This window comes from Kitasatospora sp. NPDC004669, from assembly GCF_040609455.1.
Classification (GTDB): domain Bacteria; phylum Actinomycetota; class Actinomycetes; order Streptomycetales; family Streptomycetaceae; genus Kitasatospora.
Genome location: NZ_JBEXKB010000002.1, coordinates 226,725 through 341,364, shown reverse-complemented (window position 1 = coordinate 341,364; position 114,640 = coordinate 226,725). Strand labels below are relative to the sequence as shown.

99 protein-coding genes and 3 pseudogenes (2 of these 102 only partly in view) are annotated in these 114,640 nt (G+C 71.9%); 62 read left to right on the top strand and 40 right to left on the bottom strand.

Annotated elements, in window-relative coordinates:
* Positions 1–1,726 carry the 5' portion of a collagenase gene (locus tag ABZW30_RS03375; RefSeq protein WP_355669338.1) on the bottom strand. Its footprint begins 674 nt before the window's first position, so 1,726 of the gene's 2,400 nt are visible here — the first part of the coding sequence; its start codon is at positions 1,724–1,726; the stop codon falls past the left edge of the window.
* Positions 1,727–1,977: 251 nt separating this feature from the next.
* Between ABZW30_RS03375 and ABZW30_RS03370 the strand changes: the two genes are divergently transcribed.
* From ABZW30_RS03370 to ABZW30_RS03360, 3 genes are all read left to right on the top strand, one after another.
* Positions 1,978–2,445, top strand: a complete 468-nt coding sequence (locus tag ABZW30_RS03370; protein ID WP_355669337.1) for a hypothetical protein — start codon at positions 1,978–1,980, stop codon at positions 2,443–2,445.
* A 105-nt stretch (positions 2,446–2,550) separates the two neighbouring features.
* Complete coding sequence (locus ABZW30_RS03365) at positions 2,551–4,188, top strand: multicopper oxidase family protein (RefSeq protein WP_355669336.1); 1,638 nt, start codon at positions 2,551–2,553, stop codon at positions 4,186–4,188.
* Positions 4,189–4,482: 294 nt separating this feature from the next.
* Positions 4,483–6,417: an amino acid transporter gene (locus ABZW30_RS03360; protein ID WP_355669335.1), complete on the top strand. Its 1,935-nt coding sequence runs from the start codon at positions 4,483–4,485 to the stop codon at positions 6,415–6,417.
* Between the two features lie 301 nt (positions 6,418–6,718).
* Here ABZW30_RS03360 and ABZW30_RS03355 read toward each other — a convergent pair whose 3' ends face one another.
* Complete coding sequence (locus ABZW30_RS03355; protein ID WP_355669334.1) at positions 6,719–7,408, bottom strand: transglycosylase family protein; 690 nt, start codon at positions 7,406–7,408, stop codon at positions 6,719–6,721.
* Between the two features lie 207 nt (positions 7,409–7,615).
* Entirely contained in the window at positions 7,616–7,933 is a 318-nt protein-coding gene (locus ABZW30_RS03350; protein WP_355669333.1) for a rhodanese-like domain-containing protein, read from the bottom strand.
* 113 nt (positions 7,934–8,046) lie between these two features.
* Here ABZW30_RS03350 and ABZW30_RS03345 point away from each other — a divergent pair, with 113 nt between their 5' ends.
* From ABZW30_RS03345 to ABZW30_RS03325, 5 genes are all read left to right on the top strand, one after another.
* Complete coding sequence (locus ABZW30_RS03345) at positions 8,047–9,408, top strand: MBL fold metallo-hydrolase (RefSeq protein ID WP_355669332.1); 1,362 nt, start codon at positions 8,047–8,049, stop codon at positions 9,406–9,408.
* Positions 9,405–10,661, top strand: a complete 1,257-nt coding sequence (locus tag ABZW30_RS03340) for an MFS transporter (RefSeq protein ID WP_355669331.1) — start codon at positions 9,405–9,407, stop codon at positions 10,659–10,661. Before ABZW30_RS03345 ends, ABZW30_RS03340 begins: the two co-directional genes overlap by 4 nt.
* A 168-nt stretch (positions 10,662–10,829) precedes the next feature.
* On the top strand, positions 10,830–12,383 hold the full coding sequence (locus tag ABZW30_RS03335; protein WP_355669330.1) for a metallophosphoesterase family protein: 1,554 nt from the start codon (positions 10,830–10,832) through the stop codon (positions 12,381–12,383).
* A gap of 149 nt (positions 12,384–12,532) precedes the next feature.
* Positions 12,533–13,341 (top strand): IS5 family transposase gene (locus ABZW30_RS03330; protein WP_355669321.1). Its coding sequence is split into 2 segments (ribosomal slippage): positions 12,533–12,872 and positions 12,872–13,341, totalling 810 coding nucleotides; the frame shifts between segments, so codons are not numbered across the junction.
* An 83-nt stretch (positions 13,342–13,424) separates the two neighbouring features.
* Positions 13,425–13,640 carry a hypothetical protein gene (locus ABZW30_RS03325; RefSeq protein ID WP_355669329.1) on the top strand — a complete coding sequence of 72 codons (216 nt, stop codon included), beginning with the start codon at positions 13,425–13,427 and terminating at the stop codon, positions 13,638–13,640.
* A 316-nt stretch (positions 13,641–13,956) separates the two neighbouring features.
* Here the strand turns inward: ABZW30_RS03325 and ABZW30_RS03320 are convergent, their stop codons facing one another.
* The 4 genes from ABZW30_RS03320 to ABZW30_RS03305 form a co-directional block, all read right to left on the bottom strand.
* Positions 13,957–15,681, bottom strand: coding sequence for an ABC transporter ATP-binding protein (locus tag ABZW30_RS03320; RefSeq protein ID WP_355669328.1), 1,725 nt, complete (start codon positions 15,679–15,681; stop codon positions 13,957–13,959).
* Between the two features lie 84 nt (positions 15,682–15,765).
* Positions 15,766–16,026, bottom strand: a complete 261-nt coding sequence (locus ABZW30_RS03315; protein ID WP_355669327.1) for a lasso peptide biosynthesis PqqD family chaperone — start codon at positions 16,024–16,026, stop codon at positions 15,766–15,768.
* Positions 16,027–16,063: 37 nt separating this feature from the next.
* Complete coding sequence (locus ABZW30_RS03310) at positions 16,064–16,498, bottom strand: lasso peptide biosynthesis B2 protein (RefSeq protein ID WP_355669326.1); 435 nt, start codon at positions 16,496–16,498, stop codon at positions 16,064–16,066.
* Complete coding sequence (locus tag ABZW30_RS03305; protein ID WP_355669325.1) at positions 16,495–18,228, bottom strand: asparagine synthase-related protein; 1,734 nt, start codon at positions 18,226–18,228, stop codon at positions 16,495–16,497. Before ABZW30_RS03305 ends, ABZW30_RS03310 begins: the two co-directional genes overlap by 4 nt.
* Before the next feature lie 626 nt (positions 18,229–18,854).
* Between ABZW30_RS03305 and ABZW30_RS03300 the strand changes: the two genes are divergently transcribed.
* Positions 18,855–18,992 carry a hypothetical protein gene (locus ABZW30_RS03300; protein WP_355669324.1) on the top strand — a complete coding sequence of 46 codons (138 nt, stop codon included), beginning with the start codon at positions 18,855–18,857 and terminating at the stop codon, positions 18,990–18,992.
* 353 nt (positions 18,993–19,345) lie between these two features.
* Here ABZW30_RS03300 and ABZW30_RS03295 read toward each other — a convergent pair whose 3' ends face one another.
* Positions 19,346–19,939 (bottom strand): helix-turn-helix domain-containing protein, encoded by a 594-nt coding sequence (locus ABZW30_RS03295; protein ID WP_355669323.1) that lies wholly within the window; start codon positions 19,937–19,939, stop codon positions 19,346–19,348.
* 124 nt (positions 19,940–20,063) lie between these two features.
* Between ABZW30_RS03295 and ABZW30_RS03290 the strand changes: the two genes are divergently transcribed.
* The 4 genes from ABZW30_RS03290 to ABZW30_RS03275 all read left to right on the top strand — a co-directional run bounded on the left by ABZW30_RS03290 (position 20,064) and on the right by ABZW30_RS03275 (position 23,562).
* Positions 20,064–21,173, top strand: coding sequence for an NAD(P)/FAD-dependent oxidoreductase (locus ABZW30_RS03290; protein ID WP_355669322.1), 1,110 nt, complete (start codon positions 20,064–20,066; stop codon positions 21,171–21,173).
* 192 nt (positions 21,174–21,365) lie between these two features.
* A protein-coding gene (locus ABZW30_RS03285) for an IS5 family transposase (protein ID WP_355669321.1) occupies positions 21,366–22,174 on the top strand; the annotation gives its coding sequence in 2 pieces (ribosomal slippage) (positions 21,366–21,705 and positions 21,705–22,174; 810 coding nt in all).
* Between the two features lie 145 nt (positions 22,175–22,319).
* Entirely contained in the window at positions 22,320–22,958 is a 639-nt protein-coding gene (locus ABZW30_RS03280) for an ATP-dependent Clp protease proteolytic subunit (protein WP_355669320.1), read from the top strand.
* A gap of 1 nt (position 22,959) precedes the next feature.
* Positions 22,960–23,562, top strand: a complete 603-nt coding sequence (locus ABZW30_RS03275) for an ATP-dependent Clp protease proteolytic subunit (protein ID WP_355669319.1) — start codon at positions 22,960–22,962, stop codon at positions 23,560–23,562.
* 100 nt (positions 23,563–23,662) lie between these two features.
* Here the strand turns inward: ABZW30_RS03275 and ABZW30_RS03270 are convergent, their stop codons facing one another.
* Together ABZW30_RS03270 and ABZW30_RS03265 are read right to left on the bottom strand one after the other, a co-directional pair.
* Positions 23,663–24,124: a helix-turn-helix domain-containing protein gene (locus ABZW30_RS03270; RefSeq protein ID WP_355669318.1), complete on the bottom strand. Its 462-nt coding sequence runs from the start codon at positions 24,122–24,124 to the stop codon at positions 23,663–23,665.
* A gap of 77 nt (positions 24,125–24,201) precedes the next feature.
* A complete protein-coding gene (locus tag ABZW30_RS03265; RefSeq protein WP_355669317.1) occupies positions 24,202–24,609 on the bottom strand; it encodes a helix-turn-helix domain-containing protein in 408 nt (135 codons plus the stop codon).
* Positions 24,610–24,699: 90 nt separating this feature from the next.
* Here ABZW30_RS03265 and ABZW30_RS03260 point away from each other — a divergent pair, with 90 nt between their 5' ends.
* On the top strand, positions 24,700–25,449 hold the full coding sequence (locus ABZW30_RS03260; protein ID WP_355669316.1) for an SDR family oxidoreductase: 750 nt from the start codon (positions 24,700–24,702) through the stop codon (positions 25,447–25,449).
* A gap of 126 nt (positions 25,450–25,575) precedes the next feature.
* On the opposite strand, the gene ABZW30_RS03255 is transcribed toward ABZW30_RS03260, so the two are convergent.
* Complete coding sequence (locus ABZW30_RS03255; RefSeq protein WP_355669315.1) at positions 25,576–26,178, bottom strand: TetR/AcrR family transcriptional regulator; 603 nt, start codon at positions 26,176–26,178, stop codon at positions 25,576–25,578.
* 56 nt (positions 26,179–26,234) lie between these two features.
* Between ABZW30_RS03255 and ABZW30_RS03250 the strand changes: the two genes are divergently transcribed.
* On the top strand, positions 26,235–27,137 hold the full coding sequence (locus ABZW30_RS03250) for an alpha/beta fold hydrolase (protein ID WP_355669314.1): 903 nt from the start codon (positions 26,235–26,237) through the stop codon (positions 27,135–27,137).
* A 173-nt stretch (positions 27,138–27,310) separates the two neighbouring features.
* Complete coding sequence (locus tag ABZW30_RS03245; protein WP_355669313.1) at positions 27,311–29,377, top strand: phosphocholine-specific phospholipase C; 2,067 nt, start codon at positions 27,311–27,313, stop codon at positions 29,375–29,377.
* Positions 29,378–29,516: 139 nt separating this feature from the next.
* Here ABZW30_RS03245 and ABZW30_RS03240 read toward each other — a convergent pair whose 3' ends face one another.
* Together ABZW30_RS03240 and ABZW30_RS03235 are read right to left on the bottom strand one after the other, a co-directional pair.
* Complete coding sequence (locus ABZW30_RS03240) at positions 29,517–30,224, bottom strand: sirohydrochlorin chelatase (protein WP_355669312.1); 708 nt, start codon at positions 30,222–30,224, stop codon at positions 29,517–29,519.
* Complete coding sequence (locus ABZW30_RS03235; RefSeq protein WP_355669311.1) at positions 30,221–31,345, bottom strand: uroporphyrinogen-III synthase; 1,125 nt, start codon at positions 31,343–31,345, stop codon at positions 30,221–30,223. Before ABZW30_RS03235 ends, ABZW30_RS03240 begins: the two co-directional genes overlap by 4 nt.
* Before the next feature lie 192 nt (positions 31,346–31,537).
* Between ABZW30_RS03235 and ABZW30_RS03230 the strand changes: the two genes are divergently transcribed.
* From ABZW30_RS03230 to ABZW30_RS03195, 8 genes are all read left to right on the top strand, one after another.
* Positions 31,538–33,676 carry a molybdopterin oxidoreductase family protein gene (locus tag ABZW30_RS03230; RefSeq protein WP_355669310.1) on the top strand — a complete coding sequence of 713 codons (2,139 nt, stop codon included), beginning with the start codon at positions 31,538–31,540 and terminating at the stop codon, positions 33,674–33,676.
* Positions 33,673–34,896, top strand: a complete 1,224-nt coding sequence (locus tag ABZW30_RS03225) for an FAD-dependent oxidoreductase (RefSeq protein ID WP_355669309.1) — start codon at positions 33,673–33,675, stop codon at positions 34,894–34,896. Before ABZW30_RS03230 ends, ABZW30_RS03225 begins: the two co-directional genes overlap by 4 nt.
* Positions 34,893–37,481: a nitrite reductase large subunit NirB gene (gene nirB, locus ABZW30_RS03220; RefSeq protein ID WP_355669308.1), complete on the top strand. Its 2,589-nt coding sequence runs from the start codon at positions 34,893–34,895 to the stop codon at positions 37,479–37,481. Before ABZW30_RS03225 ends, nirB begins: the two co-directional genes overlap by 4 nt.
* A complete protein-coding gene (gene nirD, locus ABZW30_RS03215) occupies positions 37,478–37,837 on the top strand; it encodes a nitrite reductase small subunit NirD (RefSeq protein ID WP_355669307.1) in 360 nt (119 codons plus the stop codon). The genes nirB and nirD overlap by 4 nt, the downstream gene beginning before the upstream one ends.
* Entirely contained in the window at positions 37,834–39,171 is a 1,338-nt protein-coding gene (locus ABZW30_RS03210) for a nitrate/nitrite transporter (protein WP_355669306.1), read from the top strand. Before nirD ends, ABZW30_RS03210 begins: the two co-directional genes overlap by 4 nt.
* 125 nt (positions 39,172–39,296) lie before the next feature.
* Entirely contained in the window at positions 39,297–39,743 is a 447-nt protein-coding gene (locus ABZW30_RS03205) for a hypothetical protein (protein ID WP_355669305.1), read from the top strand.
* Between the two features lie 268 nt (positions 39,744–40,011).
* A complete protein-coding gene (locus ABZW30_RS03200) occupies positions 40,012–40,632 on the top strand; it encodes a hypothetical protein (protein WP_355669304.1) in 621 nt (206 codons plus the stop codon).
* Between the two features lie 426 nt (positions 40,633–41,058).
* The gene (locus tag ABZW30_RS03195) at positions 41,059–43,032 is read left to right on the top strand and encodes an Ig domain-containing protein (RefSeq protein WP_355669303.1); all 1,974 of its coding nucleotides are present in this window, start codon (positions 41,059–41,061) and stop codon (positions 43,030–43,032) included.
* 122 nt (positions 43,033–43,154) lie between these two features.
* Here the strand turns inward: ABZW30_RS03195 and ABZW30_RS03190 are convergent, their stop codons facing one another.
* Complete coding sequence (locus tag ABZW30_RS03190; protein ID WP_355669302.1) at positions 43,155–43,628, bottom strand: hypothetical protein; 474 nt, start codon at positions 43,626–43,628, stop codon at positions 43,155–43,157.
* A 582-nt stretch (positions 43,629–44,210) separates the two neighbouring features.
* Between ABZW30_RS03190 and ABZW30_RS03185 the strand changes: the two genes are divergently transcribed.
* Positions 44,211–45,398 (top strand): alpha/beta hydrolase-fold protein, encoded by a 1,188-nt coding sequence (locus tag ABZW30_RS03185; RefSeq protein ID WP_355669301.1) that lies wholly within the window; start codon positions 44,211–44,213, stop codon positions 45,396–45,398.
* A gap of 2 nt (positions 45,399–45,400) precedes the next feature.
* Here ABZW30_RS03185 and ABZW30_RS03180 read toward each other — a convergent pair whose 3' ends face one another.
* Both ABZW30_RS03180 and kdpB read right to left on the bottom strand, forming a co-directional pair.
* Positions 45,401–45,886 (bottom strand): universal stress protein, encoded by a 486-nt coding sequence (locus ABZW30_RS03180; protein WP_355669300.1) that lies wholly within the window; start codon positions 45,884–45,886, stop codon positions 45,401–45,403.
* Positions 45,887–46,061: 175 nt separating this feature from the next.
* Positions 46,062–48,245: a potassium-transporting ATPase subunit KdpB gene (gene kdpB / locus ABZW30_RS03175; RefSeq protein ID WP_355669299.1), complete on the bottom strand. Its 2,184-nt coding sequence runs from the start codon at positions 48,243–48,245 to the stop codon at positions 46,062–46,064.
* A gap of 352 nt (positions 48,246–48,597) precedes the next feature.
* Here kdpB and ABZW30_RS03170 point away from each other — a divergent pair, with 352 nt between their 5' ends.
* From ABZW30_RS03170 to ABZW30_RS03160, 3 genes are all read left to right on the top strand, one after another.
* Positions 48,598–48,783, top strand: coding sequence for a hypothetical protein (locus ABZW30_RS03170; RefSeq protein WP_355669298.1), 186 nt, complete (start codon positions 48,598–48,600; stop codon positions 48,781–48,783).
* A 38-nt stretch (positions 48,784–48,821) separates the two neighbouring features.
* Entirely contained in the window at positions 48,822–50,165 is a 1,344-nt protein-coding gene (lysA, locus tag ABZW30_RS03165) for a diaminopimelate decarboxylase (protein WP_355669297.1), read from the top strand.
* A 113-nt stretch (positions 50,166–50,278) separates the two neighbouring features.
* Complete coding sequence (locus ABZW30_RS03160) at positions 50,279–51,388, top strand: hypothetical protein (protein WP_355669296.1); 1,110 nt, start codon at positions 50,279–50,281, stop codon at positions 51,386–51,388.
* Between the two features lie 71 nt (positions 51,389–51,459).
* On the opposite strand, the gene ABZW30_RS03155 is transcribed toward ABZW30_RS03160, so the two are convergent.
* Both ABZW30_RS03155 and ABZW30_RS03150 read right to left on the bottom strand, forming a co-directional pair.
* Positions 51,460–51,684, bottom strand: coding sequence for a DUF397 domain-containing protein (locus ABZW30_RS03155; protein WP_355669295.1), 225 nt, complete (start codon positions 51,682–51,684; stop codon positions 51,460–51,462).
* A complete protein-coding gene (locus tag ABZW30_RS03150; protein WP_355669294.1) occupies positions 51,681–52,538 on the bottom strand; it encodes a helix-turn-helix transcriptional regulator in 858 nt (285 codons plus the stop codon). Before ABZW30_RS03150 ends, ABZW30_RS03155 begins: the two co-directional genes overlap by 4 nt.
* A gap of 261 nt (positions 52,539–52,799) precedes the next feature.
* Here ABZW30_RS03150 and ABZW30_RS03145 point away from each other — a divergent pair, with 261 nt between their 5' ends.
* The 8 genes from ABZW30_RS03145 to ABZW30_RS03110 all read left to right on the top strand — a co-directional run bounded on the left by ABZW30_RS03145 (position 52,800) and on the right by ABZW30_RS03110 (position 57,989).
* Positions 52,800–53,207, top strand: a complete 408-nt coding sequence (locus ABZW30_RS03145; protein ID WP_355669293.1) for an ATP-binding protein — start codon at positions 52,800–52,802, stop codon at positions 53,205–53,207.
* A complete protein-coding gene (locus ABZW30_RS03140) occupies positions 53,204–53,482 on the top strand; it encodes a hypothetical protein (RefSeq protein ID WP_355669292.1) in 279 nt (92 codons plus the stop codon). Before ABZW30_RS03145 ends, ABZW30_RS03140 begins: the two co-directional genes overlap by 4 nt.
* On the top strand, positions 53,479–53,676 hold the full coding sequence (locus tag ABZW30_RS03135; protein ID WP_355669291.1) for a hypothetical protein: 198 nt from the start codon (positions 53,479–53,481) through the stop codon (positions 53,674–53,676). Before ABZW30_RS03140 ends, ABZW30_RS03135 begins: the two co-directional genes overlap by 4 nt.
* Positions 53,677–54,099, top strand: a complete 423-nt coding sequence (locus ABZW30_RS03130) for a hypothetical protein (protein WP_355669290.1) — start codon at positions 53,677–53,679, stop codon at positions 54,097–54,099.
* A 63-nt stretch (positions 54,100–54,162) separates the two neighbouring features.
* The gene (galE, locus tag ABZW30_RS03125; protein ID WP_355669289.1) at positions 54,163–55,158 is read left to right on the top strand and encodes a UDP-glucose 4-epimerase GalE; all 996 of its coding nucleotides are present in this window, start codon (positions 54,163–54,165) and stop codon (positions 55,156–55,158) included.
* Positions 55,158–55,958 carry an NAD(P)-binding domain-containing protein gene (locus ABZW30_RS03120; RefSeq protein ID WP_355669288.1) on the top strand — a complete coding sequence of 267 codons (801 nt, stop codon included), beginning with the start codon at positions 55,158–55,160 and terminating at the stop codon, positions 55,956–55,958. Before galE ends, ABZW30_RS03120 begins: the two co-directional genes overlap by 1 nt.
* Before the next feature lie 76 nt (positions 55,959–56,034).
* Entirely contained in the window at positions 56,035–56,763 is a 729-nt protein-coding gene (locus ABZW30_RS03115) for a hypothetical protein (protein WP_355669287.1), read from the top strand.
* 20 nt (positions 56,764–56,783) lie between these two features.
* Complete coding sequence (locus ABZW30_RS03110; protein ID WP_355669286.1) at positions 56,784–57,989, top strand: radical SAM protein; 1,206 nt, start codon at positions 56,784–56,786, stop codon at positions 57,987–57,989.
* Positions 57,990–58,051: 62 nt separating this feature from the next.
* On the opposite strand, the gene ABZW30_RS03105 is transcribed toward ABZW30_RS03110, so the two are convergent.
* From ABZW30_RS03105 to ABZW30_RS03090, 4 genes are all read right to left on the bottom strand, one after another.
* Positions 58,052–58,405, bottom strand: coding sequence for a VOC family protein (locus ABZW30_RS03105; RefSeq protein ID WP_355669285.1), 354 nt, complete (start codon positions 58,403–58,405; stop codon positions 58,052–58,054).
* A 68-nt stretch (positions 58,406–58,473) separates the two neighbouring features.
* Complete coding sequence (locus ABZW30_RS03100) at positions 58,474–59,058, bottom strand: AAA family ATPase (protein WP_355669284.1); 585 nt, start codon at positions 59,056–59,058, stop codon at positions 58,474–58,476.
* 28 nt (positions 59,059–59,086) lie between these two features.
* Complete coding sequence (locus ABZW30_RS03095; RefSeq protein WP_355669283.1) at positions 59,087–59,692, bottom strand: hypothetical protein; 606 nt, start codon at positions 59,690–59,692, stop codon at positions 59,087–59,089.
* 415 nt (positions 59,693–60,107) lie between these two features.
* On the bottom strand, positions 60,108–61,595 hold the full coding sequence (locus ABZW30_RS03090) for a S53 family peptidase (RefSeq protein WP_355669282.1): 1,488 nt from the start codon (positions 61,593–61,595) through the stop codon (positions 60,108–60,110).
* A gap of 424 nt (positions 61,596–62,019) precedes the next feature.
* On the opposite strand from ABZW30_RS03090, the gene ABZW30_RS03085 reads away from it, so the two are divergent.
* From ABZW30_RS03085 to ABZW30_RS03060, 6 genes are all read left to right on the top strand, one after another.
* Positions 62,020–62,613, top strand: a complete 594-nt coding sequence (locus ABZW30_RS03085; protein WP_355669281.1) for an isochorismatase family protein — start codon at positions 62,020–62,022, stop codon at positions 62,611–62,613.
* A gap of 251 nt (positions 62,614–62,864) precedes the next feature.
* Positions 62,865–64,208 (top strand): extracellular solute-binding protein, encoded by a 1,344-nt coding sequence (locus ABZW30_RS03080; RefSeq protein ID WP_355669280.1) that lies wholly within the window; start codon positions 62,865–62,867, stop codon positions 64,206–64,208.
* Entirely contained in the window at positions 64,205–65,152 is a 948-nt protein-coding gene (locus tag ABZW30_RS03075; protein WP_355669279.1) for a sugar ABC transporter permease, read from the top strand. The genes ABZW30_RS03080 and ABZW30_RS03075 overlap by 4 nt, the downstream gene beginning before the upstream one ends.
* A complete protein-coding gene (locus ABZW30_RS03070; protein WP_355669278.1) occupies positions 65,149–65,976 on the top strand; it encodes a carbohydrate ABC transporter permease in 828 nt (275 codons plus the stop codon). The genes ABZW30_RS03075 and ABZW30_RS03070 overlap by 4 nt, the downstream gene beginning before the upstream one ends.
* Positions 65,977–65,978: 2 nt before the next feature.
* Entirely contained in the window at positions 65,979–67,700 is a 1,722-nt protein-coding gene (locus tag ABZW30_RS03065) for a glycoside hydrolase family 36 protein (RefSeq protein WP_355669277.1), read from the top strand.
* An 18-nt stretch (positions 67,701–67,718) separates the two neighbouring features.
* Positions 67,719–68,738, top strand: a complete 1,020-nt coding sequence (locus ABZW30_RS03060) for a LacI family DNA-binding transcriptional regulator (protein ID WP_355669276.1) — start codon at positions 67,719–67,721, stop codon at positions 68,736–68,738.
* A gap of 114 nt (positions 68,739–68,852) precedes the next feature.
* On the opposite strand, the pseudogene ABZW30_RS03055 reads toward ABZW30_RS03060, so the two are convergent.
* Positions 68,853–69,524, bottom strand: a pseudogene (locus ABZW30_RS03055) (NAD(P)-binding domain-containing protein); the annotation flags it as partial.
* Positions 69,525–69,941: 417 nt separating this feature from the next.
* Positions 69,942–70,562 carry an L-threonylcarbamoyladenylate synthase gene (locus ABZW30_RS03050; RefSeq protein ID WP_355669275.1) on the bottom strand — a complete coding sequence of 207 codons (621 nt, stop codon included), beginning with the start codon at positions 70,560–70,562 and terminating at the stop codon, positions 69,942–69,944.
* 195 nt (positions 70,563–70,757) lie between these two features.
* Here ABZW30_RS03050 and ABZW30_RS03045 point away from each other — a divergent pair, with 195 nt between their 5' ends.
* A complete protein-coding gene (locus ABZW30_RS03045; RefSeq protein ID WP_355669274.1) occupies positions 70,758–71,789 on the top strand; it encodes an alcohol dehydrogenase in 1,032 nt (343 codons plus the stop codon).
* A gap of 134 nt (positions 71,790–71,923) precedes the next feature.
* Here ABZW30_RS03045 and ABZW30_RS03040 read toward each other — a convergent pair whose 3' ends face one another.
* A complete protein-coding gene (locus tag ABZW30_RS03040) occupies positions 71,924–73,099 on the bottom strand; it encodes a PP2C family protein-serine/threonine phosphatase (RefSeq protein ID WP_355669273.1) in 1,176 nt (391 codons plus the stop codon).
* 415 nt (positions 73,100–73,514) lie between these two features.
* Here ABZW30_RS03040 and ABZW30_RS03035 point away from each other — a divergent pair, with 415 nt between their 5' ends.
* Positions 73,515–74,111, top strand: a complete 597-nt coding sequence (locus ABZW30_RS03035) for a hypothetical protein (protein WP_355669272.1) — start codon at positions 73,515–73,517, stop codon at positions 74,109–74,111.
* Positions 74,112–74,166: 55 nt separating this feature from the next.
* Here the strand turns inward: ABZW30_RS03035 and ABZW30_RS03030 are convergent, their stop codons facing one another.
* Positions 74,167–75,075 (bottom strand): cyclase family protein, encoded by a 909-nt coding sequence (locus tag ABZW30_RS03030; protein WP_355669271.1) that lies wholly within the window; start codon positions 75,073–75,075, stop codon positions 74,167–74,169.
* Between the two features lie 172 nt (positions 75,076–75,247).
* On the opposite strand from ABZW30_RS03030, the gene ABZW30_RS03025 reads away from it, so the two are divergent.
* The 4 genes from ABZW30_RS03025 to ABZW30_RS03010 all read left to right on the top strand — a co-directional run bounded on the left by ABZW30_RS03025 (position 75,248) and on the right by ABZW30_RS03010 (position 81,972).
* Complete coding sequence (locus ABZW30_RS03025) at positions 75,248–78,103, top strand: SpoIIE family protein phosphatase (RefSeq protein ID WP_355669270.1); 2,856 nt, start codon at positions 75,248–75,250, stop codon at positions 78,101–78,103.
* 97 nt (positions 78,104–78,200) lie between these two features.
* Entirely contained in the window at positions 78,201–79,763 is a 1,563-nt protein-coding gene (locus tag ABZW30_RS03020; protein ID WP_355669269.1) for a sugar ABC transporter ATP-binding protein, read from the top strand.
* On the top strand, positions 79,760–80,824 hold the full coding sequence (locus ABZW30_RS03015; RefSeq protein ID WP_355669268.1) for an ABC transporter permease: 1,065 nt from the start codon (positions 79,760–79,762) through the stop codon (positions 80,822–80,824). Before ABZW30_RS03020 ends, ABZW30_RS03015 begins: the two co-directional genes overlap by 4 nt.
* Before the next feature lie 20 nt (positions 80,825–80,844).
* The gene (locus ABZW30_RS03010) at positions 80,845–81,972 is read left to right on the top strand and encodes a substrate-binding domain-containing protein (protein WP_355669379.1); all 1,128 of its coding nucleotides are present in this window, start codon (positions 80,845–80,847) and stop codon (positions 81,970–81,972) included.
* A 30-nt stretch (positions 81,973–82,002) separates the two neighbouring features.
* On the opposite strand, the gene ABZW30_RS03005 is transcribed toward ABZW30_RS03010, so the two are convergent.
* Both ABZW30_RS03005 and ABZW30_RS03000 read right to left on the bottom strand, forming a co-directional pair.
* On the bottom strand, positions 82,003–83,088 hold the full coding sequence (locus ABZW30_RS03005) for a PP2C family protein-serine/threonine phosphatase (RefSeq protein WP_355669267.1): 1,086 nt from the start codon (positions 83,086–83,088) through the stop codon (positions 82,003–82,005).
* Positions 83,089–83,714: 626 nt separating this feature from the next.
* Entirely contained in the window at positions 83,715–84,128 is a 414-nt protein-coding gene (locus ABZW30_RS03000; protein WP_355669266.1) for a Fur family transcriptional regulator, read from the bottom strand.
* A gap of 250 nt (positions 84,129–84,378) precedes the next feature.
* Between ABZW30_RS03000 and katG the strand changes: the two genes are divergently transcribed.
* Positions 84,379–86,595 (top strand): catalase/peroxidase HPI, encoded by a 2,217-nt coding sequence (gene katG, locus ABZW30_RS02995; protein WP_355669265.1) that lies wholly within the window; start codon positions 84,379–84,381, stop codon positions 86,593–86,595.
* A 54-nt stretch (positions 86,596–86,649) separates the two neighbouring features.
* On the opposite strand, the gene ABZW30_RS02990 is transcribed toward katG, so the two are convergent.
* Together ABZW30_RS02990 and ABZW30_RS02985 are read right to left on the bottom strand one after the other, a co-directional pair.
* Positions 86,650–87,333: a response regulator transcription factor gene (locus ABZW30_RS02990; protein WP_355669264.1), complete on the bottom strand. Its 684-nt coding sequence runs from the start codon at positions 87,331–87,333 to the stop codon at positions 86,650–86,652.
* The gene (locus tag ABZW30_RS02985; RefSeq protein ID WP_355669263.1) at positions 87,330–88,583 is read right to left on the bottom strand and encodes a sensor histidine kinase; all 1,254 of its coding nucleotides are present in this window, start codon (positions 88,581–88,583) and stop codon (positions 87,330–87,332) included. Before ABZW30_RS02985 ends, ABZW30_RS02990 begins: the two co-directional genes overlap by 4 nt.
* A 207-nt stretch (positions 88,584–88,790) precedes the next feature.
* Between ABZW30_RS02985 and ABZW30_RS02980 the strand changes: the two genes are divergently transcribed.
* The 3 genes from ABZW30_RS02980 to ABZW30_RS02970 all read left to right on the top strand — a co-directional run bounded on the left by ABZW30_RS02980 (position 88,791) and on the right by ABZW30_RS02970 (position 92,688).
* Entirely contained in the window at positions 88,791–89,492 is a 702-nt protein-coding gene (locus tag ABZW30_RS02980; RefSeq protein ID WP_355669262.1) for an ABC transporter ATP-binding protein, read from the top strand.
* Positions 89,489–91,873 carry an FtsX-like permease family protein gene (locus ABZW30_RS02975; RefSeq protein ID WP_355669261.1) on the top strand — a complete coding sequence of 795 codons (2,385 nt, stop codon included), beginning with the start codon at positions 89,489–89,491 and terminating at the stop codon, positions 91,871–91,873. Before ABZW30_RS02980 ends, ABZW30_RS02975 begins: the two co-directional genes overlap by 4 nt.
* A gap of 74 nt (positions 91,874–91,947) precedes the next feature.
* Positions 91,948–92,688: a hypothetical protein gene (locus tag ABZW30_RS02970; RefSeq protein WP_355669260.1), complete on the top strand. Its 741-nt coding sequence runs from the start codon at positions 91,948–91,950 to the stop codon at positions 92,686–92,688.
* A 2-nt stretch (positions 92,689–92,690) separates the two neighbouring features.
* Here ABZW30_RS02970 and ABZW30_RS02965 read toward each other — a convergent pair whose 3' ends face one another.
* Positions 92,691–93,221 (bottom strand): hypothetical protein, encoded by a 531-nt coding sequence (locus ABZW30_RS02965; protein WP_355669259.1) that lies wholly within the window; start codon positions 93,219–93,221, stop codon positions 92,691–92,693.
* A 419-nt stretch (positions 93,222–93,640) separates the two neighbouring features.
* Here ABZW30_RS02965 and ABZW30_RS02960 point away from each other — a divergent pair, with 419 nt between their 5' ends.
* The 6 genes from ABZW30_RS02960 (at position 93,641) to ABZW30_RS02935 (ending at position 101,254) form a co-directional block, all read left to right on the top strand.
* Entirely contained in the window at positions 93,641–93,820 is a 180-nt protein-coding gene (locus ABZW30_RS02960) for a hypothetical protein (protein ID WP_355669258.1), read from the top strand.
* Between the two features lie 128 nt (positions 93,821–93,948).
* Positions 93,949–97,161, top strand: a complete 3,213-nt coding sequence (locus tag ABZW30_RS02955; protein WP_355669257.1) for a type 2 lanthipeptide synthetase LanM family protein — start codon at positions 93,949–93,951, stop codon at positions 97,159–97,161.
* 181 nt (positions 97,162–97,342) lie between these two features.
* Positions 97,343–97,945 (top strand): superoxide dismutase, encoded by a 603-nt coding sequence (locus tag ABZW30_RS02950; RefSeq protein WP_355669256.1) that lies wholly within the window; start codon positions 97,343–97,345, stop codon positions 97,943–97,945.
* A 251-nt stretch (positions 97,946–98,196) separates the two neighbouring features.
* Positions 98,197–99,228, top strand: a complete 1,032-nt coding sequence (locus ABZW30_RS02945; RefSeq protein ID WP_355669255.1) for a glycosyltransferase family 2 protein — start codon at positions 98,197–98,199, stop codon at positions 99,226–99,228.
* 244 nt (positions 99,229–99,472) lie between these two features.
* Entirely contained in the window at positions 99,473–100,612 is a 1,140-nt protein-coding gene (locus ABZW30_RS02940; RefSeq protein ID WP_355669254.1) for a DUF4157 domain-containing protein, read from the top strand.
* Between the two features lie 30 nt (positions 100,613–100,642).
* Positions 100,643–101,254 (top strand): hypothetical protein, encoded by a 612-nt coding sequence (locus tag ABZW30_RS02935; RefSeq protein WP_355669253.1) that lies wholly within the window; start codon positions 100,643–100,645, stop codon positions 101,252–101,254.
* Positions 101,255–101,428: 174 nt separating this feature from the next.
* Here ABZW30_RS02935 and ABZW30_RS02930 read toward each other — a convergent pair whose 3' ends face one another.
* The 3 genes from ABZW30_RS02930 to ABZW30_RS02920 form a co-directional block, all read right to left on the bottom strand.
* Positions 101,429–102,622, bottom strand: a complete 1,194-nt coding sequence (locus ABZW30_RS02930; protein WP_355669252.1) for a hypothetical protein — start codon at positions 102,620–102,622, stop codon at positions 101,429–101,431.
* A 90-nt stretch (positions 102,623–102,712) separates the two neighbouring features.
* On the bottom strand, positions 102,713–103,900 hold the full coding sequence (locus ABZW30_RS02925) for a methyltransferase domain-containing protein (RefSeq protein WP_355669251.1): 1,188 nt from the start codon (positions 103,898–103,900) through the stop codon (positions 102,713–102,715).
* Complete coding sequence (locus ABZW30_RS02920) at positions 103,897–104,070, bottom strand: hypothetical protein (protein WP_355669250.1); 174 nt, start codon at positions 104,068–104,070, stop codon at positions 103,897–103,899. The genes ABZW30_RS02925 and ABZW30_RS02920 overlap by 4 nt, the downstream gene beginning before the upstream one ends.
* Before the next feature lie 315 nt (positions 104,071–104,385).
* Between ABZW30_RS02920 and ABZW30_RS02915 the strand changes: the two are divergent.
* The 3 genes and pseudogenes from ABZW30_RS02915 to cyaB all read left to right on the top strand — a co-directional run bounded on the left by ABZW30_RS02915 (position 104,386) and on the right by cyaB (position 107,005).
* Positions 104,386–105,510 (top strand): annotated as a pseudogene (locus ABZW30_RS02915) (transcriptional regulator).
* Positions 105,511–105,523: 13 nt separating this feature from the next.
* Positions 105,524–106,105, top strand: coding sequence for an HD domain-containing protein (locus ABZW30_RS02910; protein WP_355669249.1), 582 nt, complete (start codon positions 105,524–105,526; stop codon positions 106,103–106,105).
* 330 nt (positions 106,106–106,435) lie between these two features.
* Positions 106,436–107,005: a class IV adenylate cyclase gene (gene cyaB, locus ABZW30_RS02905; protein WP_355669248.1), complete on the top strand. Its 570-nt coding sequence runs from the start codon at positions 106,436–106,438 to the stop codon at positions 107,003–107,005.
* Positions 107,006–107,082: 77 nt separating this feature from the next.
* Here the strand turns inward: cyaB and ABZW30_RS02900 are convergent.
* The 3 genes and pseudogenes from ABZW30_RS02900 to ABZW30_RS02890 form a co-directional block, all read right to left on the bottom strand.
* Positions 107,083–107,549: pseudogene (locus tag ABZW30_RS02900) on the bottom strand (hypothetical protein).
* A gap of 15 nt (positions 107,550–107,564) precedes the next feature.
* A complete protein-coding gene (locus ABZW30_RS02895; protein ID WP_355669247.1) occupies positions 107,565–107,870 on the bottom strand; it encodes an antibiotic biosynthesis monooxygenase in 306 nt (101 codons plus the stop codon).
* 3 nt (positions 107,871–107,873) lie between these two features.
* Positions 107,874–109,214 (bottom strand): hypothetical protein, encoded by a 1,341-nt coding sequence (locus tag ABZW30_RS02890; protein WP_355669246.1) that lies wholly within the window; start codon positions 109,212–109,214, stop codon positions 107,874–107,876.
* Between the two features lie 167 nt (positions 109,215–109,381).
* Between ABZW30_RS02890 and ABZW30_RS02885 the strand changes: the two genes are divergently transcribed.
* A complete protein-coding gene (locus tag ABZW30_RS02885; protein ID WP_355669245.1) occupies positions 109,382–109,861 on the top strand; it encodes an ATP-binding protein in 480 nt (159 codons plus the stop codon).
* A gap of 79 nt (positions 109,862–109,940) precedes the next feature.
* On the opposite strand, the gene meaB is transcribed toward ABZW30_RS02885, so the two are convergent.
* The 3 genes in view from meaB to ABZW30_RS02870 are tightly spaced (at most 12 nt apart) and all read right to left on the bottom strand, a layout consistent with a single transcriptional unit that may run on beyond the window.
* Complete coding sequence (gene meaB, locus ABZW30_RS02880) at positions 109,941–110,927, bottom strand: methylmalonyl Co-A mutase-associated GTPase MeaB (protein ID WP_355669244.1); 987 nt, start codon at positions 110,925–110,927, stop codon at positions 109,941–109,943.
* Positions 110,928–110,939: 12 nt separating this feature from the next.
* Positions 110,940–113,144 (bottom strand): methylmalonyl-CoA mutase, encoded by a 2,205-nt coding sequence (scpA, locus tag ABZW30_RS02875; RefSeq protein WP_355669243.1) that lies wholly within the window; start codon positions 113,142–113,144, stop codon positions 110,940–110,942.
* A protein-coding gene (locus ABZW30_RS02870; protein WP_355669242.1) for a methylmalonyl-CoA mutase subunit beta crosses the window boundary here: on the bottom strand, positions 113,141–114,640 show its 3' portion. The gene runs 396 nt beyond the window's last position; the window shows 1,500 of its 1,896 coding nt (coding positions 397–1,896); its start codon lies beyond the right edge, outside the window; its stop codon occupies positions 113,141–113,143. The genes scpA and ABZW30_RS02870 overlap by 4 nt, the downstream gene beginning before the upstream one ends.

Sequence of the window (114,640 nt, the reverse complement as noted above, 5' to 3'; positions counted from 1 at the left end):
TGCGCACCAGGATGCCCTGGTCGCGGGTGGAGCCGTCGAAGAACTCGGCGGTGCCCTCGTCCATCGCGGTGGTCTTGTCGTTGGCGTACCAGCGGGTGTCCCCGAAGTAACCCGGCACCGCCCAGCGGCCGTTGAGGTAGTGCACGTACTCGTGGCGGAACAGTTCCTCGAGGGTGAGCGTGGAGTCCTGCGGGACGCGCCGCTGGTAGGTGTAGAAGGTGGCGCCGCGCTCGATGTAGATGCCGCCGTTGTTGGTGCTGTAGCCGGTGAGGATCGGGTGGTACACCTCGTAGTCGGCGCGCGAGGCGTACAGGTGGATGTGCAGGGTGGTGTTGACGTCGTCGGCCAGCGGCTGGTCGGTGCCGAGGACGCGGAAGTACTGGCTCTTCACCTGCTTGCTGGCGTAGTACATCTGGTCGACGGTGGCCTTGTCGAGGGCGGTGCGGACCTCGATGGCGCCGTTGTCGTAGGTGTACGTGTTCGGGAAGAGCCTGGCCTCCAGGTCGGATATGCAGACGCCGTACTGCCGGCAGACGCCGTAGGTGTTGGCCCAGCCGATCGCCTTGGCCCACGGGTCGGACCACTCGCCGAAGGCGGCCTTGGCGGTGTCGATCAGCGAGCCGAGGTCGGCGACGGTCGCGTCGTGCAGGGCCGGGACCTGGCCGAAGCGGCCGTACTCGGCGACGGCGTCGCGGGCTGCCCACGCGTTCTTGGTGCCCTTGAGGTGGCTCCACGAGGCGTACGCGCGGAACGCGGTCCGGTAGTCGGCGTCGGCGGCCACGGCGGAGAGGAAGGCCGTGTCCTGGTTGTAGATGCCCAGGTAGTTGAGGTTGAGCGCCTGCAGGACGGCGTTGCCCCAGTGGGCGTTGTCGGCGAGGGCGGTGCCGGGGGCGAGCGAGGCGAGGATGCGCTTGGCCAGGCCGAGGTTGTTCTGGCGCAGGCCGTCGGCGCCGGCGGTGATGGCCGTCTCACGCAGGACGTCGGCGGCCAGGTCGGTGCCGGCGAAGGCGTGCGCGCTGCCCGCGTACGTCGTGACGGCCTGCTGGATCGCGGCGAGCGTGGCCGGGGTGCCGACGTTCAGCTCGTGGTGGCTGAAGGCGTGGTAGACGGTGGCGTGCAGGTACGTCCACAGCTCGTAGAGGTGCGAGGTGCCGGTGCCGTCGTCGGTGGCGGACAGCTGGGTGATCCGGTTGGCGACGGCCTGGACGTGGGCGTTGTCCATGGTGGTGGTGAACCGGGTGTCCCAGGTCCAGACGACGGAGCGCAGGCAGCCGTCGGCGGTGACGGCCGGGTCGGTGAGGAAGGCGACCAACTGGTCCGGGTTCAGGCCGGTGAAACCGTCGACGGTGCAGGGCACCCCGGCGGTGGTGCTGGGTGCGGTGCTGTTGGGGGTGGCGGCGAGCTGGGCGGCGGTCGGGGCCGGCGCGCCGACGTGGTCGGGCAGCAGACCGGGGATCAGGGTGCTGCCGAGGGAGCCGCCGCCGGGGGCCGGGGCGGGGGCGCCGGGCTTGGCGGCGGCGGTGCCGAGGTGGTCGGCGTCGTCGTAGGCGGTGCGCTGATCGGGGTCGGCCTGGGCGGGTCCGGCCTGGGCGGGCTTGGCCTTGGTGGCTGTCACCGCGGGCGCGGCGGGCGCGGAGGCCTGCGCGCTCTGCAGGGTGGGCAGGGTGAGGGTGGCGGCCATCGCGGCGGCGAGCAGGACTCGCTTGGCAACGGGGGAAGTTGACACCGGTTCTCCTGGAGGGGGAAGTGGCAGGGGCGGTGCGAGGTGGCAGTGGGGTGGGTTTCCGCCCGGGACTGCCGGGGGAGGCCGGGGCGGACGCTGTGGGGTCGTGGCCGCCTCGGGTGAGCCGTAACATAGCAATGTGAAATTGCACCTGCCAAGAGGGTGAACGGGGTTGACCCCGGCTCGGCCCCCAGTCGCAGTTCGGGATACCCTGCGGGGGTACGCGGCAGCCGGAGACGGTCGGGAGGCGAACCATGGCGCGGCAGCGACCGCTCGGTCCGTCGGTCCGGTGGGCGCTGCGCCTGCTGCTCCTCGCCGCCCTGCTGCTGGGCATCGTGACGATGCACACGCTCGGCCACCCGACCGGCGGCCACGGAGGTCACGGTGACCACGGCGGTCACGGTGGCCATGAGGGCCGGAGCGCACACGCGGTGGCGGCGCAACAGATGCCGGAGCACCACACCGGGGCAGTCCAGCGGGCGCAGCCGCAGCCGCAGGCGACCGCCGCCCCCGCCACCGCCGACGGCATGGACCCGATGACGGTCTGTCTCGCCGTCCTGGCCGGCTGGACCCTGGTGCTGCTGGCCGCCGGCCCTCTGCTGCGCCGCAGCGGGGACGCCGCCGCCGAGGTGCGGGCCCGTCTGCTGCGGGCCGTCCGCGCGCTGCCGCCGCCCGAAGGCGGGCGGATGCTCCTCAACCGGCTGTCGGTGCTGCGTCAGTAGGCGTGCGCCCGCCGCTCCGTGCCCGCGCGCTCCTTCGCGCCCGCGTACGGAACGGCCGACGCGACGTCCCGTACGCCCACACCACCGCACGAGGTGCACTCCGCCATGCGCACTCCCACCCGTCGTACCGTCCTCGGCGCCGCGCTCGCCGCCGCCGGGAGCGGCCTGCTCGCCGCCTGCTCCTCCGACTCGATGAAGGGCATGGACCACTCGTCCATGAACCACTCCTCGATGAACGGCACCGGCACCGGCGCTCCGGCCGCCGCGCCCGCCGGCTTCGTCGCCCCGAACGGCCCCGAGGCCGCCGCCGCCGAGGCCAAGCGCAAGCCCGGGCCCGAGCGCAAGGTCGCGCTCACCGCCACCGAGACCACCCTCGACCTGGGCGGACGCACCGTCCGCAGCTGGGCGTACGGCGACCGCCTGCCCGGCCAGGAGGTGCGCGCCACCCTCGGCGAGACGCTCGCCGTCACCCTCGCCAACCACCTGCCGCAGTCCACCTCACTGCACTGGCACGGCCTCGCGCTGCGCAACGACGTGGACGGCGTGCCGGGCGTGACCCAGGCCGAGGTCAGGCCCGGCGCCTCCTTCGACCACCGCTTCGCGCTCTCCCGCCCGGGCACCTACTGGTTCCACCCGCACTCCGGCGTCCAGCAGGACCGCGGCCTGTACGCACCGCTGATCATCGAGGACCCGAAGGAGCCGCTGCGCTACGACAAGGAGTGGGTCGTCGTCCTGGACGACTGGGTGGACGGCGTCGACGGCAGCACCCCGGACGCCGTCCTCGCCGAACTCGCCAAGGGCGTGGGTGGGATGGACCACTCCGGCCCTGATATGCCGGGGATGTCTGGAATACCCGGTATGGGCATGGGCGGCGCCCCCATCGGCACCCCTGCCGGCTCCACCGGCTCCACTGGCCCCTCCCGGATGCTGATGGGCGCCCGGAGCCCGCTGCTCGGCGGCGACGCCGGCGACGTCGCCCACCCCTTCCACCTGGTCAACGGCCGCCTCGCGACCGCCCCCGAGACCTTCACCGCCAAGCCCGGCGACCGGATCCGGATCCGCCTGATCAACGCGGGCGGCGACACCGCCTACCGGGTCGCCCTCGGCGGCCACGAGCTGACCGTCACCCACACCGACGGCTTCCCGGTCGAACAGGCCACCACCCAGGCGCTGCTGCTCGGCATGGGCGAGCGCTACGACGTCCTGGTCACCGCCAAGGACGGCGCCTTCCCGCTCGCCGCGCTCGCCGAGGGCAAGAACGCCACCGCCCTGGCCGTGCTGCGCACCGGCGGCGGCGCCGCGCCCGACGCGGCGGTGCGCCCGGCCGAACTGGACGGCAGGCTGCTCACCGCCGCACAGCTCAAGGCCGACGCCGGCGTCCGGCTGTCCGGCAAGTCGCCGGACCGGACGGTGAAGCTGGAGCTCACCGGCGGCATGGCGAAGGCCGACTGGGCGTTCAACGGGCGCACGTACGACCCGGCGCAGCGCTACCCGGTGGCGGCGGGGGAGCGGGTGCGGCTGGAGTTCCGCAACACCACGAGCATGTGGCACCCCGTCCACCTGCACGGACACACCTTCGCGCTGGCCGGTGACGGCCCGCGCAAGGACACCGCGATCGTGCTGCCGGGCACGACCCTGGCGGTGGACTTCGACGCCGACAACCCGGGTCTGTGGATGGTGCACTGCCACAACGTCTACCACGCGGAGGCCGGCATGATGACCGTCCTCGGTTACCAGGCGTAACCCCGGTCCAAGCTCTGAGACGCCGGGGTGGGGAAAGCAACTCCCGCCCCGGCACCCGGCCAGCTGTACCTTGGCAGCCGCCCCCACCTGCGAAGCCATGACGATTTCTTAACGCGGGGCGATGACACGTCCTTAACGCCCGTCGAATAGCCTGGCGCACTGCCGTCGCCCGACGGCGCTTTTACGGGGTCTTTAAACAAGAGGTGCAAGGTGGTTTCGTCGGGTTCGACGGCGCCCACGACGGAGGATCCGTCGTCGGCGCGAATACGGCTCCGCAGCTGGCTGCTGGAGGACATGTCCCCGGACAAGTCCGCCAAGAAGGCCGACGCGGAGGTGCAGCAGGGCGGCGCGGAGCCGGGGGACTCCGCCGCCGACGCCGAGCACGGTGCGCACGCCGGCCAGCGCTGGTGGCGCGTGATGTGCCTGACCGGCCTGGACTACTTCTCTACGCTCGGTTACCAGCCGGGCATCGCCGCTCTCGCGGCCGGGCTGTTGTCGCCGATCGCCACGATCGTGCTCGTGCTCGTCACCCTGCTGGGCGCGCTGCCGGTCTACCGGCGGGTCGCCCAGGAGAGTTCGCGCGGCGAGGGCTCGATCGCGATGCTGGAGCGGCTGCTGTCGTTCTGGAAGGGCAAGCTGTTCGTCCTCGCCCTGCTCGGCTTCGCGGCGACGGACTTCATCATCACGATCACGCTCTCGGCCGCCGACGCCAGCGCGCACCTGGTGGAGAACCCACATCTGACCAGCGCCCTCGGCGGCAAGCAGATGCTGATCACGCTGATCCTGGTCGCGCTGCTCGGCGCGGTCTTCCTCAAGGGCTTCAGCGAGGCCATCGGCCTGGCCGTGGCGCTCGTCGCGATCTACCTGGTGCTCAACGTGGTCGTCGTCGCGGTCGGCATCTGGAAGATCATCCAGGCGCCGCACGTCGTCGCCGACTGGTCCAACGCGCTGACGGCCGAGCACGGCAACGTGTTCGTCATGATCGGCGTCTCGCTCGTCGTCTTCCCGAAGCTCGCGCTCGGCATGTCCGGTTTCGAGACCGGCGTCGCCGTGATGCCGCACATCAAGGGTGACGCCGGTGACACCGAGGCGAACCCGGCCGGCCGGATCCGGGGCACCCGCAAGCTGCTCACCACCGCCGCCGTGATCATGAGCACCTTCCTGATCGCCACCAGCTTCATCTGCACGCTGCTCATCCCGGCCAAGGAGTTCGAGGACGGCGGCCAGGCCAACGGCCGCGCCCTCGCCTACCTGGCGCACGAGTACCTGGGCGGCGCCTTCGGCAGCGTCTACGACCTGTCCACCATCGCGATCCTGTGGTTCGCCGGCGCCTCCGCCATGGCGGGCATGCTCAACCTGCTGCCCCGCTACCTGCCGCGCTACGGCATGGCCCCGCACTGGGCCCGCGCCGTCCGCCCGATGGTGATCGTCCTGACGATCGTCGGCTTCCTGATCACCTGGCTGTTCGACGCGAACGTCGACGCCCAGGGCGGCGCCTACGCGACCGGTGTGCTGGTCCTGATCAGCTCGGCGGCCATCGCCGTCACCATCGCCGCGTACAAGAAGCGCCAGCGCGGCTGGACCATCGCCTTCGGGGTCATCTCGGCGGTCTTCCTCTACACCACCGTGGTGAACACCATGGAGCGTCCGGACGGTGTCAAGATCGGTGCCTGCTTCATCGCCGGCATCATCCTGGTCTCGCTGCTCTCCCGCCTGAAGCGCGCCTTCGAGCTGCGCGTCACGGACGTGGTGCTGGACGACGTGGCCGAGCGTTTCATCCGCGACTACGCCCACCGCCCGCTGCGCCTGATCGCCAACGAGCCGAGCAACCGCGACAACGCCGAGTACCGCGACAAGATCCGGCAGATCCGGGCCGACAACGACATCCCGGGCGAGGACGACCTGGTGTTCGTCGAGGTGACGGTCCGGGACGCGTCGGACTTCGAGTCCGAGCTGACCGTCCGCGGCGAGGTGCTGCACGGCCGGTACCGGGTGCTCACCCTGGAGAGCTCCAGCATCCCGAACGCGATCGCCGCGCTGGCGCTCACCGTCCGGGACCGCACCGGGCAGCGGCCGCACCTGTACTTCGAGTGGACCGAGGGCAACCCCTTCGCCCAGTTCCTGCGGTTCTTCCTGTTCGGTCAGGGTGAGGTCGCGCCGGTCACCCGCGAGGTGCTGCGCGAGGCGGAGCCGGACCGCACCAAGCGTCCGCGCGTCCACGTGGGCTGACCCCCGCCCGCACCGCCACGGCCCGTCCGGTCTCCCACGACCGAGCGGGCCGTCGGCGTTCCCGTAGGCGCCTCTGGAGTGCGGTCGGACACCGTTCGGTCGGACAGGCACGGCGCCGGACGATGCGAGGAAGGGCCGAGCCCGCATGAGTACCGCACCCGAGCACTACGACCGTGTCCTCGCCGCCCACGACACCTGGATGCTCGGCTTCGCGCCGGTGCTCGACGCGGCGTGACCGCACGGCGCCGCCCACGCCGGGAGGGGGGCGTGGGCGGCGGGCCGGTGGTCGGGCCGGGCCGGGTCAGGACGGCAGGCGCAGCACCAGACCGGGCTGGATGAGGTCCGGGTCCTCGCCGACGACGGAGCGGTTGAGCGCGTAGAGGGCGGGCCAGCCGCCGGGGACGCCCAGGGCGGCGGCGAGCTGGTCCAGGGTGTCGCCCTCGCGGACGGTCCACTGGCCGTTCTCCGCGGGTGCCGGAGCGGGTGCCGGAGCGGGTGCCGGAGCGGGTGCCGGAGCGGGCGGCGGCAGGACGGTGCCGCGCTCGTGGTCGCGGGTGGCCTCGTGGTCGCGGGTGGCCTCGTGGCTGTGGGTGGCCTCGTGGCCGCGGCCGCCGGCAGCGCGGGCGCCGCAGACCGGCCAGGGGGAGAGACCGCGGCGCGCGGCCAGGCGCCGGGCGACCGTGATCTGGTCCTCGCGGCTGGCGAGGTCGGGGCGCGGGGCGAATGCGAGGCCGCCGTTCGCGCGCCAGGTGGGCTGGTCGAACTGGAGGCCGCCGAAGTAGCCGTTGCCGGTGTTGACGTGCCAGTTGCCGTTGCTCTCGCAGTTCGCCATACGCTCCCAGTCGTACCTTCCGCCGTCCGACCTCCCGCCGGGGTCGGTCCCGGTGCCCCGGCCCGGGGGCGCGGCGTGGGCCGGGGATACGGCGAGGGCCACGGTGAGGGCGCAGAGCGCGGTGGGGACGAGGCTGCGAAGACGGGCGGTGGGAGGCATCGGCGGCTCTCAGATCCGGGGACAGGAGTGCGCCGCCCGAAGGCGGTGCTCTCCCACCGACGCACACCGGACGGGGCGCACCGGTGGCGACACGTCCGAGAGGTCACCCGCTCGGCCGCCCGGGACCACCCCGCCGGCCCCGCGGCCATCCCGCCGTCCCCCCTCTCCTCCTCTCGGCCGGCAGCGCGTCGGCGGCCGGCCGGACCGTTACGTGAAAGCCCCCTCGGCGACGGGCAGTTCGGCCAGGCGCCACTCCAACATGCCGTCGTTGAGCCGGATCGCCCGCCGTCCGCGCGCGGCCAGCAGCCGGACGGCGTCGTACGCGAGCACGCAGTACTCGCCGCGGCAGTAGACGACCACCTCGGTGTCGGCGGGCAGCTCCTCCAGTCGGTCGGCGAGCGCGTCCACGGTGCGCTCGCCCTGGGCGAGCAGGTCGAGCAGTTCCAGGCGCCTTCCGTTGGCCGGGGCCTTCCCGCTGGTCGCGAACGCGTCGTGCAGCCGCGCCTTCGCGCCGTTCTGGGTCATCGTTTCCTCCGCACGGTGCTCGGGACCTTGATCCAAGGTTCCATGGAATATTGATATCGGGGCGTGTTGCGGCATCCGGGCGCAGACCGCACCGTCATCACAGGAGGACCGTGATGGACTTCGCCGACGAACACCTGGTACCGCTGGTCGACGAGGGGCTGGGCAACAGTGCCTATCTGGTCGACCTGGGGGACGGCCGCGCCCTGGCCGTGGACGCCAGCCGCGACCTGCGCGCCCTGCGGGCCGCCGCCGAGCGACGCGGCCTGACCGTCGCCTTCGCCGCCGACACCCACCTGCACGCCGACTTCCTCTCCGGCGCAGTCCAGCTCGGCCATGACGACGGCGCCACCGTGCTGGCCTCCGCCGCCGGACACCGTGCCTTCCCGCACACCCCGCTCGCCGACGGTGACGAGGTCGACTTCGGCGGACTGGCCCTGCGCGCCCTCGCCACCCCCGGGCACACCGACGAGCACCTCTGCTTCCTGCTCCTCGACGGCGCCGCCGAACTCGGCGTCTTCACCGGCGGCTCGCTGATCGTGAACTCCGCCGCCCGCCCCGACCTGCTCGGCCCCGAGCGCACCGACGAACTCGCCCGCGCCCAGTACCGCTCGCTGCGCCGCCTCGCCACCCTGCCCGACCACCTCCCGGTCTGGCCCACCCACGGCGCCGGCTCCTACTGCTCCGCCCCGTCCGGCTCCGCCCGCACCACCACCATCGGCGCCCAGAAACAGTCCAACCCACTGCTCGCGGCCCCCACCGAGGACGCCTTCGTCACCGAACTGCTCGCCGGCCTCGGCAGCTACCCCGCCTACTTCGCCCGCCTCGGCGAGCTCAACCGCACCGGGCCCCGGGTGCTCGACGGCACCCCGCCGCTCCCGCTGCTCGACGCCGTCCAGGTCGGCCGACTGCTGGCGGACGGCGGCCAGGTCGTGGACGTCCGCCCCGCCGTCGACTACGCCGCCGGGCACATCCCCGGCGCCCTCTCGATCCCGCTGCGCGGCCAGTTCGCCAGCTGGCTCGGCTGGCTACTGCCCGACACCACCCCGCTGGCCTTCGTCACCGGTGACGGCCAGGACCTCGACGAGCTGGTCTGGCAGGCTCACAAGATCGGGTACGAGCGCCTCGCCGGACGTCTGGCCGGCGGCATGCGGGCCTGGCGCGAGGCCGAAGGGCCGGTCGCCGCAACCGAGTTCGTCACCGCCGAGCAGGCCGGGCAACGCCCTTATCTGGACGTGCGGCAGGAGTCCGAGTTCACCGCCGGGCACGTCCCGGGTGCCACCCACATCGAGCTGGGCTCGCTGACCGGGCTTGCCGCCGATGTCCCGCAGGGCGCGCTGGTCGCCTGCGCCCACGGCGAGCGCGCGATGACCGCCGCCAGTGTCCTGGAACGCGCCGGCCGCACCGGTGTGGCCGTCCTGGTCGGCGGGCCGGCCGACTACGCCGCCGCCCGGGGCGAGCGCCTGGAGACCGAGTGACCGCCGTCGTGCCGGAACAGCACGCCCGCCCGGTCCGGCTCGGCCTGCGGGAGAACCGGTTGCAGTTCGCCCTGCTCGTCGTGGTCAACATGGCCGTCGGCGGCCTGGTCGGGCTGGAGCGGACGACCATGCCGCTGATCGGCTCCGAGACCTTCCACCTGACCAGCGACCTCGCCGTCTTCTCCTTCATCATCGCCTTCGGCGTCACCAAGGCCCTGACCAACCTGGCCGCCGGCGCCCTGACCGCCCGCTTCCGCCGCAAGCAGGTGCTCGTCGCGGGCTGGCTACTCGGCATCCCCGTCCCGTTCGTCCTGGCCTGGGCGCCCGCCTGGGGCTGGATCGTGGCCGCCAACGTGCTGCTCGGCATCAACCAGGGCCTCACCTGGTCGATGACCGTCAACATGAAGATCGACCTGGTCGGACCGAGTCGGCGCGGCCTCGCCACCGGCCTCAACGAGGCCGCCGGCTACGCCTCGCTCGGCGCCACCGCGCTGGTCACCGGCTACCTCGCCACCGCGTACGGGCTGCGCCCGACCCCCGAGCTGATCGGCGTCGTCTTCGTCGTCGCCGGCCTCGGGCTCTCACTGGTCGTCCGCGACACGGCGGCGCACGTCGCGCTGGAACTCGCCCAGCACCCCAAGCCCGTCGGTGATGCCCCGGGCCTGTGGCGGACCTTCGCACACACCTCCTGGCGGGACCGCTCGCTGCGCGGCGCCAGCCAGGCCGGGCTGGTCAACAACCTCAACGACGGCCTCACTTGGGGCGTCTTCCCGCTGCTGTTCACCGATCACGGGCTCGGCCTCGCCGCCGTCGGCCTGATCAAGGGCCTCTACCCGCTGCTGTGGGGCTTCGGCCAGATCCCCACCGGCCACCTGGCCGACCGGGTGGGACGCAAGCCGCTGATCGTCACCGGCATGCTGGTCCAGGCGACGGGGTTCGTCACCACGCTGGCCCTGCTCGACCGGCCGCTGCTGGCCGGCATCGTCTCGGCCGTACTGCTCGGCCTCGGCACCGCGATGGTCTACCCGGCGCTGATCGCCTCGGTCTCCGACCACGCCCACCCAGGCTGGCGCGCCAACGCCCTGGGCACCTACCGGTTCTGGCGCGACATCGGCTACGCGGCGGGCGCCCTGGTCGCCGGTGTCCTCGCGGACGCGCTCGGCCTGAACGCGACCGTCGTCGCGGCGGCGGTTCTCACCGCGGCCTCCGGGCTGCTCGCGGCGCGGCTCATCAAGGAGAAGGCCGGGCACTGATCTTGGGCAAGGCAGCGTTCAACTGCCGTTCGCCGTACGCACGGTCGAGATTGGTCTGACCGTGCGTTTCGGCTGGGAACCTCCTGGGCGTTTCTCGGAGCCCAGGAGGCGGCAGTGGCGACAAATCCTTCGCGTAGAACGGTCCTTCGGACGGGTACAGCGGTCGGCGTGCTGGCCGCGCTCCCCGCGTCCACCCTGCTGTGGACCCAGCCGGCGGTGGCCGGCACCCCCGGTGCGGAGCAGATCCACCTCCAGTGGGGCAACGAGCCGTCCCGCGAGATGACCGTCTCCTGGGCGACGGCGGCCTCGGTGAGCCGTCCCCGGGTGCGGATCGGCACCCCGCGCGGCGGCGCGGGGCGGACGGTCGACGCGGACAGCCGCAGTTACGTCGACGGGCTCAACAAGGTCGAGACCTTCACCCACCACGCCCGCCTGGGCGGCCTGCGGCCCGACACCACGTACGTCTACGAGGTGCTCCACGACGGCGCCGAGCCGGTGCGCGGCACCTTCCGCACCGCGCCCGCGCGCGGCCGGGCCGCCTTCCGGTTCACCAGCTTCGGCGACCTCGGCACCGGCGACAACGTGTTCAAGAAGTCGAGCATCCACGGCGCCGCCGCCGTCCGTCAGGTCGAACAGTTCGCTCCGCTGTTCCACCTGCTCAACGGCGACCTCGCGTATGCCAACAACAACCCGCAGCTCCAGCCGCAGGCCTGGAACGCGTTCATGAACAACATGGCCAAGTCGGCCGCGAACCGCCCGTGGATGCCCGCGCCCGGCAACCACGAGGTCGAGGCCGGGGGAGGGGACCTCGGGTACGCCTCCTACCTGACCCGCTTCGAACTGCCCGACAACGGCACCCGGGACCACTGCGGCAACTGGTACAGCTTCCAGGTCGGTTCGGTGCTGTTCGTGAGCCTGGACGGCAACGAGATCGCGGTCGAGGACGACGCCAGCCTCGACCCGGCCACCGGCCAGTCCATCTACATCAGCGACTACAGCGAGGGCGCCCAACTCCGCTGGCTGGAACGGGTGTTGTCGCGCGCCCGGAGCGGGCGATCGGTGGACTGGATCGTGGCCAACCTGCACCAGTTCGCGATGTCCTCCTCCGCCGCCAGTCACGGCGGCGACATGGGCCTGCGCGAGAAGCTGCTGCCCCTGCTCGACCGCTACTCCGTCGACCTCGTGCTGGCCGGCCACGACCACGACTACGAGCGCACTCACCCGGTGCGCGGCACCGAACCGGGCGGCCTGCTCACCCCGGCCGTCGTCGACGACGACCTGCGCCAGATCGACACCTCCCAGGGCGCCGTCCACCTCATCCTCGGTGGCGGCGGCACCGCCGGGCGCGACGACGTCTACCTGCCGGCCGACGAGGACGGCGTCCGCGAGGCCACCGTCCGCACCCAGCGCCTCACCTTCAAGGCAGACCCGGACGCCAAGGAGAAGGCCCACTGGTCGGCCGTCACCGACCCGGACACCGAGTTCCCCTACGGCGTCGCGGTCTTCGACGTCGACCCCGGGCTGGTACCGGGCGGCCGCACCACCATCACCGTCAGCTACTACCACTCGGTGCCGGCCACCGCCGCCAACCCCTTCCCGACGCCGGTGCTCTTCGACCGCTTCACCCTGTACCGCGACCGCAGCGACGGCTGGGGCGACGACGACCAGGGCGAGGACGAGAACGCCGACGGGCGGGAGCGGGTGGCCGCCGGTCGGCGGTAGCACTCCGTTCGTGCGGGGCCCGCCGCGCTCACGCGGTGGGCCCATTCATGTCCGGCCCGGAGACAGCGGGACCGGTGGTTTACTGATCGTTTCAGAATGAGTTGAGCTGTGCTCTTGTGCTCGACGATCTCGGGCGGCAGGCTGTCCGAGTGCGTGTTGATCTTGTTCCGGATGGCCTGTGGGAGCGGGTGGCTCCGCTGCTGCCGCCCGCTCCCGAGCGACGCCACCGCCACCCCGGGCGACTCCGAATCCCGGACCGGGCGGCCCTGGCCGGCATCATCTACGTGCTGCGGACCGGTGTCGCGTGGCGCGATGTCCCCGCGCAGACCGTGGGCTGCTCCGGAGTCACGGCCTGGCGTCGGCTGCGGGACTGGACCGAGGCCGGCGTCTGGCCTCGTCTGCATGCCGCGCTGCTGACCGAACTGCGCCGCGCGGACCTGCTGGACCTGGACGACTGCGCCGTGGACGGCTCGCACGTCCGGGCTCTCAAAGGGGGGATCATGTCGGCCCATCGCCCGTCGACCGTGCCCGCCCCGGCTCCAAGCGCCATGTGATCGTGGGCCGTTGTGGCACCCCGCTCGCCGTGACGCTCACCGGAGGCAATCGCCACGACGTCACCCAGCTGCTGCCCCTGCTGGATGCGATACCGCCGATTCGAGGACTGCGAGGACGCCCGCGGCGCAGGCCCCGGCGGCTGTTCGCCGACCGGGGCTACGACTTCGACAAGTACCGCCGCCTGCTGTGGAGGCGCGGCATCGAGCCGGTGATCGCCCGACGCGGCGTCGCCCACGGTTCCGGACTCGGCAAGGTGCGCTGGGTCGTAGAGCGCGCCTTCGCCTGGCTTCACCAGTTCAAGCGCCTCCGCACCCGCTACGAGCGACGCGCCGATCTCCACCAGGGACTACTCGACCTCGCCTGCAGCATCATCTGCCTCCGGCGCCTTCGAAAGTCATTCTGAAACGATCAGTAAATGTCTGCGATCAAGGCGCAGAGCGCCGTATGGTCATGAACCTCCCAAGGGGGAGAGGAGGTTCACCAGAGATGGGTTTGTTCAAGGACACGCCGCCCCGCGAGCATCCTGAGTACACGCAACTGCGTTTCATGACAGCCGGATCACCGTCATGGTGGAAGCAGAACAGGCACAAGGTCCTGGCGATCGCAGGACTCCTCGCCGGGATCTGGCTCGCCGGACACCACGACAACGACGCCACCCCCAAGACGTGCGCCCCTGCGAGCACACCCAGCACTTCTCGCTGACAGCGGCGCGAAGCCTGGCCCCGCGACCCGCATAGGGCCGGGCTTCGCGGATCGGCGCTCGGCAGCCTGACAACGACGGCTCGCGGTCGTCCACGACACCAGCACGTGAGGTCCAGCAGGAGACCGGTCTGGCCATCGCCAGCGGGCGGTACATCGGCCACCTGGACTACCGAGCCCGCGAGCACCCCTGCTGCCCGCCAGCAGGGGGTGCTTCTTCGCCGGAACGCTGTCGAGGCGGTTTGCCGGCGGAACGCCGGCGGGGCGGTCCGTCGGTGGACGGGTCGGCCTCGAAGGCGTCCTCCGGCTGCGGCCCTGGCTACCGCTGCCCGGAGAGCTGTCGGAAGTCCGGGTGGGTGCGGAGGAGTTCGGCGTAGGTTCCGGTGGCGGACGCTGTGCCGTCGGAGAGCATGACGACGCTGTCGGCCGCTTCGATGGTGGACATCCGGTGGGCGATGACGAGGAGGGCGCATTCCTTCCGGAGGTTGTGCATGTTGACCGTCAGGGCGGCTTCGTTGGCGGGGTCCAGGTGGGCGGTGGGTTCGTCCATCAGCAGCAGCCGGGGGCGGGCGAGCACGGCGCGGGCGATGGCGATCCGCTGCCGTTCGCCGCTGGACAGGCGCACGCCGCGTTCACCGACGTCGGTGTCGAGTCCGGCCGGCAGGCGGTCCACCTTCTCGGTGAGGTTGACGAGGTCCAGGACCTGCCACAGCCGCTCGTCGGTGGTGTCCGGCGCGGCGTAGCAGAGGTTGTCCCGCAGGGTCCCGTGCAGGATCGGGCAGTCCTGTTCGACCCAGCCGATGTGTGAGCGCCACTGCGCGAGGCCGAGGTCCGTGGCGGGCTGCCCGTCGATGCGCAGGCTCCCGCTCCACGGCTCGTAGAACCGGTTGATCAGGGCGAAGGTGGTCGACTTGCCGGCCCCGGACGGGCCGACCAGGGCCACGAGCGCGTGCGGGGGCACGGTGAGGGAGAGCCCCTGGAGAACCGGTGCGTCCGGGCTGTAACCGAACCGCAGGTCGCGGATCTCCAGGGAAGGGACCGGGACCGGCCCACGGCCCGGGTGCCGCCACGGGGTGCCGCGACCGATCGGGGCGGGGGTGCTGTCCTCGGTGGGCAGCGCGTAGACCTCCTGGATGCGTTCGGCGGACCCCTTGGCCCTGTTCACCGAGGCGATTCCCTCCATCAGTTCGGTGACGGGGCCGGTGAGTTGGGAGGCGTACAGCAGCATCGCCACGAGGGCGCCGAGCGAGAGGGCCCCCTGGTCCACCCGGGCCGTGCCGAACAGCAGAACGAGGATGAAGGCGGCGTTGATGGCCAGTTGGGCCGTGGGGGCGACCACGGCGGTGAGCCGGGCGCTGCGCACCGCCGCGTCGTAGGCGCGGTGCGCCAGGGTGTCGAGGTGGTCGATCTCCCGTTGTTCGGCGCGGTTGGCCCGGACGGTGCGCAGGGCCGACAGGGCGCGTTCCAGTCCGGCCGAGATCGCTCCCACGGCGGTCTGCAGCGCCGTCGACGAGCGGCCGATCTCCGCCGACAGCCTGTTGATCACGACGCCGCACGCGAGCAGCACGCCCAGGATGAGCAGCATCAGGAGCGGGTCCAGCACGAACATGGCGACGACGCTGCCCAGGGCGACGCACAGGTTGGTGGCGATCTGGACCGAGACGTGGGTCAGTGCCTCCCGCAGGACGACCACGTCCGTCGAGGCGCGTGCCATGAGGTCACCGACCCGCAATCGGTCGAAGGCGTGCATCCGGACCCGCAGCAGGTGCGAGATCAGGCCGGTCCGCATGCCCAGGACGAACCGCTCGCCGGTGCGTTCCAGCAGGAAGGTGGCGCAGGCACCGATGAGCGCCTGGGTCAGCAGCAGTAGGACGAGGACGGTGCACGGGAACAGGGGCGGGCGGTGCGAGGTGACGGCGTCGACCACGCCCTTGGCGGCGAGGGGCTGCGCGACGCCCACGGCGGCAGCGGTCAGGGTGAGGAGCAGGGCGGCGCTCAAGGGGCGCCGCTGTCCCCGGGTCAGGGTCCACAGCTGTCGAAGCATCAGGTGCACGCCTCCATTCCGTGATCGTCGCCTTCATGACCACCGCCGTCCTGGTCGTTGCGCAGCCCCTGGCCGGGCCCGGGGTCAGCCGGTCTCGACCAGCCCGGAGGAGCGGAGCCGTTCGGTCATCGCCGTCAGGTCCTGCTGCGCCTGGGTCGGCGTGATGTCGAAGTGGGCCGCGAACTCCTCGGCCACGTGGTCCACGGTGCAGCCGTCCAACAGGCGCCGCAGTGCGTAGGCACCGGTCTGGTTGAGCTGCCAGTACTGCCCGGTGCGCTGGCTCAGCAGCACGGCGCCGTCGTCCGTGTCGGTGGACACCGTGTGGGCGGTCAGGCGGAGCGTCATGGGGCCCTCCCGGGGGCGGTCGGGGCGCGGCCGACCGTCAGGCCGTACGCGCCGGTTGCTTGGGGGCGACGGTGACCAGTGGTCGGAAGTAGCCGTCGGGGTACGGCTCGTCGATGACCCGGCCCTCCGCCTCGACCCAGGCGTGGGCGGCGAACGGCGTCGTGCGCACGCCGGCCTGCCAGGTGGGCCAGACGCCCTTGAACCGGCACAGCACGGCCGTGGCGATCGACCGCTGCAGGCAGTTGTGGACGGCGCAGCGCAGGCTGACCGCGACGACGGCGGCGCGGGCCTCGGACGCCTGGGCGGCGGTGCCCGGGCGGGCACCGGTGCTCAGCGTCCCGAGTACGGCACGCAGGTGGTCGGGTCGCAGTTTGGACAGCGGCCGGGCGACGGCGACGGCGGTCAGCGGCAGCAGACGTCGGTGCAGGGGCAGTCGGGTACGGGCCTGGAGTGCATAGGGCGGGCTGGTCACGGCGTCTCCTCGAGGTCGGGTGTGCGGCGCTGGTGACCGGTGCCGCTGCGGGCCGGACCGGCCGATGCCGACAGTGGGGTGGTGCGGGAGACGATCTCCCGCAGCCACAGTTCGGCGCCGATCGTCGCCTCCAGTTGGGCGGACCAGACGTCCTCGGTCCGCGGTGGCGTGATCAGGGTGGTCCTGAGCCGGTCCGGGTCGATCAGGCCGCGGCGTGCCAGCAGCGAATCGTCGAACAGGTCCAGCAGATCGGGGACGTGCTCCTGGAGGGCGCGGTCGACCGGCTCCTCGCAGTCGCCCTTGGTGGTCCGGTTGAGGATCACCTCGGGCACGAGCCCGCGCATCGCCGTGGCCAGCACCGGCTTGTACCGCCAGGGGCTGTACCGCTCGTGGGGAAGGACGGACAGCACGGCCTCGACCACCCGGTCGTCCATGTAGGGCAGTTCCAGCGGAAGTCCCGCGGCGGCGTACTCGCGGCAGACCAGCCGGAGCACCGGGCCCGCGCTGCGCAGGGCGGTGAGGGCCTCGTGCTGTCCCCGGTCCCGTGCCAGCGGGACGACCTGGTCCGCCACCTCGCGGAAGACCGTCTGCGTGGTCCTGACCGCGTCCCCGGTGGCCCACGGCGTCGCCGGGAGGCGCTCCCCCCAGCCGAGGGCCGGGGCCCGGGACGGCGAAGTGGTCCGGGCGAGGTCGTCGGCGCACCGCCGCCACCAGGCGCCGAGGTCTCCCCCGCGCAGCAGCCCGGTCAGGCTGGGCAGCAACGGCCAGCTGTTCAGCGCCCGGTGGGCGCTCAGCTGCCGCCAGGCGGTCACCGGCCGGCGGAGGAAGAGCGTGCGCAGGTAGGCGGCGCCCCCGGTGAACAGCTCGTCGGCGCCGTGTCCGGCCAGGTGTCGGGTGGCGCCGTGCTCGACCAGGTGCTGGATCCCGAAACGGATCGCGTTCATCCCTCGGGTCGCGGCCCGCGGGGCCTCCGTGTCGACCGCCCAGTACGGCGGGGAGAACACCGGTGGAGCGTCGGTGTCCGGCACGGTCAGGTGCTCGGCGTCCGGCAGCAGGCGCGCGGCCTGGCCGGCGTACAGCGGATCGTCGTTGATCGCGCTGCCGCCGGTCCAGCAGAAGGTCAGCAGGTCGGGACGGTTCTCGGCGGCGAGGAAGCACAGCGAGGTGGAGTCCATGCCGCCCGAGAGGTCGGCCGACAGCCGGCCGCGGTCGGGCTGCCGCTGGGCCACCGCCTCCCGCAGCCGCTCGCGCACCCCGGCGGCCCCCTGCGACATGGGGAGGTCCGGCTCCGGCGGCTGCCACCAGCGCACGGCTCGGGCGGGGCCGTCACCGGGGATCACCAGGCAGGAGTCCGGGGCCACCTGTCGCACGCCGCGCCACCAGCCGCGCTCGCTCAGCGGCGCGAAGAGCATCCCGTACGTCACGCTCGCCGCGACCAGGTCCTCGTCCGGCTCCGCACCGGTCAACTCGGCCAGCACGTCGGCCCGGTCGCCGGCGATCGGCACGTCGTCCAGACGGGCGGTGAACACGGTTCGGGTCCCGGTGACGGTGCCCTGGAACCGCACCCGCCCGTGGACCGACGCGACCACGTGCGTGTTGCCGGGGAGGCCGCGAGCGAGCTTGTCCACGTCCGACAGCTCGCGCACCGTCCTGGTCAAGGAGTCGAGACGTTCCCGCGTGACCGGGCTCAGGCCGAAGACCGCCACGCGGACCGGGCCGGCTTCGGACACCACCAGGTCCTCCGGCGACCACGAACCGGCCAGCCACGGCCGTCCGGACGCATGGGTGACCAACCGCGGTGCCGTGTCGCCGATCCGACGGTGGGCCCGAGCGCCGTCCGAGGAATCCGGAAAGACCACAAGGTGGTCGTTGAGCGATTGCACCTGCCCACCCCCAGGTTTCACGGCGGTATCCGTACCGCCGGCGTGTCGGCGGCTCTGCATGCGCGCCGGTGCCAGTGCCGCGCGGCCGTCCCCGCCAGGGCGTCGGCCTGTCGGCGCTCTTCCCCGGAACCGTGCACCACCCGGGGAAGGCCACACAACCGGGCAAGGTCGACTTCCCCTATGGATCACGCCATTTGTTCAACGAGAGGATCAGTCGAATCGTATTTCAATGGCATCTAAATTCCGTTAAGACGGCGCTCGGCATGATCACTCGCGCTACGGCAGTTCACTGCTGTGCTCAATAACCCCAGCAGAACCGAGCGGGTGACGTTCCGCTTACGATCCACCTGCAGGAACGTAAATCCAGTCGTCAATGACCAAATCTGGCGATCCGACTGGACACCCTCGATGGAAGCCGGTCCCAATGGAGTCACGCCATCCCAGGCTTCGGCCTCGATGCATTGGAGATAACCATGGCCAAGAACCAGCAGCTGCCCAAGCGCTACACCCCGCCCACGGCCGCCAAGGTCGGCGACTTCAGCAAGGACACGGACGGCACCATCTACACCAAGAAGGACGCGACGACCCTGGGCTTCAAGAAGCCGCGCTGACCTCGGCTTCGCTGACCTAGACTCGATCGCGACAGCCCGCCGGCCCCGCCGGCGGGCTGTTCCGCGTCTACGGGGTTCGCATGCCAACCCCGAGGCGCGACTCCGCCGCAGGCCGGAGCCGGTTCCGCCTCTCCTGGGGGCTCCGCGGGGAAGGGGAATCGGACCGATGGGAACCACTCGCGAGTTCGAATTCCACCTTCCCGCCTTTGCCCGGGAAGGCCACCGAAGCTCCCGACCGGCTTCAGGTCGGAAACTTCGACGTGTACCGACATGCGGTCCGGCGGCTCGGGCGCCCGAGGATGTCCGGACGCATGGCCGGGTGACCGGGGACCGGGTGGCCCGCGCAGGCCGGGTCAGTTGCCCGGATGGGAGGCCGCCCAGCCGTGTTCGAGCAGCGCGAAGGCCTCGTCGGCGGCTCGGCGCGGTTCGGCGTGCCGCTGGATGAGGCCGCGGGCCTCAAGGGCGAATCGGGCCAGGGCGGCGCAGCTGACGTCGTCCTCGGGTGCACCTACGGCCTCGGCGATGGCCCTTGCCAGGGCGGCTTCGTGGCGCGTCCACATGCGGTGGGCGTAGTCGCGCAGTGCGGGGGTCTCCTGCACCAGCCGCGTGAAGGCGGCGAACCGAGGGTCCGCGGCATGGACGGCGAACTGGGTCTGCTTCAGCAGGAGGTGCTCGCGCAACGCCTGCGGGATCGACTGGCCCGGGGGGCGCTCGCGGACGGCGGCCACGAGTGCCGCTTCCAGGTCGTCGTCCTGATCGAAGACCAGGGCTTCCTTGCCGGAGAAGTGCTTGAACAGGGTGGTCACCGAGACGTCGGCGAAGTCGGCGACGTCCTTGACGCCGACCTGGTCGTAGCCGCGCTCCAGGAAGAGCTCGAGTGCGGCGTCGGCCAGGGACTGGCGGGTCTGGGCCTTCTTGCGCTCGCGGCGCCCGGTCGGTTCGGTCACACCCGCACCGTACCTCGAAGTGCACCCGATATGAAAGTGTAGTCGTTGCACTTATTTAGCGAGTGTGCTTTCTTGGTGATGCCGTGCCTCCCGGCGACTCACCCACCTCCCGAAGGACACTCCCGTGAACTCTGCTCGTGATCCCCGCGTCGCGATCGTCGGCGCCGGCCTCGGCGGCCTCACCTGCGCCCGAGTCCTCCAGCAACACGGCCGCTCCGTCACCGTCTTCGAACGCGAGGCCTCCGCCGACGCCCGCCCGCAGGGCGGCACCCTCGACATGCACGCCGACACCGGCCAGGCCGCCCTGGGCGCGGCGGGGCTCCTCGACCGATTCCACGCCCTCGCCCGCCCCGAAGGAGACGAGTGGCGCGTGCTCGACTTCGCCACCGCCGCCCTCCTGGCGCGGCAGGGGCCCTCCGCCGACGGTGGCCGGCCGGAGATCGACCGGGGCCAACTGCGCGGCCTGCTCCTGGACTCGCTCACCGAGGACACGGTGCGGTGGGACCGCGCCGTCAGCGGTGCCACCCCACTGGCCGGCGGCACCTGCAGGCTGCGCTTCGATGACGGCACCGCCGAGGACTTCGACCTGGTGGTCGGTGCCGACGGCGCCTGGTCACGCGTCCGCCCGGCCCTGTCGCACGCCGTACCCGGCTACACCGGTGTCACCTTCGTCGAGACCGGATTCGACCACTGCGACACCCGCCATCCCGACCTCGCGCGGCTGGTCGGCAACGGATCGATGCTGGCGAAGGGCGCCGGCAGGTCCTTGGTCGCCCAGCGCAACAGCAACGGCCACATCCGCGCCTACATCGCGCTCCGCGCGCCGCAGGACTGGCACGTGGCCGCCGGTATCGACCTCGGCGACCGGCGGGCCGTGCGGACGCACCTGCTGAGGATGTTCGACGGCTGGGACGAAAGTCTGCGCTACATCCTGCACAACAGCGACAACGGGTTCATCAACCGGTCCCTGTTCGTCCTGCCCGCCCCGCACACCTGGGAGCACGTTCCCGGCGTCACGCTGCTCGGCGACGCCGCGCACCTGATGCCGCCGGTCGGGCTGGGCGCCAATCTCGCCATGCTCGACGGCGCCGACCTCGCCCACGCCCTCGTGACCGAACCCAGCGTCGGCGACGCCGTCCGCGCCTACGAGAGCATCATGCTGCCGCGCTCGATCGAGGCCGCGACGGGGAGTGCGCGGGGACTCGACCACCTCGTTCCCGCGACGGTCTCCTGAGTCGACTCCACTGCCCCCGGCCCCGCGGGTCGCGCCCGCGCCGATCACGTGCACTCTCCGCAGCGGTCGCATCCGCCCCAGAGTGGCGTCGCCAGAGGGTCCGTCAGGTTTGCTGACTTCCTCCCCGCCCTAACTGATCGTTTCAGAATGAGTTGAGCTGTGCTCGACGATCTTGGGCGGCAGGCTGCCCGAGTGCGTGTTGATCTTGTTCCGGATGGCCTGTGGGAGCGGGTGGCTCCGCTGCTGCCGCCCGCTCCCGAGCGACGCCACCGCCATCCCGGGCGACTCCGAATCCCGGACCGGGCGGCCCTGGCCGGCATCATCTACGTGCTGCGGACCGGTGTCGCGTGGCGCGATGTCCCCGCGCAGACCGTGGGCTGCTCCGGAGTCACGGCCTGGCGTCGGCTGCGGGACTGGACCGAGGCCGGCGTCTGGCCTCGTCTGCATGCCGCGCTGCTGACCGAACTGCGCCGCGCGGACCTGCTGGACCTGGACGACTGCGCCGTGGACGGCTCGCACGTCCGGGCTCTCAAAGGGGGGATCATGTCGGCCCATCGCCCGTCGACCGTGCCCGCCCCGGCTCCAAGCGCCATGTGATCGTGGGCCGTTGTGGCACCCCGCTCGCCGTGACGCTCACCGGAGGCAATCGCCACGACGTCACCCAGCTGCTGCCCCTGCTGGATGCGATACCGCCGATTCGAGGACTGCGAGGACGCCCGCGGCGCAGGCCCCGGCGGCTGTTCGCCGACCGGGGCTACGACTTCGACAAGTACCGCCGCCTGCTGTGGAGGCGCGGCATCGAGCCGGTGATCGCCCGACGCGGCGTCGCCCACGGTTCCGGACTCGGCAAGGTGCGCTGGGTCGTAGAGCGCGCCTTCGCCTGGCTTCACCAGTTCAAGCGCCTCCGCACCCGCTACGAGCGACGCGCCGATCTCCACCAGGGACTACTCGACCTCGCCTGCAGCATCATCTGCCTCCGGCGCCTTCGAAAGTCATTCTGAAACGATCAGTTAGTGCTCTGACCGGGCCGTCGGCTCTGCCCGTGGCGAATCTGCGGCGGGCAGAGAAACCGCATCCGGGGGTCCTCCGGGGGTGAGAGTGGAGTCGACGGCATCTCCGCCTCGACGACCCGACATGGAGAACCAGATGACTCCACTCACCGCGCTCCCGCCCCACGCGGAGCAGGGCGACACCCCGCCCAGCCGCTTCGACGACCATCTCGCGGCGCAGCTGCTCGCCCAGCGGATCGTCCTCCTCGGCACGCAGGTCGACGACGTGTCGGCCAACCGGGTGTGCGCACAGCTGCTGCTGCTCTCCGCGGAGGACCCGCGTACCGACATCGGCCTGTACATCAACAGCCCCGGCGGGTCGGTCACCGCGGGTCTCGCCATCTACGACACCATGCGACTCATCCCGAACGACGTCTCGACGCTGGCGATGGGGTTCGCGGCCAGCATGGGTCAGTTCCTGCTCACGGTGGGGGCGCCCGGCAAGCGGTTCGCGCTGCCGAACGCGCGGATCATGATGCACCAGCCCTCGGCGGGTATCGGTGGCACCGCCGCGGACATCGAGATCCAGGCGGAGAACCTCCAGTTCACCAAGCGGGCCATCGAGCGGATCACCGCCGAGCACACCGGGCAGAGCGAGGAGACGATCGCGCGGGACGGCGACCGGGACCGCTGGTTCACGGCGGAGCAGGCCAGGGAGTACGGGATCGTGGATAGGGTGGTGGAGTCGGTCGCCGACATCCGCCCGGCCTCGTCGCGCCGACGGATGGGGTTGTGACATGGGGTCGTACACGGTTCCCTACGTCATCGAGCGGACCGCGCAGGGCGAGCGGTCCTACGACGTCTTCAGCCGGCTGCTGAACGAGCGGATCATCTTCCTCGGCACCGAGATCGACGACGGGGTCGCGAACGTGGTCATCGCGCAACTCCTGCACCTGGAGTCGGAGAACCCGGAGCGCGAGATCTCGATCTACCTCAACTCGCCCGGTGGATCGTTCACTTCGCTGATGGCGATCTACGACACGATGACGTTCGTGCAGGCGCCGATCTCCACGTTCTGCGTCGGTCAGGCGGCGTCGACGGCGGCGGTGCTGCTGGCCGGCGGAGATCCCGGGCGGCGGTTCGTGCTCCAGCACGCGCGGGTGCTGCTCGGGCAGCCGGCCAGTGGCGGCCGGCAGGGGACGGTCTCCGACCTCAGCCTCGCGGCCAAGGAGGTGGTCCGCATCCGCTCGCAGGTGGAGGAGGTCCTGTCCCGGCACACGCAGCACGACGTGGCGACGCTGCGCGCGGACATGGACCGGGAGAAGGTGCTCACCGCCGAGGAGGCCGTCGCCTACGGACTCGCCGACGAGGTGCTGAGCCGACGGCTCGCGCTCGTCTGATCGCACGCCGGGCCGATGGCCGAACCGGCGGCCGGCACCACGGGGGTGTGCCGGCCGCCGGTTCGGTCAGGCGGCGAGTTCGGTCAGGCGGCGAGTTCGGTCAGGCGGCGAGGCAGAGGCCGTCGTACTGCGTCGTGGGCGACGTGCGGCCGCGGCCCAGCCGGCTCCGGCCCACCTGGCTCTGGCCCACCTGGCTCCGGGCGTACCGGGCCAGCTCGTCCTGGGCGAGCGAGAGCAGGTCGGCGAGGCCGAGTCCGAGCGCCTTGGCGGCGGCCGCGAGCACCTCGGAGGAGGCCTCCTTGCGTCCGCGCTCCAGCTCCGACAGGTACGGCATCGAGATCCGGGCCGTCTCGGCGACGTCCTTCAACGTGCGCTCCTGGGCGAGGCGCTCGCGTCGCAGTGCATCGCCGATGAGGTCGCGCCACAGGGGTTCCCTCGGCGCGGGTGTCTCGGGGGCTCCGGACGGTTGCTGCGGGGCGCGGGTCGCCCCGGCGGAACCGGGCGGCGAGGTCTGCGGGCGCAGGGGGATGATGCGGGCTTCGTTCGGCGCATGAGTGCTCACCCCTTCAGCCTAGGGATCCGGGGGGTCAGGGGAAGGGAGTGGCGTTCCGCCCTGGGTGAAGCCGCGCGGGCGGCCCGTTACGCGCGCGGTGTCTGCTGGCTGTCGTAGTGCTCCTGGGCGGCGAGGAGTTCGTCTCCGTGCCGGCCGAACCACTGGATGAGTTCGGTCAGCGGCTCGGCCAGGCCGGCACCGAGTTCCGTCAGGCTGTAGGTCACCTGGGGCGGATTGGTGGGCGCGACATGGCGGCCGACGAGCCCGGCCCGGGCCAGTGCCTTGAGGTTCTGCGACAGCATCTTCTGACTGATGCCACCGACTCGTTGGTGCAGCTGCGCGAAGCGGTGCGGGCCGGCGATGAGGGCCGAGATGATCAGTGTCGCCCAGCGGCTCGTCGTCTGGTCCATGATCGGCCTGAGCGCGCACTTGTTGCCAGAGGTGTCGTGGGCCAGGAGTCGGGTGGCCGTCGCGACCTGCTGAGTATCCGTCACGGCATGAGCTTACAAAAAAGTAGGTACTTCCCAGTAGTAATGGACTTTCCTACGGTGACTTCCGCAAGCACCAACGTTCGAGGAGTCACTGTGAGCAGCAGTAACGCACGTACGGCGATCGTCACGGGCGCATCGAAGGGCCTGGGTGCGGGGATCGCCAAGGCGCTGGCCGGGACCGGCGCAGCCGTCGTGGTGAACTACCGGGAGGATGCGAAGGGCGCCGAGCGGGTCGTCGCGGGTATCACCGCCGAGGGTGGCCGGGCGATCGCGGTCCGGGCGGACGTGGCCCGCGGCGACGACGTGCGCCATCTGTTCGATCGGGCGCGCGAGGAGTACGGACCGGTCGACGTGCTCGTGAACAACGCGGCCGTCGCCGCCTTCGCGCCGCTGTCGGGCATCACCGAGGAGGAGTTCCAGCGCGAGATGACCACGAACCTGCTGGGCACGATCCTCACGACGCAGGCCCTGGCCGCGCAGGACGACATCGGCGCCGCGTCGGTCATCAACGTCTCGACGGCCGGCACGCTCACCCACCCGCCGTACGCTTCGCTCTACGTCGCCTCCAAGAGCGCCGTCAACGCGTTCACCATCGTCGCGGCCAAGGAGCTGGGCCCGCGCGGCATCCGGGTCAACGCGATCATGCCCGGACCGTCGGACACTGAGGGCACCAGGGCCATGGGATTCCCCGGCTCGGCCCAGGAGGCGCAGGCGATCGCCGACACCCCACTGGGCCGAACGGGCACCCCGGACGACTACGGCCCACTGGTGACCTTCCTGGCTTCCGACGACGCGCGCTGGATCACTGGGGACGTCATCCTCGTTTCCGGAGGCATGCGCTGACGCCACGTCCGTTCGGTTACGGGCTCCGCCGCCTGCCTGCGGCCTGATCGGTGATCGCCCGCAGGAGGTGGGTGGTGCGGTCGCCGTGGCGTGGCTCGCGCGGCTGAGGGGCGGCCCCGCTGTGCCCTAGCCGGGGAAGAGTCGGCGGAGGTGGTATTGCAGGACGGTGGTCGCCTCCTCGGCCGAGCGCTGGCCGAGGAGGACGCTCAGGCCGAGGCCGGCGGAGACGGCGAGCAGGACGACGGCCTCCTGTCGGGCGTCCAGGTGGGGATCGGCGGTTCCGGCCCGTTGGGCGGCGGCCAGGTGGGCGGTCAGGAAGTTCTCCATCTCGTTGGGGGCGGCGAGGAAGGGCTGTCCGGCGAGGGCGGGGTCGGTGACGGAGAGCACCGCGTACTCGGTGTAGATGAGGTGGAAGGCGCGGCTCTCCTCGTCGGTGGGGACGGCTTCCAGCAGTACCGCCTCGATGATGCCGAGCGGGTCGGTGGTGGTGCCGGTCGCGCGGACGCGTTGCCGGACCCGTTCGCCCATGCGGGCTGCCAGGCGGGTCATGGCGGCGAGGAGCAGCTGTTCCTTGGTGTCGAAGTAGTACTGCACGAGCCGCACGGAGACGCCGGCCTCGATGGCGACGGAGCGCATGGTGACGGAGTGGAGGCCGCTGCTCGCCGCCGAGCGGAGCAGGGCGTCGATGATGTGGGCCCGCCGCTCCTCGTGATCCACCAGCTTCGGCATCGGGTTCCTTCCGGATGTTTTTGTGGTACAACCATACCATCAACCGGGGAGGGATCATGACCAGGACCAGCGTCGGACACTTCGTCAGCGAGTCGGCTCGTGCGAAGTTCCTTGAGGCGTACGACCGCGCGATGGAGCTGTGGCCGAGCCCGCGTCGGGAGCTCGACGTCGAGACGAGCTACGGCACTGTCCACGTCCACCACTACGGGCCGAGCGAGGGCGAGCCGGTCGTGCTGCTGCACGGCCATGCCGGGCATCCGTCCAACTGGTACCCGCAGATCGCGGCCCTGGGCGAGCACCACCCGGTGTACGCGATCGACACCCTCGACGACCCCGGCCGCAGCGTCCAGCGCGCCGTCGCGGCCGGGCCGGAGGGGAACGCGGCCTGGCTGGGGGAGGTGCTCGCCGGGCTCGGACTGGAGCGGGTGCACCTGATCGGAGTCTCGTACGGCGGCTGGCTGGCCCTCAACCAGGCCATCCACGCACCCGACCGCCTCGCCTCGGTCGCGCCGCTGGACCCCGGGGGGATCGAGAAGGTCCCCGCGCGGTTCTACTTCAGCATGGTCGCCGGCCTGTTCGGGATGCTCGCCCCACGGTCGCTGCGTCCGGCCGTCGGGCGGCTGCTCGCCAACCCAGCGCTCAGTGCGCCCCGCGAGATGATCGCGCCGCTGATGCTCGGCATGCGCAGCTACAAGCCGAGCGGCCGTCCGGCGGCACGGCCTTTCACGGATGAGGAGCTGGGGTCCATCCGGCTGCCCGTGCTGGTGCTGGTGGGCAAGCGCAGCGCCCTGCTGCGGCCGCGCCGGGTGGTGGAGCGGGCCGCGGGGCTGATCCCGGGTGTGCGGGCCGAGATCGTGGAACGGGCCGGGCACGGGCTGAACCTGGAGCAGCCCGAGCTGGTCAACGAGCGGCTGCTGAGTTTCATCGGCTCGGTCGGACGGGAGGCGCGGGCCGCGTAGGTCGGCTGCTCAAGCACTGCGTCCCGCCCCCGGCGTCTTCGGGGGCGGGGCTCGGCTTTCCGCCAACCGTCGGCGAGGTGTAACTTCTCCGCCACCCGGCTACCCACTGGTAGCCATCTCGCTGCCGGACAGTCGCCGGCGTCGGATTTGTCCATACTTCTCGGAGCTTCCACGTGTCACCTGTCACCCGTCGTACCTTCCTCGGCTCGGCCGCCGCCCTCGGCGCGGCCATCGGGCTGGACACGGCCCTGCCCGGCGCGGTGCCGAACGCGTCCGCCGCGACGACGGGGACGATCCGCGACGTCAAGCACGTCGTGGTGCTCATGCAGGAGAACCGCAGCTTCGACCACTACTTCGGCACGCTCAAGGGCGTGCGCGGATTCGGCGACCGCACCGCCATCCAGATCGCGGGCGGCAACAGCGTGTTCAACCAGCCGAACGGCAGCGGGCGGCAGTACCCGTGGCAGCTCAGCAAGACCAACACCTGGTGGTGGGGCGTCAGCGCCGAGCAGCTGGCGCAGTGCGACGGATCACTCGACCACTCGTGGAACACCCAGCACCACGCGTGGAACAACGGGAACATGGACTCCTGGATCGCCGCCAAGTGGTCGGACAGAACCATGGGGTTCATGGCCCGCGAGGACATACCGTTCCACTACGCGCTGGCCGACGCCTACACCATCTGCGACGCCTACCACTGCTCGATCCTCTCCGCCACCGGCCCCAACCGCACCTACCTGTGGTCCGGCACGATCGACCCGGGTGCCACTGCGGGTGGTCCGGCCTACGACGGCGGCTCCGAGTCGGGCCTGCACTGGCAGACCTACGCCGAGGCCCTGCAGAACGCGGGCGTCAGCTGGAAGGTCTACCAGAACGCCAACGACAACTTCGGCGACAACGCCCTCGCCTACTTCAACCAGTTCACCAGCGCACCGAGTTCGAGCCCGCTCGCCCAGCACGGCATGGGCTCGGTGCCCAGCACCGGCTCGACCCCGGACGACATCGCCGCCGCGATCAAGGCCGACGCGCTCGCGGGCACCCTGCCCCAGGTCTCCTGGGTGGTGGCCAACCAGCTGTTCTCCGAGCACCCGGACGGCCCGCCGGAGAACGGCGCGCACTTCGTCAACCTGGTGCTGCAGGCCCTGGCCGCCGACCCGGAGGTCTTCAACTCCACCGCCCTGTTCCTCAACTACGACGAGAACGACGGCTTCTTCGACCACGTGCCCCCGCCCGTGGCGCCGGCCGGCACCGCCGGCGAGTTCTACAACGGAACCAACATCGGCCTCGGCTTCCGCGTCCCGATGATCATCGCCTCGCCGTGGACCCGCGGCGGCTTCGTCGACTCCCGGGTCTACGACCACACCAGCGTCATCCGCTTCCTGGAGACCTGGACCGCCGCCCTCGGCACCCCCGCCGTCTGCCCCAACATCAGCGACTGGCGCCGCCAGGTCTGCGGCGACCTCACCGGCGCCTTCGACTTCGTCAACCCCGTCTACGGCGTGCCCGCGCTGCCCGACACCAGCGCCACCCTCAGCCAGGCCACCGCCAACGTGCAGATCAACCCCAGCCCGGGCACCAACTCCATGCCCACCCAGGAACCCGGCACCAAGCCCGCCCGCGCGCTGCCCTACCAGCCCAACGCCTGGGTCGACCGGATCGAGTACGGCGCCGACAACCAGATCCTGCTCTGGATCGACATGGCCAACCAGGGCCCGCAGGCCACCGCCTGGGCGCACTACTCGGTCTACGCCAACGCCTACCGCGGCGGCGGCCCCTGGCAGTACACCGTCGCCCCGTACGACGCCACGACCGGCACCGACGGCAGCGCCCGCGACTCCTTCAACATCGGCGCCAACTTCGGCAACGGGCAGTACGACCTCACCGTGTACGGCCCCAACCGCACCCTGCGCCGCTTCGCCGGCAACGCGACCACCGCCGGCAAGACCGCGGAGGCCACCACCTCCTACGCGCCGGCACCGGACACCGGCAAGCCGGCGCTCTGGTTCACCATGACCAACACCGGCACCAGCACCGTCACCTTCACCATCACCGCCACCAACTACCGCACCGGTACGTGGACCTACCAGGTCGCCCCCGGCGCCACCGTCAAGGACTTCTTCAACGCCGTCACCGTCGCGCAGGGCTGGTACGACTTCACCGTCACCGTCAGCAGCGACCCCGCCTGGAGCCGCCGTGCCACCGGCCACATCGAAACCGGCGCCGCCGGCATCACCGGCTGACCGGCACCCACCGGCGGCCGTGACGAGGCCCCCAGCCACCGGGCCGGGGGCCTCGTCGCCGTGTTCTGCGCTCTGGTGTGCGGTCGGCTCGGCCCGGGCCTGGGCTTGCGGGCCCGCCGCGCCGGCCGCTTCCGGCCGGTCAGGCGGCCGCGGGGCACTCGGTGGCCGCGCGCGCCTCGTCGTAGCGCCGCAGCACCAGCCGGGCGACCGCCGGGTGGGCCGCCAGTGGGGCGCTGGTCCAGGTGGCCGTGGTGGTGGCCGCGCGGCGGGCGAAGAAGCCGGGGGAGAGGAGGTAGCCGGCGAGGGCGACCCGGCGGTGGCCGGCGGTCTGGAGGGCGGTGACGGCCTGGTGGGGCGTGGGGGCGGCGGCCGAGAGGTGGGCCGGGGTGACGAGGCGGCCCAGGCGGGCGGCCAGCAGCCGGGCCATCCGGGCGGTGTCGGCGACGGCCGTCGGCTCCGAGGAGCCGGCGCCGGCCAGCACCACGGGCGCGTCGGCCGGGGCGCCGGCCTCGGTGAGGCGGTCGGCGAGGGCCTCGGCGAGCAGCGGATGGGGGCCGAGGACGGAGGCGAGGTGGGAGTGGGGGAGATCGGCGGCGGCGAGGGCCTCGGGCAGGTCGACCCGTACGTGGTAGCCGGTGCCGAGCAGCAGCGGCACCAGGATCGGCCGCGCGCCCCCGAATCGGGTGAGCGCCTCGGCGAGCGATGGCCGGGCGAGGTCCAGGAAGCAGCAGCGGACGGTCAGTTCGGGGCGCAGGGAGCGAACAAGCCGAAGCAGCGCGCGCGTTGCGGTGGATGCGGCCGCGTCGCGGCTGCCGTGGGCGACGGCGAGCAGCACCGGCGCCGTCACCCCGCCGCCAGCCGGTAGCCGCGCTTGGGAACGGTGCGGATCAGTGTGGCGTGCGGCCCCAGGGCCGCCCGCAGCCGTCCGACCGCGGCCTCCACCGCGTGCTCGTCGGCCGCCGCGTCCGGCCAGGCGGCGCGCAGCAGGTCGGCGCGACTGAGCACCCGGCCGGGCCGTTCGGCGAGCGCCCGCAGTACGGCCGCGCCGCGCGGGCTGAGCCAGTGGCTCTCGCCGTCGACCAGGGCGGCGTTCCCCTGCAGCGTCAACACCTGCCCGGAGAGCGCGATTTCACGTCGGGTCCGGCCCGGCAGGGTGTCCGCGAGCAGCCGGACCAGCGAGCCGAGGCGGCCGCGCTCGGGGTGGACGGCGGGCAGGCCGAGCTCGGTGAGCGGGCGGGCGCACAGGGTGCCGACGCAGACCGGCAGGACGTCCTCGCGCAGGGCGTCGATCAGCGCCGCGTACAGGCCTTCGGCCTCCGCCGCGGCGAGCAGGGCGGTGATCGCTGGCGCGCTGGTGAAGGTGAGGGCGTGCACCTGGCGGCGGACGGTCTGGTCGAGCAGCTTGCGCACCGCGCTCGGGTCCTCCGGGGGCGCCCAGCGGTAGACCGGTACGGAGATCACCTCGGCGCCGCGCTCGCGCAGCGCCGCCGCGAAGGCGTCCAGCCGGACCCCGTGCTCCTGGACGGCGATCCGGCGCCCGGCCAGCGGGCGGGCGAGCAGCCAGGTGAGCAGTTCGTCGGTGGCCTCGGTGCCCGGCGAGTAGCCCTCGTCCAGTCCGCTGGCCCGCACCGCGCCGGTGGCCTTGGGGCCGCGGCTGAGCACCACCGCGCCCCGGCAGGCCTCGGCGAGCGCGGCGCCCCGGCCCCAGCCCTCGGCCGCGCTCATCCAGCCGCGCCAGCCGACGCCGGTGGTGGCCACCACGTAGTCGAGTGGGGCGGCCAGGCAGCGGTCGGTGGCCTCGCGCAGTGCGAGGTCGTCGGGGAGCGGCAGGATGCGCAGCACCGGGGCCTCGACCACCTGCGCGCCGCGCCGGGTGAGCAGGGCGGTGAGCTCCTCGCGGCGGCGCGCGGCGGTGACGCCGACGGTGAAGCCGGTGAGCGGTCCTGGCGGAGTGGGGGTTGCTGCCATGCCCGCCAGCGTGCGCTGCGCGTGTTACGGGGGCATTGCCCGGCCGTCACCCGCCGGTAAGCGAAAGTGCCGCTCCGGTTACGGCAGATGTCGGGCCGTGCACCCTGGCGGCCGGATGCCGTGAGCGAGGCGTACCGCGCCCGCAACATTGACGACCCGATCGCGAAACAGCGGGCGGTCACCTTTCTCGGCATGACGTTGACCAGCCCCGCCGTCCTCGCCACGGCCACCGACACGCACTGCCCGTACTGCTCGCTGCAGTGCGGCATGCGGCTGTCGCCGGCCGCGCGTTCGGGCCGACCGGGCGCGGACCAGCCGGTCGAGGTGCTGGAGCGCCCGGACTTCCCGGTGAACCGGGGCGCGCTGTGCGGCAAGGGCCGCTCGGCGCCCGCGTTGCTGGACCGGGACGTCCGGCTGACCGGCCCGCTGCTGCGCGACCGGCCCGGCGCCCCGCTGCGTTCGGCGAGCTGGCCGGAGGCCCTGGACCGGGTGGCCGCCGGGCTGGTCCGGACCCGGGCCGAGCACGGGCCGGACGCGGTGGGCGTGTTCGGCGGCGGCGGGCTCACCAACGAGAAGGCGTACCTGCTGGGCAAGTTCGCCCGGGTGGTGCTGGGTACCGCCAACATCGACTACAACGGCCGGTTCTGCATGTCCTCGGCCGCCGCCGCGCACCGCCGGGCCTTCGGCCTGGACCGCGGACTGCCGTTCCCCCTCGCGGACATCCCGTACACCGGGTGCCTGATCCTGGTCGGCGGCAACCCGGCCGAGACGATGCCGCCCGCCGTCCGCTACTTCCGCGAACTGCGGGAGAACGGCGGCACGTTGATCGTGGTCGACCCGCGCCGCACCCGCACCGCCGAGCTGGCCGACCTGCACCTGCAGCCCCGCCCCGGCGGGGACCTGGCGCTTGCCCTCGGCCTGCTCCACCTGGTGATCGCGGACGGCCTGGTGGACCGCGAGTTCGTCGATCGAAGGACGTCGGGCTTCGAGCGGGCCCGCGAGTCGGCGATGGCCCACTGGCCCGACCGGGTGGAGCGGATCACCGGCGTGCCCGCCCACCAACTCCGTGAGGCCGCCCGGCTGTTCGGCCGGGCCGACACCGGCATGGTGCTCACCGCGCGCGGCCCGGAGCAGCAGAGCAAGGGCACCGACACCGTCGGCGCCTGGATCAACCTGTGCCTGGCCACCGGCAAGGCCGGCCGCCCGTACAGCGGTTACGGCTGCCTGACCGGCCAGGGCAACGGCCAGGGCGGGCGCGAGCACGGCCAGAAGGCCGATCAGCTGCCCGGCTACCGCTCGATCGAGGACCCGGCGGCGCGGCAGCACGTCGCGGCGGTCTGGGGAGTCGACCCGGCCGAGCTGCCCGGCCCCGGCAAGTCCGCGTACGAGCTGCTGGACACCCTCGGCCGACCGGGCGGCGTCCGGACGCTGCTGCTGGCCGGCTCCAACCCGGCGGTCTCCGCGCCGAACGCCGGGCACGTCACCGAACGGCTGCGCGCACTGGACCTGCTGGTGGTCGCCGACGTGGTCCTCTCCGAGACGGCCAGGCTCGCCGACGTCGTGCTGCCGGTCACCCAGTGGGCCGAGGAGGACGGCACCACCACCAACCTGGAGGGCCGGGTGATCCTGCGTCGCCGTGCCTTCGACCCGCCCGAGGGGGTGCGCAGCGAGCTGTGGCTGCTGCGCGAGCTGGCCGCCCGGCTGGGCGTTGCGGACGGCTTCCCGGCCGAGGCCGAGCAGGCCTTCGCCGAGCTGCGCCGCGCCTCGGCCGGCGGCGACGCCGACTACGCGGGCATCAGCTACCAGCGGATCGCCGCCGAGGACGGGGTGTTCTGGCCCTGCCCGACGCCGGACCACCCGGGCACCCCGCGACTGTTCCTGGACCGCTTCGCCACCCCGGACGGCCGGGCCCGCTTCGCCGAGGTCACCCACCGCCCGGCCGGCGAGGAGCCGGACGAGGAGTACCCGCTGTTCCTGACCACCGGCCGGGTGCTCTCCCAGTACCAGAGCGGCGCCCAGACCCGCCGGGTCGCCGAGCTCAACGCCGCCGCCCCCGGCCCGTTCGTCGAGCTGCACCCGCGGCTGGCCGAGCGGCTCGGGATCACGGACGGCGAGCCGGTCGCGGTCACCAGTCGGCGCGGCCGGGCCGTCGCCCCGGCGCGGATCACCGACGCCATCCGGCCGGACACCGTCTTCATGCCCTTCCACTGGGCGGGCGCCGGCCGGGCCAACAGCCTCACCAACCCGGCGCTCGACCCGGTTTCCCGGATGCCGGAGTTCAAGCTCTGCGCCGTCCGGGTGGAGCGCGCCCAGCAGGAGGTGACGTCATGACCCCCAGAATCGCCGTGGTCGGCGGCGGCATGGCGGCCGCCCGCTTCGCCGAGCGCTACGGCGCCCTCGGCGGGGCCGGCGCGGTCACCGTGTACGGAGCCGAGCCGCGCGCCCCGTACAACCGGGTGCTGCTCGCCGAGGTGCTGACCGGGCGCTACGACGCCGAGTCGATCGCCCTGCCGCTCGGCGGGGCGTCGGCCCGGCCCGGCTGCGAGGTCATCGCCCTCGATCTGAACGCCCGCACCCTGGGGCTGGCCGACGGCACCGTGGAGCGCTGGGACGAACTGGTGCTGGCCACCGGCGCCAACCCGGTGCTCCCGCCGGTCCGCGGGCTGCGCCGCACCGACGGATACGGCCTGGTCGAGGGCGTGCACACGCTGCGCACCCTGGAGGACTGCGCCCGGCTGGCCGAGGAGGCCGTCGGCGCCAAACGGGCGGTGGTGATCGGCGGCGGGGTGCTCGGGGTGAGCGCCGCCCGGGCGCTGGCCGCGCTCGGCGTGCGCACCGAAATCGTCCACCAGGCACCATATCTGATAGAGCGTCAACTCGATCCGGAGGCCGCCGCCGTACTGCGCGAGCGGTTGCAGGTGCTCGGCGTCGACTGCTACACCGGCAACCGCGCCCGGGCCGTGCACGGGGGCGAGCGGGTCGGCGCCGTGGAGCTGGCCAGCGGCTACCGACTGGACTGCGACCTGGTGGTCCTTGCCTGCGGCACCCGCCCGCGCACCGCGCTGGCCCACGCCGCCGGACTGCCGGTCAACACCGGGATCCTGGTGGACGACCGACTGGCCGCCGCCCCGCACGTGTCCGCGATCGGCGACTGCGCCGAGCACCGCGGCACCGTCCACGGCCTGGCCGGCCCCGCCTGGGAACAGGCTGACGTGCTCGCCCGCCGGCTCTCCGGCGCCGAGCCCGAGGCCCGCTACCCCGGGACCAGCCCACGCGCCCGGCTCAGCACCGGCGACCTGGAGTACGCGGCCTTCGGCACCGTGGACGAGACCCTCGACCCCGGCCTCGACGTGCTGCGGCTCACCGACGCCACCCGCGGCAGCTACAAGAAGCTCGTCCTGCGCGGCGACCGGCTGGTCGGCGCCATCCTGCTCGGCGACCTGGCCACCGTGGACGCGCTGGCCGGCGCCTTCGCCGACGGCGGCGCGCTCGCCGGCCACCCCCTGCACCTGCTCACCCGAGGAACCGCAATGACTGGAGTAGCGCGATGACCCTTGACGACCGCACTGTCCGGGACCTCGTCCTGGTCGGCCACGGCATGGTCGGCCAGCGCTTCCTGGAGGCCTGGACCGAGCAGCCGGCCGCGCGCGGCTGGCGGGTCACCGTGCTCGCCGAGGAGCCCCGGCCCGCCTACGACCGGGTCCACCTCAGCTCGCTCTTCGACGGTGGCACCGTCGAGGACCTCGCGCTCTGCCCCACCGGCTTCCTCGCCGAGCACGGCATCGACCTGCGCCTGGGCGACCCGGCCACCGCGATCGACCGGGCCGGGCGGACCGTCACCACCCGGTCCGGTGTCGAAGTCCGCTACGACGTCCTGGTGCTGGCCACCGGCTCGGTGCCCTTCGTGCCGCCCGTGCCCGGCACGGACGCCCCCGGCTGCCACGTGTACCGCACCATCGAGGACGTCGACGCCATCCGCGCCGAGGCCGCCACCGCCGGGACCGGCGTGGTGGTCGGCGGCGGACTGCTCGGCCTGGAGGCGGCGGGCGCCTTGCGGGCCGGGGGCCTGGCCACCCACGTGGTGGAGTTCGCGCCCCGGCTGATGGCCGTCCAGGTCGACGACGGCGGCGGCGCCGCGCTGCGCCGCAAGATCGAGGACCTGGGCGTCACCGTGCACACCAGCGCCGGCGCCAGCGGCGTGCTCACCGGCCCGGACGGCCGGGTCCGCGGCCTCGCCCTGTCCGACGGGCGGGAACTGCCCGCCGACCTGGTGGTCTTCTCCGCCGGGGTGCGCGCCCGCGACCAGCTCGCCCGGGACTGCGGACTGCCGGTCGGCCAGCGCGGCGGCGTGGTGGTCGACGACCGGTGCCGCACCGAGGACCCGGCGATCCTCGCCATCGGCGAGTGCGCCCAGGCCGTCGACGGCCGGGTCTACGGCCTGGTCGCCCCCGGCTACCTGATGGCCGAGACGGCCGCCCGGACCATCGCGGAGCAGGAGGGCGAGGGTTTCACCGGCGCCGACCTGTCCACCAAGCTCAAGCTGCTCGGCGTGGACGTCGCCAGCTTCGGCGACCCGCACGGCAGTGCCGAGGGCGCGCTCGACGTGCTCTACAGCGACAGCCGCAGCGGCGTCTACCGCAAGCTGGTGATCGGCTCCGACGGTGCGCTGCTCGGCGGCGTCCTGGTCGGTGACACCGAGGGCTACGGCGTCCTGCGCCCGCTCGCCGTGGCCGGCAAGCCGCTCACCGTCGCTCCCGAACAGCTCGTTCTCCCCGCCGGGTTCGCGGGGGCCGCCGGACCGGTCGCGCTGCCCGACGACGCGGTGCTCTGCTCCTGCCACAATGTCACCCAGGGCGCCGTCCGGGCCGCGGTCCGCGACCAGGGTGCCGACAGCGTCGCCGCCGTCAAGAAGTGCACCCGGGCGGGCACCGGCTGCGGCAGCTGCCTCAAGCAGCTCGGCACCGTCGTCACCGAGGAGCTGGAGGCGGCCGGGGTCTCCACCGGCAAGGGCCTGTGCGAGCACTTCGCCCACACCCGGGCCGAGTTGTACGAGATCGTCCGGGTCACCGGGCCGGCGAGCTTCTCCGAGCTGCTCGCCGAGCACGGCAGCGGCGAGGGCTGCGAGATCTGCAAGCCGACCGTCGCCTCCATCCTGGCCAGCCTCGGCAACGGCCACATCCTGGACGGCGAGCAGGGCGCCCTGCAGGACTCCAACGACCACTTCCTCGCCAACCTCCAGCGCAACGGCTCCTACTCGGTCGTCCCCCGGGTGCCCGGCGGCGAGATCACCCCCGAGGGCCTGATCGTGATCGGCGAGATCGCCCGCGACCACGGCCTCTACACCAAGATCACCGGCGGTCAGCGGATCGACATGTTCGGCGCCACCGTCGACCAACTCCCGTTCATCTGGCGCAAGTTGGTCGACGCCGGGTTCGAGTCCGGACACGCCTACGGCAAGTCGCTGCGCACCGTGAAGTCCTGCGTCGGCGAGACCTGGTGCCGCTACGGCGTCCAGGACTCCACCACCCTCGCCATCGAACTGGAGCTGCGCTACCGGGGGTTGCGCTCCCCGCACAAGCTCAAGGCCGCCGTCTCCGGCTGCGCCCGCGAGTGCGCGGAGGCGCAGAGCAAGGACTTCGGCATCATCGCCACCGCGGCCGGCTGGAACCTCTACGTCGGCGGCAACGGCGGCATGACCCCCCGGCACGCCGACCTGCTCGCCGCCGACCTCGACCGCGAGACCCTCATCCGCACCATCGACCGCTACCTGATGTTCTACATCCGCACCGCCGACCGGCTGGAGCGCACCTCGGTCTGGCTGGAGCGGCTGGAGGGCGGCCTCGACCACCTGCGGGCCGTGGTCCTCGACGACTCGCTCGGCATCGCCGCCGAGCTGGACGAACTGATGGCCCGTCACATCGGCGGCTACCGGGACGAATGGGCCGAGACACTGGCCGACCCCGAGCGGCTGCGGCGCTTCTCCTCCTTCGTCAACGCCCCCGGAACCCCCGACCCGGCCGTGACCTTCGTCCCCGAACGCGGCCAGATCCGCCCCGCCCGCCCCGGCGAGGCCAGCCACACCCTCAACGCCCCGGTGCTGGTCGCCGGGGCCCGACTGGAGGTGCTCACCCCGTGACCGTACAGATCCACGACGGCACCCGCTGGCAGACCGTCTGCTCCCTCGCCGACCTCCAACCCGGCCGCGGCGTCGCGGTGTTGCTCCCCGACGCCGGACAGGTCGCCCTCTTCCGCGACCGCGCCGGGGAGCTGTACGCCGTCGACAACCTCGACCCGTTCAGCGGGGCCCCCGTCCTCTCCCGCGGCCTGATCGGCAGCCGCGGCGAGCGGCCGACCCTGATCTCGCCGATGTACAAGCAGGTCTACGACCTCACCGACGGGCGATGCCTGGACGAGGACACCGCCCCCGACGGCACCCCCGCCGTGCTGCGGCGCTGGCCGGTCAGGGCTTTCGACGGGGAGGCGGCGGCATGACGACCGTCCTCGACGCGAGAACGCCCGCCGCACTCAGCGGCTGGGACCCGGAGAACGAGGAGTTCTGGGCGCGCGGCGGGGCCCGGATCGCCCGGCGCAACCTGGTCTTCTCCGTGCTCTCCGAGCACATCGGCTTCTCGGTGTGGAGCCTCTGGTCGGTACTGGTGCTCTTCCTCGGGCCCCAGTACCACATCGACACGGCGGGGAAGTTCACCCTCACCGCCCTGCCCACCGCGCTCGGCGCGCTGCTGCGGCTGCCGTACACCTTCGCCGTCGCCCGGTTCGGCGGGCGCAACTGGACGGTGATCAGCGCGCTGCTGCTGCTGGTGCCGACCGTGCTGGCGGCCGTGGTGCTGGAGCCCGGCGTTTCGTACGGGACGCTGCTCGCGGTGGCCTGCGTGGCCGGGGTCGGCGGCGGCAACTTCGCCTCCTCGATGGCCAACATCAACGCCTTCTACCCGCACCGGCTCAAGGGCTGGGCGCTCGGCGTCAACGCGGGCGGCGGCAACCTCGGCGTCCCGGCCGTCCAGCTGCTCGGGCTGCTGGTGCTGGCCACCGCCGGCGCCGCCCACCCCCGGCTGCTGCCGCTGGTCTACCTGCCGCTGATCGTGCTGGCGGCGGCCGGGGCCTGGTGGAAGATGGACAACCTGCCGGCCACAGCGGCGAGTTCGGGGGAGGGGCGGGCGCTGCGCGAGGTCGCCCGTGACCCGTACGGCTGGGCGGTCTCCACGCTGTACATCGGCACCTTCGGCTCCTTCATCGGGTTCGGCTTCGCGTTCGGGCAGGTGCTGCAGGTGCAGTTCCACGAGCGCTTCGACACCCCGGTCAAGGCCGCCGCGCTCACCTTCCTGGGGCCGCTGCTGGGCTCGCTGCTGCGGCCGGTCGGCGGGCGGCTCGCCGACCGGTACGGGGGTGCCCGGGTCACGCTGGCGACCTTCGTCGCCATGGGAGCCGGGACGGCGGTCGTGCTGGCGGCCTCCCGGGCGGGCTCGCTGCCGCTGTTCCTGACCGGGTTCATCGCGCTGTTCGTGCTCAGCGGGATAGGCAACGGTTCGACGTACAAGATGATCCCCGCCCACTTCCAGTCGATCGCCCGGAAGAGTGTCGCGGCGGGGGCCGACCCGGAGGCCGCCGAGGCCGGCTCCCGGCGGCGGGCCGGGGCGCTGATCGGGCTCGCCGGGGCGATCGGGGCCTTCGGCGGGGTGCTGGTCAACCTGGCCTTCCGGCAGTCCTTCCAGGCCAGCCACAACGGGGACACCGCGTACCTGGGGTTCCTGGCGGCATACGTGTTCTGCTCGGTGCTCACCTGGGCGGTCTGGCTCCGGCGGCGGTGAGGGGACACCCGATCGGCCGTGTTGACGCCGGGTCGTTCGTACGGCGATCGGACGACTCGGCGCGCGGGTGCCCGGGGCGGCGGCTAGCGTCGGCCGCGACACGCCCCAAACCCCCGGAGGTTGCAGTGCAGCGCTGGATCATCGTGACGGCCCTCACCACCGCCCTCGTCGGCCTGGCCCCGGCTGCCCAGGCCGCCCCGGCCGCTGACCCGGACCCGGTCACCACAGTGGTCACCCTTGGAGACGCCCGGATCGATCCGAAGGTCCCCGGCCGGGTCCGGGTGGACGTCAGCTACGTCTGCTCGGTGGCCGACGACGCCCGCTCGCTCACCGTCTCGGTCGAGCAGAAGGACCCGCAGGACTCCGCCTCGATCGCCTTCGGCTCCAGTCGGACGGCCGAGGCCGACATCGTCTGCGACGGCACGCAGCAGCAGCGGCAGCTGACCGTCCAGTCCAAGACCGTCAACTGGATCCCGGGTGCGGAGGCCGTGGTCATCGCCACCGTCTCCAACATCGGCGCCACCCCGTCGGCGGCGGCCGACTCCCGCCGGGTGGAGCTCGTCACCGAGTGACGGTCCGTCCGGGCCGTCGCCCCGCTCAGGGGCCTGTCCTCGGACTCCAGGCCGCGCCGCCCCGATCTCCGGGGCGGCGCTCGCCGTTTCGGCCCGCCGCCCCTCCTGCGGGCCGTCGGCGTGGCGATCCTTCCGGGCCGCTCCGGGTGAGGTGGCCCTTCCTTCTTCTCGATCCCACAGGTGAGCAGGGCTGCTCTACCTTGGTCGCTTGTTCTACAGTGCTGTAGAACTAATGGCCCACGGGTGACGAGCGAACGGGGGGCACACCATGGACAGGCCGCTTCGACTGCCGCAGCAGGACCGGGCCGACTTCGAGACGGAGCTCGGCAGGGCACTGGCGACGCCGCAGGTGCGGGCCGCGCTGCGGGACGGCGGGGAGGACGCGCGGGGTGTGGAGCGGTTGCGGCGGACGGCCCGGGAGAACGCCGAGTACGTGCTGGCCGCGGCGGCGCCGGAGTACGAGCGCTACGCGGCGCTGCGGGCGGACGCCGACTCGGTGGCGCGGCTGCCGGTGGACGCGCCGGCCCGGGAGCGGGTCTCCGGGTGGTGGGGGGTGCTCGGGGTGATCGTGCCGATCACCGCCGCGGCGGCCGCCGCGGCGCTCCTGCTGCTCGGTTACCTGCTCGGGCTGGCCGAGGACATGGAGGTGCTGGGCAAGGCGGTGGTGACCGCCGGCTGGGTGGCCGCCGCAGTGGCGGCGGTGTGCCTGCTGGTCGGCGGGCTGGGACTGCTGGGGGCGGCGGCCCGGGCAGAGAGGCCGGTGGAGACCGAAGCGGCGCAGGGGTTGGGGGAGTTGGTGGAGGCGCGGGCCGCCTGGCGATCGGCGCTGGCGGAGCGCGGGTTGGTGCCGTACCTGGTGGCGCAGGCGAACGCGGGCCCACGCGTCTGACGGGGTGCTTGGTCGAGTTCCTGGGCGGGCCCCTGGCGGTGCGTCCGACAGTGCTCCCGGCCGCGGGAGTTCCAAGGCGAGGTCGATTCGGGTAAGGGGAAGTTAAAATCGGCGCCGGGTCGCCGAGTTGGCGATCCGGTGTCGGCGGCGCCGGTTCGGGGGCCATCGGGCCAGGTGGGGTGGGCGCGACGGCGCGCCGAGGTGTGACCGGGGTGTGCGGCCGCGGGTGGGTGGCGCCGCTCCGCGTCGCGCGCGGGGCCTTGTGCACGATGTTCAGTGAAATATCATATGGCGCATTGCATAGCGGTCCGGGCGGGATCCGGTTCCCCATCCCCTGCCGCAATCGTGCTGACGATCTGTCGACTCCGCACGCGCACCGCGAACGCGCACCCTCCCCCCCACGTCACGAGAGACGGAACCCGACCCGTGATCAGATTCCGATCCCGCCTGTTCCAACGCGGCCGACGCACCGCCTTGGTGGCGCTCGCGGCCGCCCTGGCCGGCGCCGGGCTGAGCAGCCCGCTGACCGCCATGGCCGAGCCCCACAAGGCGGAGACCGCCACCGTGGTGGCCCAGCCGGGCACCCCGAAGACGGCCGCCGTCCCGCAGAAGTCCGGTCCGCGTCGGGCCAGGGCCGCCAGGACCGGCCCGGTCGCCACCGCCGACAAGAAGGCTCCCCAGCTGGTGGACGGTGCCGACCCGGGCACCGGCAAGAACGGCGACGGCTCCGTCGCGAACCAGTACGACCTCCAGGTCACCTACAAGGGTGGCCAGGAGTCGACCGGAGTGGTGATCGGCGCCCCCAAGGTCTACCTGGTGCTCTGGGGCTCTCAGTGGGGCACGCCCTCGACCAACTCGACCGGCGACGTCGTGACGACCGGTGACCCGGATCAGGCCGCCCCGTACCAGCAGGACTTCTTCAAGGGCCTCGGCAGCGCCGGCGACGGCTGGAGTGCCGTCCTGACCCAGTACTGCGAGGGCATCGCCGCCGGCTCCGTCCAGTGCCCGGCCGGGTCCGCCCACATCCCGTACCCGCAGGCGGGGAGCGTGCTCGCGGGCGTCTGGGTGGACAACGGCGCGCCCGCGCCGCAGGCCGCGACCGAGCCGCAGCTCGGTGCCGAGGCACTGGCCGCCGCCAAGCACTTCGGCAACCTGACCGAGGCGCAGAACCGCAACGTCCAGTACATCATCGACTCGCCGCAGGGCGCCGACCCGGACAAGTGGAAGGAGCTGGGCTACTGCGCCTGGCACGACTTCCAGCGCTCGCCGTACGGCCAGCTCGCCTACACCAACATGCCGTACCTGACGGACGTGGCCGGCTGCGGCACCAACTGGTTCGGCGAGAACACTCCGAGGGGTCGACTGGACGGCTACGGGATCATCGGCGGCCACGAGTACGCGGAGACGGTGACCGACCCGAACACCCCGGGCGGCTGGACCGACGCCACCGGCCAGGAGGTCGGTGACAAGTGCGCCTGGATCCCGCAGGGCGCCAACGGCGGGCTGTTCTTCGAGAGCCTGTCGACCGGGAGCTTCCCGTTGCAGACCCTGTGGTCCAACGCCGACCACCTGTGCATGGCCTCGGACCCGGTGGTGGCCAGTCCGCCGGTCTCGGTGAGCACGATGTGCGACCGGGTCGACAGGGCCGGGCAGCCGCTGTCGGTCCCGGCGGTGGGCGTGTCCAGCAGCGGTTCGGCCCTCACCTACAGCGCCACCGGGTTGCCGCAGGGGCTGGCCATCGACGCGCGGAGCGGGGTGATCTCCGGCACCGCCGCCGCGACCAACGGCTACCAGCGGATCACCGTGACGGCGACCGACGGCGCGGGCAAGGCCGCGTCCACCGGCTTCTGGGAGAACGTCAGTGCCACCGACCGGCCGGGCTGCGGCGCGATCGAGCAGCTCATCGACCCCGGCTTCGAGAACGGTTCGGCGGACGTCAACCACACGGTGATGACGGACTCCTGGGGCCCGTCGGGGTACAACATCATCACCCCGTCCAGCCTGCACGCGCCGCACTCGGGCTCGTGGTACGCCTGGCTCGGCCAGAACACCGGGACGGACGACTCCATCACCACGTACCTGAACACCTACCCGGGCTACGGGCAGGCGACCTTCTCCTTCTGGCTCGACACCGAGTCGACCAACGCCTCCACCGCCGCGCCCGACACACTGTCGCTGGTGGCGATCAACCAGTACACCGGGCAGCCGATCGGCACGGTGAAGACCTGGAGCAGCCAGAACCCGACCAGCGGCTACCAGTTCCAGTCGGTGGACCTCTCCCCGGTCATCGGGCAGGTCGGCTGGGGGACCACCATCGGCCTCAAGCTGGTCTCCCACGAGACCGGCACGACCCCGACCACCGCGTTCCTGATCGACGACGCCTCGGCCCACGAGAGCTGACCTGAGGCCTGTCCCTCGGGTCCTCGCCGGGCCCACGGGACAGGCCCCGGCGCCCGAACGTCGGCCCCGGCACCCCGCGTTGCGGTGCCGGGGCCGACGCCGCTGCGATCACGGCCCGGGGGTCACGGCCCGGTCATCGGCCGGGTCCCGGGTTGTGCACGGGCGGCGTCGACCAGGAGTTGGGCGACGTCGAGGGGGAGGTCGAGCCGCCGGGCGATCCACGGGGCCGGGCGGCCGGCCTTGGCGAGCATCCAGGCCGAGTACAACTGGCCGAGCTGGGGCGCGTGTTCGGCGAGCAGCAGGGGGCGGACGGCGTCCATCGGGAAGCCTTCGAGCGCGCGGGCGCTGTACTCGCGTCCGTTGGGGCCGAGCGGCGGCAGCGGGAGCGGGCGGCGGGTGTCGAGCCAGCGGCTGAACAGCACCGCGCCGACCAGCAGCAGCCCGGAACAGGAGGCGGCGATCAGGATGCCGCCGATCATCGGGCGGTCCTCCTCCTCCGCCATACCGAGGGCGACCTCCTCCAGGACGAGCAGCCCGAGGACGGTCAGCAGCACCGCCGCCTCGCGCGGGCGCGGGAAGAGCCGGGACGTCGTCATGGGGAACCTCTTCCTCGGCGGGGCCGGGGGTCGGGGGCGGGCGCGGCGACTCACCTTCCGTACAACGGCGGCGGGCGGCCCGGGGCACGCCCGGACGACCAGGCGATGGAAGACCGGCTATCGAGTTGACGCTACGTCAGAAAGCCGCCGGGGGAGCCGAGTTCCGCCGGAGGCGGACTCGGGGGTTCGGGAGTGGGAGTGGTCGCGAGCCGTACTCCTGCGGTCCATGGGTCTCGCCTCCTTCCGGTCGGGCGCGCCGGGGTGGTGCGGACGTCGACGGGGGGCGGGGACTCGCCTTCGGACCCGTCGACAGCATAGCCCGGCCATGCCAACTTCGACAGTCTTGTCGAAGTTGGCATGCGGAGCGGCCGACTCCCCGGCTGCCCCCCCCGGGTGATCAACCAGCGCGCTGCGCGACGCCACCGGCATCCGCTTCGCCGACCCGCCGTTCCTGCGCGACCAGGTGTGGCAGGCGATGGCCGACCGGCGAGAGTGACATCGACAGTGACGTCGGAGTTACCCTGAGTACGGGAAGTCGCTTCCCCGGCCGGTGGTCCACAGTGGTAGAGGAGGCCGGGACGGATGGGACTCACCAGTCACAAACTGCTGGCGCTGGCGGCACTGCTCGTGGTGGCCACGGTGCTCGGTACGCTCTGGGTCTGGCCCAAGCTCGCCGTCCGCAGCTGGCCCGCGATGTTCATGCGTCTCGGCACCATCGCCGTCACCCAGCTGACCCTGCTCGCCACCCTCGGGCTCGCCGTCAACGACTACTTCGTCTTCTACAGCAGCTGGTCCGACCTGCTCGGGCACGAGCACGGCGCAGGCGTCATCCAGGGCGTCGGCGGCGGTACGGGCGGAGTGGGCACCCCGGCCGGCAGCCCGGCCGGCACCCCGGCGGGCAGCCCGTCCGGTACTCCGGCGGGGGCGCAGGTGCTGGGCACGGCGGAGATCACCGGCGCCGGCTCGGCCGGCCGCGACGCGGCCCAGATCGGCCGACTCGACAAGGTCCGGCTGCCCGGCACCACCACCGGCCTGAGCACCGACGGGTACGTCTACCTGCCGCCGCAGTACTTCCGGCCCGGCAACGAGGGCCGGCACTTCCCGGCCGTGCTGGTGATGACCGGCTTCCCCGGGGACGCCACCAACCTGGTCACCAAGCTGCGCTACCCGGCCACCGAACTCGACCTGCTGCGCAAGGGGACGATGAAGCCCACCGTCCTCGTGCTGATGCGGCCCTCGCCCAGCATGCCCCGGGACAGCGAGTGCGAGGACGTCCCGCACGGCCCGCAGGCCCAGACCTACTTCACCACCGACGTGCCCGCCGACCTACGGGCCTCCTACCGGGTGCTGGGCGGTGCGGACAGCCTGGGCGTCATGGGCGACTCCACCGGCGGCTACTGCGCCGTCAAGCTCGGCATGGAGCATTCGGCGGTCTTCCCGGCCGCGGTCTCGCTCTCCGGCTACTTCAAGGCCGCCGACGACGTCACCACCGGCGACCTCTTCGCCGGCAGCGGACAGCGCCGCGACGCGGCCGACCTCAACTGGCGGCTGGCCCACCTGCCGATGCCGAACGTCGCGGTGCTGCTCGCCGACAGCAAGGAGGACGGCAGCACCTACGCCGACTCCACGGCCTTCGCGGTGGCTGCCCGTCCGCCCCTGGTGGTGGCCCAGGCGACGGTGGACGCCGGCGGCCACAACTTCACCACCTGGAACCGGCTGCTCCCGCCCTCGCTGACCTGGCTCAGCTCCCACCTGGCGGATGCCTCGTAGTGTCAGCGTGCGAGCAGCGGCAGCGGCGCCCCGGTGCGGGCGGGCAGTTCCAGCCGGGTCAGCAGCGCCGAGGGCGAGACCTCGACCACCCGGCAGCCGGCCCGCTGCCGGCAGTGCCGGGCCACCGAGCCGCCGCGCAGCCGGTCGAGGCCGCGCCGGGTGGTGGCGCCCAGGACGAGCAGGTCGTCCGGGCCGCTGACGGCGGCGACCAGGGCGCGCCCCGGCTCGGCGTTCACCACCAGCGGGTGGATGACCAGCCCGGCCGGGTAGCCGCCGTAGGCCTGCTCGCAGGCGACGTCCAGGCGGCGCCGGGCGGCGTGCTCCAGTTCGGAGAGCGGGCGCAGGCCGTCCTTGTCGCCCGCCGTCCACGCGGCGACGGGCACCAGCACGGCCTCGTTCCGGGCCGCCTCGCCGACGGCGTGGTAGAGGGCGGCCAGACTGCTCAGTGATCCGCTCAGGCCGACGATCACTCGGGATGTGCCGGTCATGGCCGTTCGCCTCCGTCTCTCCGGTAGCTCACTCCGGTCGGGTTCCGCCGGTTCGGTACTCCCTGCTTCGGATGACTCCAGTGAACTCCGGAACAGCACCGTCCGTACTGTCGCTGACACCGTCATGACGCCGGTCGCACACATCTTGACGTACTCCTGACAGGCCCCGGGGGCGTCACCCCAGTCCCGGCACGAACTGGATCAGCAGGTCGATCGCCTTGATGCCGAGGAACGGGAGGATCAGCCCGCCGAGTCCGTAGACACGGAGGTTGCGACGGAGCAGGTCGGTGGCGGAGGCGGGCTGGTAGCGCACGCCGCGCAGGGCGAGGGGGATCAGGGCGATGATGATCAGCGCGTTGAAGATGATCGCGGAGGCGATCGCCGAGGTGGGGCTGTGCAGGCCCATGACGTTGAGGTGGTGCAGCCCGGGGTAGGCGTTCGCGAACATCGCGGGGATGATCGCGAAGAACTTGGCCACGTCGTTGGTGATCGAGAAGGTGGTCAGCGCGCCCCGCGTGATGAGGAGTTGCTTGCCGACCCGGACGATGTCGATCAGCTTGGCCGGGTTGGAGTCGAGATCGACCATGTTGCCGGCCTCCTTGGCGGCCGGGGTGCCGGAGTTCATCGCGACCCCGACGTCGGCCTGGGCGAGCGCCGGGGCGTCATTGGTGCCGTCGCCGGTCATCGCGACCATGTTCCCGGCGGCCTGCTCGCGCCGTAGGTGGGCGAGCTTGTCCTCGGGGGTGGCCTCCGCGAGGAAGTCGTCCACTCCCGCCTCCTCCGCGATCGCCTTGGCGGTCAGCGGGTTGTCGCCGGTGACCATGACGGTACGGATGCCCATCCGCCGCAGCTCGGCGAAACGTTCGGCGATGCCCTCCTTGACCACGTCCTTGAGCTCGACCACGCCCAGCGCCCGGGCGCCGTGTCGGTCGTGCACGGCGACCAGCAGCGGGGTGCCGCCGGCCTCGGCGATCCGGTCGACCAGCGGCTTGGCCTCCATCGGCAGCCGTCCGCCGGATTCCACCACCCAGCGGGCGACGGCCGCGGCCGCGCCCTTGCGGATCAGACAGCCGTTGCCGTCCGGCCAGCGCAGGTCGACGCCGCTCATCCGGCTGTGTGCGGTGAACGGGACGGGCTGCTGCTCGCCGAGTTCGCCGGGAGCCCTTGGCGGCACCCAGTACTGACGGTTCGTCAACTCGATGAGCGAGCGCCCCTCCGGGGTCTCGTCCGCGACGGACGCCAACTGCGCCGCCTCGGCGAGTTGTTCCGTCGTCGCGCCGGGCAGCGGGTGCAGCGCGACGGCCCGACGGTTGCCGTGGGTGATGGTGCCGGTCTTGTCCAGCAGCAGCACGTCCACGTCCCCGGCGGCCTCCACCGCCCGGCCGGAGAGCGCGACCACGTTGCGCTGCACGAGTCGGTCCATCCCGGCGATGCCGATCGCGGACAGCAGCGCGCCGATCGTGGTCGGGATGAGCGCGACCATCAGCGCGACCAGCACGACGGTGGTCTGCGGCGCGTGCGCGTAGATGGCCATCGGCTGGAGCGAGACCACCGAGAGCAGGAAGATGATGGTCAGCGAGGCGAGCAGGATGTTCAGCGCGATCTCGTTCGGGGTCTTCTGCCGGTTGGCGCCCTCGACCAGGGAGATCATCCGGTCCACGAAGCTCTGCCCGGGCCGGGAGGTGACCCGCACGATCAGATGGTCGGAGAGCACCTTGGTGCCTCCGGTGACGCCCGTGCGGTCGCCGCCGGACTCGCGGATGACGGGTGCGGACTCACCGGTGATCGCCGACTCGTCGACGCTCGCGACGCCCTCGACCACCTCGCCGTCCTGCGGGACGACCTCCCCGGCCGGCACGAGCACGATGTCGTGCAGCATCAGTTCCTCGGCGGGGAGCACCTCGTGGCGGTGGTCGCGGGTGCCGACCCGCCAGTGCAGCAGCCGTCGGGCCGTCGTCCCGGCCTGCGCGCGGCGCAGCGAGTCGGCCTGCGCCTTGCCGCGGCTCTCGGCCACGGCCTCGGCGAGGTTGGCGAACAGCACGGTCAGCCAGAGCCAGAAGGAGATCACCCAGGCGAAGACGCTCGGGTGGATCACCGCGCTGATGGTGGTGAGCGCCGAGCCGGTCTCGACCACGAGCATCACCGGGTTGCGCACCATCACGCGCGGATGGAGCTTGCGGACGGCGGCGGGCAGCGCCTCGGCCAGCTGCCGGCGGGTGATCAGCGTGCGGCGGCCTCTGGGTGAGGACGGCCGGTGGCTGGGGTGCCCCGGTGGTTGCTCGGGCCCGGGGGCCGGGCGACGGAACCAGTCGGTTCGGGTGGCGGTGGCATCCGGTGGGGTGAGGGCCGAACGGCGCATCGTCTCGGGGGACCTTCCGGGCCGCCCGGAGCGCCTCGGCGGCGGGACGGCGTGCTCGGTGGCGACGGGGAACGGCCGACAGCCCACCACCGGATCCGGGCGCGCCGTCCGGGTCTTGACGCGGGCTTGGCGGCGAAACGGCCATCCTTGACAGTTCCCTGACATCGTGATCGATTCGGGCTCCGACCTGCACGAACTCCTGTTCGGCGCGGGTGATGTCAGGAAGTCGTCAAGGTACGCCCCCGACGCGTAGGCCGTGCGTCAAGGCCGGGTGCCATCGGCGTACGGAGGGTCTCCACTGGAACCGGGGCCGCCGGACGACGGCCCGCGCCACAGACCCGAGGAGCCCGCCGTGACCACCGCCACCGCCGTCATCGACGTCGACCAGCTCGACCGGCTCGGCCGGCCGCTGGAGCGCACCGTCCGCTTGGTGCCCGCCACCGGACACCAGGACCAGCCCGAGCCGCCGGAACCGGCGGCCGACCACGCCCGGACCCGCCCGGCGCACTGCCGGTTCGCGATGCACTACGACGACTGACCCGCCGCATCTCTCGACTCTTCGAAGGAGTAGCCGCCATGACCCAGCTCATCGCCCCACCCGTCACCACGGCCCCCGCCGACGCGCTCGGCGGCCCCTGGCCGGCCTCGGCGCGGCCCGGCCCGGGCGGTGAGGTGCTGGTCGGCGGGGTCGGGCTGGCCGAGGCCGCCGAGCGGTTCGGCACCCCGCTGTATGTGGTCGACGAGGGCGAGGTGCGCAGTCGCGCGCGGGCCTACCGGCGGGCGCTGCCGCACGCCGAGGTGCTGTACGCGGCCAAGGCCTTTCTGTGCAGCGCGATGGCCGACTGGGTCGCGGAGGAGGGCCTCGGCCTGGACGTCTGCTCCGCCGGCGAACTGTGGCTGGCCGTCTCGGCCGGGTTCCCGGCGCAGCGGATCCTGCTGCACGGCAACGCCAAGTCTCCCGAGGAGCTGCGGTTGGCGCGGCGGCTGCGGGTCGGCCGGATCGTCATCGACGGCCCGGCCGAGATCGCCCGGCTGGCCGCGCTGGTCGCCGCCGACACCCCGCAGAAGGTCCTGATCCGGGTCGTGCCGGGGATCGCGGCCGGACACCACACGGCGGTGCGAACCGGTGTCGGCGGGCAGAAGTTCGGTTTTCCGATCGAGGGCGGCGACGCGGCCGACGCGATCGCCCGGGTCCTTGACCAGCCCGGCCTTGAACTCGCGGGCCTGCACTGCCACCTGGGTTCGCAGATCACCGAGACCGAACCGTTCCTCCAGGCGGTGGACGCGCTGGTACGGCTGCTCGCCGAGGTGCGGGACCGGCACGGCGTGGAGCTGCCCGAGCTGGACCTCGGCGGCGGCCACGGCATCAAGTACCTGGCCGGGGACGCGGGGTTCGACCTCGCGGAGTTCGCGGCACGGGTGACCGACCGGCTGGCGGTGCGGTGCGCCGAGGCTCGGCTGGAGGTGCCGCGCTTGATCGTCGAGCCGGGCCGCGCGATCGCCGGGCCGGCGGCAGTGGCGGTCTACCGGGTGCTGTCGGTGAAGCACACGGCGGACGGACGCTGCTTCGTCGCGGTAGACGGCGGAATGAGCGACAATCCGCGACCGGCGCTGTACGGATCGCCGTACAGCGTCCGCTTGGTGGGCCGCCGCTCCGATGCGGGCGCGGCCCGGGTCGACGTGGTCGGCCGCCACTGCGAGGCGGGCGACGTACTGGTCCGCGATGCGGTGCTGCCCGCCGACCTGCGCCCGGGTGACCTGCTGGCGGTTCCCGCCGCCGGGGCGTACCAGCTGTCGATGGCCTCGGGCTACAACCTGGTCGGCCGCCCGGCGGTGGCGGCGGTGAGGGACGGGCGCGCCCGCCTGTTGATCCGCCGTGAGACGGTCGAGGACTTCCGCCTCCGCGAAGTCGGCCGCTGAGGTGGACTTCCTGCCGAACCGCCCGGTCCGGCCGAATCCCCCGCGCGCCGGCCCGGGATAACGGAAGTGCCAAGATCCCGCGAGGCCCGGCCGTCCCCGCTACGCTCCGCCGCATGGGTGGACTGGACGTGGTCAACGGCGTTGCCGGCGCCGTGATCGGGATGCTGTTCGCGGTGCTGTTCCAACAGCCGTTGCAGGACGCATGGTTCAAGGCGCGCAGGCGCTCGGTCGGCGCGGTGCGAAGCCTTCGGTCCACGACGGAGCACAGTCCCGTGTGGACGACCTTCTCGCTGGGCCCGCTCCACACACCGGCGCTGATCGTCGAGGGCGACGGCGAACATCCCATCCCCGCCGAGGGTGTTCACATCCAGGTCCTCGACGGCGAGACCAGGCTTCCGGGCGAGATAGCGCACTGGTGGGACGAGATAGAGGCCGAGAGCAGTCGCCTCCAGGAGGAGGGACGAACGCCGATCTGGAACGGCCTCCGGTACGCGGTCGAGTCGTTCGACATCTCCCGGACGCCCGTCGAGGAGCACCCGGAGGTCCGTCTGCGACTGCGCCCCACGGACTACTACACCTTCCTCGCCGCCCAGCAACTCGACCGTCGGCTGCCCGACGGGACCACACTGCGCTCCCGGTACCTCGACCCCGACAGCCCGCTTGCGGCACCGGCGTTCCTGCAGTGCAGCCTGGGTGTCAACGTCGCCGTGGTGACCGCCGACGACATGCTGGTCGTCAGCCGGCGCAGCGACCGGGTCCGGGTGGCGCCGGGCACCTGGAACTCCTCCGTCAACGAGGGCGTGTCACGGCAGATCGATTCGTCCGGCAGGAGCGCACCGGTCCTCCACGCCGTCGCCCAGCGCGGCATGCGGGAGGAACTGTCCCTGGAACCGCATGAGTACTCGCTCGAACTCCTGGCCTTCGTGCTGGACGTGGAGAAGCGTCAGTGGAGCGCCCACTTCTACGCGCGCCTGAACGAGCTGACCGGTCAGGGCCTCCAGGCCCGGCTGAGCCGAGGGGTCGCCGACCGGTGGGAACACGAGACCATCGACTACGTTCCCTTCCGCGCGGCCACGGTGGCCGGATACCTGCTGCACCCCGACCGCATCCACCGCTGGGCCCCGACAGCCCCGGCACTGTTCCACCTGGCCCTGGTCCACGTCCACGGGCGGGCGACGGTCGAACGAGCCGAGGCACAGGCCGTTCGACGCTGCCGCGCATGACACCGTCAGGGACGCTGGGGGCGAAGCATCACGCGAGAAGTCGGTCGAGCCGACTTCTCGCGCAGGCGTGTTCAGGCGTTGGGGATTTCGCCGGCCTTGATGGCAGTGACGAACGCCGTCCATGCGTTGACGGGGAAGGTGAGTGCCGGGCCGTTGGGGTCCTTGGAGTCACGGACCGGCACGATGCCGGTGAACCCGTCGGCGACCTCGATGCAGTTGCCCTGGTTCCCGCTGAACCTGCTCTTGCGCCACACGGCGCGGCTCAGGTCCACGCTGTCCCAACTAGTGCCGATCATTCGAATTCCTTTGCAATCTTCGCGACGAGTAGCCGCGACGGCCCGACGTCAAGAGCCGCTGCCCGAAGCCGGTCAAAGGCCTGGTCGTAGGTTGTTACGTCGTCATCTCGTTCGAGGTAGAGGCTACTCGTGAGGGATTCGGTGTACACCACGTCGAGATCATTCCGAACGGGGAACTCCAGGATCACGAACGAACCGAGGACGCCAGCATGGGCGCCTGCCTCGGATGGCACGACCTGCATGGTCACGTTCGGTTCCTTGGAGGCGGCGATGAGCTGCTGCAGTTGTTTCGCCATGACGGCTCTTCCTCCGATGGCCCGGCGGAGCGCGGCCTCGTCCACGATTGCCCAGAGCTTGAGAGGATCCTCACGCCGGAGGGCCGCGTTCTGCCGAGCGAGGCGTACATCGACCAGAGCGTTGACCTCTTCTGGCGTTGCTTCAGGTTGGAGCTGTCGAGTCAGCGCACGCGCGTAGTCTGCGGTCTGGAGCAGTCCTGGGATGAGTGACAACTCGAAGTTGCGAATCGACACGGCTTCCGCCTCGAAGCTGATGAACGAGGCGTACCGCTGCGAGATCACATCCGAGTACGGCTGCCACCAGACCCGGCGCTTGCCCTCGCGCGCCAGCGTTGCGAGTGCCTCCCTGGTTGCCGGGTCGGTGACTTCGTAGACGTCGAGCAGTATCTCGACCTCGTTCGCCCGGACACCGTGACGCCCGTTCTCCAACCGGCTGACCTTGGACTGGTGCCACCCAAGCCGGGCTGCCACATCGTCCACCTTGAGGTTGAGCCCCTCGCGGATTCTCCGAAGCTCCGCCCCCAGCATTCGGCGGCGCACCGTCGGTGTTGCGGCCACGCTCCGACCTCCCTACGTCGCGTTCTGTCGTCGGGCCACAGTCTGGCGTGACGGAAGTGGTTTCGTCACATCAGATCCCAAAGGCCATATGTACTTCGCTGGATTCGATTGCACAAACCCGGCGGGAGAGGGCACACTTACGAAGTGTGGTGAGAATCACCACGCAGCGTGACCCTGGCGGCTCATCGCTCGGGCATTCCCATGCCTCTCGCCGCCCTTCGGGCCGCGAACTTTCCCACCCCACCCGGAGGAGGCCCTGCCATGCCCGGAGCGTTGGAGAAGTACTCGTGCTGGCTGCCCCGGCACCGCAAGTCCGTCGGTCTCGCCCGGCAGCTGTTCGGTGACTTCATCGCCGAGCGCATGAGCGGCGAACCGTACCTCTCCGACGGGGAGTTGGTCCTCAGTGAGCTGGTGACCAACGCCGTGATGCACGCCGCCACGCCGCCCGGGCGGCTCATCTACATCCAGTTCGAGCTGTCCTCCGATGTCCTCCGGATCGAGGTGCACGACGCCGACCCCACGCACCCGACCCTCCAGCCGGCGGCGGAGTGCGACGAGGCGGGCCGAGGCCTCCTCCTCGTCTCGCAGCTGTCCACCAGCTGGGGCTGCTACCCGCGCGAAAGCGGCATCGGCAAGGCGGTCTGGGCGCTGGTCGGGGGCGCCCGGTGAACACCGAACTCCCCTTCGCCGTCACGGTCGAGATCAAGGGCGTCACCAAGGTCGCCACCTTCTCGAAGCTCTCCGACGCCCTCGTCGCCATCCGCACCAGCCTCGCCCGACTCCCGCTGGACGACGACCAGGCCGCCTACCTCGCCGACCTCTTCGGCGACGCCTCCGCCTCCCGAATCGCCCACCAGCTGGTCGAGTTCGGCGCGGTGCGCGCGATCGCCTTCATCGGCATCGAGTCCGCCCACCCCATCTACCTCCGCGCGGCCTCCGAGTGACCCGGCGACTCACCTGGGCCCGGTTGGAGACCTGGTGGTGCCTCAACGGCCAGTTCTCCCGCCCGATCCGCGCCATCAGCCCTCGCCGCCAGGCCGCCCACGCCGAGATGCAGCTCTGGACGGCCGTCCCGGGCAACACCGAAGCGCTGCTGTGCGCAGTGCTCAGACAGGCCGCCCAAGCCCCGCTCGACTGAATGGCAGCCCGGTGGCTTCGGCTGCGCACCCGCAGGCGGCTCGGCGGAGGGGTGGATGTGCACTTCCGCCACCTCGGCCAGGTCGAGCTGGTGAACGTGTGGGAGGCGCCGACCAAGCCGATGTGCCTGGCCGCCCCGCCCGCCGTGCGTTCGCCGCGCACTATCGCCCTGCACCCGGCGACCAAGGTCTTTGCCGACCGCTACGCCCCGGTCGGCGCCCTGCGCTACGTCGACACCAAGCCCCTGGCGGTGCGTCAGGTGCTCGACGGCCGGGCGGACGGCTGCATCGGCTCGGTCGACGTCGTCCGGCGGGCCGGCCTCAACGTCCTTCAGGAGTTCCGGCCCACGAAGCTCTGGTGCCTTTGCCGGCCCGTCAACCTGGACACACGGGGCACTCAGGGCAAACGCCTCGTCCCGTTTTGATCACTGCTAGGCTGCGCGCCAAATTCCCAACTCATGGGAATGTCAACCGGTTTGGGAGAGGTCATGAAGGTTCTCATCACCGGCGGCGCCGGGTTCATCGGATCCACCGTCGCCAGCGCCTGTCTGGACGAGGGTATCGAGCCCGTCCTCCTGGACAACCTGTCCACCGGGCGCCCCGAGTTCTCCACCGGCCGCACGTTCTATCAAGGCGACATCGCCGACGGCGAACTGATCGACCGCATCTTCCATGACCACCCGGACATCCATGCCACTATCAACTGCGCTGCCCGCATCGTCGTCCCCGAATCGGTGGCCGACCCGCTCGGTTACTACGGCGCCAACGTCACCAAGGGCCTGGCCCTGGTCACCCACCTGCTGCGCAACAACTGCCACCGGCTCGTGTTCTCCGGCTCCGCCGCCATCTACGACTCCGGCCAGGCCATCACCGAGGACGCACCCCTCAAGCCGCTGTCCCCGTACGCGCGCACCAAGGCCGCCTTCGAAGGCGCGCTGGAGGACATCACCGGCGGCACATCGCTGCGCGTCATCACCCTGCGCTACTTCAACCCGATCGGCGCCGACCCCAAGCTGCGCACCGGCCTGCAGAGCACCAAGCCCACCCACGCCCTCGGTGTCATGATCGACCGCTACCGAGCCGGTGAACGGTTCCCGGTCACCGGCACCAACTGGCCCACCCGCGACGGCTCCGGCATCCGCGACTACGTCCACGTCTGGGACCTGGCTGCCGCCCACATCGCCGCCGTGCGCCGCTTCGACACCGTCGTACCCGAGGCCGGGCCCCGCTACCTGCCGATCAACCTCGGCTCCGGCAACGGCACCACCGTCTTCGAACTGATCAAGGCCTTCGAGGACGTGACTGGCGAGCCGCTTGCCCACCACCTCACCGACGCCCGCCCCGGCGACAACGCCGGCGCCTACCCGGCCATCGACCGCGCCCGCGACCTGTTGGGCTGGACCCCGGCCCACACCCTCCAGGACGGCATCGCCGCCGCCCTGGCCTGGAACAACGCCCGCCACACGATCCTGAAGGACGAGTGATGACACCTGCCCCACCACGGGCGCCCCGGCCGGCGACGACGATCGTCGTCGCCGGCTACGGCGCACTGACCTCGGGCATCCTGCCGCACCTGGCGGCCTTGCCCGAAACCCGCGTGGTTCTCACCAGCCGCCACCTCGCCCGAACACCCGACACCGCCATCCCCCTTATCACCCCAGCCGAGATCACCGGCCACCATCCGGACCTCATCCTCGGCTGCTTCGAGAACGACGCCAGCAGCCGCGACTTCTGGACCCACGAGCACGTGACTGGCGCCATCACCGAACGCCGCGCGGCCTGCATCGAGCTGTCCACCATCAGCCCCGAACGGGCCATGCAGTGGCACGACGAGATCGCTGCCCTGGGCGGAACCCCCTGGGAGTGCCCCGTCACAGGCTCCCGCCCCGGCGCGAGGAGCGGCACGCTGTCCGCCTTCGTTTACGCCGCCGCGCCCCATGACATCGCGGACCGCGCCTTGGCGGCCTTCACCCGCAACCGCTACCAGTTCACGAGCCCCGGCAACCCGGCCCGCTTCAAGCTCATCTTCAACGCCTGGGGCGCCGCCCTCCTGCATGCCTCCGGTGCGTTCGCCCGCTGCCTGCCGCCCCATCTCGGAGCCGACTATCCCGTGGCTGCGCAGATCGTGACCTCCGACGGATGGATGGCGGCCCTCGCCGCCCAGAAACTCCCCAGGATCGAAGAACGCGCCTATGGAGAACCGGACTTCGCCGTCCGCCACATGATCAAGTGCGCTACGCCCGCGACCTGTTGGGCGAGATGCCGCTGCTCGTCGCCGCGCTGAAGGCCTACACCTGCGCCGAGGCGTGCCACGGCCCGTACGCCGACTTCACGGCCGTCGCCGACACCCAAGGAACGCCGTGAACTCCCATGATCTGCCCCTGCTCCTCAAGCAGCTCAGCCACGAATTCGCGGACGTCACCGGTATGTCAGTGGTCCTGTCCGGCTCCCTGGCCCGAGGCGACCACCGCACCGGGCGCAGCGGACACATCACATCCGACCTTGACTTGATCCCGGTTGTCGCCGCTCCGATCGACGCGTTGGCCGCCCGTATCGTGCTGGAGCCGATCCTGCAGCGCGTCGCCGATGCCTTCCGGATCGAGGCGACGGCCGCCATCACCACTCTGCGCGCCTTCCGGCTGGCCGGGCACGCTCCCTATCGCACGAGCATGAGGCCCCAGTGGCTGTGTGACGGCCTCGGCCTCGGATCGGACGCCTTCACCCCGGCTGACCACGAGAATCCGGGCGCGGCGCTGGTCTGGGCCATCCAACCGGTCACCTACTACCTGGCCAAGGCCACCGCCCAGGACCCGCCGACCAATCTGCTCAAGGCCCGCGCCGCCGCCACCCGGCTGTCCGCCACCTTCCACCAGCTCGAACTGCCCGGCAGTCTCGACGACCTCCCGCGCGCCCTGCGGAACCTCATCACCGAACACCGCATCACGCCGCTCGACTCCACCGCCCGCTACCTCGACGCCCCGACTCGCCCCACCATCGCGCGGGCCGTCCGCGACGCCGTCTTCCGCGAGAACCAGGGCCTGCCGTTCGCCGACTCGGCCGTCACCGCGCTGCCGTCCATCCCGAACTGACCACCACAGGAGAACACCGCATGTCCATCCGACAGCACGTGGAGATCCTGCCCCCGCACCCGCTGCGCGCCGGATACGACCGCAGCCTGGTACACGGATCGATCGCCGACCAGTTCCAGCGGCGCCTGGAGCCTGCCAACTTCAACCCCATGTACCTCGCCGCCTTGGCCGAGCGCGTCGAGCAGGCCCTGCGCCACGACTCGGAGGACGAGGCCATGCGCTGGCGCCTGGCATTCCTCCTGCTCCAGAACAACGCCACCGTGGCCGCCGTCGAACGGGCCGAGCAACTGCTCGCCGACACCAACCTCCCGCAAGGCCGGCGTCTGGCCCAACTCGTCGCCGGGATCCTGGACCGTGCCGACCAGCCGCGCACGGGCCGCCGAATCACCCGCGTCAACTGGTCGATCAACAACCGCTGCCCCATGTCCTGCCAGGGCTGTTACAACCCGTTCGCCTCTGAGCAGATCGACCTCCAGCAGGCCGAACGCATCATCGGCAAGCTCGCGGTGCACGGCACCACGGACCTGATCCTGGCGGGCGGCGATCCGTTGTTGTGGCCGCCGATCTTCGACGTGGTCGACCACGCCATCGCCAACGGCATCAACGTCGCGCTCGACACCACGGGCTATGCCCTCACCGCTGACAAGCTCGCCCGACTTCGGTCGCTGTCGTCACTGAGGCTGCCACTCGACGCGGTGACCGCTGACGTGGAACGCGCCTTCCGCCGCAGCCCGGACGGCAACCTCCTCCAAGCACTGCTGGGATCCCTCGCCTTGTGCGACCGCGAGGGCTTCAACCGGGTACGCGTCCACACCGTGGCCAGCGCCAAGAACCTCCACCAGTTGCCCGACATCGCAGACGAAGTCCTGTCCCACTCTTCGGTCGCCCAATGGGTGATCTTCCAGTGGTGGGGCCGACGGGCCTCCCCCGCCACAACTCGTGCGCTCAGCGTGGACGCCGAAGCCGTCCACGCAGCCGTACGGGAGATCCGACCCCGCTACCCCGACCGGGAGATCATCCTCGCCGAGACTGCCGACCGGGAACTGCTGAACTGGATGATCCAATCCAGCGGCCAGGTCGTCACCTTCGGCTCGGGCCCCGAGGAGGAGTTCATCCTGGGCAACCTCCTGATCGACCAGATCGAGGACGTCCTGACCCACCCGATCCTGGACTTCGACGCCATGGCACGAGGAGTCCCCGTCACCCTGGGCGCTGAGTCCTGGTGACGTTGCTCGGGAAGTCGGCCCAGCCGACTTCCCGAGCAAGGCTGTTACGGGCGGATCCGTCGTCAGACGGGCTGCCAGAGCTCGACGCGGTTGCCCTCGGGGTCGGTGACCCAGCCGAAGCGACCGACACCCTCCATGTCCTGCGTCTCCTCGGCGACGTCCTCTCCCCTGGCGCGCAGTTGCGCGAGCATCGCATCCAGATCGCGGACCCGGAAGTTGAGCATGGTCTGCTGGGTGGGGGACCCGAAGTAGTCGGTGTCGGCGTCGAACGTCGCGAACACCGTCGCCCCGGGTGCCTGCCGCCACAGGCCGTACTCGTCGGCGTCCAGCCCCAGGCAGTCGCGGTACCACGCGCTCAGGGCCGCCGGGTCGGCGGCCCGCAGGAAGTACCCGCCGATGCCAAGCACACGTTCCATACGGCCATCCTGCCAGGACGGCGAGCGGATGGGCGGGCGCCGCACGGGCGCCGGCTCAGCCTCCGGTCTCAAGCGTGGAGGACGCCGTCGGGCCCGGTGCGCTTCGCTGTCTCGATCCAGTCGACGACCGCCTGGATGTCGACCGGCCCGGTGGTGTCGACGCGGAGGGTCGGGCCGACCCGGAGCGGGAGGGCCGTGCGGCGCCAGTGCTCCCAGTCGTCGGCCGTCAGCAGGTCTCCGTGGATCGGATGGCGCGGATGGCGTGCCTCGAAGCGACGCCGGGCGGTCTCCAGCGGGACGTCGCACCAGAGCTCCACAGCGGTGGGGCTGCCGGCGCGGTTCAGGCCTCGCACGACGAAGTCGCGAACGCCGGTCGGCCAGCAGGATTCGAGGACGGCGCCGGCGGGCGCGTCCGCCAGGAGCGCCCACATCGTCTCGCTCGCCGCGGCGCCGAGCGAGGCGTTCCAGCGCCGTGGTGGCGCGTCGGAGCGTTCGGTGCCCAACACATCGGCGTGGGCCTCCTTGATGACGTCCTTGCTGAACAGCGGCAGCGCGAGGCGGTGGGACAGGGCGCGCGCCAGGGTCGACTTCCCCGCGCCGGGAAGCCCGTTGACCAGTACGGCGGCAGGGCTGGTCACGGTATCGGTGAGCACGGACGACCCCTCCTGGCAGCGGGTCCGCTCATTGGTGGTTCACGATGCCTTCCGCGAGCGGCGCGAACAACATGCTCCAGTTGCCGGGCGCCCGGTCCGCCGCCGTGGTCAGGTGGAAGTGCAGGACCTCCCACTCGTCGGGTCGCGCCTGGGCTCCGTGCTCCCGAACGGCGTCGAGACAGTGGTCGAGGAATTCCGAGTCCTCGTCGTCGAAGCCGAGCCGCCGGTACGCCCGCCGCACGTCCGGCGCCTGCTCGAACCAGTCCTCCCAGCCGGTGGCCGCCCCGAGGAGGTAGAGCAGGTGGCTCTCGGACTCCGGCAGCCGGCCGCGCAGGTCCTGCGAGCTGATGGCCCGTTCGGCGTCGTCGCAGGCGAGCCCGGTGTCGACGGCCGCTGCGGTGACGAGGGCCTCCCAGTAGGTCGCGTCGTGTGTGCCGGTGGTCTGCCGCATGTATGCGCTCGCGAAGGCGGCCATGGCGTGGGGATCGTCGATCAGCGGGGAGAGAACCAGGTCGCTCTGGTAGTCGAAGCCGAAGTAGAGGCGGTGACCGTCCAGAGTGAGCGACTCGATGCCGCCCACGTGACCGATCCGGTCGGTCAGCGGAGCCGGATGCTTGAGGAGGTCCTGTTCCATGGCGATGACCGTAGTGTCCGGCACTGACACTCACGACGCCACGTGGTGCGGACAGGGACCGCCATCGGGCCCGCCCACGGATTCGGCCATCCTGGTGGGCCGGCGATGGCGGGCCGCCAGGGCGGGAACTCCTCGCACCGGAGACCGCTGCGCAGCGTGTTCCAGCGGTCGACCCACGGCTGGGCCATCGTCGGGCAGCACCAGACCCGCTGCCCGTTCCAGTAGTAGCTGTACTCGCGCGCCTGTATGACGGCGGGGCTGAAGACGCCCTTGATCCGGAAGTTCGCCAGGTGGCGCCGGAAGATGACGATGTCGATCAGCTTGCGGTGGCCACCCCGGTGGAAGCCGAGGACCTCCACGCACGACTTCGCCCCGTCGAGCAGGGCTCGACGGGGCGGAGCTCAGTCAGTCGGTCTCACCCGGTGTGGGCGGCGCTGACCAGGTCGGGCAGCAGCTTCGCCGCGTCGGGTGTGCCGAGGCCGGTGATCGGGTCCCAGCCGGTGGTGGCGGGGTAGCCCGGGACGGTCGGGTCGGCGGTGTTGTTGCCGAGGGTCACGTCGTTGAAGTCGGCCGCGTACTTGGCCGGGTCGGTGCTCAGCTTGTACAGGGCCGGGTTGATCTGGCCGAGGCCGCCGCCGTTGATCTGGTCCGCGATGGAGACCAGGCCGGCCCATTGCGGGCAGGAGAGCGAGGTGCCGCCGATGTCGTACCAGCCCGTGCTGCACGGCGTGCCACCGCAGTTGAGGCCGGAGGAGCCGTCCGGCGGCAGCGACAGGTAGACCAGCGCGCCGGTGCCGGGGGCGGCCTGCAGGGACACGTCCGGCACGCCGCGCTTGGCGGCGATCGGCGTGGAGCCGGCGGGCAGCGTCGACTGGTAGGCGGGCTTGTCGAAGACCTGGCTGAAGCCGCCGCCCGCGTTGGTCCAACCGACCTCGGCCGCACCGGGGTTGGCCTGGCACTTGGCCGGGTTGTCGGTGCTGTCCACGGTCCGGTCGCCGGTCGCGTTGGGGTCGGTGCACAGGTACGTGCCGCCGACGCCGGTCACCAGCGGGTCGGAGGCCGGCCACTCGACCGACGGATCCGGGAGGGTGGAGCCGCCCGACTTCACCGGGGTCTTCTCCGAGCCGGCCGTTCCGTTGTCGCCGGAGGAGCCGAGCACCGTGACGCCGTTGAGGGCAGCCGACTTGAAGGCGTGCCGCAGGGGCTCGATCGACTGGGCACTGCCGAACGCCCCCTCGGAGGAGGCGAAGGACTGCGAGATGACGTTCGCCAGGTGGTGGTCGACCACGTACTGCTCGGCGTTCATCAGGGCGGGGAAGCCCTGGACGCCGAGCGTCTCCGCGGTGGGCGTGGAGACCAGCAGGATGTTGGCACCCGGGGCCATGGCGTGCGCGGTCTCGACGTCGAGCGCGACCTCGAGCGCCCAAGCGGCCTTGTTCTCCTGGCCGGTGCCCTGGCTGGTGGACGGCGGCGCGGTGGTGCCCGGCGAACCCTGGACGTGCAGCTCGCTGAACGTCGGCATGCCCGGCTGGCAGGTCACGCCCTCCTCGCCGCACATCGCGTCGACGCCGAAGGCCTGGTCGAAGACGTGCAGGTCGTGCGCCATGGTGTCGCTGCCGTACGAGTCGAAGACGGCGATCGTCTGGCCTCGACCGTCATTGCCGTGGGCGTACAGCGGGCCCAGGTTGTAGGCGGCCCTGATCGCCTGCGGGCTGAAGCAGCGGCGGCCCGCACTCGCGCACTGCGCCTGGGTGGGGGGAGTGGCGCCGGTCGACACCTGGGTGTAGTCGGCCACCGCGGGGTGCACCGCCGGGTAGCCGGTGGCCACGATGCTGCCGACCGTCGGGACGGCTAGCGCGCCGGAGGCCGCGAGGGCCAGGCTGCTCACCCCTGCCAGGAGCATGCGGCGTATGGTTGGAGCCTTCAAGTAGTCCTCCATGAGGGATGGTTGGGGGACATCGGCGGGGGACCCGGGTCGGATCGAACGGCCCGGGTCCATGGGGGTCTCCGGGACGGAAGGTCACGGACGGGCGCGAGTGTAGGCGTGTGAGTGGCCCGGCCTCAATGGCTGTTCCGAAATCAGGTCGGGGATGTTCTGTGCGCGCGGCTGCCGTCGTCGCAGCGGGCCGGGCCAAGGCGGGCGCCGGGCCGTTGAGGTCCTTCGGCTCCGGGCGACGTTGAGGCCGTGCTGCGTTCGGTGCTCACGCGAGCCGCCGCCTTCCCGAGCCCGTTCGGGTGAACTGCCGCCCGGTTGCTTCGCGTGCGCTCCGTCAGCACGCCAAGCTGGGCCCCGAATCCGTGGGAACCTCCTGAGGAAAGGCCTTTCGATGACGCGCGCGCTGATCGTGGTGGATGTGCAGAAGGACTTCTGCGAGGGCGGAAGCGTCCCGGTCGGCGGTGGTGCCGACCGGGCGCGGGCGATCGCCGAGTTGGTCCAGGGCCCGGCACGGGAGGGCTGGTCCCGGGTGGTCGCCACCCGGGACCACCACATCGACCCGGGCGGCCACTTCTCCGAGCATCCGGACTTCCGGGACTCCTTCCCGGTGCACTGCGTGGTCGGTACCGAGGGCGGCGAGTTCCACCCCGCCTTCACGCCCGCCGTCGAGGCCGGTGCGGTGGACGAGGTGTTCTTCAAGGGCGCCCACTCCTCCTCCAAGAGCGGCTTCGAGGGCTTCGCCGCCGACGGCACCCCGCTCGCCGACTGGCTGCACGACCGGGGTGTGGACGCGGTCGACGTCGTCGGCATCGCCACCGACCACTGCGTCAAGGCCACCGCCCTGGACGCCGTGAAGGCCGGCTTCGACACCCGGGTGCTGCTGGACTACACGGCGGGCGTGGCGACCGACACCACCCAGGCCGCGCTGGGCGAACTGAACCGCGCAGGAGTGGACTTGACGGGCGTGCCGGTCGTGCTCGGCTGAGCCGGCAGCGCACAGGCGGCGGCCATCACGGGCCTTCGGCCACCGCTGCGCCCCGGGCCGGCCTCCCCGTGCGGGAAGGCCGGCCCGGTGCCGCGCCAGGGCTCATAACGGAACGATTGCGGAGCCCGCCCTTCCTGTGCGAGGTCTTGACGGCGCGGGGAGGGCGGGCGTTTGCTGTCTCCCGCTCGTGCGAACCTGTTGGGTTGTGGTTTGTTTTGTGGATTTGAACGTTCAAACCGCCAGGAGATGCAATGTCACACCTTTCTCGTCGCGATCTGCTCCGCGCCTCCGGAGCGGGTCTGCTGACCCTGGCCGCAGGCGGCACCCTGGCCGCCTGCGGCGGCTCCGGGGCGGGGAGTTCCTCGGGTGGGGACGCCGACACCGGCACCGTCACCGTCTGGTCCTGGGCCACGGCCGCCGCCGCCCTGCGTGGAGTCGTCCCGGCCTTCGAGAAGGACAACCCCGGCATCAAGGTCGACGTGCAGGACATCGGCAACCCGGCCATCTGGGACAAGATCACCGTCGGTCTCGCGGCCGGCGGTCAGGGCCTCGGCGACGTGCTGCACATCGGCTGCGACTACCTGCCCGGTTACCTGGAGAAGTTCCCCGGCGGCCTGGCGAACCTCTCCGAGTACGGTGCCGACGCGCACAAGGACAAGTTCGCCAAGGGCCTGTGGCCCGTCGTCACCGGCAAGGACGGCCACGTCTACGCACTGCCCTGGGAGGTCAACCCGCTCGGCTTCTTCTACCGCAAGGACTACTTCGACAAGGCGGGCATCGACCCCACCGCCCTCGCCACCTGGGACGACCTGATAGCCGTCGCCGACCGCTTCAAGGCCGCCAACCCGGGCATCTCGCTCATCGGCATCAGCAAGGCCGCCAACCCGGACCCCGACCTGGACTTCCTGCAGTCCCTCATGCAGCTCCAGGGCGCGTTCTACTTCGACCTCCAGGGCAGGATCACCCTCGGTTCCGAGCCGGACGTGCGCGCCCTCGCCACCGTCAAGCGCCTGGAGGACGCCGGCCTGATCGCCGACGTTCCCGGCGACCAGGGCTGGGCCACCGCGACGAAGGCGGGCAAGCTCGCCGTCGCCCCGATGCCCGCCTGGGCCGCGCACTACCTGGAGTCCAAGTTCGCCGACCAGAGCGGCAACTGGCGCCTCGCCAAACCCCCGGCCGTCACCCCGGGCGGCAAGCGCACCGCCCTGGTCAACTCCACCCACCTCGCCGTCGCCGCCTCCAGTCCGCGCCGCCGCGCCGCCTGGAAGTTCGTCGAGTACGCGCTCACCCGCCCCGACTCCGTCAACACCATGTTCGACGCCGGTGGCGTCTTCCCCGCGCTCACCGCGGCGTACACCGGCCCGATGTACGCCGCGCCCCACCCGTACTTCGGCGGTCAGCCCGTCCTGAAGACCTTCGCCGACCTGGCCGTCGACGGCGGCGACCCGACCAACTACTCCGGGGACTACGCCCGCGCCCTCAAGCTCGCCGGCGACGCCCAGACCAAGGTCTTCCTCAAGGGCGGCGACCCCGCCGCCGTCCTCCAGGACGCCGCCAAACAGCTCGCCCAGCAGACCGGACGCGGCATCGCATGACCGCCGCCACCCCGTCCGCCGCCCCTGCCGAGGAACTCGCCAAGTCGCTCACCAAGGAAGTCGTACGGTCCCGCCGTAGCCCCCGGTGGCGCCGCGCCGCCCTGCCGTACCTGCTGCTCGCCCCCGCCCTGCTCACCTTCGGCGTGTTCAAGGCCTACCCGATCGTCGACTCGCTGCTGCTCTCCTTCACCACCGGATCCGGTACCGCCACCCGCGCCGCCGGACTCGCCAACTACCGCCGCCTGCTGGACGATCCGCTGTTCTGGACGGCCCTGCGCAACACCGGCGAGATCCTCGTCGTGCAGGTCCCGCTGATGCTCGGCCTGGCCCTGCTGATGGCCGTCGGCATCAACTCCGCCCTGGTGCGCTGGCGCGCGGTGTGGCGACTCGGCGTCTTCATGCCCGCGGTCACCGGCCTGGTCGCCACCGGGGTGATGTTCGCCTTCCTGCTCAGGACCGACGACGGCGCGGTCAACCGGCTGCTCGACGCGGTCGGCCTGCCCACCGTCGACTGGCTCGGCCAGCCGTTCTGGGCCCGGATGTCGGTCGTCCTGGTGCTCACCTGGCACTACACCGGCTACAACGCCGTCATCTACCTGGCCGGCCTGCAGTCCATCCCCCGGGAGCTGTACGAGGCCGCGATGGTCGACGGCGCCGGGCCGATCCGCCGCTTCGCGTCCATCACCGTCCCGGCGCTGCGCCCGGTCCTGCTGTTCACCGTCGTGCTGTCCACCATCGGCACGCTCCAACTGTTCGACGAGCCGTACGTGCTGACCGGTGGCGGCCCGGACAACGCGAGCCTCACCGTCTCCATGTACCTGTACCAGAACGGCTTCCGCTACTTCGACTTCGGCTACGCCTCCGCCATCGCCTACGCGCTCACCCTGCTGGTGTCGGTGCTCGGCGCGGTCCAGATGCGCCTGATGGGGGACAAGGACACATGAACCTCAGGCAACTGCGGGGCTGGCCGCTGACCTTCCTCCTCGCCGCCGTCACCGGCCTGTCCGTCGGCCCGTTCTACTGGCTGGTGATCGCCACCACCCGGAAGGACACCGAGATCTTCGACTGGCCGCCCGCACCGCTCCCCGGAAGCCACCTCGGCGACAACCTGGACCGGCTCCAGCGCCGGATCGGGCTGCTCCGGGTGATCGGGAACTCGTTGCTGGTGGCCGGAGTCCAGACGGCCGGCGCGCTGGTCGTCGCGCTGCTCGCCGGCTACGCCTTCGCCAAGTTCCGCTTCCGCGGCCGCACGCTGCTCTTCGCGCTGCTGCTCTCCACCCTCGTGGTGCCCGAACAGGTCATGCTGGTACCGCTGTTCAAGATGATGATGAGCTTCGGGCTGCTCGACTCCTACCAGGCGATCATCCTGCCCGGCCTGTGCGTGCCCTTCGCGATCTTCCTGATGCGCCAGTCGCTGAGCGGCCTGCCGGACGAACTGCTCGACGCCGCCCGGGTCGACGGTGCCGGCGAGTTCCGGGTGCTGTGGAGCGTCGTCGTCCCGGTCATGCGGCCGGTCCTGGCAGCGCTCTCGATCTTCCTGTTCCTGGGCTCCTGGAACCAGTTCGTCTGGCCGCTGATCGCCCTGCGCAGTCCGGACATGCACACCCTGCCGGTGGCCCTCGCGACCCTGTACGGGAACAAGAGCACCACCGACTACGGCGCGATCCTCTCCGGCACCGCGCTGTCCACCCTGCCGATGATGGTCCTCTTCCTGGTCCTCCAGCGGCAGTTCATCTCCGGCCTGCTGGCCGGCGCCACGAAAGGCTGAGCATGTCCGAGACCGTGAACGACATCTGGGAACCGCACGCCCCCGCCGCCGCCGGCCTGCGCCCGCTGTACGCCGAGGGGTTGGACCTGAGGGCGAGCGGCGCGGCCACCGTCCGGGCGGTCGCCGACGGAGTGGTCGAGGTGAACGCCGAAGGGGAGGGCGAGCTGCGGATCGAGTGGCGGGTGCCCTGCGTGGACGCCACCGCCTTCTGGACGCCCGAGCCGCGCGGCACCGGCTGGCTGCCCGCCGCCTGGAGCGCCCCGCGCCGTACGCGCCTGGCCGACGGCGCCCCGATCGCCGCGCTGGTCGGCACCGGGGACGTCGCGCTCTGCGCCTTCGCCGCCGAGCGCCCCGACGTGCTGGCCGGGGCCGGAGTGGTCGAGGAGACCGGCGAGTTCCGGTGCTGGGCCCAGGCCGCGGGCCGACTCACCGTACGGATCGACACCTCGGGGCGGCACTTCGCCCGCTGCCTGGCCGACCTCGCCGCCTGGTGGGGCAGCGGCCGCGTCGCGGACATCCCTGAGGCAGCCCGTCGCCCCGCCTACTCCACCTGGTACTCGATGCACCAGGACATCACGCCCGAGCGCGTCGAGACCCAGGCCGCGCTGGGCAAGGAGCTCGGTCTGGACGTGATCATCGTGGACGACGGCTGGATGACCGCCGACCGCACCCGGGGCTACGCCCACTGCGGCGACTGGGAGCCGGTGTCGCTGCCCGACACCGCCGCCCACGTCCGCCGGGTGCACGAGCTCGGCGTGCGCTACCTGATCTGGTACGCGCTGCCGTTCATCGGCAAGGACAGCGCCGCGTACCAGAAGCTCGGCCGCTACGCCCTCGCCGAGGCGGCACACCTGGGCGCGATCGTCGCCGACCCGCGGTACCCCGAGGTCCGCGACTTCCTCACCGACCGGCTCGCCCGTGCCGTCGAGGAGTGGGGCATGGACGGCCTCAAGGTCGACTTCGTCGACTGGTTCGCGCGGGCGGAGGTCCCCGAGCCCGGCCCCGGGGCGGACTGCGCAGGCGTGGACGAGGGCGTGGAGCGCCTGCTCGCCACCATCCGGCGCCGGATCACCGCCGCGAACCCGGAGGCGATGATCGAGCACCGCCAGCCGTACGTCAGCCCCGGGCTGTGGCCGTACGTCACCATGATCCGCGCCACCGATTGCCCGCTCAGCCCGCAGGAGAACCGGCAGCGGACCGTCGATCTGCGGCTCGCCGCCGGGCCCGTCCCGGTCCACTCCGACATGCTGATGTGGCATCCGGCCGAGCCGCCGGAGCAGATCGCCTGCCACCTGATCAACGTGCTGTTCGCGGTGCCGCAGCTCTCCGTCGACCTCGCCGCGCAGAGCACCGCGCAGCGGGAGACGATCGCCTTCTGGCTCGGCGTCCTCCGCACGCACCTCGACACCCTGCAGCTCGCCGAGCTGCGCCCGGCCCGTCCGGACCTCGGGTACCCGCTGGTGACGGCGGTGGGCGAGGAGACCGTCGCGGTGGCCCGCTACGCGGCCCTGCCGGTCGACGCCTCGGATCCGGGCTGGCGCACCCTGCTGGTGGCCAACGCCGACGCCGACCCGGTCGTCCGGCTGACCGGCGGCAGCGGGACCGCCGCCGTCACCGTGCAGGACGCCCGGGGGCGTATCGTCCGGCAGGGCGAGGTCGAGCTCGACCGGGCGGAGCCGATCCCGGTGCCACGCGGCGGGCTGCTGACCCTGCGCCGCGACTGACGACTCCAGGAGGACCGCATGCCCGAGGGAGCACACCGGCCGCGCCGTGGCGCCACCACCATCGAGGAGGTCGCCCGCGCGGCCGGGGTGTCCCGGCAGACCGTCTCCAACGCACTCAACGCCCCGCACCGGGTCCGTCCGGAAACGCTGGAGCGGGTGACCGCGACGATCCGCGAACTCGGCTACCAGCCCGACCAGTCGGCCCGCTCGCTGCGCAGCGGCGCCCGGCGCACCATCGGCTACCTCACCCCGGTGGACGACCCCAACGACCCCAACCCGCTGATGGCCGGCTTCCTGGAGGCCCTGGTCGACGCGGCCGGGGAACAGGGCCGACGGGTGCTGCTGTTCCGCCCGGGCCGGGGCGCGCCCGATGCGCTGGCTGCCATCGACGAGCTGGTGGCGGCCCGCCAGGTCGACGGGCTGGTGCTGGCGGACGTGCTCCACCAGGACGCCCGGATCGACCACGTCGCCCGGCTGGGCGTCCCGTTCGTCGCCTTCGGCCGGACCGGGCCCGCGCAGCCGCAGCATTGGGTGGACATCGCCAACGACGCGGCGATGGCCGCCGTGGTGCGGCACCTCGCGGCGCGCGGTCACCGGCGGATCGGGTACCTCGGGGCCTCCGAGGACCTGCCGTGGATGGCGGCGCGGCGGGCGGGCTTCCTCGCCGAGGCACGCCGACTGGGACTGTCCGCCGTCACCGTGGCCCACCCGTCGGTGACGGCCGTACGGGCGCTGCTGCGCGGGCCCGACCGGCCCACCGCCTTCGCGGCGGGCAGCGACCTGCTGGCCTTGGACGTGTACGAGGCCGTCCGGGCGGAGGGGCTGGAGGTCGGGCCGCGCGGGATCGCCGTCACCGGATTCCACAACACGCCGCTCTGCCGCCACCTGCACCCGCCGCTGACCTCCGTACGGCTGCCGCTGCGGGCGATCACCGGCGCGCTGGTCGGGCGGCTGCTCGACCAGGGGCGTGGGGAGGCGGCACCGACGGCGGGGGTCGAGCTGGCGGCCGAGCTGGTGGTGCGGGGGAGTTCGGGGTAGGGCCGGTCCTCGTGCTCCCGTCTGCGCGGCGACGACGGGAGCACGAGGACCGGCCCTGGGCGGTGGTCTGCGCGACGGTCAGCTCGCCGACCGACCGTGCGGCGGCTGAGCCGATCAGGCCCGGTGGGCCGCCGGGCGCTCCGGGGACGCCTCCGCGAGCGCCCGGGTCACCGCGTCGACGCCGGCGCGCAGCCCGTACACCGGGGCACCGGGCTGCTGCTGCCAGGAGTCGTCGATCCCGCCGGCGTCCACCGTGTCGAAGCCCAACTCGTCGATCAGCGCCCGCACCACGCGCTTGGCCGCCTCGTCGTCGGACGCGACCGGCACGGCGAGGCGCTCCGGGTCACCCGCCGGGCGGGGGCGCTCCAGCAGGTCCTGGGCGTAGGTGCCGTTGAACGCCTTCACCACCCGGTGGCCGATCTGCTGCTCCGTCCAGCGGCTCTCGGTCAGCCCGCCGTCCTCGATCGCGTCGATCCGGCCGTCGCGCTGCTGCGGGTAGTAGTTGCCGGTGTCGATCACCGCCACGCCCTCGGCCGCGCCGTCCAGGAGCCCGGCGGGCAGGTCCGGCACGTTCTTCAGCGGCACGGTCACCACCACGACCTGCGCGCCCCGCGCCGCCTCGGCGGCCGTCACGGCCTTCGCGCCGGTCTCCTCGACCAGCGCCCCGAGCGACTCCGGGCCGCGCGAGTTGGCCACCGAGACCTCGTGCCCCAGTGCGGTCAGCCGCCGGGTCAGGTTGCCGCCGATGTTGCCCGCGCCGATGATGCCGATCTTCATGGGAAAGCCCCTCGTTCCGGGAGTGCCGCAAGCTCGTCGACCTGCCGCAACCGGACGGCGACCGGTTCTGTTCCCGCCCGTTCCGCTCTGTCCGGTCTGTGCCGCGGCCGGGTGGTCCGCCCTGCGGCTGCTACTCTCCTGGGCTGTCTCTCAGTGACGGGGGAGTCGTGACGGGGGTGTCCTGATGGAACGCACAGCGCTGCCGACCCTCATCGACGGGCTCCCCGAGGCCTTCGCGAGCGCCCCGCGCCCCGCCCGGATCGACGCCTTCTGGGACAAGCAGAGCACCCCTACCGGACGTTCGTCGACTGGCTGCGCGGCCCGGACCTCCGACTCGCCGTCGAGGCGGCCTTCCTGCGGACCGACGACCCCACCCGGCTCACCGGTCCGTCGTACTGTCCGCGTTCCGCGGGTGTGCCCGGCCCGTCATTCGAAGCGCGTGGGGTCGCCGGCCCCGCGCCGGACGATTTCCGGCCCGCCACCGGAGAAGTCGATGACCGTCGTCGGCTCCGTGCCGCAGTCGCCCGAATCCACCACGGCGTCCAGCACGTGGTCGAGGCGCTCCTTGATCTCCCACCCCTGTGTCATCGGTTCGTCCTCACCGGGGAGAACCAGGGTGCTGGAGACCAGGGGCTCACCGAGTTCGGCGAGCAGAGCCCTGGTGACGGTGTGGTCGGGGATCCTGACTCCCACCGTCTTCTTCTTCGGGTGCAGCAGGCGGCGTGGCACCTCCTTGGTGGCAGGGAGGATGAAGGTGTAGCTGCCCGGCGTCGCGGCCTTGACGGCGCGGAACACGTTGTTGTCGAGTTGGACGAACTGCCCCAGCTGCGCGAAGTCCACGCACATCAGGGTGAAGTGGTGGCGCTCGTCGAGACGCCGGATCGACCGGATCCGCTCGAGGCCGTCACGGTTGTCCAGCTGACAGCCAAGGGCGAAACAGGAGTCGGTCGGGTACGCGATAAGGGCCCCGGAGCGGAGACTGGCGACCACGGTGCCGATGGTGCGCGGCTGGGGAGACTCTGGATGCACGTCGAAGTACTTCGCCATTGGCCGACCCTACGGGATCCCGGCGACGGATGGGCGCAGCCGCGACATCCCACTCCGCAGGCGTCCGCGAAAGGTGGGCTGCGTCCGCGGTGGTCGGTACCGACGGTTCGAGCCGGTCTCGGCGAGCGGGTTCGGGCCGGAGCTGGTCTGCTGGTGCCGAGGGGCGGGCGTGCCGGTGTACCGGGAGGAATCCGGATGAGTACCTATCGAGCGGCACAGGTGGCCGCCGTCGGCGGGTCGTTCGAGATCGTCGAGCGTGACGTGCCGCGGCCGGGCCCCGGTCATGTACGGGTCGCCGTGGAGGCCTGCGGGATCTGCCACAGTGACGCCATGTTCGTGAACGCCGGGCTGCCGGGCGTCCGGTTTCCGCTGGTCCCCGGGCACGAGATCGCCGGGCGCATCGAGGAGCTCGGCGAGGGAACGCAGAGCACCGGTTGGCGGGTGGGCGACCGGGTGGCGGTGGGCTGGTTCGGCGGCAGCTGCGGGCACTGCACCGCCTGTCGGCAGGGCGACTTCGTCCTGTGCCTGAACCTGAAGGTCCCCGGTTGGGCGTACGACGGCGGGTACGCCGAGGCGGCGGTGGTGCCGGTCGACGCCCTGGCCCGAATCCCCGACGCGCTGGCGGCCGCCGACGCCGCGCCGATGGCCTGCGCCGGGGTGACCACGTACAACGGGCTGCGGACGAGCTCCGCACGGCCGGGCGACCTCGTCGCCGTACTCGGCATCGGCGGCCTCGGCCACCTGGGTGTGCAGTACGCGGCCGCCATGGGCTTCGAAACCGTGGCCATCGCCCGCGGCGCCGACAAGGCCGACTTCGCCAAGCAGCTCGGCGCGCACCACTACATCGACAGCACGGCCGACACGCCCGTCGCGGACGCGCTGCAGTCCCTCGGCGGCGCCAGGGTCGTGCTGGCCACGGCCGCGAACTCCGCCGCCATCACGGCGACCGTGGACGGGCTGTCCCACCGCGGTGAACTGGTGGTCATCGGCGCGGACGCCGAGCCGCTTCGGATCACCCCGGTCCAGCTGCTCCTGCGCGCCAGGACCGTCCGAGGACACGCGTCCGGCAGCGCGCAGGACATCGAGGACACCATGGCGTTCAGCGCCCTGCGGGGAATCCGCCCGATGATCGAGACCGCGCCGCTCGGCCAGGCCGACGAGGCTTACCGGAGGATGCTCTCCGGTACCGCCCGCTTCCGCATGGTGCTCACCACCGGAACGGGATGACGGGAGCCGGACGCGCCGGAGCTTCGTCCGGTCCTGGCGACCGGTGCGCACGGCGGCATCGGTGGAGTCGGGAGCTTCGGTCGACCTGAGTGAGAGCCGGTCACAGAGCCGGTCACCTGGGGAAGTCGCGTCGTCTAGCCCGGCGTTGGATCACTCTCGCAGAGGGGCGGGTTTCGACCGGGCTCGTCGGGGTGGGCGGCGGCGGGTTCGGCGCGCCGGATGGCGATGACGGCGGCGTCGTCGTTGAGGCGGTGGCCGACGTGAGCGAGGAGGTCACGGCGGATGTGGTTGACGAGTGTCTCGGGGGAGCATCTGGTCCAGTGGGCGGCGCGATCGGCGAGCGGGTAGAACTCGCCGGTGTCGTCGCGTGCCTCGGTGACCCCGTCGGTGTACAGCAGCAGGGTGTCGCCTCTTTCGAACGGGAAGTCGTCGCTCGGGTACGTGCCGTCGCCGAGGTCGTTCACGCCGAGGGGCGGAGCGGCCGGCACGGAGTCGACGGGCAGTGCGTGGCCGTCGCGCAGCAGGAGGGGCGGCGGGTGTCCGCAGTTGGTCATGCGGGCGACCGGCTCGTCGTCGGGCAGGTCGAGGAGGATCGCGGTGATGAAGTGCTCGACGATGTCGCCGCTCTCCTGGGCGAAGTCGGTGAGGTAGCGCCCCACGTTGTGGTCGAGCGTGGACGCCAGGTCCGCCAGGGTGTCGTGCTGTGCGGCGATGAGGCGGAAGGCGCTGACCAGCAGGGCCGACTCGCCGACGGCGGCCAGGCCCTTGCCCCGGACGTCTCCGATGACCATGCGGGTTCCGCCCGCCGTGCGGGTGGCGGTGTAGAGGTCGCCGCCGATCTGTGCCTCTTTCTCGGCGGCGAGGTACATCGTGGCGATCTGAAGCGGCCCGATCTGTTCGGGCAGCGGGCGAAGCAGGGCGCGCTGGGCGGCTTCGGCGACTGACTGGGCGCGGGCGAGCTGTCTGGCCCGGTGGTCGCGGATGGCGGTGAACATGACGATCAGCACGCACAGGATGGTCAGCGCGGCGATCTGCGCGATGTGGTTGCTGGTGGTGAGGCCGCCATGGAGGAAGGCGATGAGGACCTGGGCGGCGATGGCCAGGGCTCCGACGAGGGCGGTCGGGCGGAGGCCGGCGAACGAAGGGGTGAGGGCAGGGGCGATCACCAGGAGCGGGCCGAGGTGGATGGTGGTGGGGGAGTGGAGATCGACCACGGTGATCGCCGCGATGAGGGCGAGCGGGATCAGCAGCAGCGCCCAGCTCCGTTGCCCGCGCTGCTGGAGGCGGGCCGCGCGTGCTCGGACTTCCATGTCCCCACTGTGCTCCTGAGCGTCGGCGAGCGCAGGTGTGTCGCACATGCGTGGTAGCCGGCTCACCGGTCGTAGCCGCTCCGGTGTCGCCGCCCCGGGCGGCTCCGCTGCGCCGGACTCCGGCGGCATGGAGTGGCGAACCCGAACCACCCCGACCAACACGGCACCGGGCCCAACACGGCACCGGGCGATGTCGCTCGCAGCGGAAGGCCCCGCGCAGAATGGATCTCGATCTGGAAGAGGCCTTGCGGGGTGCGGATATTTCACCGGTATGCGATACGTGCCGCATTTTCACCTGGCTGGACTCATGGTGTCACACCTTGGACACGTCCGAAATGACAGCCATAAGGGCTGTCATTACGTTCGTCGCAGGTCGGGCACCCGGCCGACGTCCGTGAGACAGAGAGACAGTGACATGCGCACGCGCACATTGGCTTTGGCCGTCGCCGGAGTAAGCGCGGCGGCGCTTGCGGCCACCGGTATCACCTACACCCTGACCGCCGGATCCACCTCGGCGCCCCCGTCTGTCCAGCGGGCGGCCCAGCCGGTCCAACAAGCCGCCCCGGCGCACCCGCCTGTTCAGTCGGCACCCCAGCCGGTCCAACAAGCCGCCCCGGCCGCGGCCGCCCCGGGCGGCGGCGAAGAAGAAAAAGGGGAGAAGCGCGAGGGCCGCGACCGTGAGGACGGCAGGCGCGGCCACGGCCATGAGGGCCACGGCCATGAGGAAGAGGGAAGGATCTACTTCAACGAACGTTCGTACTCCGCCTCCGATGAGGGATGCGTCACCGCCGCCAGCGGACTGGGCTCCAGTAGCTTCAGTATTTTCAATGACAGCCGGAAGACCGTCGAGGTCTTCCGCGGCTTCTCCTGTGACAACGGCGGTCCGGTCGCCATCGTGGGCCCCTACGGCGCCACCAATGGCGTCGCGCCTCGTACCGGCCACGGGGCCCTGTTCGGTGGCGACGGCGCCGTGGGCAGCTTCCGGGTGCTCGGCGACCGCGACGAGTGGTGACAGCGCAGCCTGGGACGCGGCCGGCTCCCGGCCCCGCCGAGAAGGCCGTGAGCGCTCAGAAGACCGCGAGCGGATTGACCGGGGAGCCGGTGCCGCGGGGGATGTTCAGGGGCGCGGCGACGAAGAGGAACTCCCATCGTGAGGTGCGCGCGCACGCCTCGGCCAGCGGTTCCAGGTCCAGGTTGTCGATCAGCGGCAGGCCCAGGGCGGTGATGGCCAGCACGTGGACCGGCGAGTGGACGCCGTCGACGGGGCTCGGGCGCATGTCGCTGTCGCCGTCGCTGCCCAGGGCCGAGGCCCGTGACTCGCTCAGCACGCGCATCGCGCCGGGATGCAGCCCCGCGCTGAGGTCGTCCGGGTCCCACGCGCCCAGCCGCCGCCGTCGGGCGAGGTGGCCCGTGCGGACCAGGAGGATGTCCTGGGGGTGGAGCGGGCTGCCCTGTTCCTCGGCGCAGACCAGCAGCTCCGGGCCGCCGATCGCCTCTCCCGGCTCCAGCCAGGCGCGGCCGCGCAGGCGTGGCACGTCCAGCAGGACTCCTCGCCCCACCAGCCCGGGCAGCAGGTCGGTCACCGCGCCGTAGGCGGCACCTTGCGAGGAGACCACGTCGCGCGCCCGCACTCCCGCGAAGAGCAGTCCGCCGTACGCGATGTGGCAGAGCGCGTCCAGGTGCGTCTGCGCCTTGCCGTGGTAGTCGGAGGCGATGAAGTCCCGGTGCACGGTCGGCTCGGGGGGCGTGACGTCCGCCAGTTCGGTCATCTGGTGCAGTGCCGGCCTGCGGTTGTCGGGCCCCGGCACGGTGTCCCACGGCCGCCCCATGGCGACGACCTCACCCGTGCGTACGAGTCCGGCGGCGGCCACCCGTCGCGTCCCTTCGACCGGCCCGGGGAGACGGTCGCGGCGCAGCCGGCGGAAAAGCGCGTCGAACTCGTCACGGGTCATCGCCGGCCCGTTGACACTGGTCATGGCACTCCTCAACCCGTCCCCCGCTCTGCCGATGATGCGGTGACGGTCGCAATACCGCCACCGTGCTCGGGGAGTTGTGCGCGATCCGGTGACAAGCACCGCAGAACGGGCAAAGTCCTAATATTGCATCGAAAGGGTGCGGCTCTGCGGAAATGTGAGCGCTGTGGCGGTCATGACAGCTTCGGATCAGGCGGGGATCGGTCCCGTACGGGCCCGTGAGCGGTTCATGCTCGGTGAACCGGTCGAGGGTGGCGTGCGGAGTCTGATCCTGAACTCCTGGCAGCGCTGCCGGTCGATGGGGATCTCCCCGGACGGATCCGAGCTCCCGTACCGGCCGGACATCGATCTGGACGGTCGGCTGGTCCGCGCGGCCAGGCCCGTGCTGGACCGGCTGGCATCCAGGTTCGCCGGCAGCCGGATGAACGTGGCCCTGACCGACGGGGACGGGGCGGTGCTGCAGCGCCGTTTCGGCGAAGCGTCCATGGCCAGGCAGCTGCCCGCGATCCAGAGCGTCCCGGGCTTCGTGTTCGCCGAGCAGTACGGCGGGACCAACGGCATCGGGCTGGCGCTCACGGAACGGCGGCTCATCCAGGTCTCCGGAGCCGAGCACTTCTCCGAGCGCGGCCAGTCCAACGCCTGTACGGCGATTCCCGTCCGCGACCCCCTCAGCGGACGGATCGAGGGTGTCCTCTGCTTCGCCTATCCGCCCGCCTACGCGGACCCGCAGATGGAGGACCTGATCCGCAAGGCCGCCACCGCCATCGAGCGGCGCCTGCTGGCGCAGAGCTCGGCGCGAGAGCGCACCCTGCTGCGCGCGTACCTCGATTCCAGGCGCCGCGCCCAGACCGACCAGGCGGCCGGGGACGGGCGCCTGGTCGGGATGGACGAGCTGTCCCGGAGCGGGCTGGACCGGCACGACCAGATACTGCTCGAACAGATGGCCACCGACCTGATCTCCTCGGCCCGCCGCACCGCGGTCGAGGTGACCCTCTCCCAGGGCCGGCGGGTCACCCTGCTGAGCCGTCCGGTGGCCAGCCCGTCCGGGGTGGAGGGCTTCGTCATCGAGGCGATCCTGCACGGCGACTCGCTGCCCCGGCTCGTCGCCCCCGACCAGGCCGGTCGGCCGGTCGGCCGCCCGGCGCCCGCCACGACCGCCGCCGCCCCACCGCTGCGGCACCCCGGGGGTGGCGCACCGGATCGCCGGGCCGAGGCGCCGTCCGCCCCCGCGCGCGGCGCAGCCACCAGGCTGCTGCTGGTGGGCGAGCCGGGCGTGGGACAGTACGCCGTCGCGGCCCGCCGCCGTCTGGAGCTGCTGTCCGAGGCCAGCACCCGCATCGGCACCACCCTGGACGTGACCCGCACCGCCTGGGAACTCGCCGAGATGGCCGTCCCGCGGCTGGCCGACTACGTCACCATCGACCTGCCCGAGACCGTCCTGCGCGGCGAGGAGCCCACCGACCCCAGCAGCGAGCTGCACCGCACGGTGGTCCACGGCATCCGCGCCGACTGCCCCTTCTACCCGGTCGGCGAACGGGTCGACCTCAGCCCCACCACGCCCCATCGCCGCTGCCTGGCGAGCGGGCAGGCGGTGCTGGAACCCGATCTGAGCAGGGCCGCAGGCTGGATCTCGCAGGACCCCGAGGCGGCCCAGCGCCTCCTCGCGCACCACGTCCACTCCCTCATCACCGTCCCGCTGCTGGCCCGCGGCGTCGTGCTGGGCATCGCCGGCTTCTACCGCGCCCGGAACCCCGCCCCCTACGGGGACGACGACCGCTCGCTGGCCCAGGAGCTGGCCACCCGCGCCGCCATCTGCATCGACAACGCCCGCCGCTACACCCGCGAACACGCCATGGTCCTGGCCCTGCAGCACAGCCTGCTCCCGCGCAGCCTGCCCGAGCAGAGCGCCATCGAGGTCGCCCACCGCTATCTGCCCGCCGAGTCCGGGGTGCGCGGGGACTGGTTCGACGTCATCCCCCTCTCCGGCGCCCGGGTCGCCCTGGTCGTCGGCGACGTCGTCGGCCACGGACTGCACGCCGCCGCCACCATGGGCCGCCTGCGCACCGCCGTGCACAACTTCGCCGAACTGGACCTCGCCCCCGACGAGCTCCTCACCCACCTGGACAACCTCGTGGGGCGCCTGGACCGGGACGAGGACGGTGCGGAGCCCGCCACCGGCAATGACGGCATCATCGGCGCGTCCTGCCTGTACGCCGTCTACGACCCGACCTCGCAGCGCTGCACGCTGGCCCGCGCCGGTCACCCGCCACCCGCGGTGGTCCACCCGGACGGCACGGTCATCCTCCCCGACCTCCCCGCCGGGCCCCCGCTCGGCCTGGGCGGCCTGCCGTTCGAAACCGCCGAGCTGCACCTCCCCGAAGGCAGCCGGCTGGTCCTCTACTCCGACGGACTCCTCGAAGACCACCGCCGCGACCCCGAAGCGGCGCTCGACCGCCTGCGCACCGCCCTGGCCCACCCGAACCGCTCACCCGAGGACACCTGTCGCACGGTCGTGGAGGCCGTGGTACCCGAGCACCCGGCCGACGACGTCACGCTGCTCGTCGCCCGCACCCACGCCCTCGACCCCGGCCGGATCGCCACCTGGGACCTGCCCGCCGACCCGGCCCGCGTCGGCGACATCCGCGCCGCAGCCGCCCGCCGCCTGAGCGACTGGGGACTGGACGAGGTCGCCTTCGTCGCCGAACTGCTGCTCAGCGAACTGGTCACCAACGCCATCCGCTACGGCATCGAGCCCATCCAGGTCCGTCTGATCCACGACCGCGCACTGATCTGCGAGGTCTCCGACGGCAGCAGCACCGCCCCCCACCTGCGCCACGCGGCCACCACCGACGAGGGCGGCCGCGGCCTGTTCCTCGTCGCCCAGCTCACCCAGGCCTGGGGCACCCGCTACACGGCCAGGGGCAAGGTCATCTGGGCCGAATGCGCCCTGGAGGCGTCCGACGGAGTCCCCGACCTCTTCGAGAGCCCCTTCTTCGAGAACCAGTTCGCCGACATCCCCGAAATCGAATGACCCGCCCTCCGGACATCACCCGCCCTCCGGACATCAACCGCCGCCGTGGCGTGTCAACACCACCGCGGCCGGGCTGAGCTGGTAGGAACGGTGGTCCATGCACGACACCCCCGACCCCCCGGCGGGCCCACCCGCGCGCCGCGGCCCACTCGTCCGCATCCGCGGTCTCGGCAAGCGGTTCGGCGGCACTCCCGCGCTGGCCGGGATCGACCTCGACATCCATCGCGGCAGCGTCCTGGCCCTGCTCGGTCCGAACGGCGCCGGCAAGTCCACCCTCATCCGGACGCTCGCCGGGATCCACCACGCGGACCAGGGCGAGGTGACGGTGGCCGGACACCCGCTCGGCACCGAGGCCGCCGCTCGTCATATGGCCTTCATCCACCAGGATCCCGGTCTCGTCGAGTGGATGACGGTCGCCGAGAACATCGCCCTGGTCGCCGGCTACCCGCGCCGTCACGGACTGGTCTCCTGGCGGCGGACCCGGGAGCGCTGCGCCGACGCCCTCGCCCTGATCGCCGGGCACCTGGACGCCGACGCGCGAATCGCCGACCTCGCCCCCGCCGAGCGCTCGCTGGTCGCCATCGCCCGCGCGCTGGCGACGAGGGCGGAGCTCATCGTCCTGGACGAGCCGACCGCCAGCCTCCCCGCCGCGGACTGCGCCCGGCTCTTCGCCGTCCTGCGCACCCTGCGCGACCGGGGGCACGGCATCGTCTACGTCACCCACCGGCTCGACGAGGTCTACCAGGTCGCCGACACCTTCGCCGTCCTGCGCGACGGCCGGCTGATCAGCTCCGGCCCGCTCGCCGGCCACAGCCGCCGGCGCCTGGTCCACGACATCGTGGGCCGCGAACCGGTCGGCCACCGGGCCGCCCCGGTCGCCCCCGCCGAGGGCCCGGTGGTGCTGAGCCTCGACGCGGTGCGGACCACGAACGCCGGGCCGGTCAACCTGACGCTGCGCGCCGGCGAAATCCTCGGCATGGTGGGCCTCACCGGCGCCGGCCACCTCGACCTGGGCCGCGCCCTCGCCGGATCCCGTCCGATCCTCGGCGGGCGGGCCCTGCTCGACGGCCGACCGTACACCCCGCACACGGTGGCCGGTGCCGTCGACTCCGGCGTCGGCCTGGTCACCGGCAACCGTCAGGAGGAGGGATGCGCCGCCGAACTGACGGTCCGTGAGAACCTCCTGGCGAACCCCCGGGCGGGCGGCCGGTCGGGGCTGCACTGGATCAGCCCCCGGCGCGAGCGGGCCCAGGCCGCCGCCCTGATCGAGCGGTTCTCGGTGCACCCCCGCGACAGCGAGGCGCGGATCGCCACGCTGTCCGGCGGGAACCAGCAGAAGATCATGGTCGGCCGGTGGCTCCGGGTGCACCGGCGGCTGTTGATCCTCGAAGAGCCGACCGCCAGCGTCGACGTCGGCGCCAAGGCCGAGCTCTACCGCCTGCTCGACCAGGCGCTCGCCGACGGCCTCGCGGTCCTGCTCATCTCCACCGACTTCGAGGAGGTCGCCACCGTGTGCCACCGTGCCCTGGTGTTCGTCCGCGGGACCGTGACCGCCGAGCTGGCCGGTGCGGCCCTCAACGTCACCGAACTCACCTCCGCCGCCTCGGCCATGCCTCCCGTCACCGGTGGTGACGGCGACAGGCGTGCGACAGGCCGATGACCGCACCCCCCTTCCGCCGATCCCCGCAGAGCCGCCGGCGCGGGCACCTGATCGGCAGCTACGGCCTGCCGGCCCTCGCCGCCCTGCTGTTCCTGATCTTCTCCGTCGCGCTGCCGAACACCTTCCCCACCCTCGACAACGTCTCCTCGATCCTGTCCAACCAGTCGATCCCCGCCCTCCTCGCGCTCGGTGTGACGATCCCCATCGCCACCGGCAAATTCGACCTGTCCATCGGCTACGGCCTCGGCCTCGCGCACGTCGCGGTGCTGCGGCTCATCGTCGACGGCAGCTGGCCCTGGCCGCTCGCCTGCCTGGCCGTGATCCTGGGCGGAACGGCCTTCGGGGCCCTCAACGGTGTCATCGTCGAGTTCGGGCGGATCGACTCCTTCATCGCCACGCTCGGCACCGGCAGCATCCTGTACGCCTTCACCGGCTGGATCACCGGCGGCGCCCGGGTCCTCCCCGGTACAGGCGGTCTGCCGGTCGCCTTCACCGACCTCTACGACTCCACATTCCTCGGACTGCCGGTGTCCGCCTCCTACGTGCTCGCGCTCGCGGCCGTCCTGTGGCTCCTGCAGGAGCGGCTGCCGCTCGGCCGGTACCTGTACGTCATCGGCTCCAACCCGCGCGCCGCCGAACTCGTCGGAATCCCCACCCGCCGCTACAGCGTCTACGCCTTCGCCGGATCGGGCCTGGTCGTCGGTTTCGCGGGGGTCCTGCTCGCCGCGCAGCAGCAGATCGGCAACCCGAGCGTCGGCCTGGAGTACCTGTTGCCCGCGTTCGTCGGCGCGCTGCTCGGCTCCACCGCGATCAAACCCGGACGCGCCAACACCCTGGGCACCGTGGTCGCCGTCGCCGTCCTCGCCATCGGTCTGGCCGGTATCGGGCAGCTCGGCGCCGACTTCTGGGCCGTGCCGCTGTTCAACGGCGCCACGCTGCTCCTCGCCGTCGGCCTGGCCGGCTACTCCGCACGCCGCCGGCTGCGCGCCGGCGGCGCCGAGACCCGCCGGTCGCCCACGCCGCCGTCGACGGACGCGGCATCCTCCCGGGACACGCCGTGAAGCGCGGTGCCGCGATCGTGCTGGCAGCAGTCGTGCTGGCAACGGCGGGCACCGCCCTGGACGGCTGCCAGCGCGGCGTGTCGACCGGGACCGGGGCCCCCGTCGCAGGGCCGTCGAGGGCCGGGTGCCCGGCGTCCACCCTCGCCAAGGCGAAGGCGAACGTCCAGCAGGCCGAGCAGGTCGACGTCCCCTGGAACGGCCCCACCAGCGGCCCCAGGGCGGTTCCCGGCCGGACCATCGTCTACGTCGCCCAGACCATGACCAACCCCGGCGTCGCGGGTGTCGCCAGGGGAGTCGTCGAAGCCGCGACGATCACCGGCTGGAGCGTCCGGGTGATCGACGGACAGGGCACGCCCGCCGGCATCCAGGCGGCGCTCGGCGAGGCGGTGAACCTCGATCCCTCGGGCATCGTCATCGGGGGCTTCGACCCGGGCCTGACCTCGCAGCAGGTCGCGCAGGCCGGCACGGCACACATCCCGCTCATCGGCTGGCACGCGGTCGCGGCCCCCGGGCCGAGCACGAACCCCCCGCTCTTCAGCAACATCACCACCAACGTCGGGGACGTCGCACGGCTCAGCGCGGACTGGGTCGTCGCGGACTCCAACGGCAACGCCGGAGTCGTCGTCTTCACCGACGACTCCGTCCCGTTCGCCAAGACCAAGTCCCAACTGATCAAGGACGAACTCGCCACCTGCCCCGGCGTGAGACTGCTGGCCTCCGCGAACATCCCCATCCCGGACGCGACCAGCCGCACTCCCGAGGAGGTCTCCGCCCTCCTCGCCCGTTTCCAGGGCCAGTGGACGCACTCCGTCGCCATCAACGACCTGTACTTCGCCGACGCCGCGCCCGCCCTGCGCGCGGCCGGCCGGCCCGGCAACGCCGCCCCGTACAACATCGGCGCGGGCGACGGCGACCCCTCGGCCTTCCAGCGCATCGACAGCAGACAGTTCCAGGCCGCCACCGTCCCCGAACCCCTCACCGAACAGGGTTGGCAGATCGTCGACGAGTTCAACCGCGCCTTCTCCCACCAGCCCGCCAGCGGCTACGTCGCCCCGGTCCACATCGCCACGGCCGCCAACAGTGGCGGAGCGACCTCCTGGGACCCGTCGGGCTACCGCCAGGCGTACCGGACGATCTGGGGCGGGTAGCGAGGGCGGTGCCGACGGGGCGCCCGGTTCCTACCCGTCGGGGAGCCGGTGCGCGACGAGCACGGCGATGTCGTCGTCGAGGCCGGCACCGCTGTACGCGAGGAGGTCCTGGTGCAGGCGGTCCAAGAGCTCGCGTGGCGGCAGGGCGGTCCACTTACGGACACGCTGGGTGAGCGGGTAGAAGGCTCCGGTGCGGTCGCGGGTCTCGGTCACGCCGTCGGTGTACAGCAGCAGTTGGTCGCCCGGACGGAAGGGCTCCACGTCGACGTGGTAGTCGCCGCCGAGCAGCACACCGAGGTTGAGAGGCGGTGACGGATCACACGGGGCCAGTTCGCTGACCCCGCCCCGGTCGATGAGCAGCGGCGGGGGGTGACCGCAGTTGACGATGCGGACCACGGGCTCGTCGCCGGGAATCTCGGCGAGCACAGCGGTGATGAAGCGTTCCTCGCTGCCGGGGAGCTGGGCGGCTCGGCGGCTCATGCTCCGCTCCAATCTACGCGCTATCGCGGGCAGATCGGGCTCGTCGTAGGCGGCCTCGCGGAAGGCGGCCAGCATCGCCGCAGCCGTCTCCACCGCGAGCAGGCCCTTGCCCCGGACGTCGCCGATCAGCAGGCGCACACCGTGTGCGGTGCTCATCGCCTCGAAGAGGTCGCCGCCGATCCGGGCCTCCGCGGCCGCCGACAGGTACAAGGTCTCGATGCCGATGCGGCCCAGGAGGTGGGGGACCGGACGCAGCAGCACGCGCTGCGCCGTCTCGGCCACGGAGCGTACGGTGGCCAGGGTGCGTTCCCGGCGCGTTCGGTGGGCGGCCAGGAGGGTACCCAGCATTCCGACCAACGCCGTGGAGAAGTAGGTGGCCACGTAGTGGCGCTCCCAGAGATAACCCACGTCGCGGCCCGCACAGCACGGAGTGCCCGCCAGGACGCCTTCGAAGGTCACGGCGAAGACCGTGACGGCGGCGACGAAGGCGGGACCGTGGGCGTAGGCGGCGACGACGGGCAGGGCGATGAGCAGAAAGCTCACCGGCCACTGCACGGGAGTGATCGGTTCCAGCGCCAGGATGGCCGCGACGTAGATGGCCGGCAGCCAGCGGATCCAGGCCGGCGGGGCGGGCACCCGCGGCTCCGTCCCGCCCGGCCCCGTCGCACGGTGCCGGGCGGCGCCGCCGCGGCCCGGGATCCTCACCGCGCGCTCCGGTGGCGGTGTGCCCGGTTGAACGGGAAGCCGCGGCGAACCGGCCGGGCACGGGCGGGCGAAGCGGACCGCCGCGGTCGCACGAGCGGTGGATCCATCGGCACGCCGGAGAGAATCCGCCCGGACGGCGGCAGGGGTCCGACAGCCGCGGAGGGCGCCGCGACGTGCAGCGGTGTGCCCACGAACTCCCGGTGGCGGGCGTCATCCGGTCCGTGATCCGCCTGTACACGCATACATCAATCATCACGGCATACCAGCCGCCGCCGCCCGCCGACGGAGTCGAGCGAGCACGCGACCGCATGGGCGCGACACCCCCGGCACGTGGCTCGCGGTGGTGGCCGGTGCCGGGCGCCGTCCGGTCGACCGTCTCCCCGGCCTCGAACCGGACCCGTCGTCCGGCGAACCGGCAGGCTCTTGAGGCCGTTCCGGAGTCGGAGACCAGGCCCGTAGAGGAAGAGCATCCACAGCACCGAGCGTTCCGGCACCCCGACCGCGTCCAGCAGGTTCCGGCGCGGAAGGTCGGACGGCGAGGCGGGGAGTCGAAACGATCAGCCCGCGCAGGACGGGCAGAGCCCCCGGTAGGTGACCTCGGCGCCGGAGACGGCGAAGCCGAAGCGCTGGTCGGCCGGGAGGTCGGCGAGCGGGTTGCCGATCGGGTGGACGTCGCGGATGGCGCCGCAGCCGGTGCAGACCAGGTGCTGGTGCGGGTGGTGCGCATTGGGGTCGTAGCGCTTGGCGCGCCCGTCGGTGGAGACCTCGATGACCTCGCCGAGGGTGACCAGTTCGCCGAGGGTGTTGTAGACGGTCGCTCTGGAGATCTCCGGGAGGCGTTCGGCCGCACGGGCGTGCACCTCGTCCGCGGTCAGGTGCACGTGCTCGCCGTCCAGGACCTCGGCGACGACACGCCGCTGGGAGGTGAGGCGCCAGCCGCGCCCGCGCAGCCGCTCCAGCAGGTCGCTCATATCGGTTCACCTATTCAGGTCATGGGGGAGACCGGAGTTTACCAATGCACATCCTCCATGGTCCGGTTCCCGAACGGATATGGATTTGGTGTCTTTCTTGACTTGGATTGCGTCCACCGTAGGATCGGCTCCGGCGCTAGCCTGGGTACCAGCAGTACACAGCAGGAGATAGCGATACCCGGTAGTAGCAGCAGTTGGTGCCGTAGGTAGCAGATAGACACCGTGATCCGCCTTGTAGGGAAGGATTCCCATGTCTGAGAACCACGATGCAACCGGCGTTGAGGCGAGCGCGGAAGGCTGCCCGGTCAACCATGGGCGCGCGCTTCACCCCACCCAGGGCGGCGGGAACCGCCAGTGGTGGCCGGAACGGCTGAACCTGAAGATCCTGGCCAAGAACCCCGCCGTGGCCAACCCGCTGGGCGGGGACTTCGACTACGCCGAGGCCTTCAACTCCCTCGACCTCCCGGCCGTCAAGCGCGACATCCAGGAAGTGCTCACCACCTCGCAGGACTGGTGGCCGGCCGACTACGGCAACTACGGTCCGTTCATGATCCGCATGGCCTGGCACAGCGCCGGCACCTACCGGATCAGCGACGGCCGCGGCGGCGCCGGCGGCGGCCAGCAGCGCTTCGCCCCGCTGAACAGCTGGCCGGACAACGCCAGCCTGGACAAGGCCCGCCGTCTGCTCTGGCCGGTGAAGAAGAAGTACGGCCGCAGCCTGTCCTGGGCCGACCTGATGATCCTGGCCGGCAACGTCGCCCTGGAGGGCATGGGCTTCGACACCTTCGGCTTCGGCGGCGGCCGAGTCGACGAGTGGGAGCCGGACGAGGACGTCTACTGGGGCCCGGAGACCACCTGGCTGGACGACAAGCGCTACACCGGTGACCGCGAGCTGGAGAGCCCGCTGGCCGCCGTCCAGATGGGCCTGATCTACGTCAACCCCGAGGGCCCCAACGGCAACCCGGACCCGATCGCCGCCGCCCGCGACATCCGCGAGACCTTCTACCGGATGGCGATGAACGACGAGGAGACCGTCGCGCTGATCGCCGGCGGCCACACCTTCGGCAAGACCCACGGCGCCGGCCCGGCGGACAGCGTCGGCCCGGACCCGGAGGCCGCGCCGATCGAGCAGCAGGGCCTCGGCTGGAAGAGCGCCTTCGGCACCGGCGTCGGCGGCGACGCGATCACCAGCGGCCTCGAGGGCGCCTGGACGCCCACCCCGGTGACCTGGGACAACAGCTTCTTCGAGACGCTGTTCGGCTACGAGTGGGAGCTCACCAAGAGCCCGGCCGGCGCCCACCAGTACAAGCCGAAGGACGGCGGCGGCGAGGGCACCGTCCCGGACGCCCACGACCCGAGCAAGCGGCACGTCCCGATCATGCTCACCACCGACCTGTCGCTGCGCTTCGACCCGGTCTACGAGCCGATCTCCCGCCGCTTCCTGGAGAACCCGGCCCAGTTCGCCGACGCCTTCGCCCGCGCCTGGTTCAAGCTGACCCACCGCGACATGGGCCCGATCGTGCGCTACCTCGGCCCGGAGGTCCCGAGCGAGCAGCTGCTCTGGCAGGACCCGCTGCCGGCCGTCTCGTACGGGAACGTCGAGCCGGCGGACGTCGCCGACCTCAAGCGGCGGATCGCCGCCACCGGCCTGTCGGTCTCCGAGCTGGTCTCCACCGCGTGGGCCGCGGCCTCCTCCTTCCGCAGCAGCGACAAGCGCGGCGGGGCCAACGGCGGCCGGATCCGGCTGCAGCCGCAGGCCGGCTGGGAGGTCAACGAGCCCGACCGCCTGGCCACCGTGCTGCGCGCCCTGGAGGGCGTGCAGGCGGAGTTCAACGCGCAGGCCGGCGACAAGCAGGTCTCGCTGGCCGACCTGGTGGTGCTGGCCGGCGGCGTCGGCATCGAGCAGGCCGCGAAGGCGGCCGGCCTCGCCGTCGAAGTGCCGTTCGCGCCCGGCCGGGTGGACGCCCCGCAGGAGCTGACCGACACCGAGTCCTTCGCCGCACTGGAGCCGAAGGCCGACGGCTTCCGCAACTGGGTCGGCAAGGGCAACCGGCTGCCGGCCGAGTTCCTGCTGCTCGACAAGGCGAACCTGCTGGGCCTCAGCGCGCCCGAGCTGACCGTCCTGGTCGGCGGTCTGCGCGTGCTGGGCGCCAACCACCAGCAGTCCGCGCACGGTGTCCTCACCGCGACCCCGGGCGTGCTGACGAACGACTTCTTCGTCAACCTGTTGGACCTGGGCACCAGTTGGAAGGCCACCTCGGAGGACTCGCACACCTTCGAGGGCCGGGACGCCTCCGGCCGGGTCAAGTGGACCGGCACCCGCGCCGACCTGGTCTTCGGCTCGAACTCCGAACTGCGGGCCGTCGCCGAGGTGTACGCGAGCGACGACGCCAAGGAGAAGTTCGTGTCGGACTTCGTCGCGGCCTGGGTCAAGGTCATGAACGCGGACCGCTTCGACCTCGCGTGACCCGCTGAGCCGATCGGGAGCCCGGGGCGCCAACCCCCGGGCTCCCGATCGTCGTTATGGCGTTCCGGGTGCGGAGCCCACGCTGACCAGCCCGGTCTCGTACGCCGCGACCACCGCCTGGGCCCGGTCCCGCAGCCCCAACTTGCCGAGGATCCGGGCCACATGGGTCTTCACCGTGGCCTCGGAGAGCTGCAGCCGGGCGGCCAGCTCGGCATTGCTCAGGCCCCGGGCGAGCAGCGTCATCACCTCCAGTTCGCGCGGGGTGAGGGTGGCCAGCTCGCGGTGCGGGGCGGCGGCCTCCTGGGCGGCCGGGCGGGCGAAGCGCTCGACCAGGCGGCGGGTGATCGCGGGCGCGAGCAGCGCGTCGCCGGTGCGGACCAGCCGGACGGCGGCGGCCAGGTGCTCCGGGGTGACGTCCTTGAGCAGGAAGCCGCTGGCCCCGGCGGCCATCGCGGCGTAGACGTAGTGGTCCAGGTCGAAGGTGGTCAGCATGATCACCCGGGGTGCGTCCTGCGCACCGTCGGCGAGGATCCGGCGGGTGGCCTCCAATCCGTCCAGGCCGGGCATCCGGATGTCCATCAGCACCACGTCCGGTCTGGTCCGGCGGGCGGCGGCGACGGCCTGCTCGCCGTCCTCGGCCTCGGCGACCACCTCGATCCCCTCGGACTCCAGGATCAGCCGGAAGCCGGTCCGGACCAGGGCCTGGTCGTCGGCCACCACCACGCGCAGCGCGCTCATCGACTCTCCAACGGGATCAGGGCCGTGACGCGGTAGCCACCGCGCGGCCGGGGACCGGTGTGCAGGGTGCCGCCGTAGACGGCGAGGCGTTCGCGCAGCCCGAGCAGGCCGCGCCCGTTGCCGGTGGCGGCGGCGCCGGTGGGGCGGCCGCCGGTGTCGGTGACCTCCACCCGCAGGCGGTCGGGGGCGTACTCGACGGTCACCTCGGCGTCGGCGCCGCCCGCGTGCTTGACGGTGTTGGTCAGCGCCTCCTGGACGACCCGGTAGGCGGCGAGTTCGACCCCGGGCGGGACGGCCCGGCGCTCGCCGCGTACGGTCAGCTCCACCGGCAGCCCGGCCTGCCGGACGCCCTCGACCAGGGCGTCGAGTCGGCCGAGGCCCGGCTGCGGGCTGAGGTCGGCGCTGGCCGCCGGGTCGTCCCCGATACCCGCGTCGATGGTCAACAGGCCCATCACGTGCCGCAGTTCGGTCATCGCCGCGCGCCCGCCGGTCTCCACCGCGGCCATCGCCTCGCGGGCCTTGTCCGGGGCGGTGTCCAGGATCTTGCGAGCGGCCCCGGCCTGGATCGTCATCATGCTCACGTTGTGCGTCACCACGTCGTGCAACTCCCGTGCGATGCGCGCCCGTTCGAGCTCCACCGCGCGCTGCAGCGCGGACAGCTGCTCGCGCTCCAGGACGGACAGCCGCTCCCGCCCCTCGTCCACCCGGCGGCGCCACATCCGCAGTTCGTAGGCGACCGCGAACACCGGCACCAGGACCAGGACGGCCATCACCCCGTTCGGGAAGTGCGGCAGCTTGGCGTCGTTGAACAGCACCACCAACGCGGCGGCGGCGACCGGCAGGTTCGGCAGCACGGCGGCCGGTCGGCGCCCGTACGCGGCCGCGCTGTAGGCGGCGACGATCACCGCCACACCCGCCGAGTATGCGATGTCCTCGGACTGCGACCGCACCAGCAGTGCGGCGGGCAGCACCGTCCACAGCACTGGAAGCGGATAGCGGCGGCGCAGCACCAGCGGCAGCGGGACGAGCGGGACGAGCAGCAGCACCCCGTGCCAGGTGCCGTCCCGCGGGTGGCCCGCGATGGTGGCGTAGCGGCCGGAGACGAAGGCGAGGAAGAGGGCCAGGAGCGCGTCGAAGAGCTGGCCGCGCCGGGTCGGCCGGGGCGGGGGAGTCGCATCCGGGCCGCCGCCCAGTCGGGTCGCTGCCGTGCGCAGCCGCTGCACCGTCGGGTGGTCGATCACGTTGATCACCGGGACATTGTGGCGGCCGCCGGCTCGCAGGCACAGCCCCGCGGCCGACGGCAGCCGGTACACCGGCCGACTACATCGGAAGGATGACGCCGGCGGCGGTCCGCCCTACGCGGTACGGAATTTGCCGTGATCGGCGGACGCGGGTGCGGGCCGCCCGTTCGTACCTTCTTCCTCGTCACCAGGCAGAACACGGCGAGGAGCGGGGACATGAGCAGCGGACCGGTGATCGAACTGAGCGGTGTGAGCCGCCACTACGAGGGCGCGCGGGCGGCGCTGGACGGGGTGACGCTGAGCGTGCGGGAGGGGGAGTCGGTGGCCGTGCTCGGCCCGTCCGGCAGCGGGAAGTCCACCCTGCTCAACCTGGTGGCCGGGCTGGACCGGCCGAGCGCCGGGACGGTCACGGTGGCCGGGGTCCGGGTGGACCGGCTGAACGAGAAGGGCTCGGCCAAGTACCGGCGCGCAACGATCGGCATGGTGTTCCAGTTCTTCAACCTGCTGGACGACCTCACGGTGGCCGACAACGTGGTGCTGGCCGGCGAGTTGGCCGGCGTCCCGCGCTCCGAGGCGCGGTACCGGGCCGCCGAGCTGCTGGAGTCGCTCGGCATCGACCGGCACGCCCGTGCCCACCCGGGCCGGCTCTCCGGCGGCGAGCGCCAACGCGTCGCGGTGGCCCGGGCGCTGATGAACAACCCGCCCCTGCTGCTGGCCGACGAGCCGACCGGCGCGCTGGACTCGGCCTCCGGCGAGGACGTCAAGGAGCTGTTCCGCGAACTGCACCAGGACGGCCAGACCATCCTGATCGTCACCCACGACCTGACCCTCGCCGAGGACTGCGCCACCCGCACGGTCCGGATGCGGGACGGCCGGGTCGAGTCGGACTCGGCGAACTCGGCGGAGGTGGCGGCATGACCGCGCTCGGCCGCGTCGTCCGCGCCGGGGTGCGCAGGCGCCGGACCCAGTCGATCGCCATCGGGCTGTCCGCCCTGGTGGCCACCACCTGCTCCGTCCTCGGCGGTTCGCTGCTGGTCGCCTCCGAGGCCCCCTTCGACCAGGCCTTCGACGGCCAGCACGGCGCCCACCTCACCGCGCGCTTCGACGGCACCCGGGCGAGCGCCGACCGGCTCGCCGCCACCGCGCACGCCGCCGGGGTGACGCAGGCCGCTGGCCCGTTCCGGACCGTCACCGTCGACCCCGAGCCGGGCCCCGGTTCGACCGTCCCGGCGGGCCTGGCGATGTCGCCGATGACGGTCGCCGGCCGTGCCTCGGCCACTACCGGGGTCGACAACGTCACGCTGATGCAGGGGAGTTGGCCGACCAAGCCGGGCGAGGTGGTGCTCGCCGCCGGGTACGGGAACCCGGGCGTGCCGATCGGCGGGACGCTCCGCCTGCCCGTCCTGCCGGGCGCACCCTCGCTGACCGTCGTCGGCCTCGCCCGGTCGGTCAGCCGCACGGCCGACGCCTGGGTCACCCCCGACGCCATCCCGGCCCTCACCGCGCCCGGCACCACCCCCGGCTACGAGATGCTCTACCGGTTCGCCAACGCCGCCACCACCGGCGCGATGGACACCGACCGGGCCGCCGTCGCCTCCGCCGCGCCCGCCGGGGCACTGAGCGGCGCGCAGTCCTGGCTCACCGCCAAGCAGGGATCGGACCGCAACACCGCCCTCTTCCTGCCCTTCATGGTCGCCTTCGGCCTGCTCGGCATGGCGATGTCGGTGCTGGTCGCGGGCAACGTGGTGGCCGGCGCCGTCGGCACGGCCACCCGGCGGATCGGGGTGCTCAAGGCGATCGGCTGCACCCCCGGCCAGGTGGTGCGCGCGTACGTCGCCCAGGCGCTGGTCCCGGCCACCGTCGGCACCCTGCTCGGGGTGGTCGCGGGCAACCTGCTGACCGTCCCGGTGCTCGCCACCGCCGGGAACCTCTACGGCACCAACACCTCGGGCGTCGCCCCCTGGGTGGACGTCGCGGTGGCGGGCGGGACGCTGGCCGCCGTCGCCCTGGTCGCCTGGGCCGCCGCCGCCCGCGCCGGACGGCTGCGCACCGTGGACGCGCTGGCCGTCGGCCGTACGGCGGGCGGTACCCGGCGCGACGCCGTCGCCCGTCGGGTCGCCGCACTGGCCGCCCGGCTGCCGCTGCCCCGGCCGCTGAGCCTCGGCCTGGCCCAGCCGTTCGCCCGCCCGGCCCGCGCCGCCGGGATGCTCGCGGCGGTGCTGTTCGGCACCGCGGCGGCGGTCTTCGCGGTCGGCATGGGCGGCACGATGAGCTGGGTGCAGGAGGCGAAGAACCACGATCACTCGGACGTCGTCGTACACCCCCAGCGGCCCGACGGCCCGCCCGGCCAGGGGGCCCCGCCGGGCAGGCCGGTCGCGGCCGACCCGGCCGCCGTCACCGCCGCCCTGACCGCCCAGCCGGGCACCGCCGCCTACTTCGGCAGCGGCACCGAGGACGTCACCGTCCCCGGGGTCGCCGGGAGCACCACGGTGACCGCCTTCGACGGCGACTCCTCCTGGGCCGGCTACCGGATGGTCTCCGGCCGCTGGTACCAGGGCCCGGGGGAGGCCGTCGCCCCCAACACGTTCCTGGCCGAGGCCTCGGTGAAGCTCGGCGACCAGGTGGCCTTCACGACCCACGGCCGGACGGTCACCGTCCGGATCGTCGGTGAGGTCTTCGACCCGCACGTGCAGACCAACGAGCTGCTCACCGGCGCCGCCACCTTCCCGTCCGGCACGGCGCCGGAGCCGGACACCTGGTTCGTCAAGTTGAAGTCCGGTACCGGTCACGCCGCCTACGCCACCGCCCTCGGCGCCGCGCTCGCCCCGCTGCACATGGCCGCCGAGGCGGACGCCGCGCACTCCTCCGCCGACTCGATCGCCGCGCTGAACTCGCTCACCGCCACCCTGACCGTGCTGCTGGTCGTGGTCGCCGGGCTCGGGGTGTTCAACACCGTCGTCCTGGAGATCCGCGAGCGCACCCGCGACATGGGCGTCACCAAAGCGCTCGGCATGACCCCGGCGCAGACCGTGGGCGTCGTCCTCGCCTCGGTGCTGCTGGTCGGGGCGGTCGGCGGTGCGGTCGGCCTGCCGGTCGGGCTGCTGCTGCACGGCCTGACGGTGCCCGCGATGGGCCACAGCGCCGGGCTGGACTTCCCGGCCTCCGCCCTGGACGTCTTCGGCACCCCGGTGCTGGCCCTGCTCGGCGTCGGCGGTGTGCTGATCGCCCTGCTCGGCGCCCTGCTGCCGGCCGTACGGGCGGCGCGGGCGCGGACGGTGGACGCGTTGCGGGCGGAGTGACACGTGTGTGTCATCGACGGAACCGGGTAGGCGGCCCAAGGGGGCGCCTACCCGGTTCCGTTCGTGGAGCGATCATGAAGTTCGAACTTCTGAACCCGAACCCGAAGTACCCCCGGGCCCGCCTGGCCGACCCGCCGCCGTACGGTTACCTGCACCTGGCCGCCTCGCTGGCGCCGCCGAGCGGGCCGCCGTTCGTCCGCGCCGACCGCGGGCGCAGCGCCCTGCTCGACCGGCTCAAGCCGCTGGCCACCGCGCTCCGGACGGAGCCGACCGTCCGGCGGGCCACCGTCTACCGCGCGCTGGTGATGCCCCGGGCAGGTGGCTACGCCCGGCAGCGGCGCTTCCACCAGGCCCGCTTCGACGTCGCCGTCCTGGTCGAGACCGAGACCCCCGAGGACCTCGGCCCGGTCATCGAGGGTGAGCGCTATCAGGCCCTCGCCGGGACCCTCACCGGCGCCGCCGCCGACACCCACGTGATGCGGGCCCGCTGCACCCGGTCACTCGGGGACGTGGACAAGACCCGTCCCGGGCTGTTCCTGTTCAACCACTTCGTCGCCGAGGACAAGGCGGTCGCGCTCGAACTCTGGGACCACCTGGCCGGCTGGTACGTCAAGCACACCGGCCTCGACAACTCCACCCTGCTGGAGCCGCTCGACGAGTCGGACTACGTCTTCGTCAACCACGCCCGCTGGGACACCGGCCCGCTGGGACTGCTGCTGCGGCAGGTGACCAGGCCCAGCTTCCGTCCGTACGTGCAGCAGAACCTGCTGGTCAACCGGACCGGCTCGATGCCGGTGCTGTACCGGATGGCCTGAGCTCAGGACTCCCCGTCCGCCTCTTCGCCCTTTTCCTCGGCCTTCTTCTCCTCGGCCTTCTTCTCCGCCGCCCGGACCTGCTCGGTGAAGGTGCGCTCGTCGATCCGCTCGACCGTCACTCCGTGTTCGGCGGCCAGCTCGTCGGCCGGGCCGGGGGAGGCCTCCCGCATCTCCAGGGCGATCAGCGCGCCGCCGTCCGGCACCCGGGGCGACAGCACGATCAACGCGGCACCGGCCTCGTTCGCGTCACGCTCCTCGGCCGCGCTTCCCAGCGCCGCGCCCGCCGCGAACCCCAGCAGCATCCCGACCGGCCCGGCGAGCAGCCCCACCAGTCCGCCCAGCAGCCCCGAGCCGACGGTGGCCACCCCCGCGCCCTTGGCGTACGTGTCCCGTACCGCCAGCACGCCGTCGGCACTGCGCTCCATTGCCGCTGCCAGCCGCAAGCCCGGCAGGTGCTGCGCCTCGTCGAAGGCCGAGCGCCAGGTGGTGGCGTCGGGAAAGGTCAGCAGGACGAGATTGTGCTGCTCGCTCATCGCACTCCGATCGGGCTGGGGGCGCTCGGGTCTCGATCGTGACCCTCGGTACGGGGCGGCAGTCATCCGCCCCTGCCACCGTATAGCGGTGGCTGGACGCGGGGCCCGCCCGACAGCCAGTCGGGCGTCACCGGCAAGCTCGGCCGCTTACGGTCGAGAAGCCGACACCGGGGCTGCGGTTCACCCGGCCGCAACCGCCCGTGTTTCGGCCAGGTGTAGGGCCGCCCGAACGGTTGGACGGCGCGAAGGGGCGGGGCGCGACCTGGGGGAACGGGGGCACGGCGGTCGGGCGGGCGCTGGTTCGATCCTGGCCGAAACAAGGGCCGGTGGCGCGCATGCCTCTGGTGTGCCGCGAGGGGCGCTGCCAAGATCCGGATCCGGCACACCCGTGTCAGACCCCAACGTTTTGAGGAGGCAGCATGCAGCCCACGGCTGAGCAGGTTCGCGCACTCAAGGACGAGGACTTCCGGCTCACCCTCGGCCAGGGCCACCAGGTCCACCCGGCCGGGGAGCTCTCGGACGAGCTCTACGTGACCGCCGCGGTGCAGAACTCCACCTGTGACGGCTGGTCCAGCTGCGGGCGGGTCTGCAGCTACTGAGCCCGGGGTCCGGCGCGGACCCCGGGCCCGGTCGTTACGGCCGGGGTCCGCGTCGGACCGGGTGCTTGACGCCCGTTCGATTGACAGCGAAGAGCAGACAGAGCAGAGCAGAGAGGCAGCACCACCCCGTGGTCGACGCGTCCGAACTCCTGCGGGCTGCCGCCCGAGCCGTCCCGCTGAGCGCCCGCGGCCGGGCGTCCGAAGGGCCCGACGCGGAGCCCGTCGATGACGCCGACCGCACCGAACGCCGTGAGCGCGCCACCCGGAAGCTGGAGCGCTGGCGGGCCCAGGCGCCGTTCGACCGGGCCGACTGGTTCGCGCGCCGCCTCGCGGCCGACGCCCTCGACCCGGACGCCGTGTGCGCCCTCCTCGCCGAGCACCCGGACGCGCTCTTCGCCCGCCTGGGGTCCCACGCGTGGGCCGAGCAGCTCGCTACCGCGTTCGTCCGGGCGGCCACCCTGGACGTCCCCGAGGAGCAGGAGTTCGCCCGCCTCGTCGCCCCGCTGCTCGCCGACGCCCGCAACCGCCTGTGCGCCGGACTGGCCGCCCTGGACGTCCCCGCCATCGGCACCCCCGAGGAGCTGGCCGCGCTCGCCCTCCCCGCGCTCACCGCCACCGCCCACGGGATGGCGACCCGGACCGTCATCACCGAACTCCATGTCGCCCGCCTCAGCGGCGAGTTGGCCGGCGACACTCCCGAGTCGCGCTACCGCGACTTCCTCGGCCGACTCGCCCGGCCCGAGCGGGCGCTGCGACTCCTCGCCGAGTACCCGGTCCTGGCCTTCCGCCTCACCACCGCCGCCGAGCAGTGGACGAGCACCACCCTCACCCTGTTCCGCCGCCTCGCCGCCGACCTGCCCGCCCTCGCCCGCACCTTCGCCGACGGCCGCCCGATCGGCCGGCTCACCGAACTCGCCACCGGCCTCGGCGACCCGCACCGCGGTGGTGCCACGGTCAGTTCGCTGTGCTTCGAGCGCGGCCTCCGGATCGTCTACAAGCCGCGGCCGCTCGGCGCGGAGACCCACTTCCAGCAGGTCCTGCACTGGCTCAACCCGCAGCTGCGGCTGCCCCTGCGCGACCTCGCCCACCTGGCCCGCGACGGCTACGGCTGGGTCGCCCACGTCATCGCCGAACCAGCCGGGGACGCCGCCGAGTTGGGTGCCTTCTACCACCGCGCCGGCACCCTCGCCGCGCTGATGTACGTCCTCGACGCGGTCGACTGCCACGCCCAGAACCTGCTCGCCGTCCGGGACCAGCCCGTGCTGATCGACCTGGAGGCGATCCTCCACCCCGACCTGCGCGAGCCCGCCAAGGACCTGTCCGAGTCCGAGCGGCTCGCCCGCCACCAGGCCCGGCACTCGGTGCTGCGCTCCGGTCTGCTCCCCGAACGGATGTGGGACGAGGGCGACGGCGGCGCCGACCTCTCCGCCCTCGGCTGGGACCCGTCCAGCCTCCCGCCCCGCCCCGCGCCCGTCCTGGTCGGCCAGGGGACGGACGAACTCCGCGTGGAATATCGGAGGTTGCCGGTGGACGCCCCCGGTAGCCGACCCGTTCCGGCCGAGCGGCCGCTGCGACTGGCCGACCACCTGGGGGAGTTGGAGGACGGTTTTACCGAGGCCTATCGGCTGCTCGCCGCCGACAAGGAGCAACTCCGCTCGCTGCTGCGCGCGTTCGCGGCCGACGAGACGCGCCTGCTGCGCCGTGACACGTACGAGTACCGCAGTCTGCTCAACACCGCCTGCCACCCCGACCTCCTGCGCGACGCCCTCGACCAGGACCGTCACCTCGACCGGATCTGGGCGCTCGTCGGCTGGGAGGAGCACGCTCTCGCCTTCGTCGCCCACGAGCGCGCCGACCTGTGGCGCGGCGACGTCCCCGTCTTCACCATCCGCCCCGACAGCGTCGACGCCCGCTCGTCCACCGGCGCCCTCATCCCGGGCGTCACCGACCGACCCGCCCTCGACCTCGCGCTCGCCAAGGCGGATGCCCTCGGTGAGGAGGACCTCGCCCGCCAACTCCAGTTCCTGCGGCTCTCGGTGACGACGGCCGGCGGGGCGCGCGAGCCGAGCCGACCGGTCGCCGCCGCCCGGCGCGAGGTACCCGCTGAGCCGGGGGAGGGGCGCGCCGGGCCGGACGAGGGTCTGGCGGCCCGCGCGCTCGCCAAGGCCGTCGAAGCCGGTGAGCAGCTGCTCCGCGAGGCCTACCGGGGAAGCGCCGACCTCGCCTGGGCCGGGCCCAACTGGGCACCGCTCGGCCGCTGGGCACCCGCCGAACTCGGCCCCGACCTGTACAGCGGCACGGCCGGGGTGGCCCTCTTCCTCCACCAGCTCGCCACCGCCACCGGCGACCGCGAACACCGGACGGCTTCCTCCGCCGCCGAACTGACGCTCCGTCGGCAGATCCGGAGGCGCGTCGACCGGCTCGGCGGCGGCCTGTCCGGCACCGGCGGCGTGCTCTACACACTCGCCCAACTCGCCGCCCACCACCCGGACTCCGAACTCGACTCGCTCGGCTCCCTGGTCCTCGACCGCATCGCCGCGACCGCGGCCGGCGACACCCAGTACGACGTCCTCGCCGGGAACGCGGGCACCATCGGCGGCCTGCTCGCCTGGGCGGCCGTCCGCCCCGGTCCCGCCGTCACCGATGCGCTCGCGGCCTGTGCCGAACGCCTCGTCCAGGCGGCGGCCCCGCACCCCGAGGGTGGCGCCGGCTGGCTGCCCGCCTCCCTGGCCGGCACTGCCACCCGCCCGCTCGCGGGCTTCGCCCACGGCGGCTCCGGCATCGCCTGGGCCCTGGCCCGGGCCGGACACCGGCTCGGTGACCCCCGCCTGCCCCGACTCGCCCTCGCCGCCGTCGCGTACGAGCGCACCCTGTTCGACGCCACCGCCGCCAACTGGCGCGACGTCCGCGAGGACGGCGGCCCCGACGGCCCCAGCCACCCCGCGCTCTGGTGCCACGGCGCCTCGGGCATCGCGCTGGCCCGTACCGCCCTCGCCCGACTCCTGCCCGGGGCGAGCGAGTCGCTCCTCGCCGAACGCGACACCGCGCTCGGTACGGTCCTGCGGGAGGGCTTCGGCCACAACTCCTCGCTCTGCCACGGCGATCTCGGCAACCTGGAGGCCCTCCACCTCGCCGGCGGCTCCTGGCGGGACACCGCCGAGCGGCAGGCCCACGCCACCCTCGACGCGCTGGAGGCCCGGGGCTGGGCCTGCGGCCTCCCGTACGGGGTCCACAGCCCCTCCCTCATGGTCGGCCTCGCCGGCATCGGCCACGGCCTGCTCCGGCTCGCCGACCCGGGCACCACCCCGCCCGTCCTCACCCTCGAACCGCCGACTCCCTGATCCCCACGGGGTGTAGTGGCTGGTCCGGGGGAGGAGCCGACGCCGCCGGGGCTCGGCGGCATGCCCCTCCGATTGGTCGGGAATAAGCAGGAGCCCAGGCTTCGCTCCTGCAACTGATACGCAATAGTGTTACCCCGGCACGATCACCGTCGTTCAACCTGCCGAAAGGGGCCGTGTCCTGATGGGCACCTACACGCTTCCCGACCTGCCGTACGACTACTCCGCACTGGAGCGGGCGATGTCGGCCGAGATCCTGGAGCTGCACCACTCCAAGCACCACGCCGCGTACGTGAAGGGTGCCAACGACACCCTGGAGCAGCTGGCCGAGGCGCGCGACAAGGAGCAGTTCGGCGGCCTGGTCGGCCTGCAGAAGACCTTCGCCTTCCACCTCTCCGGCCACGTGCTGCACTCGCTGTTCTGGCAGAACCTCTCCCCGGAGGGCGGCGACCGCCCCGACGGCGCCCTCGCCGACGCCATCGCCGAGCACTTCGGCAGCTTCGACGCCTTCAAGAAGCAGCTCTCAACCGCCACCACCGGCGTCCAGGGCTCCGGCTGGGGCATCCTCTCCTGGGAGCCCCTCGGCAAGCGCCTGATCGTCGAGCAGGTCTACGACCACCACGGCAACGTGGGCCAGAACACCACCCCGCTGCTCGCCTTCGACGCCTGGGAGCACGCGTACTACCTGCAGTACCGCAACGTCCGACCGGACTACGTCACCCGTCTGTGGGACGTCGTCAACTGGCAGGACGTCCAGGCCCGCTTCGAGGCCGTCAAGAGCGCCTGACCCGGATCAGGTGACGGAAGGCCCCGGCCCGGTCGGGCGGTCCGGGGCCCTCCCCCTCTCCCGGGCGTCAACGGGGCGTGTGGGCGACGCGGAGCGTTGACGCCGGACACGGTCGGCTCACCGAGACGAAGGCTTGACGCCACCCGTTGTTCGCCCGGAAACGGCCTCCGGCCGCTACGCTCGGACCACTGTCGGTAACCGGCGGTCGGCGGCCGTACGGCCCGTCCGCTCCTGAGCGAAAGGCCGTCCGGATGGCCCCGCGCCTCTCCGTCGTCGTCCCGATCTACAACGTCGAGCGCTACCTCAGGGAGTGCCTGGACTCGATCGCGGCACAGACGTTCGAGGACTTCGAGTGCGTCATGGTCGACGACGGTTCGACCGACGACGGTCCGGTCATCGCCAAGGCGTTCGCCGCCACGGACCGGCGCTTCCGGCTGGTCCAGCAGGAGAACAAGGGCCTCGGCGCCGCCCGCAACACCGGCTGGCGCCACCTCACCCCCGGCACCGACTACCTGGCCTTCGTCGACAGTGACGACACCCTGCCGCCGCACGCGTACGAGCTGATGATCCACACGCTGGACGAGACCGGATCCGACTTCGCCGCCGGCAACGCGCTGCGGCTGCGCACCACCGGCCTCACCCCCTCGCACGCCCACCGCCGCCCGTTCCGGGAGACCCGGCTGCGCACCCATGTGAGTGAACTGCCCGCCCTGGTCACCGACCGCACCGCCTGGAACAAGGTCTACCGGCGCTCCTTCTTCGACGCCGCGGGCATCCGCTACCCCGAGGGCATCCTGTACGAGGACGCCCCGGTCAGCGTGCCGCACCACTTCCTCGCCGAGCGGGTCGACGTGCTCGCCGACCCGATCTACCACTGGCGGGTCCGTGAGGACGGCGAGCTGTCCATCACCCAGAAGAAGACCGACCCGCGCGGCCTGATCGACCGGGTCCGCTCGATGGAACTGGTCCGGGAGTGGCTGCTCGCCCGCCCCGAACCCGTGTTCGCCGAGCACCTGCGCACCTACGACCGGAACTGCCTGGTCGAGGAGATCCCGATGTTCTTCTGGTCCATCCCGGACGGCGACCGCAACTACTGGGAGGTCTACCAGCGGCACGTCAGCCGGCTGCTCGGCGCCATCGGCCCCGACCGGGTGGACGGCCTGAGTGCCCAGCTGCGGATCAAGTACCGCCTGACCCTGGCCGATGCGATGAACCGCTTCGTGGCCGTCCAGCGCGTGCACCGCGCCGTCCGCCGCACCCGCCAGGCCGCCAGGCGTCGGTGAGTTCCCGGACCCGTCGCCTGGATCACCGACGTACAGCCGCACGGCCCGGTGGAGCCCGTCGCCGCGACGGTCGACCAGGGGATCCGGGTGATCCGGCGGACCCTGGACGCCCGCCGGTCGGCCAGGCCATCGAGGCTTGCCCCCGACACTGCCCCTCCGGTCCTTGCCCTGACCCCGGAGATCGTCGTAGACCGGCTCTGACACGCCGCGACTACGGCTCCAATCGCCTGTCCAGGAGGTGGATGTGCACGCGCACGACCAGCGATCGCAGGGCAAGTCCGAACACCGTGAACACAGCCGACCGACCGCACGGCAGCAGCCCTCGCCGCTGCACCTCCAGTCGATCCGTGCGCTGCAGCGCACCATCGGCAACGCAGCCGTCGTCCAACTGCTCAGGCAACAGCGGCAGTCGGAGTCCCCGGTGCAGCGCTCGACCGTCCACCAGGTGCTGCGGTCGCCGGGCCGCCCGCTGGCCGACGACATGCGGGCGGAGATGGAGGCCCGCCTGGGCGCCGACTTCAGCGGCGTTCGGATCCACGACGACCCCGCCGCGGCCCGCTCCGCAGCCGAGATCAGCGCCCGCGCCTACACCTCCGGCGAGCACATCGTGCTCGGCCACGGTGGCACCGACAAGCACACGCTGGCCCACGAGCTCACCCACGTCATCCAGCAGCGCTCGGGCCCCGTGGCCGGTACCGACCAGGGCGACGGACTGTCCGTCAGCGACCCCGGCGACCGCTTCGAGCGCGCCGCCGAGGCGAACGCCGTCCGGGCGCTGAGTCGGACCATGCCTCCGACCGTCCAGCGGGTCGCCGCTCAAGCCCCCGCTCCCGGGCAGGAGTTGCCGGTGCAACGCGCCTTCACCGGCACGCCGTACGTCACCTACGGTGGGCTGAACGGAAACGGCGTCGGCACCTCGATGCATGCCGAACTCTGGCCCGGGCAGCTCGGCAAGGGCTCCAAGCCCAGCGTCCAGCCGTCCTGGTGGCCGACCGGGAGCGGCGCGACCGCCGACTGGTTCAGCAAGTACATGGTGCAGGGGCACCTGCTCAACGAGCAGGTCGGCGGCCCCGGCAACACCATGAGCAACCTGACTCCACTCTGCAAGTCCGCGAACTCGGCGCACCACGCGAAGGTCGAGAAGGACGTCAAGGCCGAGGTGCTGACCAACGGCAACGTGGTCGAGTACGCCGTGACGGCCGACTACAGCACCCACCCGGCCGGGAAGGACTTCGCGCCGCTCGCGTCCTCGGTGGAGGCCGACATCGACGCCAACTACTCCGCCAAACTCGCCGGCAAGATCGAGGCCGAGTACACCGTCTACGACACCGCCGGCAACGAACTGCACGGCGACGCGTGGGAGATCGAGAACAACCGGCTGTAGCACCTGCTGGTGCCCGCGAAGGAGACGTACGTGATCACCCCCAGCGCCCGGCTGGCCGCGATGATCGCCGACCTGGAATGCAACCCCCGCGTGCAGCTCCTGGAGGCCACCGTCGCACCACCGACCCCACCATCCGACATCGAGCTCGCCATCCGCCTGGCCGGCGGCCGCCTCCCGAGCGGCGTCGAGGCCTTCTACCGCGAAGTCGGCGCAGTCCGCCTGAGGTGGCGTCACACCATCCCCGAGCTCCTCCACGGCGACCTGTCGGACCAGGGCCTCATCAACCTCCTCCCGCTGCGCGAAGTCTTCGCCGACTGGCACGGCGTCACCTGGCACTCGCCACAGGATCAGGAGTACCGTCCCGTCAAACCCTTCGACATGTTCGTCCCCGAGGCCTGCGCGGCGTTCGTTCCCCCCCTCGACTCCGTCCACTACCACTACTTCGGCGAGGAGCTGTACGACACCGGGTACTCGTTCGACGCCTACCTGGAACGGCTGCTCGCCTCCCGCGGCTACTGGTACTGGCCGCAGGCGCTCTGCCGGGAGTTGGCGGAGAGCACGGAGGTCGCCGCGTTTCGTCGCGCGATGCCAGTGATCTTTCCGGACTACGACGACGCGCTGTTCCGGCCGATGCGACGCTGAACCGGTGGTGCTCGTGCCACTCCTGCGCCGGAGCGGGAGCGGCACGAGCGCGTCCGAGGGGGCGGGGCGACGGGTGGGCAGGCGGCGGGCCCATCCGGGGCCGCCCCCTGGCCGCGGGGGACAAGGCCTCAGCCGGACCGGGTGGCGCGGCCACCGGGGCGCGTACGTCGCGATCTACTGCTCGCCGGCTCGGTGAACAGCGTCGTCGGGGAACCGCAACAGCGTCCGTCGGTGCTTCCAGGCAAGCCGCAGGAGCGTCGCACCGGCGGGCTGCATCGGCTCTGTGCCGGTGAGCCGATCCACCTGCTCGGCCGTGAACGGGATGCCCGCCGAGCGTCCCCTCGCATCCTCCAGCCCCACCCGGTGGCCCTCGTCGTTGGTGGAGACGATGCGCTGGAACGTCTCGTCGAACAGGTCGGCGTCGAAGACGGCGACGGTGAGCATGTCGGTGACGAACGTCAGCGGATCCATCCCGAGGCCCAGCCAGAACACCCGCAGGCTGCCGGCCTCGCGCGCTGCGGCGAGCGTCTGGTTGAGCGGCCAGGCCGCGTAGTCGATGGGTGCCGTGTCGCTGCCGTAGTCCTCGCTGTTGCCGAGCAGTTCCTCGCTCAACTCACGCAGGATGGAATGCCAGAGGTCGAAGTCGTTGACCTCGTTCCACGGCGCGTCGTGCGAAGGCTGGAACATCCCGACCGGCATCACCTGGTACAGGCCCCCGCCACTCGCGACCTTTGCGGGGTCGCGCCAGTGCAGTACGAACTCGGCGTCGCCGGTGCGGCGATCGTGCCGGATCGTCAAGGTACTGGTGGCCGCCATGACGGGCCTGCGCGCAAGGTCGGTCGGATCGCCGATGGCCGATCGGAAGGGCGTGTACCGGTCCGGGCCCGACAGCGCGGCCGCAGCGTACTCATGGGCGGCGGCCTCGCAGACGTTGACGACGTCGAAGTACTGCCCGCGCCCAAACGTCAGCGTTGGCCCGGTCGCGCACGCCTCGACCTCCAACAGCCGGTAGCAGCTGCGGTTCTCGAACAACCCGGGCCTGGCCAGATCCCGGACGGCATCCGCGTAGTAGCGGTAAGGCGTGCCGTCGCCCCGCTGGGGCCGCATGTGGTCGAGCTCCACCTCGCCCCCGTCCAGGCCTGTGGCCGGCGCGTCCGGCTGCCAGCGCAGCCGGACGCGCTCAAGGGGCACCGGCTGCTCCGCAATCCAGTGCTGCCGGGCAAGCAAAGGCGTCCCTGGGACCAGATGCTCGGGAGAGTTCTCGGCCAGTACCCGCCTGGTCAAGGCGAAACGGTGATCATTCAGGAAGGCCCGAACCCGTCGCCACTGTTCACTGCTGGCCGATGGATTCGGCTGGTCGTCTGCCACCGATTCACCCTAGCGCCGAGGCTCGCTCATCCACGACAGTGGGCCTGCCACCGAGGTCGATGGTCTGAACGGCGGCCGACCTGCTGTAGATCACAACGGCCACGAATTGGCCGGGTGGTCGAGCCAGGCCCGTTGTCCCTCAGGCGTCATGGTGAGGCCGAACCGATCGGGCCCGGGACGGCCGTTGTCGAGCCACCACTGGTGAGCGGCTTCGACCTCGTCCCACACTCGACGCGGACCGTGCTGCCACACCGTGTACCGCTCGGCGTTGTCGGTGCCGTCCGAGTCGACGGCGGCCCAGGAGCCGCCGTCGGTCGTGGCCACCCAGAGGCGGGTTTCCACGTCGTCGAGATCGGGGTCGTGGTGCCAGGCGTACCAGAGGTCTCCGAGACGGTGGCCGAATGCGAACTGGGTCTCGATCGGGGAGTCGGCGATGGCCCATGGGCTCCGGGCGGTGGTGGACTCGGCCGGTACGTGGTCGTTCATGACGACGTCCCGGAAGAGACGGAGGTCAAGGCGATGGGTGCGCATCAGCATGAAGGCGCTGTCGGCGGTGTAACGGCCGGTGGCAGTTCCGTCACCCTTGACAGTCAAACGAAGCAGCCCGCCGCAGATCCATGGGCTTTCCCACGGGACGAGCACAGCTCCGCCGGGCCTGGTCTGTTCGATCCAAGTTCGGGGAACGTGTTGGACCGAGCAGGTGGCCACCACACGGTCGTACGGCGCTTCGGCGCTCCACCCAAGGCTTCCGTCGCCGCACACGACGGTGGGATCGTAACCGTTGGCCTTGAGGTTGGAGCGGGCCAGTTCGACTACGGCGGGGTCGATCTCGATTGTGGTCACGTTCACGTCGCCCAGCCGGTGGGACAGGAGTGCGGCGTTGAACCCGGTGCCCGTGCCGATCTCCAGGACTCTCATTCCCGGGGCGAGGTCCAGGAGGTCGAGCATTCGGAAGACGATCGATGGAGCTGATGCCGAGGAGGACGGCAAGGCGTCGGACAGGTCCTCCGGCTCCTGCCCGTCGTTGATCTGCGTCACCACAGCCTCGTCCGCGTAAGCGGTGGCGAACCAGCGTTCGGGCTCGCGCTCACGATCGCAGCGTTCAAGGCCGCCATCCTCGCTCGGCAACCAGACCCGGCCGGGCAGGAACCGGTGGCGTGGGGTCGCTTCGGCGGCCCTGCGCCACTCGGGGGCCACGTCACTGCCGAGGTAACGGGAGATCGCTTGAAGCAGCCCACGTGAAGCGGCCTCCTTCGAGCTGTTCTGGTGATTCGTCACTTGTTCCCGCCCTTGCGGTGCTTTCCGCCAGCTGGCGCGGAGGTCGTGTCCGGGCTCGGCTTGTTCGTCCCGAAGTCCTTCCTGTTCTTGTCCGCGTGCTTGCCCTGGCCGCCGTCGTTGGACCCGCTGCCGCCGCCGGAGCTTCCGCCCTTGCCGGTACCCCATCCCATGGGATCCTCCTACCTGATCGTGATGCTCGTTGTGGTGTCGTCAGTCGTGCCGTTCACCGGGATCATCGGCCCGGGCCCCGGCGGAGCCGGGGGTGGCGGGGGCTTGGGCTGCGGAGTGGTCATTATCGCGCTCCCTTGTTCGAGATTGGTGGGTGCTGTGGCCTCGTTGCCAGCTGCGCGCTGGCGCCTCGGTGGTGTGGCCCATCAGTGAGGGCATCCGACTAACCTCACTCGGGGATGTCTACGACGGTAGGGCTCCCAGGACAGGCCCTGAAGTGACCACGGGTACAGGAATGTTGGCGCGAACTCCCGAAAGTGGGGGCTCTCATGCGGTCCAGTTCAGACGAATCCCTGACTACTGGTCAGGGTCGGACTTCACGTCTGCGATCCGGCACCATCTCGGGGTACGTCTTTCGGGTGATACGCGAACAGCACGGCTGCACACAGGACGGGTTCGCCGAGTGGCTGGCAGTGTCACCGGACACCATCGCAGGCTGGGAGAGCGGCCGACGCCCGCTCACAGCCGTGCCTGTCGGCCAGATGCTCGTTCATCGTCATCGGCTGATGCAGATGGGCACAGCTCCCGTACTCCTTCAGACACTGGAACGGGCCTTCGAGGCGGACATCCTCCTCGCCGGTGCCCTTGAGGAGCGAGTCCCGGTGCGCAACAACCCGCTCGGATCGATGGTGCTGCAGCGAGACCTCGTAGAGGTCCTCATGTGGCCGCTCGGTGGTGTGGCGCCAAAGGCCGTGCGTGACCTGCCGACCCCACCGCGTTCACGAAGGGGTCCAGTGCCGAGTGGACCGGAGCTCGCTGTCGCCGACCGCGTCCGGTTCTTCACGGGCATGCGGCAGACGGCTGAGGAAGCTCGGGGGACGGACCATTTCCTTGTACGCCGCCAAGCGCTGTACCTCGCCGGGTACGACGACCACGGCGAGACCCGGGAGTGGCTCGCCCACCAGCAGTGAATCGAGCAACCGGACGACTGGCTGACCCGCTGGCTCAACTCCCGCTCTGTCGCGATGGTCTCCGCCCGCCATGGTGACCGCGACCGCATGAGTCACTTCATCGACACGGAACTTGCCGATGAGGACGGTGCTGTCGCGAACCTCAACTATTGGGCTTACTGGATCGGTGAGGTCCCGTCCCTCGAACTCTCAGACGACTTCATTGCCGCCAGGACACCGGGCCCGTGGCCGGGTGACAAGCTCCTCACCCACCTCGCCCAGGGCCTTGCCCCTCAGCACGGGTATGTCGAGCTGAACATCCACACGGTGTGGTCGCTGCTCCAGATGCGGCCGAATCTGCTGCGCTCCGGAGCTGCAGCCCGGGCACTACGCGAACGGCTTCCGGTGATGTTGGATGGTCGAGAGCTCTCGCTGCGGGGGCGACGCGAACTCGACAGTATCCGCTACGCAATCCGCCTTGCCGAGGCGTGAGAGGAGCCAGAGGGTGACAGAGGACCTGACCTCGGTGGCGAGGTTCCTGTTCGAAGCCGGGACGCTCAAGCAGACCAGGCGCACGGGCTGGTGGATGGCCGGGGTCCGCGACCCCGAGTCGGTTGCCGAGCACTCCTGGCGGACCGCGCTGATCGCGTCGGTCATCGCCAAGCTCGAAGGCGCCGATCCAGCACAGGCCGCCTTCCTCGCGGTTTGGCACGACACTCAGGAAACGCGTACCGGGGACGTCAATCACCTGGGCAAGAAGTACACGCCGAGTGCGGATCCGATGGTGGTGACGGCCGACCAGATTGTCGGCATGCCAGAGATCCTGGCCTCGACCATCCAGGATCTCGTCGCGGAGTACGAGGCGAAGGATTCGCCGGAGGCGGTCTGCGCTCGGGACGCGGACAAGTTGGAGTGCCTGATTCAGGGCGTCGAGTACAAGGCGCAGGGCTACGCGAACGCGCAGCGATGGATCGACAACAGCCGTGGACGGCTCACCACGAAATCCGCCAACGCCCTCGCAGATGCCGTCTTGGCGGCGGGCTCCCTCGACTGGCTCCGCGCTGCGCTTGGTGAGAAGCCGTTCTGAGGCGGGGGCCGGATCGCAGTGGATACGCCGCTGAGATCGGCGAGTCGACTGAGTCACTCGCGGGCGGTATCCGGCTTGCAGAAAACCCGGCTGTGAGAACCTGCCGAGTACGGGCAGGTTGAGGGCTACCGGTACCGCACGGCCCCAGCGTGTCGGATCATCGGACTGGATCGGACCCACTTCGTCGGGTTCTCGACGCGGACTGGGAAGGGCACGAGCCGGAGACCTATAAGGTTCTGGCCACCTTGCGACCCCTGTACCGGGGTCGACGTCGGCAGTTCGACGTGGTGGTGGACGGTACTGGGCGCGTGTTCTGATGGAGGGAACAGGATGGCGATCGAAGCGGAACTCAAGGCTGTCGTGCGCGACCCGGAAGGCGTGCTCAAGCAGTTGGAGAACCGGTACGGTGCAGGCCGCGCCGAGGTCTACCGGGACACCTATTACGACGCGGCGGACGGCAGCCTGATGGGCGCTGATCGTGAGCTGCGGATCCGGACGGTGCACAGTCCTGACGACACGCGCACGGTCCTCACCTACAAGGGCGCCCGGGTGGACGAGGCCTCCGGCTCGAAGCCGGAGGCCGAGACGAGGGTTGAGGATACCGAGGCCGCGCACGAGATCGTTCGAGGCTTGGGCTTCACCCCGCGTATCGCGTTCGAGAAGCGGTGCCGCAACTACAGCTTCCAGCGCGACGAAAGGCGCCTGGTTGCCACGCTCGTTCGTGTTCCCGAGCTGGACGACGCCACGTTCATCGAGGTGGAAACGGTGGTTGCCACAGAGGTCGATCTCGTGTCGGCTCTCGCTCTGGTTCGCGCGGTGTTGGCCGAACTCGGTGTCAGCGACAGAGATTTGACCAACGAGCTGTACACCGATGCGGTTGTGGCGGCGCGCCCGGCTTGACCGGAGGGTTGAGCGGGCCCGACCAGGTGGGCGGGCCCGCTGGTAGATCTCACGGGTGCCGAAGGAGCCTCTCCGGGTTACCGGTGTGCCCCCTGCGGCCACAGCACTTCGATCGGCACGCCAAGCTGCCGCGCGTACGCCACCACGTCCGCCGTCCCGCCGTAGCCCCGGGCCGGCAGGCCGTCCCAGACGGCGAGGAGCTTGTCGACCTGCTGGACCAGGACCTCGCGCCCGGCCATGCGTGCGGCTTCGTCGGACTCCACGTGCCCGGTGCGGTGAACAGCAGTGGCGGAGTCCAACAGCCGGTCGTAGACGGGGTGATGCCATTCCGGCGGCCCATGCCGATACTGGTCCGCAGGAATGACGACCTCCACCCGCCCGCCCAGGTCAAGTGCGATCTCGCCCGCCACGAATCCGGCCCGTCCGCGATGCAGGACACGACCGTGAGTGCACTCGGATCCTCGCCCGAGAGAGCATCTTCGAGTAGGTGCTGAACCTGCTCCTCGATCTCGGCTGGCAGCCCTCGGTGGCCCGTGATTCCGATCTGTACTCCACTCACCTATGGCCTCTTTCCGGAGATTTCGTTCAGGAACGTCACTTCGAAGGATTCGAGGTGCTGTGCGCGTTCGGCAAGGAACCGGCTGACATGGGGTTGCCGTTCATGCTCATCGAAGGTCGAGCGGTCCAGGTACAACTCGTAGAAGATTCGAACGTTCGGCTCGCCCGGTACGGTGTGGACGACATAGAGGAGAGTCCCGGGCTCCTTGAGCCGGATCTCTTCTAGGGTCTTCTCCGTCAGCTGGTCGAAGGCGTGTGTCGCTGCCGCGTCATGGGTGACGAAGCGCACGATCAGACCGAATCCCACGGCTCACGCCGCCTTCTGGCGGGCGACCTCGCGGGTGCGCTGGTGGAGTTGGCGGACGGTGCGGTTGGTGGCGTGGGCCGGAAGGGCCTTGCCCAGCGCCTGGAAGTGCTCGTCGCCACGGACGGAGCTGATCGTGACGTAGTCGTCCAGGAAGGTGTTCCAGGTGGCGCAGGCGGCCTCGATGTGTCCGAGTTCCATCTGGCGGCGGGCCAGCAGGCCGGTGCCGTGTACGCGGCCCTGCTTCTCGTTGGCGGGGCGGACTCGGTTGGAGAGCTGGAGTTCCTTGATCGCCCCCGGGATATCGCCCAGTTCGTACAGCACGTGCGAGACGTGGAAGTGGTAGGCGGCCTGGTCGTAGCCGCCGACGGAGTCGTTGCGGCCCTCGGCCTGCGCCAGTGCGGTCTCGGTCGCGGCGAGGCGCGCGAAGGCCTGTCGCCGGTCCTTCACCATGGCGGCGCCGTGCGCCTGCTGGCCGGAGAGGAAGGCTCTCAGTCGTGGGCCGGAGGCCGGAGCGGCTTCGGCGGCTGAGTCGGCCAGTTCGAGCGCCTTCGGGCCGTAGCCCAGATTGGACGCCTGGAGCGCCATGCCGCGCAGGGCACGGCAGTACGTCACGTGGTCCTGAGCGTCACGTGCGAGCTTGAGCGCTTGAACGTAGTACTTCTGACCGAGACCGTGCGCGGTCTCGTACATCGCCATCCAACCGGTGAGGTAGGTGAGATCGGCGGCAGCCGAGAGCAGCTCGGCCTTGACCGTCGTCGTGCCGGACGCCTGGAGCCAGGGCCCCACCGAGTTGACCAGGAACGCCGCTGCCATCGGGCGGGCGTGGGCGGCGCCGAGTTCGTCGAGAATGCCGGCGATCCGGTCCGTCATCGTTCGGACGGTCTCAACCTCGCCCTTGCCGACGTGTACCGTGCGGCCCGCAGCGGTGTGGGTGATTCGATCGCTGGTGTCGTCGAACATCGGCAGTGTGAGGGCGAGCGAGTAGAGACCGGCGGCGAGCACGCCGCGGCGCGAGGGGTCCATATCGGCCTTTCCGATCGACATCAGGTCGGACAGCACACCAAGGCTGCCCGTCGGCTCGGCGTTACGCCTGAAGCCGGTCTCCTCGGGCGTCACCGGTCGTCCGAGCCGACGTGAGAACGTCTCCCGCACGACCTCCTGCACATCTGCCCGAGGCCGAGTACCGGAGAGCCAGTGCGAGATCGCCGACTTGTCGTAGGCCAGCCGGAGTCCCGCCTCGCTTCCGACGCGATTCACCGCGCGCGCGAGCTGGTCATTGCCCCACTCCGCCTGCTGCATGAGCGCGGCGAGTTCGGTGTTCGGTGTGCGCGGTCGGTGCTTCATCGCGATCCCGTCCTCTATTCAACCGGTTCAACGCCTGGACCAGCTTCGCCGGTTCTCCCGTCCTGTGTACCCGCGTTGACTTGATGTCAGCCATTCGGGCGGAGGGCGTGGACCCGAACGATCCGCGATGGCACCGCAATGTCGATTCGTGATCGATTGGAGTCTCAATGATCGTCAGTCCGCTCAGCAATGCGCGGTTTCCGGTTCCTTTGGAGTGGGGTGAGCCGCCGGGGGCGGACGCGGTCCCGGCGGCGCGGAGGTTGGTGGTGGCGATCCTGCGGGAGTGGGGTGTGCCGCTGTTGGGCGATGCGCTTCGGGAGGTGGAGCTGTGCGCGAGCGAGGTGATCGCCAATGCGATGGTGCACGCCAAGCAGCGCTGCCTCGTGGCCGTTCGGTGGCGGGCCGGGCGGGTGCGGGTGGAAGTAGCCGACCGGTGTGCGGAGTTGCCGGCTCGGGAGCGTGACGAGGAAGCGACCGGTGGGCGGGGCCTTCTTCTCGTCGAGGCGCTGGCGCATGCGTGGGGATGGCACCCGGCGGGGGTCGGCAAGGTGGTCTGGTTCGAGTACCTCGAAACCGCCGAAGCGCCGTGCCCCACGCATGGGTGGGGCACGGCGCACGGCCTTCACGCTCTGCCCGAGGCGGCGTAGTGGTGACCGTCGGGCGGCTCGTGTGGTGGGTGCTCTTCTCGGCCGCGGTGGTGGCCGGCTTCGTGTCCGGGTGTGACCGCTAGCCGAAGAAGGTGTCCAGGATCTGCTGTGCCGCCAATCCCGCCGGGAGGCTGCCGGCGCGGACCTGGGTCTCCAACTCGGGGGTGAGCCTGCGTACTTCGGGGTGCTCGTGCAACCTTGCGTACAGCTGGTCGTGGACCATGGACCACGTCCACTCGACCTGCTGCTCGCGGCGCTTGGCGGTGAGCGCGCCGGTGGCGTCGAGGATCTTGCGGTGTTGCTGGAGGCGCTCCCACAACACGTCGAGGCCGGCTCCGTCCCGCCCGCTGCACGTCAGCACCGGCGGCGTCCAAGCCGCGTCCGGCGCCTGCAACAGCCGTAGCGCGCCCGCGAGTTCGCGGGCCGCTGCCTTGGCGTCGGGTTCGTGCGGGCCGTCCGCCTTGTTGACGGCGATGACGTCCGCCAGCTCCAGGACGCCCTTCTTGATGCCCTGCAGCTGGTCCCCGGTCCGTGCGAGGCTGAGCAGCAGGAAGGTGTCGACCATCCCGGCCACCGTCGTTTCGGACTGGCCGACGCCGACGGTCTCGATCAGCACCACGTCGTAACCCGCCGCCTCCATCACCACCATGGACTCGCGGGTGGCCTTGGCGACGCCGCCCAGCGTCCCCGAGGTCGGCGACGGCCGGACGAAGGCGGCAGGATCAACCGCCAGCCGCTCCATCCGGGTCTTGTCGCCCAGGATGGAGCCGCCCGTCCGGCTCGACGTCGGGTCGACGGCGAGCACCGCGACCCGGTGGCCCAACCCCGTGAGCATGGTGCCGAAGGAGTCGATGAAGGTCGACTTGCCGACACCGGGCACGCCGGTGATGCCCACCCGGACCGCGCCGCCCGCGTGCGGCAGCAGCCGCTGGAGCAGTTGCTGCGCGAGTGCGCGGTGGTCGGGTCGGGTGGACTCGACGAGGGTGACGGCGCGCGCGATCCAGGCGCGCGAGCCGTCGAGGACACCCGTCACATATGCGTCGAGGTCGATCGTCCGAGGGGGCATCCGCGAATCGACCTACAGCTCGTGGCCGAGGTCGGCCGCCAGCGACTTCAGCAGGTCGTACGCGGCGTCCGGGATGACCGTGCCGGGCGGGAAGACCGCCGCCGCGCCCGCCTCGTAGAGGGCGTCGAAGTCCTGCGGGGGGATGACCCCGCCCACCACGATGGTGATGTCCTCGCGCCCCGCCGCGGCGAGTTCGGCGCGCAGCGCGGGCACCAGCGTCAGGTGACCGGCGGCCAGCGAGGAGACGCCGACGATGTGGACGTCCGCCTCGACGGCCTGGCGGGCGACCTCGGCCGGGGTCTGGAACAGCGGGCCGACGTCCACCGTGAAGCCGAGGTCGGCGAAGGCGGTGGCGATCACCTTCTGGCCGCGGTCGTGGCCGTCCTGGCCCATCTTGGCGACCAGAATGCGCGGGCGGCGGCCCTCGGCCTGCTCGAACCGCTCGACCAGGTCACGGGTGCGCTGGAGGGGGGCCGACGGGCCCGCTTCGTCTCGGTACACACCGGAGATGGTACGGATCTGGCCGGAGTGGCGGCCGTACACCTTCTCCAGGGCGTCCGAGATCTCACCGACGGTGGCCTTGGCCCGGGCCGCGTTGACGGCCAGGTGCAGCAGGTTGCCGTCCAGCGAGCCGCCGCGCTGCGGACCGGCCTCGGCGGCGCGGGTCAGCGCGTTCAGCGCGTCCTGCGTGGCGGCCTCGTCGCGCTCCTCGCGCAGCCGCCGCAGCTTCTCGATCTGCCGGGCCCGCACCGCGGAGTTGTCGACCTTGAGCACCTCGATCTGTTCGTCGCTCTCGACCCGGTACTTGTTGACGCCGATCACCGGCTGGCGGCCGGAGTCGATGCGCGCCTGGGTGCGGGCGGCGGCCTCCTCGACGCGCATCTTCGGGATGCCCGCGTCGATGGCCTTGGCCATGCCGCCGGCCGCCTCGACCTCCTGGATGTGCTGCCAGGCGCGCGCCGCCAGGTCGTTCGTCAGCTTCTCGACGTACGCCGATCCGCCCCAGGGGTCGATGACCCGGCAGGTGCCCGACTCCTGCTGCAGCAGCAGCTGGGTGTTGCGGGCGATGCGGGCGGAGAAGTCGGTGGGCAGCGCCAGCGCCTCGTCCAGGGCGTTGGTGTGCAGCGACTGGGTGTGGCCCTGGGTCGCGGCCATCGCCTCGACGCACGTCCGCGTCACGTTGTTGAACACGTCCTGGGCGGTCAGCGACCAGCCCGAGGTCTGCGAATGGGTGCGCAGCGAAAGGGACTTGGGGTTCTTCGGGTCGAACTGCTTGACCAGCTTGGCCCAGAGCAGCCGGGCCGCGCGCAGCTTGGCGACCTCCATGAAGAAGTTCATGCCGATCGCCCAGAAGAACGACAGCCGCGGCGCGAAGGCGTCCACGTCCAGCCCCACGTCCAGGCCCGCGCGCAGGTACTCCACCCCGTCGGCCAGGGTGTAGGCCAGCTCCAGGTCGGCCGTCGCACCGGCCTCCTGGATGTGGTAGCCGGAGATGGAGATCGAGTTGTACCGGGGCATCTTCTGCGAGGTGTACGCGAAGATGTCCGAGATGATCCGCATCGACGGCTGCGGCGGGTAGATGTAGGTGTTGCGGACCATGAACTCCTTGAGGATGTCGTTCTGGATGGTCCCCGCGAGCTTCTCCGGTGGTACGCCCTGCTCCTCGGCCGCGACGATGTACAGCGCGAGCACCGGGAGCACGGCGCCGTTCATGGTCATCGACACGGACATCTTGTCCAGCGGGATGCCGTCGAACAGCTGGCGCATGTCGTAGATCGAGTCGATGGCGACGCCCGCCATGCCGACGTCGCCGGTGACGCGCGGGTGGTCGCTGTCGTAGCCGCGGTGGGTCGGCAGGTCGAAGGCGACCGAGAGCCCCTTCTGACCGGCCGCCAGGTTGCGGCGGTAGAACGCGTTGGACTCCTCGGCGGTGGAGAAGCCGGCGTACTGGCGGACGGTCCAGGGCTGGTTGACGTACATGGTCGGGTACGGCCCGCGCAGGTACGGGGCGATGCCGGGGTACGTCTCCAGGAAGTCCAGGCCGGCCAGGTCCGCCGCGGTGTACAGCGGCTTGACGCCGATGCCCTCGGGGGTTTCCCAGACCAGCTCGTCGGCGTCCTTGCCGGTGGACCGGCGCCAGGCGGTCTGCCACTGGGCGTCGGTGACGTCCGAGGCGGCGTCGCCGTTCAGCCCGATTCCGGTGAAGTCGGGGATCATCGCGTCACCTTGTCCTCGTCGGCGCTGCTCGCACCGGTGATCTGGTCCAGCAGGGAGGTCAGGACGGCGACCGCGTCCCCGCCCGCGTGGATGAACTCGTCCACCCCGGCGGGCACTTCGGCGAGCCGCCCGGCCAGCAGCACCCGCCGGGCGCCGGCCGCCCTGAGCGCGGCGGCGACCGCCTCGGCGTGCTCGGCGTACAGGGCGTCGCTGGAGCACAGGCAGGCGACGGTGGCGCCGGAGGCGGTGAACGCCTCGGCGAACGCCGCCGGGTCCACGGACTCCAGGGCGGAGGTCGCGATGCCGCCCGCCTGGAACAGGTTGGCCGAGAAGGTGGTGCGCGCGGTGTGCGCGGCGGCGGTGCCGATCGAGGCCAGGAACAGCTTCGGCCGCTCGCCCGTGGCGGCGAGCACCGCGTCCGAGCGGTCGCGCAGCGCCTCGTACGCCTCGGCGCGGCGCACCTGCGGCAGGCCGCCCGTGGCGCCGGCCGGGGCCGGCTCGCGGACCAGCGGCTGCTCGTCCAGGTGCGGGAACTCGCTGACGCCGGTGACCGGTTCGCGCCGCTTGGCGAGCTTCACGGAGCGTTCGGCCCAGGCCGCGGCGATCCGCTGCTCGACCAGGCCCGAGTCGAGGGCGGCGCGCTGGCCGCCGGCCCGCTCGATCTCCTGGAACCAGGCCCAGGCGGCCTGCGCCAGCTCCTCGCCCAGCTGCTCGACGTACCAGGAGCCGCCGGCCGGGTCGATCACCCGGGCCAGGTGGGACTCCTCCAGCAGGATCGACTGGGTGTTGCGGGCGATCCGGCGGGCGAAGGCGTCGGGGAGGCCGAGTGCGCTGTCGAAGGGCAGCACGGTGACGGCGTCGGCGCCGCCGACCCCGGCGGCCAGGCAGGCCACGGTGGTGCGCAGCATGTTCACCCACGGGTCGCGGGCGGTCATCATCACCCGGGAGGTGACGGCGTGCTGGCGCTGCGCCGAGGCCTCGGCGGAGGCGCCGGACACCTCGGCGACGCGGGCCCAGAGGCGGCGCGCGGCACGGAACTTGGCGATGGTCAGGAACTGGTCGGCGTCCGCGGCGAAGCGGAACTCCAGCTGGCCGAGCGCGGCGTCCACCGACAGCCCGGCGGCGGTCAGCGCGCGCAGGTAGGCGACGCCGGTGGCCAGCGAGCAGCCCAGTTCCTGGGCGGGGGAGGCGCCGGCCTCGTGGTACGGCAGGGCGTCGACGGTGAGGGCCCGGACGTTGGGGTAGTCGGCGGCGCAGCGGGCGGCCAGCGCGGTGGCCTCGGCCAGCAGCGCGTCCGTGCGGGCCGTGTCGCCGGTGCGGGCCCGGAGGCCGAGCGGGTCGGCGCCGAGGTTGCCGGCGGCGGAGGCGGGGGAGACCTCGCGATCCTCGTACAGCTTGAACAACTGCTCGGCGGCGTCCGTGAATTCGGGGCCGGCGTCGAGCGCCACGGCGGCCAGGTCCAGGTACACCCCGGTGAGTGCCTCGGGCAGGGCCGA

Excerpts from the sequence above, each read along its gene's own strand:
- ABZW30_RS03370 (WP_355669337.1), top strand. The coding sequence starts at position 1,978 with ATGGCGCGGCAGCGACCGCTCGGTCCGTCGGTCCGGTGGGCGCTGCGC.
- ABZW30_RS03365 (WP_355669336.1), top strand. The coding sequence starts at position 2,551 with ATGCGCACTCCCACCCGTCGTACCGTCCTCGGCGCCGCGCTCGCCGCC.
- ABZW30_RS03360 (WP_355669335.1), top strand. The coding sequence starts at position 4,483 with ATGTCCCCGGACAAGTCCGCCAAGAAGGCCGACGCGGAGGTGCAGCAG.
- ABZW30_RS03355 (WP_355669334.1), bottom strand. The coding sequence starts at position 7,408 with ATGCCTCCCACCGCCCGTCTTCGCAGCCTCGTCCCCACCGCGCTCTGC.
- ABZW30_RS03350 (WP_355669333.1), bottom strand. The coding sequence starts at position 7,933 with ATGACCCAGAACGGCGCGAAGGCGCGGCTGCACGACGCGTTCGCGACC.
- ABZW30_RS03345 (WP_355669332.1), top strand. The coding sequence starts at position 8,047 with ATGGACTTCGCCGACGAACACCTGGTACCGCTGGTCGACGAGGGGCTG.
- ABZW30_RS03325 (WP_355669329.1), top strand. The coding sequence starts at position 13,425 with ATGGGTTTGTTCAAGGACACGCCGCCCCGCGAGCATCCTGAGTACACG.
- ABZW30_RS03320 (WP_355669328.1), bottom strand. The coding sequence starts at position 15,681 with ATGCTTCGACAGCTGTGGACCCTGACCCGGGGACAGCGGCGCCCCTTG.
- ABZW30_RS03315 (WP_355669327.1), bottom strand. The coding sequence starts at position 16,026 with ATGACGCTCCGCCTGACCGCCCACACGGTGTCCACCGACACGGACGAC.
- ABZW30_RS03300 (WP_355669324.1), top strand. The coding sequence starts at position 18,855 with ATGGCCAAGAACCAGCAGCTGCCCAAGCGCTACACCCCGCCCACGGCC.
- ABZW30_RS03280 (WP_355669320.1), top strand. The coding sequence starts at position 22,320 with ATGACTCCACTCACCGCGCTCCCGCCCCACGCGGAGCAGGGCGACACC.
- ABZW30_RS03275 (WP_355669319.1), top strand. The coding sequence starts at position 22,960 with ATGGGGTCGTACACGGTTCCCTACGTCATCGAGCGGACCGCGCAGGGC.
- ABZW30_RS03255 (WP_355669315.1), bottom strand. The coding sequence starts at position 26,178 with ATGCCGAAGCTGGTGGATCACGAGGAGCGGCGGGCCCACATCATCGAC.
- ABZW30_RS03250 (WP_355669314.1), top strand. The coding sequence starts at position 26,235 with ATGACCAGGACCAGCGTCGGACACTTCGTCAGCGAGTCGGCTCGTGCG.
- ABZW30_RS03235 (WP_355669311.1), bottom strand. The coding sequence starts at position 31,345 with ATGGCAGCAACCCCCACTCCGCCAGGACCGCTCACCGGCTTCACCGTC.
- ABZW30_RS03230 (WP_355669310.1), top strand. The coding sequence starts at position 31,538 with ATGACGTTGACCAGCCCCGCCGTCCTCGCCACGGCCACCGACACGCAC.
- ABZW30_RS03225 (WP_355669309.1), top strand. The coding sequence starts at position 33,673 with ATGACCCCCAGAATCGCCGTGGTCGGCGGCGGCATGGCGGCCGCCCGC.
- nirB (WP_355669308.1), top strand. The coding sequence starts at position 34,893 with ATGACCCTTGACGACCGCACTGTCCGGGACCTCGTCCTGGTCGGCCAC.
- ABZW30_RS03210 (WP_355669306.1), top strand. The coding sequence starts at position 37,834 with ATGACGACCGTCCTCGACGCGAGAACGCCCGCCGCACTCAGCGGCTGG.
- ABZW30_RS03200 (WP_355669304.1), top strand. The coding sequence starts at position 40,012 with ATGGACAGGCCGCTTCGACTGCCGCAGCAGGACCGGGCCGACTTCGAG.
- ABZW30_RS03190 (WP_355669302.1), bottom strand. The coding sequence starts at position 43,628 with ATGACGACGTCCCGGCTCTTCCCGCGCCCGCGCGAGGCGGCGGTGCTG.
- ABZW30_RS03185 (WP_355669301.1), top strand. The coding sequence starts at position 44,211 with ATGGGACTCACCAGTCACAAACTGCTGGCGCTGGCGGCACTGCTCGTG.
- ABZW30_RS03180 (WP_355669300.1), bottom strand. The coding sequence starts at position 45,886 with ATGACCGGCACATCCCGAGTGATCGTCGGCCTGAGCGGATCACTGAGC.
- kdpB (WP_355669299.1), bottom strand. The coding sequence starts at position 48,245 with ATGCGCCGTTCGGCCCTCACCCCACCGGATGCCACCGCCACCCGAACC.
- lysA (WP_355669297.1), top strand. The coding sequence starts at position 48,822 with ATGACCCAGCTCATCGCCCCACCCGTCACCACGGCCCCCGCCGACGCG.
- ABZW30_RS03160 (WP_355669296.1), top strand. The coding sequence starts at position 50,279 with ATGGGTGGACTGGACGTGGTCAACGGCGTTGCCGGCGCCGTGATCGGG.
- ABZW30_RS03155 (WP_355669295.1), bottom strand. The coding sequence starts at position 51,684 with ATGATCGGCACTAGTTGGGACAGCGTGGACCTGAGCCGCGCCGTGTGG.
- ABZW30_RS03145 (WP_355669293.1), top strand. The coding sequence starts at position 52,800 with ATGCCCGGAGCGTTGGAGAAGTACTCGTGCTGGCTGCCCCGGCACCGC.
- ABZW30_RS03130 (WP_355669290.1), top strand. The coding sequence starts at position 53,677 with ATGGCAGCCCGGTGGCTTCGGCTGCGCACCCGCAGGCGGCTCGGCGGA.
- galE (WP_355669289.1), top strand. The coding sequence starts at position 54,163 with ATGAAGGTTCTCATCACCGGCGGCGCCGGGTTCATCGGATCCACCGTC.
- ABZW30_RS03120 (WP_355669288.1), top strand. The coding sequence starts at position 55,158 with ATGACACCTGCCCCACCACGGGCGCCCCGGCCGGCGACGACGATCGTC.
- ABZW30_RS03110 (WP_355669286.1), top strand. The coding sequence starts at position 56,784 with ATGTCCATCCGACAGCACGTGGAGATCCTGCCCCCGCACCCGCTGCGC.
- ABZW30_RS03105 (WP_355669285.1), bottom strand. The coding sequence starts at position 58,405 with ATGGAACGTGTGCTTGGCATCGGCGGGTACTTCCTGCGGGCCGCCGAC.
- ABZW30_RS03095 (WP_355669283.1), bottom strand. The coding sequence starts at position 59,692 with ATGGAACAGGACCTCCTCAAGCATCCGGCTCCGCTGACCGACCGGATC.
- ABZW30_RS03090 (WP_355669282.1), bottom strand. The coding sequence starts at position 61,595 with ATGCTCCTGGCAGGGGTGAGCAGCCTGGCCCTCGCGGCCTCCGGCGCG.
- ABZW30_RS03085 (WP_355669281.1), top strand. The coding sequence starts at position 62,020 with ATGACGCGCGCGCTGATCGTGGTGGATGTGCAGAAGGACTTCTGCGAG.
- ABZW30_RS03080 (WP_355669280.1), top strand. The coding sequence starts at position 62,865 with ATGTCACACCTTTCTCGTCGCGATCTGCTCCGCGCCTCCGGAGCGGGT.
- ABZW30_RS03075 (WP_355669279.1), top strand. The coding sequence starts at position 64,205 with ATGACCGCCGCCACCCCGTCCGCCGCCCCTGCCGAGGAACTCGCCAAG.
- ABZW30_RS03070 (WP_355669278.1), top strand. The coding sequence starts at position 65,149 with ATGAACCTCAGGCAACTGCGGGGCTGGCCGCTGACCTTCCTCCTCGCC.
- ABZW30_RS03065 (WP_355669277.1), top strand. The coding sequence starts at position 65,979 with ATGTCCGAGACCGTGAACGACATCTGGGAACCGCACGCCCCCGCCGCC.
- ABZW30_RS03060 (WP_355669276.1), top strand. The coding sequence starts at position 67,719 with ATGCCCGAGGGAGCACACCGGCCGCGCCGTGGCGCCACCACCATCGAG.
- ABZW30_RS03050 (WP_355669275.1), bottom strand. The coding sequence starts at position 70,562 with ATGGCGAAGTACTTCGACGTGCATCCAGAGTCTCCCCAGCCGCGCACC.
- ABZW30_RS03045 (WP_355669274.1), top strand. The coding sequence starts at position 70,758 with ATGAGTACCTATCGAGCGGCACAGGTGGCCGCCGTCGGCGGGTCGTTC.
- ABZW30_RS03040 (WP_355669273.1), bottom strand. The coding sequence starts at position 73,099 with ATGGAAGTCCGAGCACGCGCGGCCCGCCTCCAGCAGCGCGGGCAACGG.
- ABZW30_RS03035 (WP_355669272.1), top strand. The coding sequence starts at position 73,515 with ATGCGCACGCGCACATTGGCTTTGGCCGTCGCCGGAGTAAGCGCGGCG.
- ABZW30_RS03030 (WP_355669271.1), bottom strand. The coding sequence starts at position 75,075 with ATGACCAGTGTCAACGGGCCGGCGATGACCCGTGACGAGTTCGACGCG.
- ABZW30_RS03025 (WP_355669270.1), top strand. The coding sequence starts at position 75,248 with ATGACAGCTTCGGATCAGGCGGGGATCGGTCCCGTACGGGCCCGTGAG.
- ABZW30_RS03020 (WP_355669269.1), top strand. The coding sequence starts at position 78,201 with ATGCACGACACCCCCGACCCCCCGGCGGGCCCACCCGCGCGCCGCGGC.
- ABZW30_RS03015 (WP_355669268.1), top strand. The coding sequence starts at position 79,760 with ATGACCGCACCCCCCTTCCGCCGATCCCCGCAGAGCCGCCGGCGCGGG.
- ABZW30_RS03000 (WP_355669266.1), bottom strand. The coding sequence starts at position 84,128 with ATGAGCGACCTGCTGGAGCGGCTGCGCGGGCGCGGCTGGCGCCTCACC.
- katG (WP_355669265.1), top strand. The coding sequence starts at position 84,379 with ATGTCTGAGAACCACGATGCAACCGGCGTTGAGGCGAGCGCGGAAGGC.
- ABZW30_RS02990 (WP_355669264.1), bottom strand. The coding sequence starts at position 87,333 with ATGAGCGCGCTGCGCGTGGTGGTGGCCGACGACCAGGCCCTGGTCCGG.
- ABZW30_RS02980 (WP_355669262.1), top strand. The coding sequence starts at position 88,791 with ATGAGCAGCGGACCGGTGATCGAACTGAGCGGTGTGAGCCGCCACTAC.
- ABZW30_RS02975 (WP_355669261.1), top strand. The coding sequence starts at position 89,489 with ATGACCGCGCTCGGCCGCGTCGTCCGCGCCGGGGTGCGCAGGCGCCGG.
- ABZW30_RS02970 (WP_355669260.1), top strand. The coding sequence starts at position 91,948 with ATGAAGTTCGAACTTCTGAACCCGAACCCGAAGTACCCCCGGGCCCGC.
- ABZW30_RS02965 (WP_355669259.1), bottom strand. The coding sequence starts at position 93,221 with ATGAGCGAGCAGCACAATCTCGTCCTGCTGACCTTTCCCGACGCCACC.
- ABZW30_RS02960 (WP_355669258.1), top strand. The coding sequence starts at position 93,641 with ATGCAGCCCACGGCTGAGCAGGTTCGCGCACTCAAGGACGAGGACTTC.
- ABZW30_RS02950 (WP_355669256.1), top strand. The coding sequence starts at position 97,343 with ATGGGCACCTACACGCTTCCCGACCTGCCGTACGACTACTCCGCACTG.
- ABZW30_RS02945 (WP_355669255.1), top strand. The coding sequence starts at position 98,197 with ATGGCCCCGCGCCTCTCCGTCGTCGTCCCGATCTACAACGTCGAGCGC.
- ABZW30_RS02920 (WP_355669250.1), bottom strand. The coding sequence starts at position 104,070 with ATGGGATGGGGTACCGGCAAGGGCGGAAGCTCCGGCGGCGGCAGCGGG.
- cyaB (WP_355669248.1), top strand. The coding sequence starts at position 106,436 with ATGGCGATCGAAGCGGAACTCAAGGCTGTCGTGCGCGACCCGGAAGGC.
- ABZW30_RS02890 (WP_355669246.1), bottom strand. The coding sequence starts at position 109,214 with ATGAAGCACCGACCGCGCACACCGAACACCGAACTCGCCGCGCTCATG.
- ABZW30_RS02885 (WP_355669245.1), top strand. The coding sequence starts at position 109,382 with ATGATCGTCAGTCCGCTCAGCAATGCGCGGTTTCCGGTTCCTTTGGAG.
- meaB (WP_355669244.1), bottom strand. The coding sequence starts at position 110,927 with ATGCCCCCTCGGACGATCGACCTCGACGCATATGTGACGGGTGTCCTC.
- scpA (WP_355669243.1), bottom strand. The coding sequence starts at position 113,144 with ATGATCCCCGACTTCACCGGAATCGGGCTGAACGGCGACGCCGCCTCG.